At 33.1% G+C, this 94,928-nt stretch carries 85 protein-coding genes and 1 other RNA gene (1 of these 86 cut by a window edge); 55 read left to right on the top strand and 31 right to left on the bottom strand.

Going from position 1 to position 94,928, the window contains the following annotated elements; translation table 11 throughout:
• Positions 1-194: 194 nt before the first annotated feature.
• Entirely contained in the window at positions 195-935 is a 741-nt protein-coding gene (locus ACVC43_RS03205; protein ID WP_452223122.1) for a hypothetical protein, read from the top strand.
• Positions 936-1,094: 159 nt separating this feature from the next.
• On the opposite strand, the gene ACVC43_RS03200 is transcribed toward ACVC43_RS03205, so the two are convergent.
• Entirely contained in the window at positions 1,095-1,619 is a 525-nt protein-coding gene (locus tag ACVC43_RS03200) for a hypothetical protein (protein ID WP_452223121.1), read from the bottom strand.
• Positions 1,620-1,861: 242 nt separating this feature from the next.
• Here ACVC43_RS03200 and uvrA point away from each other — a divergent pair, with 242 nt between their 5' ends.
• The 9 genes from uvrA to ACVC43_RS03155 all read left to right on the top strand — a co-directional run bounded on the left by uvrA (position 1,862) and on the right by ACVC43_RS03155 (position 15,017).
• Complete coding sequence (gene uvrA, locus ACVC43_RS03195) at positions 1,862-4,696, top strand: excinuclease ABC subunit UvrA (RefSeq protein ID WP_452223120.1); 2,835 nt, start codon at positions 1,862-1,864, stop codon at positions 4,694-4,696.
• A gap of 145 nt (positions 4,697-4,841) precedes the next feature.
• Positions 4,842-5,009 carry a lmo0937 family membrane protein gene (locus ACVC43_RS03190; protein WP_452223119.1) on the top strand — a complete coding sequence of 56 codons (168 nt, stop codon included), beginning with the start codon at positions 4,842-4,844 and terminating at the stop codon, positions 5,007-5,009.
• Between the two features lie 158 nt (positions 5,010-5,167).
• The gene (locus ACVC43_RS03185) at positions 5,168-5,857 is read left to right on the top strand and encodes an LOG family protein (RefSeq protein WP_452223118.1); all 690 of its coding nucleotides are present in this window, start codon (positions 5,168-5,170) and stop codon (positions 5,855-5,857) included.
• 19 nt (positions 5,858-5,876) lie between these two features.
• The gene (locus tag ACVC43_RS03180) at positions 5,877-7,151 is read left to right on the top strand and encodes a T9SS type A sorting domain-containing protein (RefSeq protein ID WP_452223117.1); all 1,275 of its coding nucleotides are present in this window, start codon (positions 5,877-5,879) and stop codon (positions 7,149-7,151) included.
• Positions 7,148-9,985: a metalloprotease gene (locus tag ACVC43_RS03175; protein WP_452223116.1), complete on the top strand. Its 2,838-nt coding sequence runs from the start codon at positions 7,148-7,150 to the stop codon at positions 9,983-9,985. The genes ACVC43_RS03180 and ACVC43_RS03175 overlap by 4 nt, the downstream gene beginning before the upstream one ends.
• A 157-nt stretch (positions 9,986-10,142) precedes the next feature.
• A complete protein-coding gene (locus tag ACVC43_RS03170) occupies positions 10,143-12,551 on the top strand; it encodes an alpha-ketoacid dehydrogenase subunit alpha/beta (protein ID WP_452223115.1) in 2,409 nt (802 codons plus the stop codon).
• A gap of 99 nt (positions 12,552-12,650) precedes the next feature.
• Positions 12,651-14,252, top strand: a complete 1,602-nt coding sequence (locus tag ACVC43_RS03165) for a class I SAM-dependent methyltransferase (RefSeq protein ID WP_452223114.1) — start codon at positions 12,651-12,653, stop codon at positions 14,250-14,252.
• Between the two features lie 4 nt (positions 14,253-14,256).
• On the top strand, positions 14,257-14,520 hold the full coding sequence (locus ACVC43_RS03160) for a DUF202 domain-containing protein (RefSeq protein ID WP_452223113.1): 264 nt from the start codon (positions 14,257-14,259) through the stop codon (positions 14,518-14,520).
• Between the two features lie 8 nt (positions 14,521-14,528).
• Positions 14,529-15,017 carry an AAA family ATPase gene (locus ACVC43_RS03155; protein WP_452223112.1) on the top strand — a complete coding sequence of 163 codons (489 nt, stop codon included), beginning with the start codon at positions 14,529-14,531 and terminating at the stop codon, positions 15,015-15,017.
• 110 nt (positions 15,018-15,127) lie between these two features.
• Here ACVC43_RS03155 and ACVC43_RS03150 read toward each other — a convergent pair whose 3' ends face one another.
• Entirely contained in the window at positions 15,128-15,964 is an 837-nt protein-coding gene (locus ACVC43_RS03150) for an alpha/beta fold hydrolase (RefSeq protein WP_452223111.1), read from the bottom strand.
• A gap of 186 nt (positions 15,965-16,150) precedes the next feature.
• On the opposite strand from ACVC43_RS03150, the gene ACVC43_RS03145 reads away from it, so the two are divergent.
• Positions 16,151-16,621, top strand: a complete 471-nt coding sequence (locus ACVC43_RS03145; protein ID WP_452223126.1) for a hypothetical protein — start codon at positions 16,151-16,153, stop codon at positions 16,619-16,621.
• Positions 16,622-16,783: 162 nt separating this feature from the next.
• Here the strand turns inward: ACVC43_RS03145 and ACVC43_RS03140 are convergent, their stop codons facing one another.
• From ACVC43_RS03140 to holA, 10 genes are all read right to left on the bottom strand, one after another.
• Positions 16,784-17,518, bottom strand: a complete 735-nt coding sequence (locus ACVC43_RS03140) for a hypothetical protein (protein WP_452223110.1) — start codon at positions 17,516-17,518, stop codon at positions 16,784-16,786.
• 176 nt (positions 17,519-17,694) lie between these two features.
• A complete protein-coding gene (locus ACVC43_RS03135) occupies positions 17,695-18,324 on the bottom strand; it encodes an NAD(P)H-dependent oxidoreductase (protein ID WP_452223109.1) in 630 nt (209 codons plus the stop codon).
• Between the two features lie 14 nt (positions 18,325-18,338).
• Positions 18,339-19,061 (bottom strand): GNAT family N-acetyltransferase, encoded by a 723-nt coding sequence (locus ACVC43_RS03130; protein WP_452223108.1) that lies wholly within the window; start codon positions 19,059-19,061, stop codon positions 18,339-18,341.
• A gap of 171 nt (positions 19,062-19,232) precedes the next feature.
• The gene (locus tag ACVC43_RS03125) at positions 19,233-19,682 is read right to left on the bottom strand and encodes a DMT family transporter (RefSeq protein ID WP_452223107.1); all 450 of its coding nucleotides are present in this window, start codon (positions 19,680-19,682) and stop codon (positions 19,233-19,235) included.
• Positions 19,683-19,717: 35 nt separating this feature from the next.
• Positions 19,718-20,335: a Crp/Fnr family transcriptional regulator gene (locus tag ACVC43_RS03120; protein ID WP_452223106.1), complete on the bottom strand. Its 618-nt coding sequence runs from the start codon at positions 20,333-20,335 to the stop codon at positions 19,718-19,720.
• Positions 20,336-20,495: 160 nt separating this feature from the next.
• The gene (locus ACVC43_RS03115) at positions 20,496-21,917 is read right to left on the bottom strand and encodes an META domain-containing protein (RefSeq protein ID WP_452223105.1); all 1,422 of its coding nucleotides are present in this window, start codon (positions 21,915-21,917) and stop codon (positions 20,496-20,498) included.
• A 120-nt stretch (positions 21,918-22,037) separates the two neighbouring features.
• Positions 22,038-22,598: a type 1 glutamine amidotransferase domain-containing protein gene (locus ACVC43_RS03110; protein WP_452223104.1), complete on the bottom strand. Its 561-nt coding sequence runs from the start codon at positions 22,596-22,598 to the stop codon at positions 22,038-22,040.
• Between the two features lie 271 nt (positions 22,599-22,869).
• Complete coding sequence (locus tag ACVC43_RS03105) at positions 22,870-23,232, bottom strand: cupin domain-containing protein (protein WP_452223103.1); 363 nt, start codon at positions 23,230-23,232, stop codon at positions 22,870-22,872.
• 564 nt (positions 23,233-23,796) lie between these two features.
• Positions 23,797-24,132 carry a GIY-YIG nuclease family protein gene (locus tag ACVC43_RS03100; RefSeq protein WP_452223102.1) on the bottom strand — a complete coding sequence of 112 codons (336 nt, stop codon included), beginning with the start codon at positions 24,130-24,132 and terminating at the stop codon, positions 23,797-23,799.
• A gap of 523 nt (positions 24,133-24,655) precedes the next feature.
• Positions 24,656-25,660 (bottom strand): DNA polymerase III subunit delta, encoded by a 1,005-nt coding sequence (gene holA, locus ACVC43_RS03095; protein WP_452223101.1) that lies wholly within the window; start codon positions 25,658-25,660, stop codon positions 24,656-24,658.
• A gap of 123 nt (positions 25,661-25,783) precedes the next feature.
• Here holA and ACVC43_RS03090 point away from each other — a divergent pair, with 123 nt between their 5' ends.
• The 4 genes from ACVC43_RS03090 to ACVC43_RS03075 all read left to right on the top strand — a co-directional run bounded on the left by ACVC43_RS03090 (position 25,784) and on the right by ACVC43_RS03075 (position 29,916).
• Positions 25,784-26,233: a type I restriction enzyme HsdR N-terminal domain-containing protein gene (locus tag ACVC43_RS03090; RefSeq protein ID WP_452223100.1), complete on the top strand. Its 450-nt coding sequence runs from the start codon at positions 25,784-25,786 to the stop codon at positions 26,231-26,233.
• 207 nt (positions 26,234-26,440) lie between these two features.
• A complete protein-coding gene (locus ACVC43_RS03085) occupies positions 26,441-27,430 on the top strand; it encodes a glycosyltransferase (RefSeq protein ID WP_452223099.1) in 990 nt (329 codons plus the stop codon).
• A gap of 96 nt (positions 27,431-27,526) precedes the next feature.
• On the top strand, positions 27,527-28,384 hold the full coding sequence (locus tag ACVC43_RS03080; RefSeq protein WP_452223098.1) for an OmpA/MotB family protein: 858 nt from the start codon (positions 27,527-27,529) through the stop codon (positions 28,382-28,384).
• 167 nt (positions 28,385-28,551) lie between these two features.
• Positions 28,552-29,916: a cytochrome-c peroxidase gene (locus tag ACVC43_RS03075; RefSeq protein ID WP_452223097.1), complete on the top strand. Its 1,365-nt coding sequence runs from the start codon at positions 28,552-28,554 to the stop codon at positions 29,914-29,916.
• On the opposite strand, the gene ACVC43_RS03070 is transcribed toward ACVC43_RS03075, so the two are convergent.
• Positions 29,917-30,273 (bottom strand): VOC family protein, encoded by a 357-nt coding sequence (locus ACVC43_RS03070; RefSeq protein ID WP_452223096.1) that lies wholly within the window; start codon positions 30,271-30,273, stop codon positions 29,917-29,919. It abuts the gene before it with no gap.
• A gap of 1 nt (position 30,274) precedes the next feature.
• Positions 30,275-30,895 carry an L-threonylcarbamoyladenylate synthase gene (locus ACVC43_RS03065; RefSeq protein WP_452223095.1) on the bottom strand — a complete coding sequence of 207 codons (621 nt, stop codon included), beginning with the start codon at positions 30,893-30,895 and terminating at the stop codon, positions 30,275-30,277.
• A 48-nt stretch (positions 30,896-30,943) separates the two neighbouring features.
• On the opposite strand from ACVC43_RS03065, the gene ACVC43_RS03060 reads away from it, so the two are divergent.
• Positions 30,944-31,792 (top strand): alpha/beta hydrolase fold domain-containing protein, encoded by an 849-nt coding sequence (locus ACVC43_RS03060; RefSeq protein WP_452223094.1) that lies wholly within the window; start codon positions 30,944-30,946, stop codon positions 31,790-31,792.
• A 12-nt stretch (positions 31,793-31,804) separates the two neighbouring features.
• On the opposite strand, the gene ACVC43_RS03055 is transcribed toward ACVC43_RS03060, so the two are convergent.
• A complete protein-coding gene (locus ACVC43_RS03055) occupies positions 31,805-34,144 on the bottom strand; it encodes an ATP-dependent helicase (RefSeq protein ID WP_452223093.1) in 2,340 nt (779 codons plus the stop codon).
• Positions 34,145-34,298: 154 nt separating this feature from the next.
• Between ACVC43_RS03055 and ACVC43_RS03050 the strand changes: the two genes are divergently transcribed.
• From ACVC43_RS03050 to ACVC43_RS03040, 3 genes are all read left to right on the top strand, one after another.
• Positions 34,299-35,648: a LuxR C-terminal-related transcriptional regulator gene (locus ACVC43_RS03050; protein ID WP_452223092.1), complete on the top strand. Its 1,350-nt coding sequence runs from the start codon at positions 34,299-34,301 to the stop codon at positions 35,646-35,648.
• A gap of 323 nt (positions 35,649-35,971) precedes the next feature.
• A complete protein-coding gene (locus tag ACVC43_RS03045) occupies positions 35,972-37,543 on the top strand; it encodes an FMN-binding glutamate synthase family protein (RefSeq protein WP_452223091.1) in 1,572 nt (523 codons plus the stop codon).
• 73 nt (positions 37,544-37,616) lie between these two features.
• Positions 37,617-38,138, top strand: coding sequence for a DUF7935 family protein (locus ACVC43_RS03040; RefSeq protein ID WP_452223090.1), 522 nt, complete (start codon positions 37,617-37,619; stop codon positions 38,136-38,138).
• Positions 38,139-38,232: 94 nt separating this feature from the next.
• On the opposite strand, the gene ACVC43_RS03035 is transcribed toward ACVC43_RS03040, so the two are convergent.
• The 3 genes from ACVC43_RS03035 to ACVC43_RS03025 form a co-directional block, all read right to left on the bottom strand.
• The gene (locus tag ACVC43_RS03035; protein ID WP_452223089.1) at positions 38,233-38,658 is read right to left on the bottom strand and encodes a hypothetical protein; all 426 of its coding nucleotides are present in this window, start codon (positions 38,656-38,658) and stop codon (positions 38,233-38,235) included.
• Positions 38,659-38,736: 78 nt separating this feature from the next.
• Complete coding sequence (locus ACVC43_RS03030) at positions 38,737-39,663, bottom strand: patatin-like phospholipase family protein (protein ID WP_452223088.1); 927 nt, start codon at positions 39,661-39,663, stop codon at positions 38,737-38,739.
• A 55-nt stretch (positions 39,664-39,718) separates the two neighbouring features.
• The gene (locus tag ACVC43_RS03025) at positions 39,719-41,761 is read right to left on the bottom strand and encodes a M1 family metallopeptidase (protein WP_452223087.1); all 2,043 of its coding nucleotides are present in this window, start codon (positions 41,759-41,761) and stop codon (positions 39,719-39,721) included.
• 226 nt (positions 41,762-41,987) lie between these two features.
• On the opposite strand from ACVC43_RS03025, the gene recG reads away from it, so the two are divergent.
• From recG to miaE, 3 genes are all read left to right on the top strand, one after another.
• Positions 41,988-44,090 carry an ATP-dependent DNA helicase RecG gene (gene recG, locus ACVC43_RS03020; RefSeq protein ID WP_452223086.1) on the top strand — a complete coding sequence of 701 codons (2,103 nt, stop codon included), beginning with the start codon at positions 41,988-41,990 and terminating at the stop codon, positions 44,088-44,090.
• A gap of 171 nt (positions 44,091-44,261) precedes the next feature.
• Complete coding sequence (locus tag ACVC43_RS03015; RefSeq protein WP_452223085.1) at positions 44,262-44,744, top strand: hypothetical protein; 483 nt, start codon at positions 44,262-44,264, stop codon at positions 44,742-44,744.
• Positions 44,745-44,940: 196 nt separating this feature from the next.
• Positions 44,941-45,522 (top strand): tRNA isopentenyl-2-thiomethyl-A-37 hydroxylase MiaE, encoded by a 582-nt coding sequence (miaE, locus tag ACVC43_RS03010; RefSeq protein WP_452223125.1) that lies wholly within the window; start codon positions 44,941-44,943, stop codon positions 45,520-45,522.
• A 10-nt stretch (positions 45,523-45,532) separates the two neighbouring features.
• Here miaE and ACVC43_RS03005 read toward each other — a convergent pair whose 3' ends face one another.
• Positions 45,533-46,999: a BLUF domain-containing protein gene (locus ACVC43_RS03005; protein ID WP_452223084.1), complete on the bottom strand. Its 1,467-nt coding sequence runs from the start codon at positions 46,997-46,999 to the stop codon at positions 45,533-45,535.
• A 245-nt stretch (positions 47,000-47,244) separates the two neighbouring features.
• On the opposite strand from ACVC43_RS03005, the gene ACVC43_RS03000 reads away from it, so the two are divergent.
• From ACVC43_RS03000 to ACVC43_RS02990, 3 genes are all read left to right on the top strand, one after another.
• Positions 47,245-47,775: a CIA30 family protein gene (locus tag ACVC43_RS03000; RefSeq protein ID WP_452223083.1), complete on the top strand. Its 531-nt coding sequence runs from the start codon at positions 47,245-47,247 to the stop codon at positions 47,773-47,775.
• Between the two features lie 86 nt (positions 47,776-47,861).
• Entirely contained in the window at positions 47,862-49,613 is a 1,752-nt protein-coding gene (locus ACVC43_RS02995) for an FAD/NAD(P)-binding protein (RefSeq protein ID WP_452223082.1), read from the top strand.
• A 106-nt stretch (positions 49,614-49,719) separates the two neighbouring features.
• Positions 49,720-50,757, top strand: coding sequence for a RelA/SpoT domain-containing protein (locus ACVC43_RS02990; protein ID WP_452223081.1), 1,038 nt, complete (start codon positions 49,720-49,722; stop codon positions 50,755-50,757).
• A 155-nt stretch (positions 50,758-50,912) separates the two neighbouring features.
• Here ACVC43_RS02990 and ACVC43_RS02985 read toward each other — a convergent pair whose 3' ends face one another.
• The gene (locus ACVC43_RS02985) at positions 50,913-52,124 is read right to left on the bottom strand and encodes a peroxiredoxin family protein (protein WP_452223080.1); all 1,212 of its coding nucleotides are present in this window, start codon (positions 52,122-52,124) and stop codon (positions 50,913-50,915) included.
• Between the two features lie 131 nt (positions 52,125-52,255).
• The gene (locus tag ACVC43_RS02980) at positions 52,256-52,558 is read right to left on the bottom strand and encodes a hypothetical protein (protein ID WP_452223079.1); all 303 of its coding nucleotides are present in this window, start codon (positions 52,556-52,558) and stop codon (positions 52,256-52,258) included.
• 187 nt (positions 52,559-52,745) lie between these two features.
• On the opposite strand from ACVC43_RS02980, the gene pheT reads away from it, so the two are divergent.
• The 3 genes from pheT to ACVC43_RS02965 all read left to right on the top strand — a co-directional run bounded on the left by pheT (position 52,746) and on the right by ACVC43_RS02965 (position 56,161).
• Positions 52,746-55,172, top strand: a complete 2,427-nt coding sequence (gene pheT, locus ACVC43_RS02975; RefSeq protein WP_452223078.1) for a phenylalanine--tRNA ligase subunit beta — start codon at positions 52,746-52,748, stop codon at positions 55,170-55,172.
• A 2-nt stretch (positions 55,173-55,174) separates the two neighbouring features.
• Entirely contained in the window at positions 55,175-55,375 is a 201-nt protein-coding gene (locus ACVC43_RS02970) for a hypothetical protein (protein WP_452223077.1), read from the top strand.
• Between the two features lie 72 nt (positions 55,376-55,447).
• Positions 55,448-56,161, top strand: coding sequence for a hypothetical protein (locus ACVC43_RS02965; protein ID WP_452223076.1), 714 nt, complete (start codon positions 55,448-55,450; stop codon positions 56,159-56,161).
• Positions 56,162-56,180: 19 nt separating this feature from the next.
• On the opposite strand, the gene ACVC43_RS02960 is transcribed toward ACVC43_RS02965, so the two are convergent.
• Both ACVC43_RS02960 and ACVC43_RS02955 read right to left on the bottom strand, forming a co-directional pair.
• Entirely contained in the window at positions 56,181-56,990 is an 810-nt protein-coding gene (locus tag ACVC43_RS02960) for a zinc-ribbon domain-containing protein (RefSeq protein WP_452223075.1), read from the bottom strand.
• Positions 56,991-57,080: 90 nt separating this feature from the next.
• Entirely contained in the window at positions 57,081-57,653 is a 573-nt protein-coding gene (locus tag ACVC43_RS02955; RefSeq protein ID WP_452223074.1) for a fasciclin domain-containing protein, read from the bottom strand.
• 147 nt (positions 57,654-57,800) lie between these two features.
• On the opposite strand from ACVC43_RS02955, the gene ACVC43_RS02950 reads away from it, so the two are divergent.
• The gene (locus ACVC43_RS02950; RefSeq protein WP_452223073.1) at positions 57,801-58,040 is read left to right on the top strand and encodes a putative signal transducing protein; all 240 of its coding nucleotides are present in this window, start codon (positions 57,801-57,803) and stop codon (positions 58,038-58,040) included.
• Positions 58,041-58,140: 100 nt separating this feature from the next.
• Here ACVC43_RS02950 and ACVC43_RS02945 read toward each other — a convergent pair whose 3' ends face one another.
• Positions 58,141-59,766, bottom strand: coding sequence for an ABC-F family ATP-binding cassette domain-containing protein (locus tag ACVC43_RS02945; protein ID WP_452223072.1), 1,626 nt, complete (start codon positions 59,764-59,766; stop codon positions 58,141-58,143).
• Between the two features lie 263 nt (positions 59,767-60,029).
• Between ACVC43_RS02945 and ACVC43_RS02940 the strand changes: the two genes are divergently transcribed.
• The gene (locus ACVC43_RS02940) at positions 60,030-61,457 is read left to right on the top strand and encodes a TlpA family protein disulfide reductase (protein ID WP_452223071.1); all 1,428 of its coding nucleotides are present in this window, start codon (positions 60,030-60,032) and stop codon (positions 61,455-61,457) included.
• A gap of 82 nt (positions 61,458-61,539) precedes the next feature.
• Here the strand turns inward: ACVC43_RS02940 and fsa are convergent, their stop codons facing one another.
• The 3 genes from fsa to ffs all read right to left on the bottom strand — a co-directional run bounded on the left by fsa (position 61,540) and on the right by ffs (position 63,360).
• A complete protein-coding gene (fsa, locus tag ACVC43_RS02935; RefSeq protein ID WP_452223070.1) occupies positions 61,540-62,193 on the bottom strand; it encodes a fructose-6-phosphate aldolase in 654 nt (217 codons plus the stop codon).
• A gap of 115 nt (positions 62,194-62,308) precedes the next feature.
• Positions 62,309-63,109, bottom strand: a complete 801-nt coding sequence (locus ACVC43_RS02930; protein ID WP_452223069.1) for an SDR family oxidoreductase — start codon at positions 63,107-63,109, stop codon at positions 62,309-62,311.
• 152 nt (positions 63,110-63,261) lie between these two features.
• An RNA gene (gene ffs, locus ACVC43_RS02925) (signal recognition particle sRNA small type) lies at positions 63,262-63,360 on the bottom strand.
• 88 nt (positions 63,361-63,448) lie between these two features.
• On the opposite strand from ffs, the gene ACVC43_RS02920 reads away from it, so the two are divergent.
• From ACVC43_RS02920 to ACVC43_RS02900, 5 genes are all read left to right on the top strand, one after another.
• Positions 63,449-64,477 carry a glutaminyl-peptide cyclotransferase gene (locus ACVC43_RS02920; RefSeq protein WP_452223068.1) on the top strand — a complete coding sequence of 343 codons (1,029 nt, stop codon included), beginning with the start codon at positions 63,449-63,451 and terminating at the stop codon, positions 64,475-64,477.
• Between the two features lies 1 nt (position 64,478).
• Positions 64,479-64,868: an acyl-CoA thioesterase gene (locus tag ACVC43_RS02915; protein WP_452223067.1), complete on the top strand. Its 390-nt coding sequence runs from the start codon at positions 64,479-64,481 to the stop codon at positions 64,866-64,868.
• 90 nt (positions 64,869-64,958) lie between these two features.
• A complete protein-coding gene (locus tag ACVC43_RS02910) occupies positions 64,959-65,711 on the top strand; it encodes a hypothetical protein (RefSeq protein ID WP_452223066.1) in 753 nt (250 codons plus the stop codon).
• 90 nt (positions 65,712-65,801) lie between these two features.
• Positions 65,802-67,358, top strand: a complete 1,557-nt coding sequence (locus ACVC43_RS02905; RefSeq protein WP_452223065.1) for a hypothetical protein — start codon at positions 65,802-65,804, stop codon at positions 67,356-67,358.
• Between the two features lie 58 nt (positions 67,359-67,416).
• Positions 67,417-68,037 carry a hypothetical protein gene (locus ACVC43_RS02900; RefSeq protein ID WP_452223064.1) on the top strand — a complete coding sequence of 207 codons (621 nt, stop codon included), beginning with the start codon at positions 67,417-67,419 and terminating at the stop codon, positions 68,035-68,037.
• Positions 68,038-68,085: 48 nt separating this feature from the next.
• Here ACVC43_RS02900 and glyA read toward each other — a convergent pair whose 3' ends face one another.
• A complete protein-coding gene (glyA, locus tag ACVC43_RS02895; protein WP_452223063.1) occupies positions 68,086-69,360 on the bottom strand; it encodes a serine hydroxymethyltransferase in 1,275 nt (424 codons plus the stop codon).
• Between the two features lie 111 nt (positions 69,361-69,471).
• On the opposite strand from glyA, the gene fahA reads away from it, so the two are divergent.
• Positions 69,472-70,764 carry a fumarylacetoacetase gene (gene fahA, locus ACVC43_RS02890; RefSeq protein WP_452223062.1) on the top strand — a complete coding sequence of 431 codons (1,293 nt, stop codon included), beginning with the start codon at positions 69,472-69,474 and terminating at the stop codon, positions 70,762-70,764.
• 112 nt (positions 70,765-70,876) lie between these two features.
• Positions 70,877-72,058, top strand: coding sequence for a hypothetical protein (locus ACVC43_RS02885; protein ID WP_452223061.1), 1,182 nt, complete (start codon positions 70,877-70,879; stop codon positions 72,056-72,058).
• A 53-nt stretch (positions 72,059-72,111) separates the two neighbouring features.
• Here the strand turns inward: ACVC43_RS02885 and ACVC43_RS02880 are convergent, their stop codons facing one another.
• On the bottom strand, positions 72,112-72,573 hold the full coding sequence (locus ACVC43_RS02880) for a hypothetical protein (protein WP_452223060.1): 462 nt from the start codon (positions 72,571-72,573) through the stop codon (positions 72,112-72,114).
• Between the two features lie 94 nt (positions 72,574-72,667).
• On the bottom strand, positions 72,668-73,054 hold the full coding sequence (gene ytxJ, locus ACVC43_RS02875) for a bacillithiol system redox-active protein YtxJ (protein ID WP_452223059.1): 387 nt from the start codon (positions 73,052-73,054) through the stop codon (positions 72,668-72,670).
• Between the two features lie 436 nt (positions 73,055-73,490).
• Between ytxJ and clpB the strand changes: the two genes are divergently transcribed.
• From clpB to ACVC43_RS02840, 7 genes are all read left to right on the top strand, one after another.
• Positions 73,491-76,097, top strand: coding sequence for an ATP-dependent chaperone ClpB (gene clpB / locus ACVC43_RS02870; protein WP_452223058.1), 2,607 nt, complete (start codon positions 73,491-73,493; stop codon positions 76,095-76,097).
• Positions 76,098-76,320: 223 nt separating this feature from the next.
• Complete coding sequence (gene deoC, locus ACVC43_RS02865; protein ID WP_452223057.1) at positions 76,321-76,989, top strand: deoxyribose-phosphate aldolase; 669 nt, start codon at positions 76,321-76,323, stop codon at positions 76,987-76,989.
• Positions 76,990-77,012: 23 nt separating this feature from the next.
• On the top strand, positions 77,013-77,711 hold the full coding sequence (deoD, locus tag ACVC43_RS02860) for a purine-nucleoside phosphorylase (protein WP_452223056.1): 699 nt from the start codon (positions 77,013-77,015) through the stop codon (positions 77,709-77,711).
• 9 nt (positions 77,712-77,720) lie between these two features.
• Entirely contained in the window at positions 77,721-78,251 is a 531-nt protein-coding gene (locus ACVC43_RS02855) for a phosphoglycerate mutase family protein (protein ID WP_452223055.1), read from the top strand.
• Positions 78,252-78,277: 26 nt separating this feature from the next.
• On the top strand, positions 78,278-78,733 hold the full coding sequence (gene smpB / locus ACVC43_RS02850) for an SsrA-binding protein SmpB (protein ID WP_452223054.1): 456 nt from the start codon (positions 78,278-78,280) through the stop codon (positions 78,731-78,733).
• Positions 78,734-78,845: 112 nt separating this feature from the next.
• Positions 78,846-81,311: a DUF5686 and carboxypeptidase regulatory-like domain-containing protein gene (locus ACVC43_RS02845; RefSeq protein ID WP_452223053.1), complete on the top strand. Its 2,466-nt coding sequence runs from the start codon at positions 78,846-78,848 to the stop codon at positions 81,309-81,311.
• Between the two features lie 46 nt (positions 81,312-81,357).
• A complete protein-coding gene (locus tag ACVC43_RS02840) occupies positions 81,358-81,879 on the top strand; it encodes a DUF1648 domain-containing protein (protein ID WP_452223052.1) in 522 nt (173 codons plus the stop codon).
• A gap of 9 nt (positions 81,880-81,888) precedes the next feature.
• On the opposite strand, the gene ACVC43_RS02835 is transcribed toward ACVC43_RS02840, so the two are convergent.
• Positions 81,889-82,530 (bottom strand): protein-L-isoaspartate(D-aspartate) O-methyltransferase, encoded by a 642-nt coding sequence (locus ACVC43_RS02835; protein WP_452223051.1) that lies wholly within the window; start codon positions 82,528-82,530, stop codon positions 81,889-81,891.
• Between the two features lie 123 nt (positions 82,531-82,653).
• On the opposite strand from ACVC43_RS02835, the gene ACVC43_RS02830 reads away from it, so the two are divergent.
• The 11 genes from ACVC43_RS02830 to miaA form a co-directional block, all read left to right on the top strand.
• Positions 82,654-83,613, top strand: a complete 960-nt coding sequence (locus ACVC43_RS02830) for a Gfo/Idh/MocA family protein (protein ID WP_452223050.1) — start codon at positions 82,654-82,656, stop codon at positions 83,611-83,613.
• 132 nt (positions 83,614-83,745) lie between these two features.
• Positions 83,746-84,636, top strand: a complete 891-nt coding sequence (locus ACVC43_RS02825; protein WP_452223124.1) for a 3-hydroxybutyryl-CoA dehydrogenase — start codon at positions 83,746-83,748, stop codon at positions 84,634-84,636.
• Positions 84,637-84,669: 33 nt separating this feature from the next.
• On the top strand, positions 84,670-85,908 hold the full coding sequence (locus tag ACVC43_RS02820) for a DUF1015 domain-containing protein (RefSeq protein WP_452223049.1): 1,239 nt from the start codon (positions 84,670-84,672) through the stop codon (positions 85,906-85,908).
• A gap of 45 nt (positions 85,909-85,953) precedes the next feature.
• The gene (locus ACVC43_RS02815; RefSeq protein ID WP_452223048.1) at positions 85,954-87,294 is read left to right on the top strand and encodes an ATP-binding protein; all 1,341 of its coding nucleotides are present in this window, start codon (positions 85,954-85,956) and stop codon (positions 87,292-87,294) included.
• The gene (locus ACVC43_RS02810) at positions 87,287-88,264 is read left to right on the top strand and encodes an O-methyltransferase (protein ID WP_452223047.1); all 978 of its coding nucleotides are present in this window, start codon (positions 87,287-87,289) and stop codon (positions 88,262-88,264) included. Before ACVC43_RS02815 ends, ACVC43_RS02810 begins: the two co-directional genes overlap by 8 nt.
• 1 nt (position 88,265) lies before the next feature.
• Complete coding sequence (locus tag ACVC43_RS02805; RefSeq protein WP_452223046.1) at positions 88,266-89,435, top strand: DNA cytosine methyltransferase; 1,170 nt, start codon at positions 88,266-88,268, stop codon at positions 89,433-89,435.
• 1 nt (position 89,436) lies between these two features.
• Positions 89,437-90,105, top strand: coding sequence for a YggS family pyridoxal phosphate-dependent enzyme (locus tag ACVC43_RS02800; protein WP_452223045.1), 669 nt, complete (start codon positions 89,437-89,439; stop codon positions 90,103-90,105).
• A gap of 65 nt (positions 90,106-90,170) precedes the next feature.
• Positions 90,171-91,535: an exonuclease domain-containing protein gene (locus tag ACVC43_RS02795; RefSeq protein ID WP_452223123.1), complete on the top strand. Its 1,365-nt coding sequence runs from the start codon at positions 90,171-90,173 to the stop codon at positions 91,533-91,535.
• Positions 91,532-93,502 (top strand): DUF3857 domain-containing protein, encoded by a 1,971-nt coding sequence (locus ACVC43_RS02790; RefSeq protein ID WP_452223044.1) that lies wholly within the window; start codon positions 91,532-91,534, stop codon positions 93,500-93,502. Before ACVC43_RS02795 ends, ACVC43_RS02790 begins: the two co-directional genes overlap by 4 nt.
• Before the next feature lie 23 nt (positions 93,503-93,525).
• On the top strand, positions 93,526-94,389 hold the full coding sequence (locus ACVC43_RS02785) for an ion transporter (RefSeq protein ID WP_452223043.1): 864 nt from the start codon (positions 93,526-93,528) through the stop codon (positions 94,387-94,389).
• 9 nt (positions 94,390-94,398) lie between these two features.
• Positions 94,399-94,928, top strand: the 5' portion of a protein-coding gene (miaA, locus tag ACVC43_RS02780; protein WP_452223042.1) for a tRNA (adenosine(37)-N6)-dimethylallyltransferase MiaA. Its footprint extends 382 nt past the window's final position; the window shows 530 of its 912 coding nt (coding positions 1-530); its start codon is at positions 94,399-94,401; its stop codon lies beyond the right edge, outside the window.

Below are 94,928 nucleotides of genomic sequence, written 5' to 3'. Positions count from 1 at the left end.
GATTACTGGTTTACTGTAGAATACAGAGAACCAGGCACAGACCAAAAGAAATCGGTTCGTGCGCATTTTACGCTTAAACGCTAAAATAAAAAACAACTGTTTGTAAATAATAAAATGCCTGAACGAGAGTTCAGGCATTTTTTTGTGGTCGTGAATGCTAAAATATTTGTAGTTTTATATCATTAAAAATTGAAATGAGAAAAAGAAAAAAATTAACACTAAAAAGGGTGTTAAAAGTAATCGCAGGAATAGTAATATTCCTTACACTTCCTACGCTTCTACTCTATGGTTTCTTATATTTTAAATATAATGAAGATTTGCCTGTTGGTAAAGAAGCAGGAGCTCACACATTGGCTTTAAAAATGCTAAATGCGTTAAACTACGATGCTTATAAAGCAACAGACTATATAGAGTGGACGTTTAAAAAACGTCACCATTTTAAATGGAACAAAACTGAAAACACCTGCGAAGTTTACTGGAAAAACTACAAAGTTAATTTAGATTTAAAAAATAATTCTAAAAGTATAGCCTATAAAAATGACACAAAAGTTACAGGCGATGAGAGTAATACTTTAATACAAAAAGCTGTTACCTATTTTAATAACGATTCCTTTTGGTTGGTAGCACCCTATAAAATATTTGATGAAGGCACCACACGCAAACTTGTAACATTAGAAAACGGAGAGCATGCTTTATTGGTTACCTATTCTTCTGGAGGTTCTACTCCTGGCGATTCTTATTTATGGCACTTAGATAAAGATGGTAAACCTAAAAGTTTCCAAATGTGGGTAGATATTTTACCAATAGATGGCCTTGAAGCCACGTGGTGCGATTGGACAACAACCGAAACTGGTGCGATGTTACCAACATTTCATAAAATGATGGTTTTAGGGTTGGAGATTACGAATTTAAAGTGTGCTCAGTCTCAGTCTTAGTTTTCAGAAAACTTTTAAAATATTATTGAATCAGCTATTAAATAAAACGAATTCAACGATTGAACTAAAATTTGACAACCAAATAATGTCTGTATCGAAAAAAGGACAATTTTAAATAAATACAAATTATAATAGTTTGGGACTGAGACTGAAAACTGTTTACTTACTCTTCTGCCCAACGAACTGTTGATCCTTCAATTTAAACAATACATTAAAAGTGGTTAAACTGCCGTAAATACGTGTAATATATTGTTGTAAATCTATTTTCTCTTGTTCCTCAAGATTACTGGAATTTACTTTTTGCTCCATAACACGCAATCTATCACGGACCATTGTAATTTTATGAAAGAAATCGTCTATTTTAATTTCCTTACTTTTCAAATTTATATCACCAGGTTCTAAAATAAGTTTTCCGTCTTTCCACTTGTCTCCAATATGAACAACTTCTGTAACATCACTATATTTTTTTAAAATACGCACTAAACTACTTTCAACATCAAAAAAACTAACAGTGTCCACTTCATTTTCGGCGGCTTCAATTATTTCAATTTCTTCGTTTAATGGTATTGTTTCCAAACCATTATCAATAAATGTTACCCAATATTGCTGATTATCAACATTGGTAACTACTCCTTTCCCGTATTCTTTGTGGCTAATTCTTGAGCCTATTCCTAATATTGTCATAATTATTCCCTGCACATGCAGTAATCTTTTTTAGAGTTAAACTTTAATTTTTTATGATGTTCCTTAATTCTTAAGAGAACAAAGCACTAAAATAGACAAAATCTCTAACTCAAGAAGATATTTCTTTTTTCGAAGAAATGACATTCGATTTTAATAAAATCCTAACTGATTCGGTTTAAAAAAGAGGTGTAAAAACCTTAACTTTGCAAATCTGCTTAAAAACAGCAGAATTTTGCTATTATATGACAAATTTTGAAGAAAACATTGAGGTACAAGGTGCCAGAGTTCATAATCTTAAAAATATAGATGTTACTATTCCACGCGAAAAGTTAGTTGTTATTACCGGTTTATCTGGTAGTGGTAAATCGTCTTTAGCATTCGATACTATTTATGCTGAAGGACAACGTCGTTACATCGAAACATTTTCGGCGTATGCCAGACAATTTTTGGGTGGCTTAGAGCGTCCGGATGTCGATAAAATTGATGGGTTATCTCCTGTTATAGCTATAGAACAGAAAACCACAAGTAAATCGCCACGTTCAACCGTTGGAACCATTACCGAAATCTACGATTTCTTGCGTTTATTTTATGCGCGTGCCAGTGATGCTTACAGTTACAATACTGGCGAAAAAATGGTGAGTTATAGTGATGAGCAAATCAAAGCATTAATTATAGAGAGCTATAAAGGAAAAAAAATAAATATTTTATCTCCTGTTGTGCGTTCGCGAAAAGGTCATTATCGCGAATTGTTTGAACAAATTGCTAAACAAGGTTTTGTAAAGGTGAGAACCGATGGCGAAATAAAAGATTTAGTAAAAGGCATGAAACTGGATCGTTATAAAACGCACGATATTGAAATTGTAATCGATAGATTAAAAATTGACGATGCTATAGCAAACGATAAGCGCTTAGACGAAACCATAAACACTGCCATGTATCATGGCGAAGATGTACTTATGGTAATCGATCAAGATACGCAGGAAGCACGCTATTTTAGTAGAAATTTAATGTGCCCAAGTTCGGGAATTTCGTATCCTAATCCAGAACCAAATAATTTTTCTTTTAACTCGCCAAAAGGCGCTTGCGAAAACTGTAATGGCATTGGAAGTCTTTACCAGGTTAATGAGAACAAAATTATTCCAGACGATTCATTATCCATTAAAAGTGGTGCTTTAGCTCCTCACGGTCCCGAAAAGAAAAGCTGGATTTTTAAACAGTTACAACTTATTGCAGAGCGATTTAATTTTAAATTAACCGATGCGTATAAGGATATCCCAAAAGAAGCGAAGCAGATTATTCTATATGGCGGAAATGATAAATTTTCGGTAGAAAGTAAAACCTTGGGTATTACCAGAGATTATAAAATTGATTTTGAAGGAGTCGCTACTTTTATTGAAAACCAATATAAAACTGCAGAATCACGTTCTCTTAAACGATGGGCAAAAGACTACATGGACAAGATAGAATGTCCTGTTTGCGAAGGTTCCCGTTTACGAAAAGAATCGTTATACTTTAAAGTTGCCGGAAAAAATATTGCAGAATTAGCCAATAAAGATATTGTTGATTTAGCTGAATGGTTTGAAGGTTTGGAACAAAACCTTTCTGAAAAACAAATTAAAATTGCCGAAGAAATAATTAAGGAAATTAGAACACGACTTCAGTTTTTGTTAGATGTTGGTTTAACCTATTTATCTCTTAACAGAAGCTCAAAATCACTATCTGGTGGTGAGGCGCAACGTATTCGGTTGGCAACACAAATAGGGTCGCAATTAGTTGGTGTACTTTATATACTTGATGAACCAAGTATTGGTTTGCACCAACGTGATAACGAGAAACTAATTAATTCACTCATTTCGCTAAGAGATATTGGAAACTCTGTAATTGTTGTAGAACACGATAAAGACATGATTGAAAGTGCAGACCATGTTATAGATATAGGACCACGAGCTGGAAAACATGGTGGTGAAATTATTAGTCAAGGCACACCAAAACAACTATTAAAAGAAAACACGTTAACTGCAGAATATTTAAACGGGAAAAGAAAAATAGAAATACCCAAAAAGCGTCGCGAAGGCAATGGTAAATTTATTGAACTTAAAGGCTGTACAGGAAATAACCTAAAAAACGTTTCTGTTAAAATTCCTTTGGGTAAAATGATTGGTGTTACTGGTGTTTCGGGCAGTGGAAAATCTACTTTAATTAACGAAACCCTCTACCCTATTCTTAATGCATATTATTTTAACGGCGTAAAAAAGCCAATGCCCTACAAAAGCATTAAAGGTTTAGAACATTGCGATAAAGTTATTGACATTAATCAGTCACCAATTGGAAGAACACCACGAAGCAATCCTGCTACGTACACGGGCACTTTTGGAGAGATACGCAGCTTATTTGCCAAGATTCCAGAAGCTATGATTCGTGGCTACAAGCCTGGTCGTTTTAGTTTTAATGTTACTGGCGGTCGTTGTGAAACCTGTAAAGGTGGTGGCTTGCGAGTAATTGAAATGAATTTCCTTCCAGATGTTTACGTAGAATGCGAAACCTGCCAAGGCAAACGTTTTAATCGTGAAACTTTAGAAATTAGATACAAAGGCAAAAGTATTAGCGATGTATTAAACATGACAATTAATGAAAGTGTTGAGTTTTTTGAAAATATTCCGAAAATCCACCGGAAATTAAAAACTATACAAGATGTTGGTTTAGGTTATATAACTTTAGGACAACAAAGCACAACGCTTTCTGGTGGTGAGGCACAACGTATAAAGTTGGCTACCGAATTAAGTAAACGCGACACTGGAAACACATTTTATATTTTAGACGAGCCAACTACCGGTTTACATTTTGAAGATATTCGTGTACTTATGATTGTATTAAATAAACTGGCAAACAAAGGGAATACCGTATTAATTATAGAGCACAACTTAGATGTTATAAAAACGGTAGATCATATTATAGATGTTGGCTACGAAGGTGGACAAGGTGGTGGTAAAATTATAGTGGAAGGCACACCGGAAGAAGTCGCTAAACACAAAAAAAGTTATACTGCTAAGTTTTTAAAAAAAGAATTACTGTACTAATAAAATAATACTAAAAATGTAAATATAGACAGCTATTTCTACATTTTTGTTTTATCTCGCTAATGTGTGTTTTATCACTTTATTAACAACTAAGTGAATTAAAATTGCGTATCTTTAAAATAATTAACCATAAAAACAAAACATTATGAGAGGTATTCTTTGGCTTGTAGCCGTAATTTTAATTATTGTATGGCTTTTAGGCTTTTTAGGAGTCATGCCTGGAATTGGCACTGGTGGCCTAATCCACGTATTATTAGTTATTGCAGTGATAGTGATTCTTTACAATATAATTTCTGGTAGAAAGCCACTATAACAAAATAGATTAAGTATATTAAAAGGCGACCTAAATGGTTGCCTTTTTTTTATTTCAATTTTTAACTTATTAACTCACTAATTCTCTTAAATTTGTGATTCTGAAAAATTATCAAATCTTCCGCTTTAGGCGGTAAATTAAAAAACTATATTTTATTCATGCGAAAAGAACAACATCATAAAGGTTGGAACGAAAATAAAACAAACGATTCTTGGGCAATCTTCAAAATCATGGGAGAATTTGTAAACGGTTTTGAAAAAATGAGCCAGATAGGACCTTGTGTTTCTATTTTTGGATCTGCCAGAACAAAACCAGATCATAAATATTATAAATTAGCCGAAAGTGTTGCCAAGCAAATTTGCGAAGCTGGTTATGGCGTCATCACAGGTGGTGGACCAGGTATTATGGAAGCTGGTAATAAAGGTGCTCACTTGGCAGGAGGAACTTCGGTTGGATTGAATATCGATTTACCTTTCGAGCAGCATGATAACCCATATATAGATGGTGACAAGAGTCTGGATTTCGATTATTTCTTCGTTCGTAAAGTTATGTTTGTAAAATATTCACAAGGTTTTGTTGTTATGCCTGGTGGATTTGGAACTTTAGATGAACTTTTTGAAGCCATCACTTTAATTCAAACCAATAAAATAGAAAAATTTCCAATTATTTTAGTTGGTACAGATTTCTGGTCTGGATTAATAGACTGGGTTAAAGAAACCGTTTTAGGCAAGTTTACCAATGTTAGTGCTGAAGATTTAGACTTAATTCATTTGGTGGATACAGAAGAGGAAGTGGTTAATATTTTAGATGCTTTTTATAAAGAATACGGCTTAAGCCCGAACTTTTAAATATAGGTTTTACAATGTTATGAAACATACTTTCTCCTTAGTTCTATTATTTATTACTCTTAGTTGCCATTATAGTTTTTCTCAGGAGACATTTAAAACCATGTTTTATAACTTGCTTAACTTTCCTTTACAGGAACCTGCACTTTCAAGATTAAATGAATTAGAAATAATTTTAAGCGATTACCAACCAGATTTATTAATGGTCTGTGAGCTAAATGATACTAATGGTGCCGGATTGATTTTAAATAGAATACAACAAAATATAAATGCCAATTATACTATGGCTAATTTTGTTTTAAACACCTCTGATGATAATTTTGGCGACCAAAACGACTTACAAAATTTAATATATTACGATAGCACTAAGTTTAGTTTAGAATCGCAAACCGAAATCACCACTATTTACAGAGATTTTAACCATTATATTTTAAAATTAAATACTGTTAACCAAAACACAAACCCAATAATTCTAAATGTTATTGTAGGCCATTTAAAAGCCTCAAGCGGACCAGATAATGCTGCTTTACGCTACCAGATGGCTCAAGATTTAACTACTTATTTAAACTCGTTTTCAAACACCGAATACTTCTTATTTGGTGGTGATTTAAATTTCTACACAGCAAGTGAGGCAGGCTTTCAAGAGTTTTTAAACAGTAATAACAATATTGCATTTATAGATCCTGCAAACCGCATTGGCAGCTGGCATAATAATACAAGTTTTATAGACGTTTTTACACAATCTACAAGAACTACAACAGCTTTGGGTGGTGCTGCAGGCGGTTTTGACGATCGTTTTGATTTTATATTAACATCGCCAAACATGCAAAACAATGCCGAATTGCAATTTGAAACTGGAAGTTATAAGGTTTATGGTAACAACGCCAATAGTAATTGCTATAATAATGCTATAAATTCTACAAATTGTGATGGCCCAGATTATAACTTTAATTTAAGAAATGCGCTACACAATTTTAGCGACCATCTTCCCGTTACTATAAACATAACCACAACAGAAAACTTTTTAAGTGTAGAGGAATTTGTTCAGCAAATTACGGGTTTTGAAATATTAGGCACAAATATTGTTCAAGATGAGCTTAAAATTATAGCAAAAAGAAAACCAACTTTTGCTAATTACGTAAGTATTTACAACACGCTGGGACAGTTAATTAAAACTGTTTCAATTAATGAAAATGAAGAAGTTATTATAAATACTTCATCATTTTTAAACGGAATGTACTATGTTACACTCAACGGTGTTAATGTTAAACCTTTAAAGTTTTTAAAAGTAAATTGAACCTGAAATTCGCTCCCTTTTTATTGTGCCTATGTATTTGTTTTTCGGCGTTAAGCCAGAATAAACTTGATATAAATGCCACATTCGATGTAGAAAATAAAAGCATCAATATTCTTCAAACAATAGAATATTATAATACCTCTAATATCGCATTAGACACCATTTATTTAACAGATTGGAGCAATAGCTATTCCGCTAAAACCACACCTTTAGCCAACAGGTTTACAGAGGAGTTTAAAAATACTTTTCATTTTGCAAAAGAAGAAGATCGTGGGTTTACCATCATTAATTCAATTAAGGAGAATAGTAACGAAACTACTTTTTATCATTTAGAAAATAATCCAGATGTAATTAAAGTAATTTTAAATAAATCTCTGCTTCCAAACCAAAGTTATACGCTAACACTCAATTATACTGTTCAGGTTCCCAACGATAAATTCACGAGATATGGTATTACCAGCGATGGTGATTATAATTTAAGATATTGGTACATTACACCTGCTGTGTTCGATGGCGATTGGCACTTTTTTAGTAACAAAGATTTAGACGATGCCTTTGTTCCAAAGGCAGATATAAACCTGCAGGTTAATTACCCAAACACCTATACTTTAATTAGCGAATTAGACGAAGATACCACGACAGAAAACGAAAAAAATGGTTCTAAGACCAGTGTTTTAAAAGGTGAAAATCGTATTAGTTCTAAACTATTTCTAAACAAGACAGATACTTATAAAACAGTTGAGACCGATTATTTTACTATAGAATCTAACATTTTTGAAGAAAATTTAAAACCCGCAGATGTTGCCATTATTACAGATAATGTTGCCGCATTTATTACAGAGAACCTTGGAGACTATCCGCATAAAAAGATTTTGCTTACCCAAATAGATTACAAAAAAGACCCTATTTACGGTTTAAATCTGCTACCAAGTTTTGTGCGTCCGTTCTCAGATACCTTTCAATACGAGTTAAAAATACTAAAAACCACATTACATAATTACCTTGAAAATACCTTGCTTATAAATCCTCGTGAAGACCAATGGATATTAGATGGTATTCAAACCTATTATTTAATAAAGTATGTAGAAGAGAATTATCCCGACATGAAAATTTTAGGCAAACTTGCTAATGTTTGGGGAGTTCGTGCGTTTCATGCTTCAGATTTAAATTTTAATGACCAATATAATTTTCTGTATATGCATATGGCGCGTTCTAATCTTGATCAGCCGTTAGATATGCCAAAAGATTCTTTGCTCAAATTCAATAAAAATATTGCAAATAAATACAAAGCAGGTGTAGGTTTAAAGTATTTAGATGAATATACCGACGCAAAAACCATAGATAAAATAATTCTTCAATATTTAGCTGAAAATAAATTAAAACCAACCAGTTCTAAAGCTTTTGAAAATTACATAAAACAAAATACCAATAAAAACATCGATTGGTTTTTTGAAGATTTTGTAGGAAGCAGCAAAAAGATAGATTTTAAAATTAAAAAAGTAGAAAAAACCGAAGACTCGCTTACCATTACCATTAAGAATAAGCAAGATCATTTAATGCCTGTCTCGCTCTTTACTATCAAAGACGACTCTGTCCTTTCTAAGCAATGGATTGAAGGTTTTAAAGGATTTAAAACAATTACGATTGCTAATAATGATGCAGATAAATTAGTTTTAAACTACGACACTACAATACCAGAAAGAAATTTGCGAAACAACTGGAAATCTTTAGGTGGCTTTTTATCTAATAACAAACCGCTACAATTCAGATTATTTAAAGATGTTGAAGACCCTAACTACAGTCAGGTGTTTTTTATGCCAGAATTCGCTTATAATTTTTATGACGGCTTTTCACCTGGTTTAAAACTGTATAACAAAACCATACTTACAAAAAACTTTTTGTATCGCTTAAGTCCTAAATATGCTATTAAAAGCAAGCAGCTGGTTGGTAGTGCTTCTGTAAGTTATACAGACCGTAGAGAAAATTCGAGAAACTACCGCACATCGTATGGTATTGGAGGAGAATACTACAACTACGCTCCTAACCTCTCTTATACTTCCCTTAGACCTGGCATTAGTTTTAGTTTTAGAGACCCAGATAATTTAAGAGATAACAGAAAGAGTTACTTTAATTTAAGATACATCTTAATAGACAGAGAAATCGATCCTACTGGAGAGTTTGAAACCGATGGTGAACCAAAATACAGTGTGTTTAACGCAAGATACGGACAAAGCGACCCTAATTTAAAAAACTTCTTTTCGTGGAATACCGACTTACAAATTGCTGAAAATTTTGGAAAACTATCTGCAACAGCAGAGTTTAGAAAGCTTACCGAAGGTAACAGGCAATATAATTTACGTCTCTTCGCAGGATCATTTCTTTACAACAAAACTTTTGAAACTACAGATTTCTTTAGTTTTGCCTTAGACAGACCAACCGATTATTTATTTGACTACGATTATTTAGGACGCTCTGAAGAAGCTGGATTATTAAGTCAGCAACTTATAGTATCAGAAGGTGGTTTTAAGTCGCAATTGCAGCCTGCATTTGCAAACCAATGGATTACAACTGCCAATGCCAGTACAACTATTTGGCGCTATATCATGGCATATGGCGACGTAGGATTAGTTAATAATAAAGGATTTAACCCAAAATTTGTTTACGATGCAGGCATTAGGTTAAATTTAGTTGAGGATTATTTTGAATTATATCTTCCTGTATATTCTAATTTAGGCTGGGAAATCGCTCAACCCAATTACGACAGAAGCATCCGTTTTATAGTGACCTTATCTCCAAAAACGTTGCTAAAATTATTTACAAGACGCTGGTATTAATTATATTATCTTCAACAAAAATTGATTTTATTAGCTATTTATAAATTATTATAGGTAAAACACATTAATAATTATCATATATTCATTTTTTTAAGACATTTTAGTATTGCTAAAATCACTTATATTCGTTAAATTTGTGCTATCAACATAAAAAACTATGAGTACAAATTCCGACTTGAAAGAAGCCTTGTCCTTTAATGATTTTAAAGCACAGGTTGTAGAAGATTATAAGACTGCTGTTACTAGTCGGGAATGTAGTTTACTTGGCCGTCGCGAAGTACTAACAGGAAAAGCAAAATTCGGAATTTTTGGTGATGGAAAGGAAGTACCGCAATTAGCTTGGGCTAAAGCATTTGCAAATGGCGATTTCCGTTCTGGGTATTACAGAGACCAAACCTTTATGATGGCTATTGGTGAACTCACCATAGAGCAATTTTTTGCTGGTTTATACGCTAATACAGATTTAAAACAAGAACCAATGTCTGGTGGCCGTCAAATGGGTGGACACTTCTCGACGTTTAGTTTAGACGAGAATGGCAACTGGAATGATCTTACAAAACAAAAAAATTCAAGCGCAGACATTTCGCCAACTGCAGGACAAATGCCACGTTTATTAGGCTTAGCACAAGCCTCTAAAATATACAGAAAAGTAAAAGGAATTAATACTACTAATTTCTCAGATAAAGGCAACGAAATTGCCTGGGGAACAATTGGAAACGCAAGTACAAGCGAAGGGCTCTTTTTCGAGACCATTAATGCTGCTGGTGTCCTGCAAGTACCTATGGTTATAAGTGTTTGGGATGATGAATATGGTATTTCTGTACATGCAAAACACCAAACGACTAAAGAAAATATTTCTGAAATTTTAAGTGGTTTTCAGCGTGATAAAGATAATAAGGGTTACGAAATCCTTCGCGTAAAAGGTTGGGATTACGTGGCACTTATGGAAACTTATCAAGAAGCCGCAAAAATTGCTAGAACAGAACACGTGCCTGTATTAATTCATGTTAACGAATTAACACAGCCGCAAGGCCATTCTACTTCTGGTTCGCACGAACGCTATAAAGATGCTAACCGCTTAGAGTGGGAAAGAAATAACGATTGTAATCTTAAGCTTCGTGAGTGGATGCTAGAAACTGGTATAGCCACAGACGACGAACTATCTGCTTTAGAAAAAGATATTAAAAAAGCCGTTCGGGAGGGAAAAAAAGCGGCATGGTCTGCCTATTTAAATCCTATTATTAAGGAACGCGAAGAGGTTTCAACCATTTTAAAACACGTTGCAGAGACAAGCGCAAATAAAGTGTTTATTGAAAAAATAAATAACGATTTATTAGCCATTGCAGAGCCTGCAAGAAAAGATGCTATTGCTGCCGCAAGAAAGGTCTTAAGATATGTGGTTAGCGAAAATTCTTCGGCTAAAACACAATTATTGAATTGGATTGAAAACTACTTTAAATTCGTTCAACCAAAATACAGTTCGCATTTACACAATGAAACTAAAACTTCGGTATTAAATATTAAAGAAGTTAAGCCAATCTACGAAACTGCAGATGAAGTAGATGGTCGTGTTGTGATTAGAGACAATTTTGATGCTATTTTTAGCAAATATCCAGAGGCATTAATCTTTGGTGAAGATGCAGGAAATATTGGTGACGTAAATCAAGGATTAGAAGGTTTACAGGAAAAATATGGCGAATTACGTGTGACAGATGCTGGCATACGCGAAGCTACTATTTTAGGACAAGGTATTGGTATGGCTATGCGTGGTTTAAGACCAATTGCCGAAATTCAATATTTAGATTACATCTTATATGCACTGCAAATAATGAGCGACGATTTAGCAACCTTACATTATAGAACAAAAGGTCGCCAAAAAGCACCATTAATTGTTAGAACGCGTGGTCACAGATTAGAAGGCATTTGGCATTCTGGTTCGCAAATGGGCGGAATTTTAAACCTTGTTCGTGGTATTCATGTGTTGGTGCCAAGAAATATGACAAAAGCCGCTGGTTTTTATAACACTTTGCTAGAAAGTGACGAGCCAGCTCTCATTGTAGAATGCTTAAATGGTTACCGATTAAAAGAGAAAAAACCTTCAAATTTTGGCGAATTTAAAACACCAATTGGTGTAGTAGAAACCGTAAAGGAAGGTAGCGATATTACCTTATTATCTTATGGTTCTACTTTAAGAATTGTTGAGGAAGTTGCTAAAGAATTACTTCAGGTTGGTATTGATGCCGAAGTTATTGATGCACAATCCTTATTACCTTTCGATTTAAATAAAGACGTGGTGAAGAGTATAGCAAAAACAAATCGTTTAATGATTATAGACGAAGATGTGCCTGGAGGTGCTTCAGCATACCTTTTAGATCAAATTATAAACAAACAAAACGCCTATCAATATCTGGATAGCGTGCCTAAAACATTAACTGCAAAAGCACACAGACCTGCTTACGGTAGTGATGGTGATTATTTTTCGAAACCTTCAGCCGAAGATATATTTGAAGCGGTTTATGCCGTAATGCATGAAGCAAATCCTAATGATTTTCCTAAATTGAGATAGTCATTCAGTATAAAAAATAAGAATATAAAATTCTTCCACAAAGCGCTTCAATTATTGTAAGCGCTTTTTTTATATCTTTAAATTCTAACACTTAACAAAATGCTAACCAAAAAAAACAAAGAAAAATTAAGAGGCACTATTTTTAGACATCTCGATGGTATTGCAACAGCTACCACCATGTTTGCATTACATAAAAAAGGTGTTTTAGAATTTTTATTACAGGAGGAATCTGTAAAACTTCGAAAAATAGCAGCACATTTTAAAGCTAATGAAGGCTATTTAAATGTCGCATTACGCATTGTATGTGCTCAAGGCTGGTTGCAACAAACTATAGACAATAAAAACGATGTTATAACCTTTTCCATAAATGAAAATAGTGAAACGGCTTTTAACTATGCGTATTTGTATGAAGATGCTGTGGAAGTTTTAAAATATGCTGTAAAATTTCCCGAAGAACGCATAAGCAGCGACGCTTTTATTGTTCTTGAACGCATATTTAAAAACTACGAAAATAATTTTAACCTCAACGCTTTTGAAGATTCTGATATACAAGAGCAAGTAGTAAAACATATTGAAGGCTGTATTGTGGCACCAATTACAGTACTGTTAGGTGTAAATGGTATGTTTCATAAATATTTTATGGAAGCCTCTTTTACTGCCGAAGAATACCATAAAAACCCAGAAAGCTTTAAAAAAATCTTAGATTTTTTAAGTGATATTGGTTGGTTTAAAAAGAAAAAAGGAACCTATCAGTTTACAGACGAAGGTTTGTTTTTTGCCAAACGCGCTTCGGCTTACGGTGTAACTGTCTCTTATTTACCAACGTTTTTGCAGTTAGACGACTTGCTTTTTGGTAATCCGCTAATTCTTAAAAACGACAATCCCGAAGACACCGAAAAACACGTACATAGAGAAATGAATGTTTGGGGAAGTGGTGGCGCTCATTCTACATATTTTAAAATTATAGATCAGGTAATTATAGAATTATTTAACAAACCCATAGACGAGCAGCCCAAAGGCATATTAGATATGGGTTGTGGTAATGGTGCGTTTATTCAGCATATATTCGATGTTATAGAACACCAAACCTTGCGTGGCAAATTACTGGAAGAACATCCGTTATTACTGGTAGGAGCCGATTTTAATAAAGCCGCATTAAAAGTAACCAGAGCCAATTTAATAAAAGCCGATATTTGGGCAAAAGTGATTTGGGGAGACATTGGCAGACCAGATTTACTAGCAAAAGACTTAAAAGAAGATTATAATATTAAGCTTAAAGATTTACTAAACGTACGTACGTTTTTAGACCATAATCGTATTTGGGAAACACCAAAACAGCCAACCAATCGTGTAAGCGATTCTACTGGCGCTTTTGCGCACAATGGTAAACGTATAAATAATAATTTGGTGGAAGATTCCCTGCTGGAACATTTACAAAAATGGAAACCATATGTGGAGCAATTTGGATTACTTATTATAGAGTTGCATACTATTAATCCGGAATTAACAGCACAAAACATTGGTAAAACCGCTGCCACAGCTTACGATGCTACGCATGGTTACAGCGACCAATATATTCTGGAAGTGGATGTGTTTAAGAAAATAGCCGAAGAAGCCGGGTTAAAACCAGATCCAAAATACTTTTCAAGGTTTCCAGATAGCGCGTTGGCAACTGTAAGTATTAATTTATTAAAAGGATAAAATTATGATTGACGACAACCAACTTACCACTCGAGATATATTAGCCATAGAACGAACAAAATTAGCTAACGAGCGTACTTTTCTTGCCTATTTTAGAACATTTGTCGTCTTCCTTGGTTTTGGTATATCGATTCTTAAACTTGAAATTTTGAGCGAGCTTAAAACCATGGGTATCCTGTTAACCGTTATATCGCCAATTATTTTAGTTATTGGTATTGCAAGACTATTTGCTACAAAAAACAGGATTAGAAGATATTACAAAAACTAATAACATTTATGATACATATAATAGCAGGAAATACAGGATCTGGGAAAACGACCTATGCACAGCATTTACGCGAAGAAAACAAAGGTATTGTGTTTTCTATAGATAAGTGGAACAACCGTTTATTTATGCCAGACAAAACCCAAGACGATGGTTTAGAATGGATGTTGGAACGTATTGATAGAAGCGAAAGCTTAATGATGCACTACATATTACAATTAGAACACAATGGCGTGGATTCTATTCTCGACTTAGGCTTTTCTAAATTCGAGCATCGGGAGAAATTTAGACTGTTTGCCTTAAAAAACAACATAGAATATAAACTACATTATTTAGATATTTCTATCGCTATAAGAAAAGACCGTGTTATTAAACGAAATACCGAAAAAGGAGTTACTTATGAATTTGAAGTAAAAATAGAAGATTTCGATTTTGTGGAAACTTATTTTGAAGCTCCAAGTCCTGCCGAATTAAAAGATGGCATACACATTAAACTATAAAAAACGCCTGCAATTGCAGGCGTTTCTTGTTATATTGATTTTCAATTTGAAAGTTCTCGATACAATTTCTCGTGCCTCGAAATCACTCGAACTGACAAGACTTAATTCTTTTAAGACTTTAAAAATTTCATTAAAATCTCATTCAGTTCTTCTTTATGCGTGACATTTAAACCGTGTGGTGCACCTTTTATAATTTCGTATTGCGAATTTTCAATGCCTTTTGCTGCTTGTTCGGCAGACGTTTTAATAGGTACTGTAGCATCGGCATCGCCATGCACTACTAAGGTTGGCACCTTTACGTTTTTAAGTTCTGGTCTAAAGTCGGTATGCATCCAAGCCAAAGCGGCCTCAATAGTTCCTCTTGGTGACGCGTGAGACGCCACGATAAAATCGTAATCTAAAACGGCCTGGCTAATACGGTCTTCTTTTTTATTCTCATCGAAGTTATAAAAGCCTTTATGGAACTCTTTTAAAAAGCCCACACGATCGTTTTCCAACGCCTCTTGTATGCCTTCTAAATCTTTTTCTGGCACGCCATCCGGATTATCGTCTTTCTGCTTCACCAACGGAACAATACTCGAAATTAAAGCTGCTTTAGCAATTTTACTATCGCCATAATCGGTTAAATAACGCACTACTTCGCCACCACCCATAGAAAAACCTACAATTACAGCGTTCTCTAATTTTAATTCTTCTATAAGTGCATTTAAATCGCTGGCTAAAGAGGAATAATCGTAACCATCCCAAGGTGCAGAGGAAATCCCGAAACCACGTCTATCGTAAGAAATACAACGGTAACCAGCTTCTACAATTTTCCAGACTTGGTGTTCCCAAGATTTTCGGCTTAATGGCCAACCGTGAATTAAAATAACTGGTTGTCCTTTACCGTAATCTTCGTAAAATATATCGACTTGTTCTTTGCTTTTTTTATTTGTTAAAAATGGCATATTGTTTTTGGTTTTTAGTTAATACTTGTTTTTTTTGCTGAAAAGTTCAGAATAGAAAAGATACTTATATTAAAAGTGAATTACTGTTAAAGGATTTTTAATTGTGAAAATTTTAAGTGTTATATTACCTTTTTAAAATAATAAGATTCCCGTTTTTGCGGGAACTTAAAAAATATTTTTTTTTTGATGAAAGCAGTTTCGGTAGTTACTATAAGAAAAGAATTAAAACACAAATCGAGTGAAGAACTTGCCGAGCTGTGTTTGCGTTTAGCACGTTTTAAAAAGGAAAACAAAGAGCTACTTACCTATTTGCTTTTTGAGGCCGATAGCGAAGCGGGTTATATAGAAACCGTGAAACAAGACATAGACGAACAGTTTGAAGCCATAAATACCAATAGCTATTTCTACATTAAAAAGAGCGTTCGTAAAATATTACGAAACACTAAAAAATACATTCGCTACTCGCTTAACAAAGAAACCGAAGTTGAGCTACTACTCTACTTTTGTAAAAAATTAAAAGCGATGTCGCCATCTATAAAACGAAACACCACACTACAAAATATCTACGATCGCAATATTGAAGCCATTACCAAAAAAGTTTTAAAATTGCATGAAGATTTGCAGTATGATTATAAGTTGGAATTGGAGGAAATGTAGAATAGATTTAGGAGTTTCGCTTAACGTTGTTGTATATGGTTTGTTGTGTGTTTCAAGCAACTAATTTAGTAAACAAAAACGAACGCGAGAAAATTCCGAAGGAATTTTCCAAATAGGCACTTGCCAAAGCAATTAAATATACACGGTGTTGTAACCAGTATTTTATTTATATGAGACGTTTATGTTCCAATTTTTCAAATTCTCAGATAAGTTGCTAAGAAATTCTTTTGTAAAATCCTCATATTCAACCTTGTCATTTATCACATCTATTTTATTTAATAAGATTTTAAAATTACTGAAATGTCCTTCTATTTCGTAATTTATATTACAAGTTAGATAAGATAAAATGCGGTCGTTTTTTAGTTCGTACTTATAACTAAAAATAGGCATTGAAAATCCTTCATCATCATTATATTCCTCATTATGATTTATTTTGCCAATTAACCATGTATCATAGTCATTATATTTAATTTGATATAAAGTGATTTTTATATTTGAGTTTAACAGTATTGAATTGTCGCTCTCAAAACTTAACTTTTTATTGAAAGAAAGACTGTCTGAAATTTGGATTTTATTCTGTTGTAATATTCCCTTTAATACTGATGAATTCATTTTTCCATTACCATGATAATAAGGTAAAGTTAATGCGTGGTAATAAAATGGGTTGAATTCTTTATTAGAACGACCTTCTTCATAGAATAAGGACATATCTTTATTAAATTGATTTACCCTTCCTTCTGTAAAGCTATCTTTCATCGTTATGGCATCTTTCCAAAGTGATGATGTATGCGAAATTAATAAATCGTTTAATACTATCGTTGATTCAAATTCTATCTTTTTTTCTGAGCATTGTGTCAAAAATAGAATTAATATAATTCCTGTGAGTGTTTTTTTCATAAATTGGTTACAATGTCCTCTGATAAAAAATCGTTTTAATGTTTTTTATCAATCGTTAAGCGAAGGTAGATTTTTAAAAACTGAAAATCAAGCGTTTAATTAAAGGAGTTGTTAACTTTTATCAACAAAAAAGCAGCTCTTTAGAGCCGCTTTTTATAATAACTATTTAATTTTTTTTAGATAGCATCAAACAACAACTCCATAGGTTTTCTTACTTTAGGTAAGTGTTGCATCTCATCGGTTTTACTTCTATAACCGATGGTTGCAATTACTGCAGCATTAAGTCCTTTGGCGTTTAAGCCTAATATGTTATTATAGGTTTCTGGATAGAAACCTTCCATTGGGCAAGCATCTATTTTTAAGTCTGCACAAATAGCCAATAGGTTTGCTAATGCAATATAAGTTTGGTGTTTACTCCAGTTAAAATGTTCTCTGGCAGACATTTCGGCCAATTTACTTTTCATAAAATCACCATAGTCTTTTAAATTATCTACTTTTAAATCTCTTGTTTTTGCAGTGAGTTTAATATAAGTATCTATAGTTTCAGCTTTAAAATTAGTATAATTACAAAACACGATAAGATGCGATGCTTCGGTAATTTGACTTTGGTTCCATGAAGCTGGAAATAATTGTTTCATTACTTCAGCATCTGTAATAATAAGTATTTTATATGGTTGCAAGCCGTAAGATGATGCCGATAATTGTATGGATTGCTTAATCTTTTCTATAGCTTCGGCTGACACCTTTTTTGTGGTATCAAATTGTTTTGTGGCATAACGCCATTCTTGTGTTTTTATATAATTCATTTTTTATGTTTTAATTAATTTAAGAGATAGTTTGTTAATAGAAAATCGTGAGAAAACCCTAATGTTTCATACATTGTTTTTGCTTTTTCCGAAGCCTGTAAAGTCACCAAATCTAAAATTGGATTATCTATAGCTTGGTTTAAAGCTTGATGCATAATTTCTCTCCCAAAGCCTTTTTTTCTCATGGATGGTATAACGCCTAAACTATGTATACCCAATACATGGTCTGTAACATAATAAACAATGGTGCCAACCAATTGTTGGTTATGGTAGATAATAAAATAGTCTGCAGCATCTTTTGTTTTATAAACAGTTTCAGCGCTTATGCTGTATTGAAACGCTTGGTAAAAAGCTTGACTCCAGGTTTCTGCGTCTTGTTGTGATTTTACTTTTATAAAATCGATTTCTCTATGTGTCTCAAAACTATCCCTGAGTACTAAACTCATTCCATATTGTTTAGAGTTCTGTTTAAAATTATGATTGGAGATTAGTTTTTTTTCGGTATCATTAGCATTCAATATTGAAAAGGTTGTGCCTTTTTCTTGCTTCATTTTAAGCATTATTATATTCAAATGCGCTTGTGAAAGTGGTGCGTTTTTCCAAATACGGTTTGGCCATTGTGTTTGCTTTACGTGTGCATAACAGAATGCCTCTTTTTCATTATAATTATAAAACGCTTTACCTGCAAGCGTCCATAAGCTTGTAAGGTTATTTATGTTTAGTTGAATCTTGTCCATCGTTAAATTAATTATTTATTTATATAACACTAAAGCACTTAAATTTCCAGCTTCTCGTGGTAAATAGTATTGAATTTATTTGTTTATTAGTAAATAAACTGGTTTTGTTTTTGATTGTTTTTAGCGTAATTATTTTGTTGATTGAAGCATTTTTAGACCTTAATTCTATGTTTATTTAGAATTAATGAGCACAATACCAATTATCATGGCACATGCACCAATAGCTCTTTTTGTTGTAATGGGTTCTACAGGAAGATTTAGCCATCCAAATTTTCCAGCGATTAGCGAAAAAATAAGTTGACCGCAAAGTCCTAAGGCTATCATTCGGGAAATTCCTAATTTTGGAATGGTATAGAAATAGAGAGAAATACCAACCACACTAAACAAACCACCAACAAACCACAAATACCATGGCACTTGAGTCATGGTTGTAAGCTGCAAAGTATCTCTACTAAATAATAAGATAAAAATACTTCCAAAAATAACACTTGCAATAGATGTTGAAATTGCTGCAGCGACTGGTTGTTTTAAAATGGATCCTAATTGGGTGTTATATCCTGCTTGTACTGCAAGAAAAACACCGCCTATAAATGCTAAAAGATAAAATGGTAATAGTTTCATACTGTAAAGGTGTCGATAATTATCGACCTTATTCTCTACATATGTTGATTATTAGCAGATTTCTTTAAATCATTACGAATACGGCTTAACTGAGTTGGAGTAACACCTAAATGAGACGCGATATAATGTAACGGAATACGCGTTTCTATATTTGGATGCGTAGTTATAAAATTGAGATAGCGTTCTTTAGTACTTTTCATAACGATTTCAATTTCTCGTTTTTCTTTATCAAGTACCCAGTTTTTTTCGAGATAAGCGATATAAAAATCTTTTAAATCTAAGTTAGCATCTATAAGTTCTCTATATTTTTTATAATTATAAGTAATTAAAATGGCTTCTTCTATAACTTCCAATGCAAAACGAGAAGGTGCATTATTTAAAGTTGACACTTTAGAACCTACAAAATCGCCTTCAAGAAAAATATTTTTGTGGTACAGACTACCATCTTTATTTAAATAATAAGATACAATTGCTCCTTTAAAAAGTATATGTGAATGTTTAGATGTTTTACCTACTGGTAGTAACTGTGTTCCTTTTTTTAGATGCTGAATTTTAGAAATTGCAAATAATGCATCTACCGATGTGTCTTCTACTTTGTGATAGCGTTCTAAAACACTTTTAATAAACAGCTTATAGGTGTTATTTTGAATCATATTATAAATTTGCACTTAATATCTAACAAATTTAGATTTTTAAAATTTAATATTGTTTTGCTTAAATTAAACAGATTCAAATGTTCTAATAATTTATTATACTAAAAAAAGCAACGCTTACACGTCGCTTATTCTTTAAATTTAGTTGTAAACTAAAATATCAATCCACCTTTTTATATCGTAAAACCTCATCACCTTCAGTATTAAAAAGGGTGAGTTCGAGGTTATTAAGTTTATAGGTTTGTACTTCGCTTAAATACTTACCTACTTGGTTTGTTAGTTTCATGTTCAGGCAGGCTTTTTCGGTACTTATTAAAGCTTTAAACGTTAAGTTTTTAGTATCTGCTGTTTTAATGTCTCCAGAAAAGGTGTTACAACCATCGCTACCCATCACGCGGTTAGTCCTTAAATTAAGTTCTAAATTTGGATGTTGATTGTAGTCTTTTGGGTTTATAGTCTCTCCTTTTACAGCTTGTAATGCCCAAATATCATGGAGTCTTAATGTTTTGTCCATAGTTTTGTCTAATACTTTTATTAAACTGTAATTAATAGACGAAGCATCTGCTGGCACTTGGTTTGCGGGACGTTGTTCTTCTTTTACAATTAATTTATATGTGTAACCTGGCTCGAAAGTAAAGCCTTTAATGCTACTGTAAAATAACTGCCAGCCGTTTGGTTGTAATGTTTCTCCTCTTTGAATTTGCAAACAGCTTTGTTTGCCAACGCCTGTACATTCTGCTCTTTTAGAATGTACCCAATAAAAATACTCTCCATCTTTTAATTCTTGAGACATTGCCATGCTTTTGTTTAGTACATATTTATCTGCTAATGCTCCAGTAATAACATTGCCTGTGTTGTCTAATTTCACCAGTTTGTTTTCCATAACCTGAAATTGGTGATTTACAGACGTTTTACCATCCACGTTAAGTGTAATGCCATTGCCTTTTTCGTTCCAATTAAAGGTACCAGTTTCATTAAACGCGTTGTTATCCTTTCCTAAATATATGCTTTTTAATTGGTACGTTTTATCTTGATTTAATACCAGTTCGGTTGCTATACCTTCGCAATCTGCGCAAGGCATTGTACCTTTATACGTTCCAAACCAATCTAACGCATTGCTACTGTTATGTGCAACTGCCATGTCTTTGTTTTCTTTGGTATAACGCAACACTTCGGTATTGTTTGCATTAAAAAGTAATAATTTAGAATCTTCAATTTTAAAAGTAACCACCTCACTTAATGCATTGTTTATTTGCTGTGACAGTTCCATATTTGGGCATGCCATTTTTGTGCCTGCAAAGGTTGAAAAGGTTAATTTGTTATCCTCCAACGTATCGATTGCACCAGAAAACTGATTACAACCATCGTTTCCAGAAGCACGGTTTTCGGGAATATTAAGTTGCAGATTAGGTTTTTTCATTAGCATATTGGCATCAAACTGGTTTCCATTAATGGTACTTAATGTCCAAGAACCATTTAATTGGGTTGCATCTGTGGATGCCTTGTTATTTTTTACTCCGTTACACGAAGCCAGAATAATGGCCAACAACAGAATCTGACATTTTATTAGTAGTGTTTTCATTTGTTTTAATTTTACTGTTATTTTTAGTTTAAAATAACACAAGTTGGTTTTTGTGTTGTAAACCAAAAAAAGCAAGTCGGTTTACGACATTGCTTTTTTAGGATCTGGGATATTTTTTTATTATGCTAATTGTTCTGAATGTTTACCTTCGTAAACTTCCTCTACCAATTTAGCATTAAAGGCAGGTAAATCGTTTGGATTTCTGCTGGTTACTAAACCGTGATCGCAAACAACTTCTTGGTCGTACCACTTAGCACCTGCATTCTCGATATCTGTTTTAATAGAATCGTAAGATGTTACTTTACGTCCTTCTAAAACTCCCGCTTCTGCCAGTAACCAAGGTGCGTGACAAATAGCGCCTACAGGTTTATGGTTTGTAAAAAACGACTTAACAAAATCTATAGCTTTCTTTTCTTTTCTTAATGTGTCTGGATTAATAACGCCTCCTGGTAACATTAATGCGTTGTAATCGCTATGTGAAACCTCATCTAACGTTTTATCTACTTTATAACTGTTACTCCAATTACCATCTGCCCATCCTTTAATTTCTCCTTTTTCAAGTGAAACAATGTGTACAGTTGCTCCAGCTTCTTCTAAAGCTTTTTTTGGTTCTCTTAATTCGCTTTCCTCAAATCCATTAGTTGCTAAAATCGCAACGGTCTTTTTATTTAAATTTTCCATTTTTAGTGTTTTAAGATTAGTAATTTTTGTTACTCAAATATACTATGAATTAAGGCATTAAGAGAATTTACAATACAGTTTAACTTGACTTTAGTATGAGATGTTAAAGAACCTTGAACGAATGTTAAATAAGTGATGAGAGTGTTAAAAGAATTAGGGATTAGGAATTAGGAATAAGTGATGAGAGTGTTAAAAGAATTAGGGATTAGGAATTAGGGATTAAGAATTAGGGATTAGGGATTAGGGTGTCTTTTAATAGGATACTAATCTATTACTTTGGCTCAATAATTAAAAATACAGCAGTACTGTCGCCAACATTAAGTACTTCGTGTTCACTTACTTCGGTTTTAGACCAACTGCCACCAGTAGCAACAGGAACGTTTCGTATCCCTTTACTATCTGATATTTTAAAGGTGCTTCCTGCTATGGTATATCCAAAATGCGGTTTGTGGTAGTGCTTTTCATGACCTACGTTTGGAGGAAAGGTGCATTTTAGCACACGTTGGTCTTTGGTGTCGCTTAATACTTCGCATACTTTTTTACCACTCCATCCTGCTTCTAAAGGATCTGGAAGGGTTTGGGTTGTTTTGCAGGAAAATACGAGTGTTATAATTATTAGTAGTAGTTTTTTCATATTTCGAATAGCGCAGTGTGACCGTGGTTTTTTTATAGTTGCAATATTAAATAAACTTAAGCATTTATAGTTACAATTATTCTAAAAAGACAATCATTATGGTAATGTCAGTCTGAGCTTGTCGAAGACTTTTTTTGATATTTTTTTATTAAACACTTCGACAGGCTCAGTGTGACAGTGGTATTTAGATTTGTCATTGTAATAAACTTAAACATTTATAGTTTCAATTATCTAAAAAAGACAATTATTATTACAATGTCAGTCTGAGCTTGTCGAAGACTGGTCTCGTTGACTTGTGTTATTACACTTCGACAGGCTCAGTGTGACCATAGTGGTTTTTATAGTTGTAATATTAAATAAACTTAAGAATTTATAGTTTCAATTATTCAAAAAAAACAATTCCTATTGTAATGTCAGTCTGAGCTTGTCGAAGACTGGTCTCGTTGACTTGTGTTATTACACTTCGACAGGCTCAGTGTGACAGTGGTATTTAGATTTGTCATTGTAAATAAACTAAGCATCTATAGTTTCAATTATATTAAAAAGACAATTACTATGGTAATGTCAGTCTGAGTTTGTCGAAGACTGGTCTCGTTTACTCGGATGCCCATACTCGGTATAATTTTTAGAAAATTCAATTAAATCCTGCCATTTTTCATCAATCAAAGCCTTTTTCTTTTTTTTAGTCCAACCCTTAATTTGTTTTTCAATTTTAATAGCTTCAGTTGGGTTTGTGCATTGTAAATACCATACTAAAATTATTGGTAATCGGCTTGCTGTGTAACTATCTCTACTTCTTTTTGTTTTATGCTGAGTTATCCTTCTATCCAAGTCATTAGTCATTCCTGTGTAATATGAATTGTCAGAGCATAATAATATGTAGACGTAGTAAAATTTCATTTTAAAATAAATTAAACTTCGACAGGCTCAGTGTGACTGTAGTTTTTATGATTGTCATATTAAATATAATTAAAAAAATATATAGTTTCAATTATCTAAAAAAGACAATTCCTTTCTCAATGTCAGTCTGAGCTTGTCGAAGACTGGTCTCGTTGACTTGTGTTATTACACTTCGACAGGCTCAGTGTGACAGTCGTATTTAGATTTGTCATTGTAAATAAACTAAGCATCTATAGTTTCAATTATATTAAAAAGACAATTACTATGGTAATGTCAGTCTGATCTTGTCGAAGACTATTTTTTTATACTTATTTATTAAACACTTCGACAGGCTCAGTGTGACAGTCGTATTTAAATTTGTCATTGTAAATAAACTTAACCTCTATAGTTTCAATTACCTAAAAGGCAATTATTATTACGATGTCAGTCTGAGCTTGTCGAAGACTATTCTGGTTCTTTGTTTTACACTTCGACAAACTCAGTGTGACAGTGGTATTTAAAGGATTAAATAAGATTACACATCCTAATTTAAAATCCGTACCAACAGTTCTTTTAATAAATCCTTTTGCGGTACAGCATTAGAATTTACACCTTTACTTTTTACATCGAACTCACGTAACGTGGCAACTACTCCACTTACTTTTCGCATTGGAAAATTACGTGCAGCTTCTAAATACTCGTTAACAAAATAAGGGTTTACTCGCAATGCTGAAGCTACGCTTCGTGGTGATTTATCATTCATACCATGCAATTGCAGTAATTGTGAAAAGAAATTAAACAGCAAAGAAACGGTAACCACCATTGGGTTATCTTTTGGGTTGTCTCCAAAATAAGTTACAATTTTAAACGCTTTGGCATCATTACGGGAGCCAATAGCTTTTCGTAATTCGAAATTGTTGTAATCTTTACTTATACCAATATTTTCTTCGATATGTAGTGGCGAAATTTCGGTACCTTCTGGCAACACAATTTGAAGCTTTTCTAATTCATTGTTAATCTTACTTAAATTGGTGCCCAAAAACTCCACTAACATCTGCGATGCTTTCGGTGCTATTTTATAGCCTTTAGTTGCAAGGGTTCTTCTAATCCAATCTGGAACCTGATTGTCGTAGAGCTTTTTACTTTCGAAAACCACTCCAGATTTTTTAATGGCTTTGTAAACGGCTTTGCGCTTATCGACAGTTTTATACTTATAGCAAATTACCAATACCGTTGACGGTTGTGGATTTTTAGCATAATCTGCTAACTTATCGATGGTTCGCGATAAATCTTGGGCCTCTTTTACAACAACCACCTGTTTATCTGCCATCATTGGAAAGCGTTTAGCATTACCAACGATGTCTTCTATCGTAACATCGCGACCATACAAAACCATTTGGTTAAAACCGCGTTCTTCCTCTGCCAGAACATGATCTTCTATATAATCTGAAATTTTATCAATATAGTAAGCCTCCTCACCCATTAGTAAGTAAATAGGAGCAAGTTTTTTGTTCTTTATGTCGATTACCAGTTGCTTTACTTCGTCCAAAATTTTAATAGCGTTGGTGTTGTCAGTTCGAGTTTTGGCCATTTGCCGAAGTACCGAGAACTTCCCGATAAAATTTTTTATCAAAAATCACTCGAAATGACGTTATAATTATAAATTTGTATAGTGCAAGAATTAAATTTTCCTACATATTCATTTCGTTTCAAAAATAGCGAAAATAAAGTATCTATATTCGATGCTATTCGTAAAAAATTTGTGATTTTACAACCCGAAGAATGGGTTCGCCAACACTGTGTTAAGTTTTTAATGGAAGAAAAAGGATATCCTAAATCACTGATTAATGTTGAAAAGGAACTGAAAATTAACGATTTAAAGAAGCGTTATGATATTGTGATATTTAATACCGATGGTAGTATTCATTTAATTGTAGAATGCAAAGCACCAAAAATTAAAGTGAATCAGCATACTTTTGATCAAATTGCGAGGTATAATTTAGCTTTAAATGCCACGTATTTAATGGTTACTAACGGATTAAATCATTATTATTGCGTTATGGATTTTGAAGCCGAAAAATATCATTTTTTACAGGATATTCCAAAGTACAATGAACAGTGAGCTGTTAGCTGTTAGCTGTTAGCTGTTAGCTGTTAGCTGTTAGCTGTTAGCTGTTAGCTGTTAGCTGTTAGCTGTTAGCTGTTAGCTGTTAGCTGTTAGCTGTTAGCTGTTAGCTGTTAGCAGAAAAATAAAACTTTAAACTTTTAAACGATATAACTTTTAACTTTCAAACTTTCAATTTTTTAACATTTTAACTCTACATCTTTTTTGAAAATAGCAGTCGTCATATTAAACTGGAATGGTAAAGCACTTTTGCAAAAGTTTTTACCTTCTATAATAGCCCATTCACAGGAAGCTAATATTTATGTGGCCGATAATGCCTCGACCGACGATTCTGTGGCATTTATAAAATCTGAATTCCCTCAAATTAAAATCATTGAAAACACAGAGAATGGTGGTTATGCTAAGGGTTATAACGATGCGCTTAAACATTTAGATGAAGATATTTTCTGCTTAGTAAATAGCGACATTGAAGTTACAAAAAACTGGCTCGCTCCTGTTATCGACACCTTTAAAAAAGAAGCTAGTACAGCCATTATTCAACCTAAAATATTAGATTATAAAAAGAAATCGCACTTTGAGTATGCTGGTGCGGCTGGTGGGTTTATAGATAAATATGGTTATCCGTTTTGCAGAGGTCGTATTCTCGATACAGTGGAGGAAGACCAAGCGCAATACAATAACAATTGTAAAATATTTTGGGCATCTGGTGCTTGTTTTTTTATTAGAAAAAATGTTTTTAATACTTTAAATGGTTTCGATGAAACCTTTTTTGCCCATATGGAAGAAATAGATTTGTGCTGGCGTGCCTATAACTTGGGTTATACTGCAAAATTTGTTTGGCAATCGTCTGTTTACCATGTTGGTGGTGCAACACTTGATGCTTCAAGCCCGAAAAAATCCTATTTAAATTTTAGAAACAGTTTATTTACCCTTACTAAAAATGCTTCAGGGAATCTTTTTTTATTAATTGTTATGCGTTTACTTTTAGACGGTTTAGCCTCACTTAAATTTTTATTTTCTTTTAAGTTCTCGCATATTTTTAGTATTTTAAAAGCACATTGTAGTTACTATTTAGCACTCCCTCGACTTTTGAAACAGCGTAAATTACTTACACAAAAAAATGGATATTTCTACAAAAAACACATTGTTTACAGCTATTTCGGACAAAAAAAGCGTCATTTCGCTCAATTATAGCCCATTTTAGCAAAAGTTTTGTTAATACTTATTTTAACATTTAAAAATCGATTACTTTTATATCATTAATCTAAAAAACTTATATCAACAATAATTATGAAAAAACTAATATTATGCGGTGCATTAGCACTATTATCTTTAAGCTCATGTGTCTCTAAAAAGGATTTTATGGCACTTGAGGAGAAACAAAAAGAAACTCAGGACTTATTAAATACTGCTACAGTTAAACTAAATCAGTGTTTAGCAGACGAGGCTGCATCTGCTGCTCGTTTACAAGAGTTAAAAGACCGTTTAGCAGATATGAAATCTAACAATCAAGCGTTAATAGAATCTTCTAAGGATCTTACTGTTTTAACTACACAAGGTGCTAAAAACGTCGAGAAATCTTTAGAAAGTTTAAAAGAAAAAGATTTAAAAATCTCACGTTTACAAGATGCTTTAAACAAAAAAGATAGCGTAACGTTAGCTTTAGTAACAAGTTTAAAGAAAGAAGTTGGATTAAATGATGAAGATATTGAAATTAATGTTGAAAAGAGTGTTGTATTTATCTCATTATCTGATAAATTATTATTTAAAAGTGGAAGCTATAACATTACAAACAGAGCGACCGAAATTTTAGGTAAAGTTGCCACAGTTATTAATGGTAAACCTAATTTTGAAGCGATGGTTGAGGGTCATACAGACAATGTACCCTACAAAAGTGGTGTGTTATTAGACAACTGGGACTTAAGTGTAAAACGTAGTACTGCTATTGTTCGTGCATTACAGGATTTAGGTGTGGACCCAAAGCAATTAATTGCTGCAGGTCGTGGAGATTATTTACCTTTAGTACCTAATACAACAGCCGAAAACAGAGCTACCAACAGAAGAACAAAAATTTACATTTTACCAAAAATCGATCAATTTTATGAAATGATTGAAACGGAAATGAAAACCTTATCTGAAGGAAACTAAATAGTAAGTTTATAATATTAAAAAGCTCAATCGTAAGATTGGGCTTTTTTTGTTTAATAGAAATTTAGAATAAACAATTTGACTAATGTAAATGCGATTAGTCGAAAAAATGATGTTTCAAAACAAAAAAAATTATTAATTTAAATATAATTTTAAATCGTGCTTAAATGTCCTTCCCAACTTTAAAGCTAAATAAGCCATTGCTATATACGCTATTAGCAACACTTACAACATTTTCATGCGTTAATGAAGCATATTACGAAGATATTTCACCATTGGATACAGAGCTATTATCACTATTGGTTGAAAAGTCCAACGGTATAGGAAACGACTTTTTTATATTACCAAATTCTAATGATTATGCGAGTATCCCACAAGACCCTAATAATCCTCTAAATGCGAGTAAGGTAAGCTTGGGTAAAATGTTAGTGCATGAAACTGCTACTGGAGGAGACCCTAAAATGGAATCTGCAGAAGGTACTTACTCCTGCGCAAGCTGTCATCCCGTTGCTGCTGGATTCTATTCTGGAAACTTGCAAGGCATTGGTGAAGGTGGTAAAGGATTTGGCTTTAATGGTGATAATAGAATAATGGATAGTAATATGCCAGTAGATTCCATAGATATTTTACCAATTAAAGTACCAAGTTTGTTAAACGTTGCCTATCAAGAAGTAGCCTTATGGAATGGGTCGCTTGGTGGTGCTGGAATTAATGCGCCATTTGTATCTCAAAACGCAAACGAAATACCAGAAAACTTACTTGGCTATCAAGGATTAGAAACACAAGGTATTGCAGGACAAACAGCGCACAGACTAAAAATAGACGAAGCATTTATTAATGACTACGGTTATAAAGATATGTTTGATGATGCTTTCCCAGATTTTCCTGTTAGTGAACGCTATTCTCAAATAACTGCAGGTTTGGCCATAGCCGCTTTTAACAGAACGTTATTGGCAAACCAATCGCCTTGGCAAAATTGGCTAAAAAGAGATTACCATGAGTTGAGTACCCAGGAAAAACGAGGTGCTATTTTGTTTTTTGATAAGGCACAATGTGTTAGTTGCCATACAGGTCCAGCATTAAAATCGGAAGCCTTTTATGCACTTGGTATGGGAGATATAGACCAAAGTAATGGTACAGTAAATAATCCAGACGATTTTGCTCTCAAGCGCTTAGGTCGTGGCGGTTTCACCAATAATAGTAGCGATAATTTTAAATTTAAGGTACCTAATTTATACAATTTAAAATCGAGTACTTTTTATGGCCATGGAGGTACTTTTTCTACTATACATGAGGTTGTTACTTATATTGTTAATGGTGAGAAAGAAAACAGCAATGTCCCAGATAGCCAACTTGCCGAAGAGTTTACTAATTTAAACTTAACACAGCAGGAAATTAATGATGTTGTTGCTTTTGTTGAAAACGCATTATACGATCCTAACATAGAGAGATATGTGCCAACTGAAGTGTTTTCTGGTAATTGTATTCCGAATAATGACGAGCAATCTCAAATAGATTTGGGTTGCAATTAGTTATTCTTGGTCATGAGTCCATACAGCTAATTCATTTCCCGAAGGGTCTAAAAATTGAAACCTGCTTCCGCCAGGAAAAGAAAAAATATCAACATTAATGTTTCCACCTGCCTCTATCACGTTTTGTTTGGCTTGTAAAAGATCTTCATGAAAAATGACTACTAAAGCGCCATTAGTTATAGGTGCTTCAGTTTTTTCGAAACCACCATCGATGCCAACTTCAGAAAAGGAAATGTAGTTTTCGCCGTAATCGGTAAAGTTCCAGCCAAATGCCTTTTTATAAAACGCTTTCGTTGCATTAATATCAGTTGTTTTAAATTCTATGTAATTTATAGAATTGTTCTTAGGTGTCTTCATATTAAAAAATCTCTATACTTCCTTTTCCCTCTCTAATAACTTCAGGAATTTCTTTAGATAAATCTATTATTGTGGAAGCCTCATTGCCTCCATAACCTCCATCGATAACCAAATCGACGAGTTTATCCCACTTTTCGAGAATTAATTCTGGATCTGTAGTATATTCTAAAATCTCATCTTCATCTCTAATAGAAGTAGAAACCAAGGGATTTCCCATCGCTTTTACAATTTCCAGTGTTATGTTGTTTTCTGGAATACGAATTCCAACCTCTTTTTTATTTTTAAAAACCGAAGGCAAAGATTTAGAACCCGGTAAAATAAAAGTATAAGGTCCAGGCAATGCGCGTTTTAAAATTTTAAATGTGGCATTGTCTATTTGTTTAACGTGATCGCTTAAATTGCTTAAATCGGAACAAATAAAAGAGAGTTTGGCTTTTTCTAATTTAACTCCTTTAATTCTTGCAATTCGATCTAAAGCTTTCGTGTTATTAATATCGCAGCCTAACCCATAAACAGTATCTGTTGGGTAAATAACAAGTCCGCCCTTTTTTAAAATAGAAACCACCTTTTTAATCTCTTTAGGATTAGGGTTTTCTTCGTAAATTCTAATAAATTCAGCCATAATAATTACCTTGCATTAACGTTTACTAATGTAATTACTATTTTGTTTATGAAAAAGACTTCTCTTCAATTTTTATTACTCATATTAGTTGCAACTAGTTTCGTTGCTTGTTCTAATGACGATTCTCTACAGGAACCAAGTACACAACCTACCCAAGAAATAGAGTTATTAAACGTTTCTTACGGTAATGACAGCCAACAGGTTTATGATATTTACTTACCAGCAAACAGAGATTTAAATACTAAAGTATTAATTCTTGTTCATGGTGGTGGCTGGACTTCTGGCGATAAGGCAGATATGAATCCTTACAAGGATATCGCTAAATTAGAATTACCAGATTATGCTATTGTAAATATTAATTATCGTTTGGCATCGCAAGGCGTATCGCCTTTTCCTATGCAATTAGACGATATTACCGAAGTTGTAAACCACTTAAAAGCGAATGAAGACACCTATATAATGTCGGACGATTATGGTTTTATAGGTGTGAGTGCAGGTGCGCATTTATCGATGCTTTGGAGTTATGAATATGATGCACAAAACAATATAAACATGGTTGCCAGTATTGTTGGCCCAACAAATTTTACAGATCCGGCTTATGCTGATTTTGTGGACCCTACTTTTGTGTATTTTGGTGTAACGCCAAGTACTGCTTTTCTTGAAGACTACAGTCCTTACCATCAAGTTGAAGCTAACTCTCCTCCTACTACATTGTTTTATGGTGGTATGGATCCTTTAATTCCCACCTCTCAAGGTGTGGATATGGATGCAAAATTAACAGCTTTAGGTGTGACCCATGAATTTACGCTTTATCCTAACGAAGCACATGGTTGGGTTGGAGCAAACTTATTTGATACCTGGACGAAGTTGAAAGCTTTTATTGAATTGCATCATTAACAATTAAAAAAATTATCCGATAATTTCAAGCTTAGCAAAGCGTAAGAGTAGTTTTTTTATTCCTCCAAATTCAAAATTAATTTCGGCTTTTACATCACTGCCTTTGCCTTCTATTTTAAGAACTTCTCCTCTGCCAAATTTTAAATGTTTTACTCTATTGCCTACGGCAAGTTCTCCTCCAAATAAATTGGCATCAGCAGGTGCTTTAATTTCTGAAGCTTTTTTCATTTTTTTAGGAGCGCTAATTTTGAAGTTTTCTGGTTCTTTCTTTTTTGCCACTTTCTTTTGAAATTTAGGTTGTACTGGTTTTTTAAATCTAATCTTATTAGGCTCCACGTCTCCAAATATATCTGCTGATAGCATTGGATTAATACGACGTTCTTCTATTGGTGTAATGATGTCTAAAAACGCATCATCAATTTCTTCAATAAAACGACTTGGTTCAGAATCTATTAACTTTCCCCAACGGTATCGCGATAAAGCATAGGTTAAATACGCTTGCTTTTCTGCTCTAGTCAAAGCTACGTAAAATAATCGACGTTCTTCTTCAAGCTCGCTTCTGGTATTCATGCTCATGGCACTTGGAAACAAATCTTCTTCCAACCCAACGACAAATACATGGTTAAATTCTAATCCTTTTGCCAAGTGAATGGTCATTAACGCCACGTGATTAGGATCGCCTTTGTCGCCATCTAAATCGGTTGCCAGCGCCACATCTTCTAAAAACTCGGCTAAAGAATCTCCAGCATCTGCTAACTCCATTTGTCCTTCAACAAAATCTTTAATACCGTTTAAAAGCTCTTCTACATTTTCTAAACGCATGACACCTTCTGGTGTGCCATCTTTATTAAACTCCTTAATTAAACCACTACTTTTGGTGACATACTCTGCCAAATCGAAAGCGTTGGCTGTTTGGTTCATTACCTGGTAACTTTCTATAAGGGTAACAAAATCTCTTAGTTTATTTTTAGTTCCATTATTTATATTTATGTCTATAGTATCGAGGTTTTTTAAGACTTCGAAAATTGTTTTGTTATTTGTATTAGCTGCAACAACTAATCGGTCTATAGTGGTTTGCCCTATACCACGAGCAGGATAGTTAATAATGCGTTTTAAAGCTTCCTCGTCTGCAGTATTGAGAATCAACCTCAAATAAGCTGTTACGTCTTTAATTTCTTTACGCTGGTAAAATGAAAGTCCTCCATAAATTCGATAAGGAATATCTCGTTTTCTTAAGGCATCTTCAATCGCTCTTGATTGTGCATTGGTACGATAAAGCACTGCAAAATCACTATTATGCAGCTGGTTATTCATTTTTTCCTCCCAAATGGTACTTGCTACAAATCTTCCTTCGTCACCATCTGTGAGCGAACGATTTACTTTTACTTTCGGGCCTTCGTCGTTAGCTGTCCAAACAACCTTATCTAATTTTGTTTTATTATGTTCTATTACAGAATTAGCTGCACCAACAATGTTTTTTGTAGAACGGTAATTTTGTTCTAATCGGTACATTTTAACATTATCGTAATCTTTTTGAAAATTTAGAATGTTATTGATGTTAGCACCACGAAAGGCATAAATACTTTGCGCATCGTCTCCTACCACACAAATATTTTGAAACCGGTCTGCCAGAGCGCGAACAATAAGATACTGTGAGTGATTTGTATCTTGGTACTCATCTACCAGAATGTATCGAAATTTGTCTTGATATTTTGCTAAAACAGCCGGAAAACGCGTGAGTAACTCATTGGTTCTTAGCAATAAATCATCAAAATCCATCGCTCCGGCTTTAAAACAACGGTTTACATACTCGGCATAAATATCTCCCATTTTTGGTCGTCTCGCCATAGCATCGGCTTCCAAGAGTTCTGGGTTTTTAAAGTATGCTTTTACAGTAATTAAACTATTTTTATATGAAGAAATCCTGCTATAAACCTGTTTTGTCTTGTAAATATCTTTTTCCAGGCCCATCTCCTTTATGATAGAACCTAACAATTTCTGGGAATCTTGAGTATCGTAAATTGTAAAATTGCTTGGAAAGCCTAAATGATGTCCTTCAAAACGTAGAATCTTGGCAAAAACCGAGTGGAAGGTTCCCATCCATAGGTTTTTTGCTTCTCCATCACCAACTATCTCAGCAATTCTGCCTTTCATCTCCTTGGCTGCTTTGTTGGTAAAGGTTAATGCAAGGATATTAAAGGCATCTACTCCTTGGCTCATTAAATAAGCAATACGATAAGTTAGTACGCGTGTTTTTCCAGAACCTGCACCTGCAATAATAATCATAGGTCCATCTTTTTGGATGGTAGGTTCGTATTGTGCTTCGTTTAACTGACTTAAGTATTTTTCCAAGGTAGCTTCAATTTTAAGACCATAAAAATAAGTATTGTAATGGTTTTAAGCCCTCGGTTTTATTAATAATTATAAACAATTATACATTAGTCTATCCTTATACTTTTTTGAATATATTTGTAGTGCTATTACTAATTACTAAAAAAACTAACTTTTGAATTCTCCTACAGGAAAGATTTCTCTGTTTGCATTCCTATTTGTGGCTTCTGTGGTATTTAACGTACTTTCTGCTCAAACCATTTCTGTTTACAAAGATGTTAATCAAACTATTACAAAAGACGCTGTTAAGTCTCTTGATTTTGAACCTTATATAAAAACAATTAACGATGGTTTAAACCATGCACATTATTGGTTTAAAATTGAAAAATTTGTTGAGGACGACTATTATATTCAAATTACAAATCCGCACATCACAGAAGCAATCGCCTTTAAAGGCGATATAAAGCTCGACCTTTTAGATTTAGAACGGTTTCCGACATTTAAAATCTCTAATACTAATGAGCCTGTTTATTTAAAAGTTTTAGCACAGCGCGAATCGTTTATACCCATTGAAGTTTTTACAGCTTCAGCTTATCATTTCAAAGAAAAAAAGGAGCTGTTTTACATTGGTTTATATTATGGTTTTGCTTTGGTTATATTAATTATGAATCTGTTTTATTTCTTCAATTTTAAAGACTATACCATTTTATATTACGTTTTCTTTTTAATAGCTATTACTTTTGGGTTATTAATTAGTGATGGTGTTTTGAGATTGTTTGGAGCTTCGACCAAATTAATAGATTTTTTAGAGACAATAGATCACTTTATTGTTTCTGTTACTGCCGTTTTATTCGCCTCCTCTTTTTTACAAACCGAAAATTATTATCCTAAACTTAAATATTTTGCACTTGGTTTAGTAATCACTATTGGTATACTCTCCATATGTTATTTATCAAGTTTCAATTTTACTTATTACGCCATACTTGAAGTTTTAGTATTTGTTGTGTGTGCTGTATATATAATAACAGCAGGTTTTCTATTTAATAAAAATAATTTTTCAAAAATATTCTTATTGGCATATATTTTTATATTAGTCTTAGGGTTTTGCTATTATGTGTCTAAACTTTTAGGCTTCACCTTATTAGAAATCACTTCGAGTGGTGTAAAGTTTGGTGGTATTATGGAAATGTTAGTGCTGTCGTTTGCTGTAATTTACAGGATGAGAACTTTGCAATATGAAAACAGGATAATTAGAATTGAACTGGATTCTTACATAAAGGAAGCTAAAGAGCGTAATGAAACTTTAGAGAATGAAACTAACGAAAATTCTATTAAAGAGAATGTTAAGCAACTAAGTTTTAGAGAGACCGAAATACTACAACTTATTAGCGTCGGTAAAACGAATAAAGAAATAGCACTAGAATTACATATTTCAGAAAACACAGTAAAATACCATGTAAAAAACATTTACACCAAACTTAACATTAAAAGTCGTAAAGAAGTTGCTTCAGTTATTAACAATTAGGTTAAACTGCACCAAATATAGATTTAAGACTAAAATACTACCCAAAAACCACCCGTTTTATTTAAAAAATTCTTTAAAAATCTCTTAGATTTACAATGCTATTAATCACACTTATATTAGGAAGCCGTCTTCGTTATTTTTATGAAGTCGGCTTTCTTTTTTTTTCTCCTTAATGTATTACTTACGGAATTCTTTTTCTCTAAAAGTTTACAATTTTTCGCGAACGTTTAGAAGCTGTATAAAGCATTTAAATATGGTTTTTACTTTTATTAAAGTTAATACTACTTTAATTTTATATTTTTGGAAAAATACTTTCTAAAAAAATGAGTACCATTTTAAATTTCCTCTCTTCAATTTCTTGGTGGCTTTGGGTTGTTATCGCTTTAGCTGTCGTTGCACTTCGAGACATTATACAACGTAAACACACCATAAGTCATAATTTTCCAATAGTAGGCCATCTACGTTATCTGTTTGAAAGTATAGGCCCAGAAATTCGCCAATATTTTATAGCAAATAACAGAGAAGAGCTACCTTTTAATCGCATAGAGCGTGGTTGGGTTTATGCATCTGCCAAAAGTGAAAATAATTATGAGGGCTTTGGCACCGATCGCGATATATACGCACATCAGCATATCTTTATTAATAATGCGATGATTCCTTTTAAAATAGACGACAATCATATTAATGCCAAAGACAAGTATTTTTTGCCATGCGCTAAGGTTATTGGAGCACACAACAAACGTAGAAGACCCTATCGTCCAGCCTCAATTATAAATGTCTCTGCTATGAGTTATGGATCACTATCAGCAAGAGCAATAGACTCATTAAATAAAGGTTGTAAAATAGCTGGAGCCTACCATAATACCGGAGAAGGCGGTTTATCTGCCTACCATAGTAATGGTAGTGATGTGGTATTTCATTTTGGAACGGGTTATTTTGGTGTTCGTGATGTAGATGGTGGATTTTCTATGGAAAAAATGAAAGCTTTGGTTAAAAACAATCCTTTTATTCGTGCTATAGAATTAAAATTATCTCAAGGTGCAAAACCTGGTAAAGGTGGCGTTTTACCTGGTGCGAAAATATCACAAGAAATCGCAGACATTCGTGGTGTTGAAGTTGGTAAAACAGTTTTATCACCACCAAACCATAAGGCTTTTAATACGATACCAGAGATGGTAGATTTTATTGAAGCCATTGCCGAAGAAACAGGGTTACCTGTTGGCATTAAAGCTGCTATTGGAAAATTAGACCAATGGGAAGAGCTTACCGATATTATGAAACTAACAGGAAAAGGACCCGATTTTATTACTGTAGATGGTGGTGAAGGTGGTACTGGTGCTGCGCCTCCTAGTTTTGCAGACCATGTAAGTTTACCTTGGGTGTATGCTTTTGGTGATTTGTATAAATTATTTCAAAGAAAGGGATTAGAAAAACAAGTCGTTTTTATTGGTAGCGGAAAACTTGGTTTTCCCGGTAAAGCTGCTATGGCATTTTCAATGGGTGTGGATGTAATTAATGTTGCACGAGAAGCGATGATGAGTATTGGCTGCATTCAAGCAAAAATTTGCCATACCAACCGTTGCCCTAGTGGTGTTGCAACACAAAGCAAATGGCTACAACGTGGTATAGATGTTCCATTAAAATCTGAACGTGCGGCACAATACTTTAAAACCTTTAGAAAAGAATTTATTGAAATTACGCATGCTGCAGGTTACGAGCATCCTTGCCAGTTTAAAATGACAGACATAGAGGTGAATGTAGACGATCATAATTTATCTGCAGAACTTAGTGTTACCTATCAATACGATAAAACACCAGTCCCATTTACAAACATGCAAAGTTTAAAGGAATGCGAACATTTAGGAGGTTATAAAGCACAAACCAATCACGCTTAGTAAATGCGGTTCAATTTGCTTGTACACTATTTAAAAACATATTAAGTTTGTTTAAATAATAAAACTGAACTAAATGGAAGATCAATTGCTAAATTTATTAATGTATGTAGTTCCCTCGCTTATTGTTGGTGCCATCGCTTTTTTATTTTTTAGAGAACATATTCAAAATGAAGATGATAGACGTAAATTTTTAATTATTAAAGAACTTCAAAAAGAATCGTTACCACTACGTTTACAGGCTTACGAACGGTTTTCGCTTTTTTTAGAGCGTATTTCTCCAAATAAATTATTAACCAGAATTGCGCCTGTATCTTCTAAAAAAGATGATTACGAAGCCCTTTTAATAAACAGTATCGAGCAAGAGTTCGAGCATAATTTATCGCAGCAAATTTATATTTCAGACAATTGCTGGAGCATTATTAATGCTTCAAAAAGCGCTACTATTCAGCTCATAAGAAAAGCGGCAATGAGTGACAAAGTAGACTCTGCCGGTAAGTTAAGGGAAATCATTTTAACCGATATGATGGATAAAATTCCACCAAGCAGCGCAGGCCTTTCTTATATTAAACAGGAAGTTAGCGAAATCTGGAAATAGCTTAGATTAAACTTATAAAGAAAGCCATATCACATTGATATGGCTTTTTTATTATTTCAATATATATATATATATATATATATATATATATTAATTAGTGCGCTACGTCTATAGTCACGCAAAACTCACCAGTAATTGGGTCTCCATTATAAATACCATTAAAAATAAACCGCATAGTATCTCCAACATTAGTTCCTGTAGCTAAACAAGTTACATAGACATTTGCATTTGGCCCATTATTAAGAATTAGCATTGCTGTTCCTGTGGCATTTAGTGTTACTTCGGTGGTTACAAACACCACTCCAGCGCCATAGATTTCTACTTCCGGACCATTACTTGAAGTTATGTAAAAATCTGTAGTTAAATTTACTTCTGGCTCAAAGACTTGTGCATTTGTACCCAAATCGTAAAACAGACCTTGAGTTGTACAGGTAGTTGTAATGCCATCATCGTCATTATTGGTACAGCTTGAGAAAGTTATGGTAACGACTAATAAGAAAAGGACTTTAAGAATTTTCATAATATAAAATTTTAGGTTTTTAATTGTTTACATCCTTATATCAAGCTGCATACAAAAATGTTACCCTAAAATTTTAAATTAAATATTCTGTTTTATTGGCACTGTAGAATTAATTGGATTGCTGTTGCCGTGCTTATCCTGCGCATAAAGAAAACCCTCCATCCACCATTTTTCCATTAATCCTTTGTTAAAAATTAATGAATTTTCGGTAAGTTTTGTTGGCGTGTAATACAAATTAAGTGTTACGTTATTATGTAATGCTGCCAATTTACCTATTGTAATATCTCCTCGTTCTACTTGGTCTAATAAATGACCAAATAAATTAATCATTAAAGAAAATGGATTTTTACCAAGTACTTTGTTGTATTCAAGATTTTCGCTTTCTAAAATAATAGCATCAATTTCTGTTGCACCTCTTTTAATAGCCTCACGTATGGGCACCACACAGCCTAAGCCTCCATCGGCATATTCAAAACCATTTTTTTTAACTAAAGACATAAACGGAATGTAGTTGCACGAGATCCATATCCAATCGCAAAACTCTTCATATTCAAAATCGTTAATAGATTTGTATTCTGTGCGATTTTTAGACAAATTGGCTACAGTAACAACCACATCTTCTTTTGTTTCACGAATACGGTTAAATTCCTCTTCCGTGAAATTTTTTTTAATTAATTTTCTTAAAGCCCTACTCTCGCCAAACGTACGCTTCTTCTTTAGAAACTGAAGCATGGTATTAAAGTAGTTTATAGATACATATTCTCGGCCTTTTCTTTTTTTAATGACAAAGGGATTAATGCTAAAAATAGAATGCTGGTTTACATGTGTAAATACATCGTACAACTTTCCAATATCGTTAGAAGCTAAATGTGGCACAAGTAAACTTCCTGTAGATGTACCTAAAAACATATCGTATTCTCTGCCTTCATGTTCGATAAGATATTGTGCCACACCTCCTGCGAATGCGCCTTTACTACCTCCTCCAGAAATTACTAATGCTTTCATAAACTTTTTTGGAATCCCTTTGCAGAAGGAATTCTACTTTTTTGCTTGTTTAAATTTATTCCTTAGCCTGCAAATTAGTAATTATCTCTTTATATTGTTCGTCTTCACTTAATGATTTCAATAAATCTCTTGCAAAACTTTTAAATCGCCAGTTGTGATGATTTGTAGCGTCTTTTAAATTAATTAGCGCTTTAGTATTAAAAATCTTTAGATTGTTAATATATGAAAAAGCATTCTGTCTTGTTTGAAACCCATATTTTGGTGACGTATAGCTGTTAAGTTCATTAATGTAAACGTTATTAAATGCTGGATTATAATCTGGAGTTAATAAGGCTAATGTTAGCCATAAACATTTTACATTTTTATCGTTAAAACCGATAACATCTTTAGTTGCATCTAAATACTTTGCTCTGCCCTTAGGGTATTTAGACCACAAATTCAGCAATGCAAACTCTTTAGTAATGTACGATGCGTCCTCTAATAAAGATTCATTCTCTTCTTTGAAACCTTCTGGGAGTCGTTGCGCCAACAATTGACGAATTTTTATTTCATTAGAAGAAAAAGCTTCATCTATCAACTCTTTGTACGTTGGATACTCTGGTTTCTTTAGAGCCTCGTTTAAAACGGCAAGTCTTTCGGTATAATAACCTTTTGGTAACGCAGTAACCAGGCTTGAAGGCACATAACCTTTATCGTCTGTTCTAAAACTTAAATAAGGTGCTTCTACTATGGTTTCCAGAAACGCAATACTTTCATTTTTCTTTAGACTGGCTCTCATTTTTGCTAATGGTAATGTGGTGGAAACCAACCATTCTTTTTCAAAACCACCTAAATCCTGTTCGGAGATTTTTTCAACTTCTGTAATAAAATCTTCCGTTGCTACATTTTTAAAAGCGTACTTGTTCAAATAATTTATAACTGCTTCTTTAAACGCCTTTTCTCCTACTTTTTCTTTTAAAATATGTAAAGCCCAAGCGCCTTTTTTATAGAAAGTAGTACTGCTTGCTTTAGGGTCTAACAGTGCAGTGGCATCGCCAGCTACCTCTTGTGTTATTAACTCTTTGGCATACTCATAAAGTGTATTATAATAATAATCGTTTCCAAAAATATCGCGTTCTGCCAGCAAGGCATAATAGGTTGCAAAGCCTTCTTGAAGCCAATGGTGCTTGCCTTGGGTTGCTGTAACTAAGTTTCCAAACCACTGATGTGCAAGTTCATGAGCATTTACGTTAACATAATTTTTATCTATAAATGAAGTCTCATCAATCATGAAATCATCACTAAAAATCGTGAGGCTTGTATTTTCCATCCCAGAATATAAAAAGTCCTTTACAGGTACTTGTTTATAGTTTTGCCAAGGATAGGGAACACCTATTTCCTCTTCCAGGAAATCGAACATTTGTTTTGTGTAACGGTAGGTTGGCTCTACTCTGGCGGAATCTTCAGGATAGTAATAGAGTTCTATTGGGATTCCGCTTTTAGAGGTGATTTCTTTTTTCTTATATTTTCCAATGGCTAATGCTAAAAGATAGCTTGACATTGGTTTTTGCATGCTAAAATGATATTGAGAGATGTTTAATGTATCTTTATGTTTAACTATTTTCCCATTCGCAATTACGTTATAGTAATTACTGTTTACAACTGATAAATCAAATTCGATTTTATCATTTGTATCATCTATACTTGGAAACCAGTTGCTGGTATATTTACCCTGACCTTGCGTCCATATTTGCCAATCGTCATTCCTTTTAACAAAATACATCGCTTTTTTTGGATACGCGACATATTTAAAACTAACAGAATAAAAATTATTTTCTTTGAAGTTATATTTAAACCAAATCTTTTTAAAATCATTTTTAGATGCTACTTTTTCTCCATTTAATTGGACGTCTGAAAACTTCATATTTACAGCGTCTAAATAAATAGAATCAACGCTCCGTAATATTTTAAATGAATATTTTACATTACCAAAAACCATACTGGAGTCAGGAATGATTATTAGTTTAGATTGAGTAGTTTTAAAATCAACATATTCAGTCTGTTGCGCTCCCGAAGAAAAGCACATTATGGCACTAATAACAAAAAATAAGAATCTCATAAATAGGTTTTAAACAAGGATTAGACCAAAATACAATTTTCTGTCATTCCTGCGATAGCAGAAATACAATTTAAAATCTTTAGTTCGTGTCATTTGACGCAGGAGAATTGTATTGAGAACCTTTAAAGTTTAAAGCTTCTCGTTATAAATTCTATAAAAGAATTTCACTCGAAGTAACAATAAACTACTTTCAGTTTCAAGAGAAATACATTAAATTCGTTCACTTATGGCTACCAATCTTCAAACTCCTATAGATTACTTAAAAGGTGTTGGACCAAATCGTGCCGATTTGCTTCGCAAGGAGCTTGGTATTCACTCCTATCAAGACCTCATTAACCTATTTCCTAATCGTTATCTCGACCGTACCAAGTATTACAAGGTTAATGAGTTATTCCAAAATCCTGCCGAGGTACAAATTATTGGAAAAATAACTGGTTTTAAGGAAGTCGCTCAAAAAAGAGGCAAACGTTTGGTTGCTACTTTTAAGGATGAAACAGGAACTATGGAATTGGTTTGGTTTCGCGGACAGAAATGGATTCGTGAAGGCTTAAAAATTAATGTCCCTTACGTCATTTTTGGAAAGGTAAATAATTTTGGAGGCAAATTTAATATGCCGCATCCAGATATTGAATTATTAACGGAGCATGAGCAAAATTTACGTTCTGCTTTGCAACCCATTTATCCCTCTACAGAGAAATTATCCAACAAGGGAATCACCAACAGAGTGATGATAAAAATCATGCAAAATCTCTTCCTTGAAACTGGTGGAAAATTTGCTGAAACGCTCTCTAAAAATCTGTTAGAAAATCTTAAATTAATTTCGAAATCTCAGGCGCTTTTTAACATCCATTTTCCTAAGGATTCTGAGCTACTTTCTAAGGCAGAATTCAGGCTTAAATTTGAAGAATTATTTTACATCCAATTGCAATTAATTCTTAAAAATTTAATTCATAAATCGAAAATAAAAGGCTTTCCTTTTGAAACCGTTGGAAATCATTTTAATACCTTTTTTAAAAACCATTTACCGTTCGAATTAACTGGTGCGCAAAAAAGAGTACTAAAAGAAATTAGAGCAGATTTGGGTAGTAATGCCCAAATGAATCGTCTTTTACAAGGCGATGTAGGTTCTGGCAAGACCATAGTTGCTTTAATGTCAATGCTCATAGCACTTGACAATGGTTTCCAAGCTTGCTTAATGGCACCTACTGAAATTTTGTCAGTCCAGCACTACAACCGTTTGCTTGAACTATGTAACAAATTGAATATCAGTATTAAAATACTCACAGGTTCAAGTAAAACTTCAGAACGTCGAGAAATCCACGACATGCTCGAAAATGGCGAATTAAACATCCTAATTGGCACACATGCGTTACTCGAAGATAAGGTAAAATTTAAAAATTTAGGCTTAGCAATTATAGACGAGCAACACAGATTTGGTGTAAAACAGCGCTCTAAATTATGGAAAAAAAACACCTTCCCTCCTCACGTTTTGGTAATGACCGCAACACCAATTCCTCGTACTTTGGCGATGTCTGTTTATGGTGATTTAGACATCTCGATTATAGACGAATTACCACCCGGAAGAAAGGCGATAAAAACGGTCCATAGATACGACTCTAATAGACTTAAAGTTTTTCAATTTATTCGTGAAGAAATTAAGAAGAAAAGACAGGTATATATTGTCTATCCTTTAATACAGGAAAGTGCCCAAATGGACTATAAAGATTTAATGGATGGCTACGAAAGTATTGCTCGAGATTTTCCTGCACCAGAATATCAAATTTCTATTGTACATGGCAAAATGAAACCTGCAGACAAAGAGTTTGAAATGCAACGTTTTATTAATGGGCAAACGCAAATAATGGTAGCCACGACCGTTATAGAAGTTGGTGTAAATGTGCCCAATGCTTCGGTTATGATTATTGAAAGTGCAGAGCGTTTTGGCTTATCGCAATTGCACCAGTTACGTGGTCGTGTTGGTCGTGGTGCAGAACAAAGTTTCTGTATTTTAATGACGAGTCATAAACTTTCAGAAAACAGTAAAAAACGTATAGCAACTATGGTACGCACCAATGATGGTTTCGAGATTGCCGAAGTCGACTTAAAATTACGCGGTCCAGGCGATATTATGGGAACGCAACAAAGTGGTGTTTTAAACCTTAGGATTGCAGATATTATAAAGGATAATACTATTTTACAGCATGCGCGCTATTATGCAAAACAAGTGTTGGAAAAAGACCCATCGTTGTCGAGTGATGAAAATGCTGCCATTATGAATACGTACCAGCAAATGAGCAAGTATAAAAATATTTGGAATTACATAAGCTAAGCGCATTATCTGCAACCAATTACCAAACATAAACTCAAATAAACAATTTATACACTCAACTTGCTACTTGATAGATTCACTATTTATTTATAGCTATTTCAACTATAGTTTTGTCCTATAAGCGGAAGCCGAAAAGCTAAAGAGTAGGCCTATTATTAAAACTATATTATTATGAAAGCTATTAACAACACTAAAATTGCATTAATTCTATTTGCTTTTTTGTTTGCGTTAAATTTAAATGCAACAAACACTTCTAACGATTTATTAAAACCAACCATTGAACAATTTAATGAAGCTCCTGGAGAGCACCAATTTTGTATCTCCATACTTATTATTACTTACTGTTATACGTGGGAAACTGAAGACCCAAAAGGACTTAAAGCAAAAAAAATATCTGCTATGCTAATTGCAAACAATGGAGATGATTTTACTATCGAAGGAAAAGAAGGAAAAAGTTATTTAATAATTAAAGGCTTCGATAACAAACTTAACGGGATAGTTATTAAAGGAAAAGAAAATTCCTTTTGCGAAGGTATGGTTACCAAACCAGGAAAATACACAATCAAAAATGGAGAGTTAACTATTCCTATTATAGAAAAAAATAAAAAATTAGCAGGAAAAGAATTGAAAAAACAAGCTCTAAGAATGAATTAGTAAGTTTGTTTTTTGAAAGAAAAAAATGGTTAAACTTTTGTTTAGCCATTTTTTGTTTTCTCAAACCAGTAAAAAAACATAAGCAAATTACAAAGCTATAGCTTTTCAAAATAGAGCAATAATGTTAGATTTCAATTTTTAGAATTTAAAATTTATCGGTATGTATTATCTTTACAAAAAACAGTAAACCATGAGCATGTTACACCTAAAACTAGAAACCGATCCACGTTGGGTAACTATTGTAGAAAGTAATATTGAAGAAATATTAACCGATCATGCATGGTGCGAGCAAAAAGCAGCAACAAATGCCATTACTATTATAACACACAATAGCGAACATGAAGAATTGGTTACTGCGCTTTTAGAGTTAGCAAAAGAAGAATTAGAGCATTTTCAAATGGTGCACGACATTATTAAAAAACGTGGCTACACCTTGGGTCGTGAGCGTAAAGACCATTATGTAAATCAATTATACAAGTTTATGAATAAAGGCGGCAGCAGACTACAGAGTTTTGTAGATCGTTTGTTATTTTCTGCTATGATTGAAGCACGCAGTTGCGAACGTTTTAAATTGCTCTCTCAACGTATTAAAGATCCAGAATTGTCTAAATTCTATCACGATTTAATGATTAGCGAAGCTGGACACTACACAACCTTTATCACCTTTGCCAGAAAATATGGTAAAGGCATTGATGTCGATAAACGCTGGCAAGAACTTGTTGCGTTTGAAGGCGAATTGATAAAAAGCTATGGTAAAAGTGAAACTATACATGGGTAATTAATATTTATTACATTAAAACCTCACTATTTATTTTCTCTTCTTCAAGATCTCTAATAATATTATGAACCCTTTTCCAGAATAGCATAGTTTTATTATTTGTTATCTCTTCATCATCAATAATATTATTTAAATTAAGCATATATGGTTTACCATCTAGTGGAATGTTAATTTCTCCACGGTCGGAAATTGCTGCCATACTCCATGAAGGAAATTTTCTTTTTAACGATACCCTCTTAGAAAGAAGCGTAACATTGTAATGCCTTTTATCACGCTTAATACACTCGTACAATTCTAAAACATCCTCTTTTCTTCCTTCTAAAATCTGAAAAAATAAATCTTCATAAAACACAAGACAGCCAGTAATCTTCAATTTTAAATTATTAGCTCTGGCACTTGAGACAATAGTGTTAATGTCTAATGCCGAAAGATTTGTAACAGCAGAGGATTTATAGCTTAATTCAAAAATAAAATCCTCTCTAATAACCGAATCTTTATATTTTACAGGTACAATGCCAAAGCGTTTTGAAAAGGTTTTTGTAAAGTAACTTTTGTTATTAAAACCTATACTATAACAAATTTCCGAGATGTTCATGTTGGTAAATTGTATTAATTCCTTTGCACGTTCCAGCTTTATATCCCGAATAAAATTTGTTAAGGTTTGCCCGTAAAGAAATTGTATTCCAGATTGCAGTTTTCTTCCCGAAATACCAAATTGCTGAGAAACGTCTTCAACCTTTAGGGTTGTATCAATATTTTCTAAAACATAATCTCCAATCTTAGAAATTGCATTTAATTCGGCATGCGATAAATTAATATTATTTAAGGCTTTATTTTTATATCTATAATAATTCTCTATTTGAGACGCCAAAGTGTTAACAACAGCGCTCTCAACCTTTAAATAACCCACAGCATCCATCCTTTTATTTTCTACTAAAAACTTTGCAAACTTGTTGGTTAAAGGATTTATTTCTGCAAAATAGTTCGAAGAATGATCTTGATTTATTGCTGCAACAAGTTGTGAGATAGCGCTAAGTTGCTTTGTTGTATTCTCTAATTGTTTATCTAAATGTCTAGACACAACGAGTACAGTCATTTTTATACGTATACTGGCTGGCAATTTTATAATACTTTTATGGTTATTAGAGCTATATAAAATTACATTTTCCATCCTACCAAACTTCCTTTGCTTTATATCATCATTAAATTCATGAAAAACATGACCGTTAACACAGTATAGGAAACAAATTGAATCGTCATAGACTTCGCTATAGGAAAATGTTTGATTTTTATTAAATGTTATATTATAAATTTTTACCGAAATTGCCTTGTTCATTTCAAAACTTGTAATACACCCTTCACCCTGTTTATTATTTAAAACTAATTTTGAAATACCATCATGCTCCCCGTAAGACGCTCCTAATTGGGAAGCGTATGTCTTGAGATAATTTTTAATTTTATCGTTTTTGCTGGCCATTTGTTTAATAACTATTAATTTAAATTTTAGAGCAAAAAAAATACTATTAACACGCTGCGTTGCTATCTCAACATGAAAGCTCCATTTACTCTGTATTAATTTTCAATTTAATACTTAAACAAAAACAAACAATCATAATTTTAAAATAATTTAAATTTCTAACAATATTAAAACCATGTTGTTTTAACCTTTTGTTGAGAATGTTACCTAACTATAATCCGTAAATTTGATGTAAAGCAAATGCTATGAAACTATTAGCCATCATTTTAACCATCTTATTTATGTCAACGTCCATTACAATTTTCGATTTTAGTAAAGATGCCAACATTTCAAATTGGCGCATTGTGGACGATGTGGTTATGGGCGGACGCTCCAACGGTACATTTTCTGTAAATAACGATGGTCACGGTGTTTTTAGTGGCAATATTTCTTTGGAAAACAACGGTGGCTTTTCGTCGGTGCGTTACGATACTGAGGCTATAAGCGTATTTAACCACACCAAAGTTTCTATTAGATTAAAAGGCGATGGCAAAGCCTATCAATTCCGAATTAAAAACGACAGAGATGACCGCTACACCTACATTGGTGAGTTTACAACTTCTGGCGAATGGGAAACCATTACTATAAAATTAAACAATATGTATCCTGCATTTCGAGGCCGCACATTGGATTACCCTAATTTTGACAAAGCACAAATTGAAGAATGCGCCTTTTTAATAGGTAACAAAAAAGAGGAATCTTTTAAACTTTTAATAGACAGCATCTGGATTGAATAATTAGCTATAACAATCAAAATAGAAGCCTTCGAAGCAATATACTAACCATTTAAAGCATAGGTTGTAAACTTATTTATAACACGAATATGACCAAACCAACTCAAACCATTGCAATTATAGGATGTGGTCCAAGAGGCCTTTCAGCATTAGAAAATTTTGTCCTTGCATTATCAAAGACAAATAATAAAACAGCCGTTAAAATTTTAATTTTTGAAAGAACCAACCAACTTGGCAGTGGCTATATCTACCGTTCTAACCAGCCAGACACTAATTGGCTCAACATTTCTAATCGTGCGCTAACCATAGAAAAACGACCTAAAATAGCTATAAACCAGCTTCATATAGAGGCGTTTCCATCCTATCACGATTGGAAAGGTATAGACGAAAAGGAATTAAAAAATAAAGTTCATGATGTCTATCCTAAACGCTCCGAAATTGGAGATTATTTACGAGCACGCTACCAATCGATTGCTACACAATTAACTGAGCACGATATTTTAGAAGTGGTTAATGCCGAAGTAAAAGCATTAACCAAAATCGCTGATGGTGATTTGACTATTACATTAAGCAACGACAAAACGTTTGCAGCAGATGAAGTATTACTCACCATTGGCCATCAAGACACCAAACTGTCCAAACAGCTTAAAAAATGGATGGATTATGCTAAAGATAATGCGACTGTAAAAGTATTTGCAGACGCCTACCCTATAAAAAACATCTTAACTGTCGATTTTAAAAATGAAACACATACCGTTGGCTTTAGAGGTTTTGGTTTGGCAACCATAGATGTTATTAGAGCCATCACCAAAGCAAATGGTGGCCGTTTTGAAATTGTAGATCCCGAAACCAACAAAATGATTTACAAACCCGGAAACGCTAACTTAACCCTTATTCCGTTTTCTTTAGACGGGTTACCAATGGCAAGCAAACCACTAAACGCTAAAGTCGATGCGCTTTTTAAACCCTCTAAAGCTTTGCTTCTTGCTTTTAAATCTGATTTGTCACAAGTAAGCAACGATGCCAACTACAGTAATGGCAACGCCTTTTTAATTGATGCCATGGCAACTGTTGCAGCACAGCAATACATAAATTTGGGTAATAAAGCCTATGCACACAACTACTCTGTAAAAGCATTAAAAGCTATTATTAGTAGCTATTTAAAGAACGAACATTTTACGCACGAGTTAATTGTGTCTAATAAAAATGCCACAGAAGTTATTATCCAAGCATTTGTAGATATGGCAAGCGCCAAAAAACCTATAAGTTTAGATTTCTGTTTGGGGCAAGTATGGCGCCATTGCGAACCAACACTATACAAAACCATGTCGCATTCTGCGCTTAAAGACGACGTAATAAGCAAGGTTATTGCTTTAGACGAGCGTATGAAACGCTACGCTTTTGCACCACCAATTGAAAGCTTACAACAGCTGCTAGCTTTAATTTACCAAGGCACTTTAAATTTAAATGTTCTTGATGACCCAGAAATAACATTAACAAAAAAAGGATGGCTATTAGAGAAGGATGGACAACAGGTTACGGTAGACACAATGGTAAATACCGTTTTAGATGCTCCAAAAATTGTAAAAGTTACCTCACCTTTGGTAACTAACCTGTTACAAGATAGCTTAATACAACCCATACACAGCGAATTAGGCGTAGAAACCAAACCCAACGGATTGGTAGTTTCTAAAAACAAAAGACAAACCATACATTTAGCCGTATTAGGTCGCTTAGCAAAAGGAAGTGTTGTTGGTGTGGATGCTATTTTAGAATGCTTTGGACCACGCATTAAGGATTGGGCAGATGGTGTTGTGGAGCGATTACAACGTGTAAAGTAATACGTGTAAATTTGTTAATAACTGGTTAAAATTAACTACTTGATAGCTATAAGATTATGGGTTTAAACTGCTAACTTCGTTTAAATAGTTGAGAGTCATTTGTAAAATGAAATATAGTAGAAAAAAAATAACAAAAGCAGGAAAAAAGATTATGACCTCAAAATCCATTGAGGAAAGAAATATTGCTTTAGAATTAATAAATGACTGGAGAGCAAATCATTTACATCCGCTGAACGTTATGAAAAATGGTTTAATTCGAATATTAACAAAACATAGAATTAAACCAATCTTAATTTCACAAAGATTAAAACGTTTGACATCAATTGAGTATAAACTTGATTTGAACGAATCAATGGGACTTGGTGGAATGCAAGACATAGGAGGCTACAGAGCTGTTGTTAAAGACACAAAAGATTTATTTAAGTTAAAAAGCATTTTAGAAAGAAATACAACAAATCATAAACTAAATAAAACTGTTGATTATGTTGATAGACCAAAAAAATCAGGATATAGAAGCATACATTTTATTTACACATACAATTCAAAATTAGACAAATACGAAAATCTTCTATTAGAATTACAAATAAGAACTAAATTACAACACAATTGGGCAACTGCTGTAGAAACAGCAGGTATTTTGACCAAAACCTCTCTTAAATCGAGCCAAGGACCTGATGAATGGCTTGATTTTTTCAAGATAGTTAGTTCTCTTTTCGCAATTAAAGAGGAATTACCTGTTTTAGAAGAACATAAAGAACGCTCAATGGAGAACTTAATGGTTGAATGCTTTAATTTAACTAATGAACTAAAAGTTATAGATATTCTCAAGGCATTACGAATTTCAGCGAGACAAATAGAAATTGAGAAATTTTATGGAGATTATTATTTAATAAACATCAATGTTAAAGAAAAGTTCGTAAATATTCAGACTTTCAAAAAAAGAGATTATGAAATTGCTTCAGAAGAATATTTAAGATTAGAAAAGGATATTAAGGAAAATGAAAATGCTGTAGTTCTTGTAGCAGCAGCATCAATAAAATCATTGAAAAAAGCATATCCAAGTTACTTTTTAGATACGTCTGAATTTATTTCAGCTCTTGAAAGAATAAATGAAAATTGTGAAAGATTAAAATTAGTTAAATAAAACACGAACGCACAACACCGTATATAATTTATTGCTGGCTTCTCGCCTACTTACGAAAGTCCTTGTGGACTTTATTTGTCGGTAATTATTTACTAAATAGTTACTTAACCACGCAACTAACCATACACAAAACCCTCAAACAAAAATTCACAACCCTACTCCACCAACAACTCACCCACAAACCCAGTAAACTCTTTCTTAAACTCCACAAATTTTTCACCAGTTGCAGGACCATTAAAGCCAGTATGTATTTTGCGTACTTTCCCTTTTTTATCTATAAATATAGTGGTTGGGTAACTTAACACGTGGTTAAGCATAGGTAGTTTTTCCTGTGCTTTTTGTTTGCTTGTACTTCCTGTTTGTGCCAATAAAATAGGATAAGTAATATCTATTCTATCCTGTAAACGTTTAATGCTTGTAAAGGCTTTCTCATCGGTTTTTGCATATTCAAACGCTAAGGCTACAATTTCTAATCCTTTGTCTTTATTGTTTTTATAGAAGTCTGCGTAGTATTTACTTTCGTCTAAACAGTTTGGGCACCAGGTTCCCATAATTTGTACTAATACCACTTTATCTTTAAAACGCTCGTCGCTAAGTGAAACCATATTACCATTGGCATCTGGAAAGGTAAAGGCCAAACTATCGTAACCTTCGTTTAAATACGTAAGTTCGTTTGCGCTTGGTAATTGGTAATTGGCATTGCGCTTGGCAGTAAACGGCTCTTTCCAATGGTTTCCTGAGTAAAAGGTTCCGTTAATGGTAGAATCGATTACTGTGCCAGTGAATAAAAAGGCATGTGCACCATCGAAAGTAGAGAGTTTTAAATCGTTGCCATTAATTACACCCTCTAAAAAACGGTAATCTCCAGTTTCGGTTAAAAAAGTACCTGTAACCTGGTTTCCGTTTTGTTTAAATACACCTTTGGCAATATATTTATCATCTTCACTGTCTGGGCTAAATACGGTTTCCCAGTTTCCTGCGATATTAGCTTCGGCATTAGCAGTAATATTAAAACGTGTGTTGTTTTTTTCAGCTTTAAAAGGGACTACTCGCTCTTTGCCTTCTATTATAAAGTTTCCGTTTAGGGTTTCATCTTTAATTTTTGCTGCTAAAAGCGCTTCAAACACTGGCATGTTTATAAATACAGAATCGTTACGGTATGTAATTTCATCGACTTCAATTTGTTCTTCAGCATTAAAAACGGTTAAGTTATTAGCGTCGTTAACTTTAAAAGTAAATGGTATCACTTCATTTTCAGCAATTAGTATTTCGGCTCTGTAATCACCAGAAGAGAGAAATTCCTGAGTGGGTTTATCTTGACAAGACAGTACAATGGTTACTATTAAGAAGGAAACGATATTACGCATGTTTTGTATTTTAAAAAATTAATAATAAACTACGAAGATATAAAAGCCATATGGCAATGCTTATTTTTTAAACAAAAAAAAGACATTGTACAACACAATGTCTTTTTCTGTAATTAAGCTTTGAGGGAAGCTTAATTATCGTCGTCTTCAAGCTCATCTTCATCATCCTCTTTTACGCCTTCACCATCTAAACGGTTAAGCGGCTCGTCCTTAACTTCTAATTTAGGATCGCTTTTTACGTCTGTTTTAATTTTTTGTTTCGTTTTAATCTCAACGTCTTCTGTATCTGTATCCATTTCAACCTCTTTTTCAATGGTAACTTCTTTACTCATTTCTTTTGTTTCGGTTTCTTCTTCAACTTGAGCCATTGCAAATTGCGTTGCTCCTAAAAATAAGGCAACCGCAAAAAATAGTGCTGTTTTTAAATTTTTCATTTGTGGGATATTTTTTTAATAGATTAATAAATTTTGTTTACATAAGTTACGTTTAGTCATAGATTTTAGATGTTTTACTATTCACAATTAACATATTATAAAGAAAGTTTTAAGGAAATAAAAAAGCCATTCTTCTGTTTCAAGAACACGCAACTATTCTTATATTTGCCCTCTTAAAGCATAACAAATGAAGATTTCTTACAACTGGTTAAAACAGTTTGTTAACATAGATTGGACGCCAGAACAAACCGGCGAATTATTAACAGATTTAGGTTTGGAAGTAGAAGGTATTGACACTTACCAAAGTGTAAAAGGCGGACTGGAAGGTGTTGTTGTAGGCGAAGTTTTAACCTGCGAACAACATAGTAATGCAGATAAATTAAAAGTAACCACTGTAAATATTGGCTCTGGCGAACCGTTACAAATTGTTTGTGGTGCGCCAAATGTTGCTGCAGGACAAAAAGTACCTGTTGCCACTATTGGCACTACGTTGTATACTCAAGAAGGTGAAGCATGGACCATTAAAAAAGGTAAAATTCGTGGTGAAGAAAGCCATGGTATGATTTGCGCAGAAGATGAATTAGGCTTAGGGAAGTCTCATGACGGGATTATGGTTTTACCAGAAGACACTAAAGTTGGCACTGCCTGTGCTAATTTGTTTAATATTGAAAACGATCAGGTTTTCGAAATCGGGCTAACTCCAAACCGTGCAGATGCCATGAGCCATTTTGGTACGGCTCGCGATTTAAAAGCCGGCTTACTGCAAAAAGACGTGAGTTTAGAATTAATTACACCATCGGTTAGCGCTTTTAATGTAGATAGTAGAAGTTTAAAAATAGATGTAGAGGTTTTAAATAAAGAATTAGCGCCACGTTATTGTGGTGTTACTATCTCTGGTGTTAAAGTTGGTGAGTCGCCTTCGTGGATGCAACACCGCTTAAAAGCTATTGGGCTTTCTCCTATAAACAATATCGTAGATGCCACCAATTATGTATTACACGAGTTAGGGCAACCTTTACACGCTTTTGATGCTAATAAAATTTCTGGTAATAAAATTGAAGTTAAAACCGTAGCCAAAGGCACAAAATTCATCACTTTAGATGGCATAGAAAGAGTATTACACGAAGAGGATTTAATGATTTGTGATGTTGAAAAGCCACTGTGTATTGCTGGTGTTTTTGGCGGTATTGATTCTGGTGTTACAGAAAACACCTCTAAAATATTCCTAGAAAGTGCTTACTTTAATCCTGTAAGTGTGAGAAAAACAGCAAAGCGTCACGCTTTAAATACAGATGCTTCATTTAGGTTTGAACGTGGTATAGATCCAAACATTACAGAATATGCTTTAAAACGTGCTGCATTATTAATTAAAGAAGTTGCTGGCGGAGAAATTACAAGTGACATTTCTGATGCTTACCCAAATAAAATTGAAGATTTCCAGGTGCATATTACTTTCGACAAGGTGACAAAGCTTATTGGACAAGAGATACCAAAGGAAACTATAAAAAGTATTTTATCCTCTTTAGAAATAAAAGTAAATAATGTTACCGAAACCGGATTGGGTTTAACCATTCCTGCGTACAGAAACGATGTGCAACGTGAAGCAGATGTAATAGAAGAAATTCTTCGTGTATATGGTTATAATAATGTAAAAACAACCACTAAGCTTAACGCATCGATTTCTAACTCTTCGAAATTTGAAGATCATAAATTACAAAATATTGTAGGTAATATGCTGGCATCTCAGGGATTCTATGAGATTATGGCAAATTCGCTTACCACACCAGATTATATTGCATTAAGCGAACAATTAAATGATGCACATAATGTAACCATGCTCAATCCGTTAAGTAACGATTTATCTGTTATGAGACAGTCGTTATTATTTTCTGGATTAGAAGCTATTTCCTATAACATTAACCGAAGACGTGGTAATCTTAAGTTTTTTGAATTTGGAAAAACATATCACGACTACAATGGTTCGCGAGAAGAATTTAAACATTTAACACTTTTTGTTACAGGTAACAAAACAGATGAAAGTTGGTATGCACCGCAACAAAAAGGAGATTTCTTTTATTTGAAAGGTACTATTGAAGCTACTTTAGAACGTTTAGGCATCTCGCGTTACAGAGCAACACCTGTTAAAAACGATGTATTTACTGAAGGCATACAATACAGTTTAGGTAAAACGATTTTAGTAGATTTTGGTGTTATTAAAAAGAAAATTAACAAGCATTTTGATATTGCTCAAGAAGTATTATTTGCAGATTTTAATTGGGATAATATAATTGAAGTGGCAAAACGCAACAAAATTAAGTTTACAGATATCCCAAAGTATCCTGAAGTTAGACGTGATTTTGCGTTGTTATTAGATGCTAATGTTACTTTTGAAGACATCCACACCATCGCAAAACAAACCGAAAAACAACTACTTAAAAATGTAAATTTATTTGATGTCTATCAAGGTAAAAACTTACCTAAAGGCAAAAAAAGTTACGCCGTAAGTTTTATGTTTCAGGATGAGCATAAAACGCTAACGGATAAAGTGGTGGATAAAGTAATGAACAAACTTCAAAATAATTTTGAAAGTAAACTTGGTGCTGAATTAAGATAATTATGGAAACACAAAACAACAACCCACAACAAAAAAGTTTCTGGAACTTGTTTTCAGGTATTGCTTTTGCTGGCATTGGAGCCTATGGAGTATATAAGCATTTCTATATTGTTGACGATAACAACAGTAGCTTTAGACTTATAATTGCAGTTATTTTATTTGGTTATGGCGCCTATAAACTTTACAATTATTTTAGGGCTTAATAATTAGAGCACTACTCTTACATGCTTGTATTTTAATCTATTAAGTCTTACTTTTATAAAAACTGAAAGGCTATGTTGTTAAAATCTACAAACATAAGAGAGTGTTTAGAGCAAAGAAAGCGACGAGATTACACCTCCTCCTCTCTTTTAGAACAAGTAAAAGAGATATTACAAGCTCAGGACCTGCACAACGACAGCATTATTAAAACATTACACTTTGGAGACAGCGCTATTACCAATGCGTTTAATTTCGATTTGTTACGTTCTGAACATATCTTTCATATTAACACCATTAAAGCAACGTGCATAGCATATCGCTTACGTTTTTTAGATACAAAATATTTTAAAAACGAGTTCCCTCAAGAAGCCATCACAAAAATTAAAGACTTAGAAAAGGAGCATAACACTACTTTAAAAGGCTTTAAAATTATGGCGCCTTCAAAGCTTTTCAAACTTAAAAAACCAGACGACCCTTTATTATTTGCACCCATTGGTAATGGCTATTTTTATCTTGTTCATAAATGGGGAAACGACTTACATCCATTAAGAAAATGGCTCATGTTACCATTTAGAAATTTTGAAACGTTATTAGTAACTGCTCTATGTATTAGCCTTTTAATTACCTATTTATGTAATGGGTTTTCATCCACTATTGCTTTAGAAAGTTCTAAATTTTTTATTTTATTTCTGTTTATGTTTAAGTCGGTAATTGGTGTAATAATTTTCTATGCCATATCGCAGAAAAAAAATTTTAATACCGTAATCTGGGACAGCATGTATAATTAACAGCGATGGGAAAATTATTTTATTGTATTTCTTCCTTCTGGATTGTTAAGGTGTTGTCATAAAAACGCAATAACTTAGCCTCGCTTGCATATTTCCCTTCTAAGTCTGCTTCATAAGGTGTTTTTACCATAAGCATATTCCATTTACCATCAACAGCAATATAGCGTTCTGTAATATTAGTGTATTTTAATTCATCCAGACAGTCTTCTACTGCAAACACTAATTCTTTTCGAGAAGATTTCTCAACAGATTTCATATCCAGGACTTTTAAAATTAGCATTAGTTTTTCTCCGTTTAATTGCGAGGCATATTTTATGTTTTCAGTATTTAAGCCTTCAACCGATGAATTAATACATTGTTGTACTGAAAATGCAATAGAATCGGTTTCGAAAGTGATGTTTGAAGTCACGCGATCCCTATCTTCCTTTAACTTGTTAAACCTTACATCTTCTGGCATATTATCTATGTCTTTATCATAAAAAATGGCTCCAATGGCAGCTGCACCAACTGTAGTTACAAAAAATGCAACAATAATAAGGCATCCGCAACCATGCCAGAATGGACGTTTAGAGGGATTTATTTCATTTTCTCTTTGCAGACTTCTTTGTATTTGGTCGGTAAATTCGTTTTGAGCGTAGGTTTTTTTACAATGCGTACACTCGGCAAGTGTTGTTTTACCAATAGGAAATAAAGGAATCCAAAAAAAATGCACGTAGCGACCATATGTTGTTGCTATAAATGAATTTTGTGTTTGGCAATAAGGGCAGGTTACATTGTTTAAGCGCTTTTGCCCTATTTTACTGGCTCGTGTTCCAAAGAAAAAAATCATAGTCAAGATATTATTACACGCTAAAATAACCAAAAATAAAAAAGCAACCTTTAAGTGGTTGCTTTTGTCTATTTATATAAAATAAGTAAGCTATTGAGGCAAAATTACTGTATCTACAATATGGACAGAACCATTTGTTTGCAGCTTTTCTGAAGTTTCTATCAGCGCATTTTTATGCTTACCATTCTTAACTGTTAATATACCTTGCTTGGCAAAAACAGTAAGTTTTGCACCGTTTTTAGTTGTTAACTCTATCTTTCCATTGTGCTCTGTTATAGATTCAGAAATGGAGGCTATATTTACGTTTGTTGTGATTATATGATTATTTAAAACGCTTTTAAGCAATTCACTATTTTCTGGTAAATTCCACGCTTCTAAAACGCTTTTTGGTAATTTTTCAAAGGCAGCATTGGTTGGAGCAAAAAGTGTAAAACTGATTTCTGTAGAAAACAACTCGTCTAAACCTGTGGATTTTAAATAATTTAAGAGCGTAGCATGCTCTTTAGAAGCAGATAAAAATGAAATAATATCTGTGCGTTTATTATGCTCTGTCTTTTCAATCTGGGTATTTTTATCGTTTAATATCTGTTGAGCAATACTATTAGCTGAAACACCAAAAAATAAAATGACCAGTAATAATGTGTAGTAATTTTTCCCATTCATAACCGTAACTATTTATATATTAGACCTATAAGTTAAACGAAAATAAATTAATTTTGTATGTTTTTAACACCAATTTTTAGCTCTATAAAACGTGATTAGGTTTCGCATTAATTTTGTATATTTAAGAGTAACAATTAAATTAAAATTATGACAGATTCTGAATACATAAAAATTTATACTGGTAACACGATAGTCGTGCAAATTATTAAGCAACGTTTAGAAGACATTGGCATTAACCCCGTAATTAAAGACGAAACCGAGTCTGGACGACTCGCTGGCTTTGGTGCCACGCTGCCTGGACAACCCGAAATTTATGTTCATGAAAGCGAAACCGATAAAGCGGTACGCATTGTGGAAACCGTTCGTGGTGAAATGGAAGCTGATTAAATTAATAAATAGCAATACTATAAAACTTAAAAAACCTTATAAAATTGTTGATTTTATAAGGTTTTTTCTCTTTGATGTATACTCAACGCTGTAAGTGATATTAAGCAGTTACTGCATACATTTTATCTCTTAATTCTTTTATTTTAGGGTCTTGCATATACTCATCGAACGTTGTGTATTTATCAATAACGCCATTTGGTGTGAGCTCTACCACTCTATTTGCAACAGTTTGCGCAAATTCATGATCGTGCGTAGTAAATAATACGGTGCCTTTAAAGTTTTTAAGTGCGTTATTAAAAGCTGTAATACTTTCTAAATCTAAGTGATTTGTTGGCTCGTCTAACTGTAAAACATTTGCTCTTGTCATCATCATACGAGATAACATGCAACGAACTTTTTCTCCTCCAGATAATACAGACGATTTTTTAAACGCTTCCTCACCACTAAAAATCATTTTGCCTAAAAAGCCACGAATATTAACTTCTTCACGCTCTTCTTCGGTTTGTGCCCATTGGCGTAACCAATCGATAAGAGTTAAATCGTTATTGAAAAAATCACTATTATCTAATGGTAAATAAGATTGTGTTGTAGTTACTCCCCAATCAAATTTCCCTGCATCTGCTTTTTCGTTACCATTAAGAATTTGGTAAAATGCTGTTGTAGCTCGAGAATCGCGTGAAAATAACACCACTTTATCACCTTTATTTAAATTTAAGTCAATATCCTTAAATAACACTTCTCCATCAATAGAAGCTGCAAGTCCATTTACATTTAAAATTTGATCTCCTGCTTCTCTGTCACGCTCAAATATAATGGCTGGGTAACGACGACTCGTGCGTCTAATATCACCAATATTTAATTTATCGATCATCTTTTTTCTACTGGTAGCTTGTTTACTTTTTGCTACGTTTGCAGAGAAACGACGAATAAACTCTTCTAATTCCTTTTTCTTTTCTTCAGCTTTTTTATTTTGCTGTGCATGTTGTCTTGCTGCTAACTGTGAAGACTCGTACCAAAAGGTATAATTACCAGAAAAATGATTTATTTTCCCAAAATCTATATCACTAATATGTGTACAAACCGCATCTAAAAAGTGCCTGTCGTGAGAAACTACAATAACGCAATTATCATAATTGGCTAAAAAATTCTCTAACCAGCCAATGGTTTCGTAATCTAAATCGTTGGTAGGCTCATCCATAATTAAAACGTCTGGATTCCCAAAAAGTGCCTGTGCTAATAACACGCGTACTTTCTGCTTTCCGTCCAAGTCTCCCATTACAGTATAATGCAGGTCTGCATCGATACCTAAGTTAGATAACATTGCTGCAGCATCACTATCGGCATTCCATCCATTCATTTCTTCAAATTGTACTTGAAGCTCCCCTATTTTTTCGGCATTTTCATCGGTATAATCTGCGTATAAAGCATCGATTTCAGATTTCAATTTATATAAAGGCTTATTACCCTTTAAAACCGTCTCTAAAACCGTATCTGCATCGTGCTTATTATGGTCTTGCGTTAAAACCGACATACGTTTTCCTGGCTCTAAATGTACATGACCGGAATTTGCTTCCTGCTGTCCGGAGATTATCTTTAAAAACGTCGATTTTCCTGCACCATTGGCACCTATAATTCCGTAGCAATTACCATTATTGAAAGTTGTGTTAACCTCATCGAATAGTACGCGTTTACCAAATTGCACCGAAAGATTTGAAACTGATAACATGTATTATATTTATTTTAAACTCAGATTATTTTATTTGATACTTACAAACACCAAATGTTTAGTTTTTATAAAACGATTGTAAGTTTTTGCAAAAGTATATAATATCTTCGGTACCAAAAAACAAAAGCAGAGTTATAAATACACTTATAACCCATTAAAGCTAAAAGATTTAACTTATTTTAATCTCAATTTAACAGCGCATTAACACCAATACAAGCTTTCAAAACATACTTTTGTTTAACTAACTATTGCTATTATATTTTATGAAATTTAACGTCCTACATCTTTTAGCTGTCTTTGCGCTTGTGCTGTCGTCTTGTAAAGACGATGCTCAAGACATCAATGATACTAAAGCATATATTGGAGGTGAGATTATAAATCCAAGTAGCAAATATCTTGTTTTAAAAAAATCTGGAAAGGTAATAGACACTATCTTTTTAGATAAACAAAACAGGTTTTCTTATTCTATAAGTGATTTTGAACCAGGCTTGTACAGTTTTTACGATGGTAGAGAGTTTCAAAATATTTTAATTGAACATCAAGATAGTCTTAAATTACGTTTAAATACCATTGATTTTGATGAATCCCTCGTCTATACAGGAAAAGGTGGTAAAGAGAACAATTTCCTAATGGAAATGTACCTTCTTAACCAACAGGAAGACGACAAAATTTTAGGTTTAGGGCAAAAGGATGCCAGAGAATTTGATAGCATTTACCGCTTACATAGAGACCGAAAATTAAAGAAACTAGAGCAGTTTAAACTTAAAAATGAAACTTCCGAGTTATTTGATGAAATAGCTGAAGGCAGTATTAATTACGAATATTATTCTCATAAAGAATTATATCCACTTGCTAATTATAAAATTTCTGAGTTAGATGCCTTTAATAATTTACCTGAAGATTTTTACGATTACAGAGATGATGTAGACTATAACAATACAAACCTGAAAGATTACAGTCCGTATCTTTCGTTTTTAAGATATCACTTTAATAATCTTGCTTTACAAAATCATTTTGAGCATTCTAAAGACAGCGCATACAACAAATTAGATGTACATTATAACATTGACAAGCTTAATATTATAGATGAAAAAGTGAGTAACGAAGAGATTAAAAACGGATTGCTCAGGCACGTTATTGCCCAGTTTATAAGTGTTTCTAAAAACACAGAAGATTACGACGAAATTCTTCAAGCTTTTAAAGAAAAAAGCACTAACGCTAAAGATATTGAAAAAGCCACGCGTTTTGTAAACTCTTACAAAAGATTAAAACCTGGCAATAAAATACCACCTGTTATATTACTTAACAAAGACAATAAAGAGGTTAATATACAAAAGCTTATTAAAATGCCAACTGTCATTTATTTTTGGAGTAAACGCAATAAAAACCATTTTATATCCTCTCATAAAAGGGCTAAAGAGTTAAATGTTAAATATCCTGAATTTAATTTTATTGCGGTTAATTCTGATTCTATTTCGTATCAAGAACAGGTGACCATTTTAAAACGTCATGATCTTAGAATTCATAATGAATACCGATTTAAATTTCCAGAACAATCCATAGATTCGTTATCTGTTAGACCTATTGTAAAAGTATTTATTCTCAATAAGAAAGGACAGATTGAAAATGCTAAAGCAAATATGTTTAACATTGCTTTCGAGCAGGAGTTACTGGGTATAATAAATCAATAAACTTATTATAATATAGCATTAAAAAAGTCCTGTAAATAAAATTACAGGACTTTTTAATTTCTGTTCGAAACGGCATTAAAGCTTAATTCCCTTTCTTATAATCTTCTAAAAACTTAGCTAAACCTATATCTGTTAGTGGATGTTTTAATAAACCTTCGATTGAACTTAAAGGCCCAGTCATGACATCGGCTCCTAATTTAGCACAATCAATTACGTGCATAGTATGACGTACAGATGCTGCTAATATTTGCGTTTCGAAAGCATAATTATCGTAAATATGTCTTATTTCTGCTATGAGATTTAAACCATCGGTAGAAATATCATCTAAACGACCAATAAATGGTGATACATAAGTAGCTCCAGCTTTAGCTGCAAGCAATGCTTGACCAGGTGAAAAAACTAAAGTAACATTGGTTTTAATTCCTCTATCGCTAAAGTATTTACAAGCCTTAATGCCATCCTTAATCATAGGTAGTTTAATAACAATTTGCTCGTGTAAATCGGCCAAAGCTTCACCTTCTCTAACCATACCTTCAAAATCTGTAGAAATAACCTCGGCACTAACATCACCAGAAACAAGGTTACAAATAGCTACATAGTGCTTTAAAATATTGTCGGTACCAGTTATACCTTCTTTAGCCATTAAAGATGGGTTTGTTGTTACTCCATCTAAAATTCCTAAATCTTCAGCTTCTTTAATTTGCTCCAGATTGGCTGTGTCTATAAAAAATTTCATATTAAATATTTAGTTGTGTTTTAAGTTACGAAGTTACAACTTCTCTTTATTTTCAATAAAAAATGATATGAAATGATATTAACAAATTCTATCATCTTTAAATCTGTACAAGTATTTAAAGTTTATAATGGTTAATCAACATTTTCTCATAAACTTTATCAGGAAGTAAAAACTTTAAAACAATAGAGAATTTTTGCATAAAAGCACCAACCTTATAGTGTATTCTTGGTTTTTTGGCTTTAATAACTTTTAGCACCATCTTAGCTACGGCAATAGGATCGCTACTACTATCTACATGCTCATCGATATCATTTAAAACACTTCCGTATTTTTTATAAGGAGAATTATCGTTTAAAGGCGCATGATAGCGTCCTGCAGCAATATTTGTTGCAAAATCACCAGGAGCAATATTTGCCATATTAATATTAAAATCTTTCAATTCTATTCTAAAAGCTTCTGTTACTAACTCTAATGCGCCTTTGCTTGCGCTGTAAATACCACGATATGGCAAACCCATATAACCAGCAATGGATGTTATATTGATTATTAATCCGCTATTTTGCTTTCGCATGTGCGGTAAAACGGCTTTAATAACGTTTATTGGCCCAAATAAATTGGTGTTAAAATTATTTTCAATCTCTGCTTCAGGAATTTCTTCTATAGGTCCAGTAATGCCCACACCAGCGTTGTTAATGAGTACATCTAATTTGCCTTCAGCACTAATAACTTCAGCAACGGCATTGCTAATAGACGGTACATTTTTTACATCTAAGCCAACTATATTAAAAGGATGATTGGTGTATTTTTCCGGACTACGACTTGTACCATATACAATATAATTGTGTTGCGTTAAATACTCACCAATAGATTTCCCAATTCCCGAAGAACCTCCTGTTATTAAAACGACTTTAGACATATAAATAAGTTAAAAGTTAAAAGTAGAAAAGTTATAAGTTTAAAACTAATAATGAAATAAATTAATTGAAGTAATAGCCAAAAATTGTAAAAAATTAAAACAGCTAATGTAATGTAGAAGCTCGCCTAAAAAACCTAAATTTAGGGTACAAAAAAAGGCAAGCTACCTACATCACACCGCTACGACCATTTACCTTTGCTTCGTTCCCGACCTGGAGGATTCAACAGGAGCTGGTTGTGTAGGACTTGCCGCTGCAAAGATACAATCTTTTTAAATTTATCACAATGATTTTTTAAACTGAATTTTAATAAATATCTTGCTTAAAATTATAAGATGACAATGAACATAATTAAACACCTTATTATCATATTTTTAGCTGCCACGCTTTCAAATTGCAATGGTGATAAAGCTGAAAAAAACTTTAATATTTCTACAAATGCAACAAATAATACCATTGCATTAAATGAAGAATTAAAACTTAACATTCAAAACCCAAAAAACCTTGAAATAGAATCGGTTAGTTATACATTAGATGGTAAAGAGATTGCTGAAACAGCAACGCTAAACAATTTTAAATTAGGAAGTCATGATATTATTGCCACAGTAAATTACGATGGTGAAACAGAAACGGTTATGCAAAACATTTCTATTGTAAACGATGTTACTCCTAAAGTTTACACTTACGAGATTATTAACACCTATCCTCACGATATTACTTCTTACACGCAAGGATTAGAGTTTTATAACGGTGTGTTGCATGAAAGCACTGGGCAAAAAGGTGAAAGCAAATTGCGTAAAGTGAATTATAAAACAGGCGAGATATTAAAAAACATTAAATTAAGCGATAATTATTTTGGTGAAGGCCTTACTGTTTTAAACAAAAAACTGTATCAGTTAACCTGGTTAAGCGGGAAAGGTTTTGTTTACAATGCAGATACTTTCGAGCGTACAAGTACCTTTAAATTTGGTAAAAGCCAGGAAGGTTGGGGCATTTGTAATGATGGCAATATGCTTTATAAAAGTGATGGAACAGAAAAAATATGGTTATTAAATCCTGAAACATTGGTTGAAGATGGTCATATTCAAGTCTACACCAATAAGGGTAAAATAGGAAAGCTTAATGAACTAGAATGGATTAACGGAAAAATATACGCCAATATCTACCAAAGAAATGGTGTGGCTATAATAAATCCTAAAAATGGTGCAACCGAAGCCGTTATAGATTTTTCTCCGCTAAAAGAATTGGTAACCAAGCACAAAGGTTTAGATGTTTTAAATGGTATTGCCTACAACCCGGAAACACAAACCATTTTTGTAACAGGAAAACGATGGGATAAACTGTTTGAGGTTAAAATAATAGAAAAATAATTTGAAAGTTTATACCCAAAATATAATTGTTTCGGTCAATGATCTCGACGAGTTAAACCACGTAAACAATGTACGCTATATTGAATGGGTTAATACCATTGCTAAATCGCATTGGGAACAAAAAGCTTCAAAAAATATTATAGAGCAATATTTTTGGGTGTTACTATCGCATACCATAGACTACAAAAAGCCTGCATTTTTAAACGATGAGTTGCTACTAAAAACCTATGTTACCAATGCCGAAGGTGTCACCTCAACCAGAATAGTAGAAGTTTTAAATGCAAAAACAAATACACTCTTAGCAAAATCTGAAACTAAATGGTGTTTTATGGAAAATAAAACCTTTAAGCCAGCTCGAATTGTAGAAACCGTAAAAAATATATTCTGTTAACATCTCTTAATTTCGCTGTTAAAGTTTCATAATTTACTATCCCAAACTGGTGATAATTCTATTTTTGAAACAACCAATAGCGTTAATTATTTGAAACAATTCTACCTCTTTCTTATTTTTCTCGGTTCTATTTCATTAACAGCTCAAACTATTAACGGTGTTGTTTATAATGAAACTTCCACTATTGAATCTATTAAAATTGAAAATCTCTCTAATAAAAACAGTGTCTTCACCAACCAAAATGGAGCGTTTACCATTAAAGCAAAAGTTAACGATACGCTTAAAGCAAGCGCTTTATTTTATATTGAGCAGTATATTATTGTAAAGCCTGTTTACGAAACCGAAACTTTTGTAATCCAGTTAAAGGAAGCAAAAAACAGACTTAAAGAAGTAATAATCGATGGTACTCAAAAAGATAAAGTAGCAGATATTGTTAAGTTGGAAACGGCATTAAAAAACCAAATACTTGAGGATATAAAAAATAACCCTCATTTATATGGAAAGATGCCGAGCGGTAATTTAGACCTTGTCAAAATTATTGGTTTAATTGGAAAGCTCTTTAAGAATAAAAATAAAGCAGCACCTTTCAAGCCTATTAATTATCAAGATTTAGACACTTTGTTTAATAATAATCACACACTTTTTAACGATACTTTATTAACCAATACCCTAAAGATTGATGCCGACAAAAAGTTTTTGTTTTTTGAATTTTATGAAGCAAAAAGCATAGATAGCCAATTGTTAGCAAAAGACAAAGAACTTGAACTCTTAGAGACCTTTATTAAAGTTAGCGAGGAATTTAACACCATTATAAGAAACTTCAACAGTAAAAAAACTGATTAAAAAAATTATAATTAAAAACGTTAAATACTAAAACATCAATTCAAAAGTTATATTTTAGTCGCCTAAAGCCACGATTTAATTACTTTTTTTATGAAACGTCTTTTTTACTTTATTGCCTGTTTTGGTTTTTTATTACTTTGGAGCTCTTGCCGCAAGGACTTTGAATTCGAACCAAGTACCGGAAGCTTAGAGTTCTCTAAAGACACTGTGTATTTAGATACCGTTTTTACCAACATAGGTTCAAGTACTTATAACTTAAAAGTATATAACAGAAGTGATAACGACATCTCTATTCCGTCTATAGGTTTAGAGCGTGGGGAAACCTCTGCTTACAGACTAAACGTAGATGGTAATGCTGGCAAAACCTTTAATAACGTAGAAATCCAGGCAAAAGACAGCCTTTTTATATTTGTAGAAACCACTATAGATATTGAAGAACAAACCATTTTAGCTAATGAATTTTTATATACCGATAAAATTAATTTCGATAGTGGAAGTAATTTACAAACCGTAGAACTGGTCACCTTGGTAAAAGATGCTGTGTTTATCTTTCCGGATCGTGATGATGCCACAGGCGTGATTGAAACACTTACCTTTACCAGCAATGGACAAACCATTGAAACCGATATTCAGGGTCGAGAATTAATGGCAGACGAATTAACCTTTACAAACGAGAAACCATACGTTATTTATGGCTATGCAGCTGTACCAAATGGAGAAACTTTAGCCGTAGAAGCTGGTGCTCGTGTCCATTTTCATGCTAATTCTGGACTATTGGTCTTAGAAAATGCCTCACTACAGGTTAATGGAAGTTTAAGTACAGACGAAACGCTTATGGAAAATGAGGTTATTTTCGAAAGCGACAGATTAGAACCTGCTTTTGCTAATGTGCCAGGACAATGGGGAACCATCTGGCTTTTCGAGAATAGCACAAATAACACCATTAATTACGCCACCATTAAAAACGGAACCATTGGTATTTTAAGTGATGGTAATGCAGATGCTCCTCAAGACAAGTTAACGATTACAAATTCGCAATTATATAATTTTAGTAACTATGGTGTTTTAGCCAGAAACACCTCCATTACCGCAGAAAATTTTGTGGTTAACAATGTTGGGCAATCATCGGTAGCACTTACGCTTGGCGGAAAATATAATTTCACCCACAGTACAATCGCCAATTACTGGGATAATAGTTTTAGGCAATTCCCTGCGCTTTTGGTTAATAATTTTGTACAGGATGCAGATGGCACAACGTTTTTAGCCAATTTAACCGAATGTAATTTTAACAATTCTATTATCTACGGAAACGATAATCCCGAATTTATAATCGATGAAATAATAGATCCTGGCGTTGTTTTCAATTTTAAATTTACCAATTGCTTAGTCCAGTTTGCAGAGGCTTCCAGTAGTCCAAGTGGTGCCAATTACGATTTTAGCGATACTACGCATTACGAGAATTTAATTCGTAATCAAAATCCAGATTTTAGAGCTCCTTTTGAAAATAATATGTTAATTGGTGACGATTCTAATGCAAATGGACAAGGAAATGCAACATTTGCTACGCAAGTACCATTAGATCTTTTAGGTGTAAACAGGACTGCTTCTCCAGATTTGGGTGCCTATCAACACATTACGTTCGAATAGAAAGACAAATAGGTATAATTCTTGATGTGTTTTAGTAAACTCATAAAAACCAATACCTATGAAATCTAAAACGTTTACAGTTAGTATTGTCCTCATTTTATTTTTAGCTACACCTATGTTTGCTCAAAGCAAGTATGAAAACACTTCTACTGCTACTGCTCTTGCCACCCTCAATCTTATTCTGTTATTAAATTCGAATAATGATAATGGTCCTAATGAAGCTTACCAAGGAGAAATGACCCTCAAAAATGGAGAGCTTATTGAAGGCGTGTTTAGTTTAAACAATCGTATTTTTGATGATGAATATGTCGTAATTAATTACACTGAAGATGATAGCCAGAGCTATTCTACTGATGTTATCGACAATATTGTGTTTTACCATGCAGACGATACTTTAACCGAAACTATTTACAAGTCTGAAAACAATACAAATTATTTACTTAGAGAAGTTTATAATAGTGATGACGATGTAGTTGTTTATGATTCTTCTGTAAACCCATTTAGAGAAACACTTTTTGGTAATGTTTACGTTAAAGAAGAAAATGAATTAATTGACACTTGGCATTTTTGGTCTTCTGGACCAAAGCACGATTTAATAAGATATGTTAGAAATAAAGATGGTGTTAGATATAAACGAAAGACGTTTAAATCTCTAAAAGATGTATACGCAAAATTATAAATAAAAAAGCCTCGATAAATCGAGGCTTTTCATTTTATTAAATTATAATTAAGCATTAAAAAGTGGCAAACCACTCATCATAGTATTTACTTTTTTAGCTATTGTTTCTAAAGTCTCTTCATCTTCAAAATTGTTAATAACTTCATCAATTAAATTAACAATTGTTTCCATTTCATTTTCCTTCAATCCACGTGTAGTAATTGCAGCTGTACCAACTCTAATACCAGAAGTTACAAAAGGAGACTTATCATCAAATGGAACCATATTTTTATTCACCGTAATATCTGCTTTTACAAGCGCCTGCTCTGCCTCTTTACCAGTAATGTTTTTATTTCGTAAATCAATTAACATCATGTGATTATCTGTACCACCTGAAATAATCTTATAATCTTTAGCTACAAAGGCTTTTGCCATTGCTTCGGCGTTCTTTTTAACCTGTAGCATGTAATGCATAAACTCATCGGTTAAAGCTTCGCCAAATGCTATTGCTTTAGCAGCAATAATATGCTCTAAAGGGCCACCTTGATTACCAGGAAAAACACCAGAGTCTAATAAAGCAGACATCTTTTTCGGGTTTCCATTTTTTAATTTTTGTCCAAAAGGATTATCGAAATCTTCTCCCATTAAAATCATACCGCCTCGTGGTCCACGTAACGTTTTGTGTGTTGTAGTAGTTACAATATGGCAATGTGGAATTGGATCGTTTAAAATACCTTTGGCAATTAATCCGGCAGGATGCGAAACGTCTCCTAATAAAATTGCACCAACACTATCTGCAATCGCTCGAAAACGCTTAAAATCCATATCTCTTGAATAGGCAGATGCTCCGGCAATAATCATCTGAGGCTTTTCGCGTGTTGCTATCTCCTGAATTTTATCGTAATTTAAAACACCAGTCTCCTCTTCTACTCCATAAAATACAGGATTGTATAATTTTCCTGAAAAATTAACTGGAGAACCATGAGTAAGATGTCCTCCGTGAGATAAATCGAAACCAAGAATTTTATCGCCTGGTTTTAAACAAGCATGATAAACAGCAGTATTTGCCTGGCTTCCAGAGTGTGGTTGTACATTGGCGTAAGCAGCACCAAATAAGGTTTTAGCTCTGTCTATTGCTATTTGCTCTACCTCATCCACCACTTCGCAACCTCCATAATACCGCTTTCCAGGATATCCTTCGGCATATTTATTAGTTAAAACAGAACCAGCAGCTTCCATAACCTGGTCGCTTACAAAGTTTTCTGATGCAATTAATTCTAAACCATGTAGTTGGCGTTGTTTTTCGGCTTCTATTAATTCAAATATTTGTTCGTCGCGTTGCATATAATGGTGTTATTGTTAAATAAGACCAAAAATAGTAAATAGATTAGTATTAAAATTAAAATTTATGTAGGTTTGGGTATAATTTATAAACAAACAATCAACACTAATTATATGTCTATAACTGCAAATAATCCAGATCGTAAGTCGTGGTTGCACGTCGATAAAAACTCTGATTTCCCAATTCAAAACATTCCGTTTGGAGTCTTTTTAACCAGAGACGATATAATTACCATTGGAACAAGAATTGGAGACACAGCCATAGATTTAGGTGCATTGCATCAATTAGGTTACTTTGAAGGCATCCCATTAACCGATGATATTTTTCTCCAGGACACACTTAACGATTTTATTGCAGATGGTCGTAAAACCTGGCGATTAGTACGTAATAGAATTGCCGACATTTTTGATGCAGACAATAACGAATTAAAAGATAATAAGAAAAATAAAGAAACTGTTTTATTTCGTTTAGACGAAATAGAAATGCAATTACCAGTACAAATTGGTGATTATACAGATTTTTACTCAAGTATAGAACATGCTACAAATGTTGGTACTATGTTTAGAGATCCAGACAACGCGCTTTTACCAAACTGGTTACACATTCCTGTGGGATATCACGGTAGAAGTAGCTCAATTATTCCATCTGGTATTCCAGTACACAGACCGCAGGGACAAACTTTGCCAGCTGGTGCAACAGAGCCCGTTTACGGACCGAGTAAATTAGTCGATTTTGAATTAGAAATGGCTTTTATTACTACAGACGCTAATGATTTGGGAGAGCCAATTCCTATTGAAGAAGCTGAGGAGTATATTTTTGGTTTAGTATTATTTAACGATTGGAGTGCAAGGGATATCCAAAAATGGGAATACGTACCGTTAGGCCCATTTTTAGCAAAAAGTTTTGCTTCGTCAATCTCACCATGGATTGTAACGTTAGATGCTTTAGAACCATATCGTGTTGCTGGACCTAAACCTCTAAAGAAACAGTTAGATTATTTACAACAAAAAGGCAAAAAGAGTTTTGATATTAACTTAGAAGTTTCCATTCAACCTCAAAAAGCAAAAGAGACTGTAGTAAGTCGCTCTAATTTTAAATATATGTATTGGAGTATGGCGCAACAATTAACACACCACACCATTAATGGCTGCCCAATCAATTCAGGAGATATGATGGGAAGTGGTACCATTTCTGGCCCAACACCAGATTCTTACGGCTCGATGTTAGAATTAAGCTGGAGAGGTGAAAAGCCTGTGAAATTAAACAATGGTAGTGAGCGTAAATTTATTAATGATAACGACACTGTTATTATGCGTGGTTATTGCGTAAAAGATGGAACCCGTATTGGTTTTGGTGAAGTTTCAACTAAACTGCTACCAGTCTTTAAACCTAAAAAAAATAAGTAAAAGAGTAATCTTTATTAAAAGCCTTTAAACACAGCGTGTTTAAAGGCTTTTTTTGTTTTGGCACACAAATTGATTTTATACTTACAGTATAAACCAATAAAAACACGAGAAGATGAAAAACATTACACTATTAACAGTAGTTCTTCTAATACTAACATCTTGTGTTGGAAGAAAACAAATTGAAAAGCAACTACACTCTGGAAATTACGACCAGGCCATTAGTAATGCACTTAAAAAATTAGAAAATAATAAGGACAAAAAGCGTAAGCAGGATTACATTGTTATGCTACAGGATGCATACTATAAAGTAGTAGAGGAAAACCATAACAGCATCAACCATTTAAAAAAAGATGGTAATCCAGAATTATACGAAAACATTTTCAACATCTATTTAGACTTAGAAGACAGACAACGTGCTATAAAAGCTGTAATGCCATTACAAATTGGAGGAAAACCATTGACTTTAGATTTTAAAAATTACACTAATGCAATAGTTGAATACAAGGCTAAAGTTACAGAATATAAATATAATACAGCAGTTGCTTTAATGCAAAGTGATGACAAGCTTAAAAACAGAATTGCTTTTGAAACTCTGGAATACATAGAAAGTATCAATGCCAATTATAAAGATGTAAGACAACTTATGGATGTGGCTCACCATCAAGGAACAGATTTTGTGATTGTTACTATTGAAAACCAGACAAATCAAATAATACCTATACGTTTACAAAACGATTTATTAAATTTTGATACTTATGGTTTAAACGATTTTTGGACAGTATATCATGCAAATACAAATACAAACATTAACTACGATTATGCAATGCAATTGCAGTTACAACGTATTAACGTGTCGCCAGAGCGCATTACAGAAAAGCAACTATTGAGAAAAAGAGACGTAATAGATGGCTGGGAATATGTTTTAGATGCTAACGGAAACGTGGTAAAAGATAGCCTTGGTAACGATGTTAAACAAGATAAAATCATTACAGCAAAAGCGAGATTTTTTGAATACAACCAATTAAAATCAACACAAGTAGTAGCGAGAGTTGTTTATAGTGATTTAAAACAGAATCAAGTTTTAGAAAGTTTCCCTGTTAATAGTGAATTTTTATTCAATAATCTCTATGCCACTGCAAAAGGAGACCATAGAGCTTTAACAGCAGAAGATTTAGAAATTTTAAAAAATAGAAGACTTCGTTTTCCAAGTAACGAACAAATGGTTTTCGACACAGGCGAAGACCTTAAACTTAAACTTAAAAATATTATTACACGTTATAATTTTAGAAGTTAAAAAAAGGCTCCCAAATTGCTTTGGGAGCCTTTATATTTTTTAAAGTATATTTCTTATAAATCTAAAGTAACTGTTAGAGGCTCAATGACATTACAGTCGCAAATAAGATCGCCATTTAATTTTCTTGCTTTATAATTTGTTACTACAACTATACAACCAATGGATTGGGTTTTAATATCATCAAACCCAAAATAAAATTCATTTTCATCATCATATTCAAAATTTACACTATCCATATTTAAAGCATCAAACACAATAAGTGCTACTCCATTTTCTTCTAGTTGAGAAAATGAGCGTTCCAGATTAGAATTAGTTGGGTCTGTAATTTTTAATAATGCTAAGTCAAAATCATCATCGTTTAGTAAATTGTCGCCACTTGTAGATACAAGTTTAATTTTAACTGCAAATTCAACAGTAACGAGGCTTTCATCACATTCATCATCACTATCACAAGAAAAATTTAAAAGAATAACTAAAAGCAAAAGTACTTTTACAACTATTAACCTGTATTTCATAGCATTAAGTTTAAAACTTAAGCTCAAATTTAATAAAAATTGTAATCTTTTTGCTACAATTATGGTTTCTTGTTTTCGAAACTCACAATAATTACTATACAAATTTCATCAAATCCAACTCATTAATAGCTCCGTGACTTGCATGCGCAACTGCTTCTCCATTTTTAACAACAATAAGCTGAGGCGATTCGTGCATAATTTGAAACTTATAGCCAGTCTCGTTAGAAACGTCTCTGTAGTTAAGTAAATCTAAATAATATAAATCGGCATTTAAATCTAAATCGTAAGCCGAAACAAATTGATTCATTACCATACGGCTGATACCACAACGCGTAGAATGCTTAAAAACTATCTGAGTTTTTTCTTTTGATATTTCTGAAATTATATCTAATTGATCAACCGTTGTTAATGGTTTCCAAGGCAATATTTTTTCTTCCTTTGGTTCTTTAGAACCTCCTAAAATGTTTTTTAAAAATCCCATAGTATAGTTGTCGTTCAACAATTTTAAACTTACAAAAAATTATTCTTTTATTAATTTAAAAGTCTTTTAAGTTTCATTCTTAAGTAAAAGTTTTAATTAGATCGAGAATTATCATATGCACGCCTCCTTTATCGTAAAATTTGCTAATGCTTAAATAATACATTTATTAAATATTTAGAGAGCATTATATAGCAAAAATTAAAACGTAAACAACCCATCATAATTAATCGATTATTATATCTTAATAAAAATTAAACAACTGAGTAATAATTCAGTCAAAAAGTCATGAAAAAGCCAGTGTTAACAGACATTTTGTCTCGTGCATAGTATTGGTAAGGTAATTGAAATTAGATTAACAAAAAAGAATAAATAACACAACATTTTATCGTTTCTGAATGCTATTCATAGTAATGATAAAAATACAAAACATACAAATATGAATTTTAATAACTATACAATAAAATCGCAGGAAGCCATCCAGCAAGCGCAGCAGCTTGCACAAGGCTTAGGGCAACAACAAATAGAAAATGAGCATATTTTTAAAGCCATTTTTGAAGTAGATGAGAACGTTTTGCCTTTCATTTTAAAAAAAATGAATGTAAACGTACCCATGTTAAAGCAAATTTTAGACAAACAAATTGAAAGTTTTCCTAAAGTTACAGGTGGCGAACTATCCATTTCAAGAGAAGCTTCTAAAGCCTTGAATGAAGCCTCTATAATTGCTAAAGACATGAACGATGAGTATGTGTCGATAGAGCACTTAATATTAGCTATTTTTAAATCTAAAAGTAAGATTGCTCAAGTTTTAAAAGATCAAGGTGTAACCGAAAAGAGTATTAAAGCAACAATTAACGAATTAAGACAAGGTGATCGTGTCACCTCTCAAAGTCAGGAGGATACTTATAATTCTTTAAATAAATATGCAAAAAACTTAAACCAGTTAGCTAAAGACGGAAAATTAGATCCTGTAATTGGTCGTGACGAAGAAATTCGTAGAATTCTTCAAATTTTATCACGTAGAACCAAGAACAATCCTATATTAGTTGGTGAGCCTGGAACTGGTAAAACCGCAATTGCAGAAGGTTTGGCACATAGAATTGTAGATGGTGATATCCCAGAAAATCTTATCGACAAACAAATTTTCGCTTTAGATATGGGAGCACTAATTGCAGGTGCAAAATTTAAAGGAGAGTTTGAAGAGCGGTTAAAAGCTGTTATAAAAGAAGTGACCAATAGTGATGGTGACATTGTTTTGTTTATAGACGAGATTCACACTTTAGTAGGTGCTGGTGGCGGACAGGGAGCCATGGATGCAGCAAATATTTTAAAGCCTGCTTTGGCACGTGGCGAGTTACGTGCTATTGGAGCGACTACTTTAGATGAGTACCAAAAATACTTTGAAAAAGATAAAGCCTTAGAGCGTCGCTTTCAAAAAGTAATGGTGAATGAGCCAGATACAGAAAGTGCCATTTCAATATTACGAGGTATTAAAGAAAAATACGAAACACATCACAAAGTACGCATTAAAGACGAAGCTATAATTGGCGCTGTAGAATTATCTACACGTTATATTACAAATCGTTTTTTACCAGATAAGGCTATCGATTTAATGGATGAAGCTGCTTCTAAATTAAGAATGGAAATAAATTCTAAACCAGAAGAGTTAGATGTTTTAGACCGTAAAATCATGCAACTGGAGATTGAGATTGAGGCCATTAAGCGAGAAAAAGATGAAGTAAAGTTAAAATCTTTAAGAAGCGATTTAGCAAATTTAAAAGAAGAACGTAGTGAGATTAATGCGAAGTGGAAAAGTGAAAAAGAAGTTGTAGATAACATTCAGAATACGAAACAAGATATTGAAAACTTTAAATTAGAAGCCGAAAAAGCTGAGCGTGAAGGCGATTACGGAAAAGTAGCCGAATTGCGTTACGGTAAAATTAAAGAAGCACAGGAAACACTGGAAAAGCTTCAAACAGATTTAAAAGCACAGTCTGAAACCTCTCTTATTAAAGAGGAAGTAACATACGACGACATTGCAGAAGTTGTGGCTAAATGGACAGGTATTCCTGTAACCAAAATGCTACAAAGTGAACGTGAAAAGCTTTTAAAGTTAGAAGCACAATTACACAAACGTGTTGTTGGACAGGAAGAAGCCATTGTTGCTGTAAGTGATGCAGTACGCAGATCCAGAGCTGGTTTGCAAAATCCGCAAAAACCAATTGGAACCTTTTTATTCTTAGGTACAACTGGTGTTGGTAAAACGGAACTTGCAAAAGCGTTAGCCGAGTATTTATTTGATGATGAAAGCGCGATGACACGTATAGACATGAGTGAATACCAAGAACGACACGCTGTTAGTAGATTAGTTGGTGCACCTCCAGGATACGTAGGTTACGACGAAGGCGGACAACTTACCGAAGCTGTGCGTCGCAAGCCCTACTCTGTGGTACTTTTAGATGAAATTGAAAAAGCACATCCAGATACTTTTAATATTTTATTACAAGTACTAGACGAAGGCCATTTAACTGATAACAAAGGTAGAACAGCCGATTTTAAAAATACAATTATAATTATGACTTCTAATATGGGAAGCCAGATTATACAAGAGAAATTTGACACCGTAAAAGATATGGATACAGCTATGGAAGCTGCTAAATTAGAGGTGTTAGGTTTATTAAAACAAACGGTTAGACCGGAATTTTTAAACAGAATTGATGATACTATTTTATTTACGCCTTTAACTAAAGAAAATATAACAGAAATTGTTGGGTTACAGTTAAAAAACGTAACTAAAATGATTGAACAACAAGGCATCACATTCGATGCTACACCAGAGGCTATTGAATACTTAGCAGAAAAAGGTTTTGACCCAGAATATGGTGCGAGACCTGTTAAGAGAGTTATCCAGAAAGAAGTTTTAAATGCGTTAAGTAAAGAAATACTGTCTGGAAAAGTAACTACAGATAGTGTGATATTATTAGATGCTTTCAACAAGCAATTAGTGTTTAGAAATCAAGGTGATTTAGTCTCTGATAATATTTAAAATCATAAAGTATTGTTAACTTAAAATAAACGAGAAATTAGTACGTTTTCATAATAATGGTTAGTTAGTTAGTTTGAAAAAGCGACAAAATACAAATGTGTATGATGTCGCTTTTTTTTTATTTACAATGCTCGAATTTTCACCTACCTTTTAGGTTCTTAAAACTCTTCAACACAAATAAAAAAACATTGTAATGCCTAAATAAAAACTGTAACTTTGGTTTATGCACATAAATCAATTTATAGACCATACTCTTTTAAAAGCTACGGCTACTAAAAGTGATGTTATTACACTTTGTGGTGAAGCTATTACTCATAAATTTTTCTCGGTTTGCGTAAATTCATGTTATGTTGCTTTGGCTAAAAAAGAATTAGAGCACACAAACATTAAAATTTGCAGTGTAATTGGCTTTCCTTTAGGCGCCATGAGTACAAATGCTAAAGTTCACGAAACCAAACAAGCATTAATGGATGGAGCCCATGAAATTGATATGGTTATAAACATAGGCTTGTTAAAGAGTAAAGATTTCGATGCTGTAAAAAAAGATATTGAAGCTGTAAAAAACCCTATGCCAGATAACATGCTTAAAGTGATTTTAGAAACTTGCTATTTGGAACCTTCGGAAATAATTAAAGCCAGTGAATTGGCTATAAAAGCAGGAGCCGATTTTATAAAAACATCTACTGGCTTCGGCACAGGTGGTGCAACAATAGAAGATATAAAACTAATGAAGCGTGCAATTGGTAATGATAAAACTAAAATAAAAGCTTCAGGAGGTATTAGAGATAGTAAAACAGCTTTAAAATATATTAACCTCGGTGTCGATAGAATAGGAACCTCTAACGGAATCGCTATTGTAACCGGAAGCACTTCCGAAGAAAAAGATTATTGAAGACAACGATTTAATTTACTGTTATGAGCATACATATTGGTGCCAACAAAGGCGACATTGCAGAAACCATATTATTACCTGGAGATCCATTAAGAGCGAAGTGGATTGCCGAAACTTTTTTTGAGAATCCTGTATGCTTTAATAAAGTAAGAGGCATGTTGGGTTACACTGGAAATTACAATGATAAACGTGTTTCGGTTATGGGAACAGGAATGGGCGTTCCAAGTATTTCTATTTATGCTCACGAATTAATTACACAGTTCGATGTAAAACATTTAATTCGTGTAGGAAGTTCTGGCTCTTACCAAAAGCATGTAAAGATTAGAGATGTGGTTTTAGCCATGGCGGCATCTTCCAACTCCGGAGTAAACGAATTGCGTTTTGGAGGTGCAGACTACGCGCCTACTGCTAATTTTGAATTGTTTCTAAAAGCAGTTGAAGCAGCAAAAGCGAAAAATATTCCTATAAAAGCAGGAAATGTATTTACCTCTGATGAGTTCTACGCAGACGATTTTGAATCTTACAAGAAATGGAGTAAATTTGGTGTACTTTGCGTGGAAATGGAAACGGCAGGCTTATACACTGTAGCAGCCAAGCATAATGCAAAAGCTTTAACAATTCTTACTATTTCAGATTCCTTGGTTACTGGAGAAAAAACTACAAGTAAGGAACGCGAAACAACTTTTAAAGAGATGGTAGAGATTGCTTTAGAACTTGCTTAATATTTATTTATGAAAAAACTACTAATTATATCTCTTGTGCTTATTACTTTTTCATGCGTTAAAGCCCAGAACGAGAAAACGAAACAAAACAATAGTACAGTAAACAGCACAGAAACAACAACGTATTATTTTGTAAGGCATGCAGAGAAGGATAATAAACCTGCTAATAACCCTAAATTATTACCTACAGGTAAAACACGTGCCCGAAATTATGCAAAGTACTTTAGTAATATAAAATTAGATGCTATCTATTCTACAAATCTTACGCGAACTAAAAACACTGTACAACCAACAGCGAAGTCTCAAGGTTTAAAAACTATTATCTACAACCCTACCAATATTAATTACAGTGATTTTTTAAAAGATACTCGAGGTAAAAAGGTGTTAATTGTAGGCCATACTAACACCATTCCTGGGTTTGTAAACCGTATTATCGGCACAAATGAATACCAAGAAATCGATGAAAGCATTTATAACCAGATGTATATTGTAACGATTACAGATGGTGAAATAAAACATGAACTAAAAACGGTAGATTAATTCTATTTTTTTAGCTTTGTCCTTACATGCAGAAAAAAGTAAACATACTTAATAAAAAGGCTAAATTTCAATACGAAATATTAGATAAATTCACAGCTGGAATCGTTTTAACCGGAACCGAAATTAAATCTATTCGGGACAGTAAAGCTTCGATTGCTGAAGCGTTTTGCGAGTTTAACGAGCATAATGAATTGTTTGTTATTAATATGACGATACAGGAATACGTTTACGGCAACTACTATAATCATGCACCAAAAGCCGAACGTAAATTGTTATTAAACCGCAGGGAGTTAAAAAAACTGGAAAAAGAAGTCAATACTTCTGGTCTAACCATTATTCCCTTGCGTTTATTTATTAATGAAAAAGGCTATGCAAAGCTCGATATTGCATTGGCAAAAGGAAAAAAACTCTTCGATAAACGCGATACAATTAAAGACCGTGATAACAAACGTCATTTAGACCGAGTCAAGAAAAATTTCTAAACTTTGGCATTTTTATAACAAATGCTAATCATTTTTATTTCTAAGTTTGAATGAGCGCAGGCAACCTTTTTGCTAAATTATGCGTCTAAATTAGTAGAAACACCTTTCACCTATGAAAAAATCTTTACTCCTACTTGCTTTCCTTTCCATTTATAATTTTTCTTTCGCTCAAATTACCGGAAATATAACATCTAATGAAGGTGAAACACTTCCGTTTGTAAATGTGTATGTAGATAATACCTATACTGGCACCACCACAAATGACGACGGTAATTACGTTTTAGACGTTTCAGGAACTGGAGAATACACTATAGTTTTTCAATATTTAGGTTTTAAAACATTAAAAAAAACAGTTTTAATTGAGGCGTTTCCTTTTGTTTTAAACGCCACACTTCAAGAAGAAAATCTTACTTTAAGTGAAGTTGTTATCAATTCCGAAGAAAACCCAGCCAATCAAATTATAAGAAATACAATTGCAAAGCGCAAAGCTGTTTTAGAAAAATTAAGCGAATACAAAGCTAATTTCTATTCTCGCGGACTCATAAAAATTAAGGATGCTCCAGAAAAAGTATTTGGTAGAGATGTTGGTGATCTTGGTGGAGGTTTAGATTCTACGCGAAGTGGTATTTTTTATCTATCGGAAACCATATCTAAAATCGAATACCAAAAACCACGACGTTTAAAAGAAACCATTATGGCATCGAAAGTAAGTGGTGACGATAGTGGTTTTAGCTTTAACAATGCAACAGATGTAAATTATAACTTCTATAACAACACGTTCGATTTGGGTAATACTGTAATTTCTCCCATTGCAGACTATGCGTTTAATTATTATAAATATAAGTTAGAAGGTGTTTTTTACGATGATAATAACAACCTTATTAATAAAATTTTAATCACGCCAAAGCGTGATAACGACGCTGCATTTTCGGGCTACATTTATATTGTTGAAGACCAATGGCTCATCTACGCAACAGATGTTACCATTACAGGAAAGCGTACTGGAATTCCGCTTATAGATTTACTCACCTTAAAACAGACCTTTTCCTATTCTGAAACAGATAATATCTGGGCACTAATATCGCAAACTATCGATTTTAAATATGGCCTTTTTGGTATTACAGGTGAAGGTAGATTTACTGCTGTTTACAGCGATTATGATTTTACTCCGGAATTTTCAGATAAAAATTTTACTAGAGAGATTTTATCTTTCGAAGAAAACTCCAATAAAAAAGACTCTACATTTTGGGATACTAAACGCCCTGTACCACTCACAAATGAGGAGGCTAAAGATTATATTAGAAAAGACAGCATTCAACTCGTTAAAGAATCGAAACCCTATTTAGATTCTATCGATAGAGAAAACAACACCTTTAAACTTGGCAACCTTTTAGGTGGTTACAGCTACCAAAATTCGCATAAAGATTATCGTTTTAGTATAGAATCGCCCTTAAAAAACATTTCGTTTAATACGGTTCAAGGCTGGAATGGTAATGTAGATGTACGTTTTAGAAAACAATACGACGAGTTTAGACGCTACCTCAACATAACAACAAATATTAATTACGGTGAGGCAGATGACCGTTTACGTGCAACAGCAGCGGCAAGCTTTAAATTTAATAACATAAACGATAGATTTATCTCACTCTATGGAGGTGTTAAAACAGAACAGTTTAATAGTGCAAACCCAATTTCTAAATTAGAAAATATGGTGAGTTCGCTGTTGTTTGAAGACAATTACATGAAACTCTACGACAAAAGTTTTATACAAGGTCAATACTTTCAAGAACTTTTTAATGGTTTTAGATTAAACTCTACTTTAGCTTTCGAGCGAAGAAAAGCTCTTGTTAATAATAGCGATTATGTTACAATAGATGAAAATGGAGATAGCTACACCAGTAATAATCCTTTAGACGAAACAGATTTTACCAGCAAGCCTTTTAACACTCACAATATTGCTAAACTCAATGTGGAAGCCACTATCAATTTTGCTCAGGATTATTTAAGCTATCCAACTGGAAAATTTAATATTCCCAACAGAAAATACCCAACCTTATCTTTAGCTTACGAAAAAGGTTTTGCTGCAACTAATACAAATTATAATTTCGACCAGTTTAAAGCACGACTAAGACAACGTGTGGATATGGATAATAAAGGTGAATTTGAATATAATGTTTTAGGAGGCGTTTTTACTAATGCAGATAACATTGCTTTCATGGATTACTACCATTTTAACGGCAACCAAACCAACGTAAAGCTCGATGGTTCTTACTTAAGCGCCTTTAAAAATTTGCCATATTATGCATTAAGTACTAATAATAGTTATGCAAAACTACATGCCGAACATCGTTTTAACGGTTATATCCTGAATAAAATACCGTTGTTAAATAAACTTAACTTTAATTTAATTATGGGTGTAAATGCTGCTATTACAGCAGAAAACAAACCCTATTCTGAATATTCCATTGGTGTAGATAACATTGGTTTTGGTAAGTTTCGTTTTCTACGTTTAGATTATGTACGCTCTTATCAAAGTGGCTTTATAAACGATGCTGTTTTATTTGGGATTAGTTTGTAAAACAATTTTATCGTTTCAACTTAAGGATTTATTATTATCTTGAAATATGTTTAATGACAGCAGGCCAAAATTAACTTTAAAAAAAGATCAAGCGCAGCGTATATTAGAATATGCAACATTCGGACTCCTTTGTATTGCTTTATTGTATACAGTATTAAATTATAATAATTTACCCGAACAAGTACCTATGCATTTTAATCTCTCTGGCGAAGTAGATAGTTATGGAGAAAAAAGTTTTGTCTGGTTTCCAATACTTATTGGATTCGTTTTGTGTATAGGTATTTACAAGCTAAACAAATACCCTCATCTGTTTAATTACCCAGATAAAATAACAAAAGAAAATGCCGAAAAACATTATACATCGGCTGTAAAAATGATGAGCTGGCTAAATTTTTTAATGGCTTTACTTTTTGCCGTGGTTACTTATCAAATTGTTAGCTTAGGAATGTCTGGAGCTAGTAAGTCGGCAAAATGGTCAGAGTATTTAATATATGTTGTGATAGCAATCATGACCTTTGGACCATTAATTTGGGTGGTGAAGATTGCGTTTACTCCTAATAAAAAATGATTTTTCAATTTAGTTCTTATCCTCTAAAAGCGGCACGAATCGAAATTCGCCAAACTCCGTTTTTTCAAAATCCTTTGGTCCTTTTCTTATAAAAAGTGTCATGGTTTGCACATTATCGCCAACAGGAATAACAAGCCGTCCACCTATTTCTAATTGTGCTAATAAAGGTTTTGGCACAAAAGGCGCTCCAGCAGTTACAATAATACTTTTAAAAGGTGCTTCTTCAACCAACCCTTTATAACCGTCTCCAAATATTAATTTCTTTGCGCGATAGCCTAATTTTGGCAAAAACTTACTCGTTTTTTTAAATAGCTCTTGTTGTCTTTCTATACTATATACTTTAGCTCCTAAATCGCATAACACTGCCGTTTGGTAGCCACTTCCAGTACCAATTTCTAAAACTTTATCACCGCGTTCTATTTGCATTAATTCGGTTTGAAACGCCACTGTGTAAGGTTGCGAAATAGTCTGGTCTGCTGCAATAGGAAACGCTTTGTCTTGGTAAGCATGATCTAAAAAACCAGAATCCATAAATAAATGTCGTGGAATTTTACCAATAGCTTTCAATACAGCTTCGTTTGTAATCCCTTTGTTTTTTATAATTGTTACTAATTGCTGTCTTAAGCCTTTATGTTTAAAAGAGTCTTTCAAAATTGGGAAAGTTTAGAATGTTAAAAATAGTAAAAACCAAGCAATCGAAACCGTCAATTTTTCTATTTTCTTTTTTCTTTTTTCTGCTTCAAAAAAGCTATTTTTGTTAAAAACGTAAACAGAATGCTAAACGCTGGAGTTTTAGGTGCTGGACACCTTGGAAAAATTCATTTAAGATTACTTAATCAGTCTGAAAAATATAACCTTGTTGGGTTTTATGATGCCAACGAAGAAAATGGCAAAAAAATAGAAGCCGAATTTGGCTATAAGTTTTTTAATTCTATCGAAACATTAATAGATGCTGTAGATATGGTGGATATAGTAACACCAACACTTTCGCATTACGATTGTGCCAGACAAGCCATCGCTAAAGGCAAACATATTTTTATAGAAAAGCCAATAACCAACACAGTTGAAGAGGCAGAAACTTTAAGAACTTTAGTTGCCGAGTATGGCGTTAAAGGACAAGTTGGCCATGTAGAGCGCTTTAATCCTGCATTTATTGCCGTTAAAGATCAACTACATAACCCAATGTTTATAGAGGCGCACAGGTTAGCAGAGTTTAACCCAAGAGGAACAGACGTTCCTGTGGTTTTAGATTTAATGATTCATGATATTGATGTTATTTTAAGTGTTGTAAAATCTAAGGTTAAAAGCGTGTCTGCAAGCGGTGTTTCGGTAATTAGCGATACGCCAGACATTGCCAACGCACGAATTGAGTTTGTAAACGGTTGCGTTGCTAATTTAACAGCAAGTCGCATTTCTTTAAAAAACATGCGTAAAACACGTTTCTTTCAAAAAGACGCTTATATATCAGTCGATTTTTTAGACAAGAAATGTGAAGTTGTAAAAATGAAAGACGCTCCAAAAAATCCTGGAGATTTCGATATGATTCTTCAAAATGCCGAAGGTATTAAAAAGCAAATTTATTTTGATAACCCTGAAATAACCAGCAATAATGCCATTTTAGACGAATTAGAATCTTTTGCAGATGCTATCAACTCCAATACAAAACCTGTTGTAACATTGCATGATGGCACAGAAGCTTTGCGTGTGGCGACTATGGTTATTGATCAGTTTTAGAAATTAAACGTCATTACGAAAGAGGAACGACTGAAGTAATCTTTCTAATCGAAATTAAATTAAAATTCAAGTTATAAATAAATAGATTGCCAAGACTAAAAAAAAAGTCTCGCAATGACAAATACATTACAAATGAAAAACGTAGCAGTAATTGGAGCAGGAACTATGGGAAACGGTATTGCACATACCTTTGCCCAATCTGGTTTTAAAGTTCAATTAATAGATATTAGTGAAGATTCGCTTAAAAAAGGTTTAGCAACCATTACTAAAAATTTGGACAGAATGGTTGCTAAAGAAAAGATCTCTGAAGCTGATAAAACCGAAACTTTAGCAAACATAACAACATACACCAGCGTTAACGAAGGTGTAGAATACGCAGGATTGGTGGTGGAAGCTGCAACAGAAAATATAGATTTAAAACTGAAGATTTTTAAGCAACTGGACGAAGCCTGCCCAGAAGACACCATTCTGGCAACCAACACTTCATCCATATCCATAACGCAAATTGCTGCTGTAACTTCAAGACCAGAAATGGTAATTGGTATGCATTTTATGAATCCTGTACCCATTATGAAACTGGTTGAGATTATTCGCGGTTACAATACCAGCGACGAGGTTACTAATACTATCATGGAATTATCTAAAACTTTAGGCAAAACACCAACCGAAGTTAATGATTATCCAGGTTTTGTGGCTAACCGTATTTTAATGCCAATGCTTAACGAATCTATAGAAACACTATACAACGGTGTTGCTGGTGTTGAAGAAATAGATACGGTTATGAAATTAGGAATGGCGCACCCAATGGGACCATTGCAGTTAGCAGACTTTATTGGCTTAGACGTTTGTCTTTCTATTTTAAACGTTATGTACGATGGTTTTAAAAACCCTAAATATGCACCTTGCCCATTATTAGTAAATATGGTTCGTGCAGGAAAATTAGGCGTAAAATCTGGTGAAGGTTTTTATGATTATTCTGAAAGCAGAAAGGCAGAAAAAGTTGCTTCTCAATTTGTAAAATAATGAAACTCATTCCTGCTTTCTCAGGAAATAGATATGGCAAAAATACTTCCGTTTAAAGCAGTAAAGCCAACACGAGACAAAGTAAGCCTTGTGGCATCGCGCTCCTACCAGAGTTACACGCAGGCAGAACGCGAAGCACGTTTGGATTACAATCCGTTTTCATTTTTACACATTGTTAATCCTGGTTATAAATATGATAAGGAAATTTCTGGCGTAGAACGCTATCAGTTAGTAAAAAACAGGTATTTAGAATTTAAGGAAGATGGTGTTTTTAAACAAGATAAAACATCGAGCTATTACATTTATAAAGTTGTAGATCGCGACAACCAGGAGTTCAACGGTATTGTTGCGGCTGCCAGTGTTGAAGATTACCAAAACGACGTCATTAAAAAACACGAAGACACCATAGCAAGCCGCGAAACCGTATTTAAAGATTATTTAAAAACCGTTGGTTTTAATGCAGAACCTGTACTTCTCACCTATCCGGATAACAAGAAAATTAGCAATATCATTAAACAAATACAGCAACAACGTGCAGAATTTGAGTTTACAACAACCTATCGCGATACGCACTATTTGTGGCAAATAGATAGTAAAGCGAATATTAACACAATAACTAAAGCATTTGCAGGCATGGAAACGCTTTATATAGCAGATGGGCACCATCGATCGTCTTCCTCACAATTGCTTTGCAAAGATTTAAAAGCCGAAAATAAAAACCATAAAGGCGATGAAACGTATAACTATTTTATGAGTTTTTTAATTCCAGAATCCGAATTACGTATTCATGAGTTTAATAGGTTGGTTAAAGATTTAAACGGTTTCACAAAAGAAGAATTCCTAATACAATTAGATACTATATATCGTATTGAAAATCGTGGAATTATGCCCTATAAACCTACTAAACCACACCATTTTAGCATGTATTTAGATGGTGAATTTTATTCGCTTTATTTAAGAAAAACGCTCTATAATTTTAAAACGTCTTTAGATGAGCTTGATGCACAATTACTCTACCAAACCATTTTAAAACCTATTTTAGGCATAAACGATTTAAGAAACGATACGCGTATTAATTATTTAAGCGGAAAAAAAGACATTGTAAACTTAAAAAGTAAGATAGATAGTGGCGAATTTAAAGTTGGTTTTGGTATGATTCCTGCAACCATAGAGCAAATGAAGCGCATTGCAGACGATGGACTTAAAATGCCACCAAAAAGCACGTATATTGAACCAAAGTTAAGGAGTGGTGTTACCATTTATGAGTTTTAACAAAAAATAAATTCAATTCATTATATTTAGAAAATTTTAATAAGTATGAGCAATACGTTTGACGCAGCACCAACAAAGGAATTTTTTATTTCAATGTTAGTAAGAGATATTAATTTAAAAGATGCAATTGGCGATTTAGTTGATAATTGTATTGATGGTGCAAAAAATATTAGAGGTAATGGAGATTTCAACAATCTGTATATTAATATTACAATCAATAATAATGAATTTAAGATAAAGGACAACTGTGGAGGTATAGATATTGAGATAGCAAGAAAATATGCCTTTAGATTTGGAAGACCTGAAAATTCTGAATCGGACATAAAATACTCAATTGGACAATTCGGTATTGGTATGAAAAGAGCTTTTTTCAAAATCGGAAGAAGATTTATTGTTAATACAAAAACTATCAATAATTCATTTCGTATGAATGTAGATGTAAACGATTGGAGCAAGGACAGTAACTGGACATTTACTTATGATGAATCTGAAGATTTTAAAGTTCCTATAGACATAACAGAAACAGGTACAAGCATAATTGTAAAAGATTTAAATTCAGATGTGGAAACTGCATTTACTGATAATAGGTTTTTACAATCTCTTCAAAATGACTTAGAGCTTGATCATTTATATAACCTCAATAAAGGTCTTAAAATCATATTCAATGGCAACCGATTAAAACCTAAAAAACTAAAATTTAATGTTTCCGAGGATATAAAAATTGGAAATTGGGAGCATACATTTGATAATGGAGTTAAAGTAAAATTATTAGTTGGTGTTGGAGAACAAGCGCAAGATTTAGGTGGTTGGTATATTTTTTGTAATGATAGATTGATAGTTGGTCCTGATACAACAGAGTTAACTGGTTGGACAGGAAGAGGTAATGGAGGTGTTGCAAATTATCATCATCAATATTATAGATTTAGAGGGTATGCATTTTTCAATTCTGAAGATTCAGAAAAGTTACCATGGAATACCACTAAAACAGGAATGGATTTGGACTCACCTATTTTTAAACATGTTAGAGGAAAAATGATAGAAATGATGAAAACTGTTGTTAACGGATTCTTGAACCCTCTTAAAAAAGAAAATGAAAGTACTTATAAAGGAGATAAAGTTTTAAATAATTCTATCGAAAATACAGATTCGCTGAACATCACTGATAATGATATTAACAATTTTTATTCTCAAGATAGATCTTTTGCACATCCCGTACCAGCTCCATCTAATAATCGTGTAAGTGATGGAAAAACCAAAATTCAATATGAGGTGGATAAAGAATCAGTTAAAAAAATGAAGAAAAACTTTAATTTATCCACTAACGAGGACGTTGGTTTATACACGTTCAATTATGTTTTTGAAAACGAGATAGCAGACAATGAGTAGTTTTAGAAAAATAAATTACAGTTTGCGACCTGCAAAAGCTGTGGAGAGAAAGATGATGAGTTTTGCTTTAAAAAAATTAAGTAATTTTGACTCTTTCTCTAGTTACCAATATGTAGGTTTTGGATCTACTTTTTTCAACGATTTTATTTTATTTCATAAAGACTTAGGTATAAATAAAATGATTAGTATTGAATCTTCCACAAACAAGATGAGGTTTAACTTTAATAAACCTTTTCACTGTATAAAGATGGAGTTTGGAGATTCTCATACAATTTTACCTAGTTTGGATTGGACGATGAAAAACATTGTATGGTTGGACTATGACAAAACTTTGAGAAGAAACTATTTAAGTGATATTTCTACTTTTATAACTTCTGCAGTTTCTGGTAGTTTTTTTATGATAACAATAAACTGTGAGCCTTCAGCCTATGGTGAGACGAATCAAGAAAGAAAAAATGAATTATCTGAAAAAATTGGACAAGACAACCTTCATTTTGGCAATAGACCTATTGACTTTTCTACAAACAACTTGTCTACCTCGCTTTACCAAATTATTTCAGACTACATTAAGTCTGAATTAATGAACAGAAACGGTGGGTTAACTTTAGATAATAAATTAAAATTCAAACAACTTTTTCATTTTAATTATGCAGATGGAGTAAAAATGCTTACTATTGGAGGTATGCTTGTTAATCCTGAACACGAAAAAATTTTTAATATAGTAAACTTTAATGAGCATAGCTTCATAAAAGACAATCAAGAATCATTCAATATAAACATCCCTAGTTTAACTTTAAAAGAAATAAGATTCTTGAATGCTCAATTACCAAGTGCTATTGACGAAGAAGGGAATTTATTAATCGAAAGTTTACCAGATATTTCAAATCCTAATTTACCCATTTCTGACATAAAAAAATATTCTAAAATTTATAGTTTCTTTCCTCTATACACAGAAGCCTTCTCTATATAATATGACAAAAAAAATTAAAGTAATTGATCTGTTCGCTGGTGCTGGAGGTTTTGGTCTTGGCTTTGAAATGGCTAAATATCATATCTTATTTTCTTTAGAGGTCGATAAATGGGCTTCTGATACATTAAGAGAAAACTTTAATCACAAAGTTATACACGACAGTATACTTAATTATACATCCAAAAAAGATATTACTGCTCTATGTACAGAACAACCTGATATCATCATCGGAGGACCTCCATGTCAAGGATTTAGTAATGCTGGAAAAAAAGTAATTTCTGATCCAAGAAACAAAATGTACTTACATTTTCATAAATGGGTTGATGTTCTCAAGCCAAAAATGTTCGTTATTGAAAATGTAAAAGGAATATTAAATTTTAAAACTAATGAAGGAACTAAAGTAATAGACGAAATAAAGTCAAAATTCAGTAATAGTGGTTACAGTGTCAATATTTGGAAACTGAATTCAAAAAACTATGGTGTTCCTCAAAGTAGAGAAAGAATATTTATAGTCGGTCACATAGATAACATAGTAATTCCTAAACCTCCTATTATTAATTCCAACGATGAGAATTCAAATTTACCTCAATTTCTTACAGTAAATGATGCAATTTCTGATTTACCAAAAATTAAAGCAAAGGAAGGTTCCGATGAATCAGATTATGATTCAGAACCTCAAAACGATTATCAAAAAAAGTGTAGGATAAATAGCTCTAAAGTCTTCAACCACGAAGCTATGAAACATACCGACAGAATGGTATCTCGCTATCAGCATATTATTGATGGAAATAGTTTAGATGATTTAAGTGATGAATTAAAAGTTAGAAAAAGAAATGGCAATGGGGAATTATCAAACATTAAATTTGCATTAAATTATAGGTATCTGAAACCGAATCATCCGTCTTATACTATACCTGCTCATTTCTATTCTAGTTTTATCCATCCATCCATACCTAGAAATATTACTACAAGAGAAGCTGCTAGAATTCAGTCATTTCCAGATTGGTATAAATTCTGCGGAAAACGTACCATGATTTCTTCCAAACTGTTAAAGCGGTTAGGTAAAGATGAGGAGCTGAATCATCTTTCCCAATATAATCAAGTAGGTAACGCCGTTCCTCCGCTATTAGCGAAGAATATTGCAATTCATTTAAAGAAGTTTTTTGACTAAAATGAACATAAAACAAAACCTAAATAAAATAAAACAATCACTACCAGAGCACGTAACACTCGTCGCTGTCTCAAAAACAAAACCGGTAAGCGATTTAATGGAAGCCTACACTGCTGGGCAGCGCATTTTTGGAGAAAATAAAATTCAGGAAATGGTTGAAAAGCATGAGGAAATGCCAAAGGATATACAATGGCACATGATTGGGCATGTACAACGCAACAAGGTAAAATACATGGCGCCTTTTGTGAGTTTAATTCATGGTGTGGAAAGCTTCAAATTATTAAAAGAGATTAATAAACAAGCTGTAAAGCATGATAGAGTAATCGATTGTTTGCTTCAAATTAAAATAGCCGAAGAAGATTCTAAATTCGGGATGTCACCTAGGGAAGCTTCAGAAATATTACAATCGGAGGGATTTTCAGCATTAAAAAATATACAAATCACTGGTGTCATGGGAATGTCGACGTTTACTGATAATGAAGTTCAAATTGAAAAAGAATTCAAGTTATTAAAATCGACTTTCGATAATTTAAAAACCCTCAATACTAAAAACTGCAAACTGCAAACGGTGAGTATGGGAATGAGTGGTGATTATAAATTAGCAATAGATTGTGGCAGTAACATGGTTAGAATAGGAAGTAGTATATTTGGCGAACGAAATTATAATTAGTCACAGTTTTTAGTACTTACTCGATTGGTAAACAACAAACGACATAACAATAAACACCATACATTATTTACGCAATTTTAGACATAGAAACCACTGGTGGTAAGTATAATGAAGAAGGCATAACGGAAATTGCGATTTATAAGTTTGATGGTCATGAGGTTGTCGACCAATTTATAAGTTTGGTGAATCCGGAGCGAGAAATACAACCCTTTGTTGTAAACCTTACTGGTATAAACAGCCATATGCTGCGTAATGCACCAAAATTCTATGAGATCGCTAAACGTATTGTAGAAATTACCGAAGGTTGTATTTTAGTTGCCCATAATGCACAATTTGACCACAGAATTTTAAGAACAGAATTTAAACGTTTAGGTTTCGAATTCGATCGCGAAACGTTGTGTACAGTAGAACTAACCAAATCTTTAATTCCAGATTTACCATCTTATAGTTTAGGCAAATTGGTACGCTCATTAGGAATTCCTGTTACCGATAGACACCGTGCGTCTGGTGATGCTTTAGCTACTGTAAAACTCTTTAAATTATTGTTGAGTAAGGATACTGAGAAAAAAATCATTCAGCAATTTTTACGTAAGCAACCAAAACTTCAATTAGAACCAAAATTAATTGACATTATTGCCGAAACACCTTCTATTACTGGAGTTTACTATATTCATAATAAAGATGGAAAAATTATTTATATAGGAAAAAGTAAAAATATTAAAAAGCGTGTTAATCAACATTTTACTGGTAGAGATCGTAAGTCTAAAAAAATTCAGTTACAAGTTGCTACGGTTACATACGATGCCACTGGAAACGAGCTCATTGCCTTGTTAAAAGAAAGCCACGAAATTAAAATTAATAAACCTATTTTTAATCGTGCCATGAAAAAATCGCTGTTCTCGCATGCTTTATACAGTTCTACAGACAGTAATAATTACATAAATTTAAACATCGAAGCCGCAGACGGTAGAAAAAAAACTATAACTACATTTACTAATAAACAAAGTGCTAAAGATTTTTTGCATAATGCAGTAGAAACCCACACCTTATGCCTTAAACTTACTGGATTGGAAAAAACTCTTAATAGCTGTTTTAAATATAAGATAAAAGAATGTGAAGGCGCCTGCATTAACGAGGAGAATACCAAGTTGTATAACGAGCGTGTACAACAGTTTATTAGTAAATATAGTTTTGAAAACAAAAGTATGGTTATAATAGATCGAGGTCGTGAAATAGATGAGCGCAGTGCTGTTTTAATAGAAAATGGCATATTTAAAGGTTATGCCTTTTACGATTTAAATTACCAACTAAGCAACATTGAGATATTAAAATCTATCATTATACCAATGGAAAACAATAAACATACACAACACATAATACAACACTATTTGCGTAAAAATAAACGTTTAAAAATCTTAAAATTTTCATGAAAAAAAATTTAATAAAACTAACCTTTTTACTATGCTCTATAATAAGTTATTCTCAAACTGAATTTAATGTCTCTGGATATAATGTAACGAGCAACGATTTAAATACAAATATTTACAGTAAGGATTCTACTGCTAATGCTTTGGTAGTGTACGAATATGGAAACTCTTATTTCGACCAAGCCGATTTTAGATTAAAAACCGATGTTAAGCGTAAGATTAAAATTCTTAATAGAAACGGTTTTGATGAGGCAACGGTTTCAATTTTGCTCTACAATAATAGCGATGATAAAGAAAAAATATCTAAAATTGAAGCTTCCACTACCAATTCAAACCCAAACGGTTCTGTAGACATTCAAAAATTAGATGAGAGTCAAGTTTTTACCGAAAAATATAACGATAATTATACGTTAGTAAAATTTACAATGCCTAACATTAAAGCGGGATCAATAATAAAATATACATATACTTTAGATACGCCTTTTATTTTTAATTACAGACCATGGTATTTTCAAAAAAATATCCCTACTCTCTATAGTGAGTACCATGCTAGTATTCCTGCCAATTACACCTATAACATAAAGCTTGTTGGCGAAACGCCATTATCTACCAACCTCACAGATACCGAACCTGATTGTTTAAAAGTCTCTACAGGAGCTAAAGCCGATTGTTTTAAATCGGTTTATGTAATGAAAGACATTCCTGCTTTTATTGAAGAGAAATATATGACTACTAAAGAAAATTATATTTCTAAAGTAGAATACGAATTACAAGTTTATAAAAGTTTTGAAGGTGGTACAAAAAACATTACTAAATCATGGAAAACAGTAGATAAAGAACTTAAGGTAGAAAAGAGCATTGGCAGGCAGCTAAATAAAGGATCATTAGTTAAAGATTTGCTCGCAAACGAGATTACAAGCGAAAAAGACAAACTTAAAAAAGCGCAAGCTATTGTAGAATATGTTCAAGCTAATTTTAAATGGAATGAGGAAAATAATATTTTTAAGGATGTTTCTTTAAAAGATTTGATAAAAAATAAGGTTGGAAGATCTTCAGAAATAAACCTATTGCTTTACAATTTATTAAAAGAAAATAATATTGATGTACTTCCCGTATTAATGTCTACAAGACCCAACGGACTCCCTACTAAAATTTTTCCAGTAATTTCGGAGTTTAACTACATCATTATTCAAGCAAAAATAGCGGGAGAAACTTATTTTCTTGATGGTACAAATCCCTATTTATCTTTTGGACAATTACCATTTAGATGTTTAAACCAATATGGTAGGCTTTTAGACTTTAAAGAAGGAAGCACATGGATTGATATAAAACCAAACGACTTTTCAACAGCTAGTTATATTGTAAAAACAAAACTCGATGACAATAGTGCTATAGAAGGGAACTTAGAATATAAAGCGTCTGGTTATCAATCTACCGATTTAAAATCGGCTTACTTTAATAATAAAACCAACTATTTTACAGAGTATCAAAACACAAATACAAATTTTACAGTTAAAAATCATGAGGTTACCACTTTAGCAAAAAACAGTGACACTTTTAAAGAGGTTGTAGATTTTGAATTAGCATCAGAAACCATTGGTAACACTATTTATGTTAATCCTTTTATAACTTCATTTTTTAGTGAGAACCCATTGAAATTAAACAACCGAACTTATCCTATTGATTTTGGTTATAAAGACTCTTACACGTACATTTATAAGTTATCGTACAATAGTGATGATTATGAAGTAACTGAAGCTCCTGAGGTTACTAAGCTCCAATTACCAAATGGAACGGGATCACTATTAATGAATGTAACAAAAAGTGACTCTGAAGTCATTATATATTTTAAATTCAATTTTAAAGAAGTAATCTACAGCCAAGATTATTACCCTTATTTAAAAGAGTATTTTAGTAAAATTGTAGATTTACAAAAAAACACCCTAATAGTTTTAAAGAAAATTAGCTAATTAATATTTAGTATTTTTGATATATGAGTACAACAAGAGAAATTAGTTGGAAAAACAAACTTCACGAGATAATTTACGAAGCAGATACACCTGCCGGAAAGTTGTTTGACATTGTATTACTTATATTCATTCTTGCCAGTATTATATTAGTCATGCTGGAAAGTGTTAGTTGGATAGACGACAGGTATCACGATTTATTATACATTGGAGAATGGATAGTTACTATTCTTTTTACTATTGAGTATATCGCAAGAGTTATTACAGTAAATCAGCCAAAAAAGTACATTTTTAGTTTTTATGGTGTTATAGATTTTTTATCTACAATCCCAATGTATCTTTCCTTTTTCTTTGTTGGTAGCCATGCATTGGTCGCCTTAAGGGCATTGCGATTATTAAGAATCTTTAGAATCTTAAAACTGGCAAGATATTTAGGAGCCTCTAACCATTTGGCCTCGGCAATAAAAGCCAGCAGAGCAAAAATCTCTGTATTTTTATTTGCAGTAATAATTGCTGCCATAATATTTGGAACCCTAATGTATTTAGTAGAAGGAGAAGAACATGGTTTTTCAAACATCCCTAAAAGTGTGTATTGGTGCATTGTTACACTTACAACCGTAGGTTTTGGTGATATTGCTCCCGAAACACCATTGGGCCAGCTTATTGCAACCATAATAATGATTATGGGTTATGGAATTATCGCTGTTCCTACTGGTATTGTCTCGGCAGAATATACAAGAAGTAGTAATAAAAAAAATGAAGAGGACAATAATAAGCAGCCCGAAAAAATTCATTTAAACTCACAAACGTGTCAAAATTGTTTGGCAACACGGCACAAAGATGAAGCGGAGTATTGTTTCAAATGCGGACATAATCTACACATAGACTAAATTAAACAATTGCATTCTCAAAATAAATATCTCATCGCTGTTGTAGGACCAACTGCAATTGGCAAAACCACTTTAAGCATTAAACTTGCCAATTATTTTAAGACGGAAATACTCTCTGCAGATTCAAGACAATTTTACAAGGAAATGCAAATAGGTACAGCCGCACCAACTCCTGAAGAATTATCCCAAGCAAAACATCATTTTATTCATCATAAATCTATAACAGATAATTATAATGTTGGTGCTTTTGAAAAGGATGCATTAGCGACGTTAAACACCCTTTTTACAAAACATAATGTGGTAATTATGGTTGGTGGCTCTGGATTATACGTAGATGCTGTTACCAAAGGCTTAGATTATTTTCCTGAAATAGAAGCCCATATAAGAGAGGATTTAAACAACACCCTCAAATCTAATGGGCTTGAAACACTTCAGCTTCAGCTAAAAAAATTGGACCCAGCATCTTATAACACCATTGCCATAGACAATCCACAACGCGTAATACGCGCTTTAGAGATATGTATTGGTAGTGGCAAACC

The organism is Lacinutrix chionoecetis (assembly GCF_053604665.1).
This window is presented reverse-complemented; position numbering and strand designations above follow the sequence as displayed.

Coding starts and splice junctions, on each gene's coding strand:
- ACVC43_RS03005 (WP_452223084.1), bottom strand. CDS start 46,999: ATGGCCAGCAAAAACGATAAAATTAAAAATTATCTCAAGACATACGCT.
- ACVC43_RS02805 (WP_452223046.1), top strand. CDS start 88,266: ATGACAAAAAAAATTAAAGTAATTGATCTGTTCGCTGGTGCTGGAGGT.
- ACVC43_RS03030 (WP_452223088.1), bottom strand. CDS start 39,663: ATGAAAGCATTAGTAATTTCTGGAGGAGGTAGTAAAGGCGCATTCGCA.
- ACVC43_RS03100 (WP_452223102.1), bottom strand. CDS start 24,132: ATGAAATTTTACTACGTCTACATATTATTATGCTCTGACAATTCATAT.
- ACVC43_RS03170 (WP_452223115.1), top strand. CDS start 10,143: ATGAGTACAAATTCCGACTTGAAAGAAGCCTTGTCCTTTAATGATTTT.
- ACVC43_RS02900 (WP_452223064.1), top strand. CDS start 67,417: ATGAAATCTAAAACGTTTACAGTTAGTATTGTCCTCATTTTATTTTTA.
- ACVC43_RS03070 (WP_452223096.1), bottom strand. CDS start 30,273: ATGAAGACACCTAAGAACAATTCTATAAATTACATAGAATTTAAAACA.
- ACVC43_RS02985 (WP_452223080.1), bottom strand. CDS start 52,124: ATGCGTAATATCGTTTCCTTCTTAATAGTAACCATTGTACTGTCTTGT.
- fahA (WP_452223062.1), top strand. CDS start 69,472: ATGTCTATAACTGCAAATAATCCAGATCGTAAGTCGTGGTTGCACGTC.
- ACVC43_RS03075 (WP_452223097.1), top strand. CDS start 28,552: ATGTCCTTCCCAACTTTAAAGCTAAATAAGCCATTGCTATATACGCTA.
- ACVC43_RS03190 (WP_452223119.1), top strand. CDS start 4,842: ATGAGAGGTATTCTTTGGCTTGTAGCCGTAATTTTAATTATTGTATGG.
- recG (WP_452223086.1), top strand. CDS start 41,988: ATGGCTACCAATCTTCAAACTCCTATAGATTACTTAAAAGGTGTTGGA.
- ACVC43_RS02960 (WP_452223075.1), bottom strand. CDS start 56,990: ATGATTTTTTTCTTTGGAACACGAGCCAGTAAAATAGGGCAAAAGCGC.
- ACVC43_RS03080 (WP_452223098.1), top strand. CDS start 27,527: ATGAAAAAACTAATATTATGCGGTGCATTAGCACTATTATCTTTAAGC.
- fsa (WP_452223070.1), bottom strand. CDS start 62,193: ATGAAATTTTTTATAGACACAGCCAATCTGGAGCAAATTAAAGAAGCT.
- deoD (WP_452223056.1), top strand. CDS start 77,013: ATGAGCATACATATTGGTGCCAACAAAGGCGACATTGCAGAAACCATA.
- ACVC43_RS03120 (WP_452223106.1), bottom strand. CDS start 20,335: ATGATTCAAAATAACACCTATAAGCTGTTTATTAAAAGTGTTTTAGAA.
- ACVC43_RS02940 (WP_452223071.1), top strand. CDS start 60,030: ATGAAATTTAACGTCCTACATCTTTTAGCTGTCTTTGCGCTTGTGCTG.
- ACVC43_RS03025 (WP_452223087.1), bottom strand. CDS start 41,761: ATGAGATTCTTATTTTTTGTTATTAGTGCCATAATGTGCTTTTCTTCG.
- ACVC43_RS02995 (WP_452223082.1), top strand. CDS start 47,862: ATGACCAAACCAACTCAAACCATTGCAATTATAGGATGTGGTCCAAGA.
- ACVC43_RS02785 (WP_452223043.1), top strand. CDS start 93,526: ATGAGTACAACAAGAGAAATTAGTTGGAAAAACAAACTTCACGAGATA.
- ACVC43_RS03045 (WP_452223091.1), top strand. CDS start 35,972: ATGAGTACCATTTTAAATTTCCTCTCTTCAATTTCTTGGTGGCTTTGG.
- ACVC43_RS02970 (WP_452223077.1), top strand. CDS start 55,175: ATGGAAACACAAAACAACAACCCACAACAAAAAAGTTTCTGGAACTTG.
- ACVC43_RS02830 (WP_452223050.1), top strand. CDS start 82,654: ATGCTAAACGCTGGAGTTTTAGGTGCTGGACACCTTGGAAAAATTCAT.
- miaE (WP_452223125.1), top strand. CDS start 44,941: ATGTTACACCTAAAACTAGAAACCGATCCACGTTGGGTAACTATTGTA.
- ACVC43_RS03155 (WP_452223112.1), top strand. CDS start 14,529: ATGATACATATAATAGCAGGAAATACAGGATCTGGGAAAACGACCTAT.
- ACVC43_RS03110 (WP_452223104.1), bottom strand. CDS start 22,598: ATGGAAAATTTAAATAAAAAGACCGTTGCGATTTTAGCAACTAATGGA.
- ACVC43_RS03040 (WP_452223090.1), top strand. CDS start 37,617: ATGGAAGATCAATTGCTAAATTTATTAATGTATGTAGTTCCCTCGCTT.
- ACVC43_RS03105 (WP_452223103.1), bottom strand. CDS start 23,232: ATGAAAAAACTACTACTAATAATTATAACACTCGTATTTTCCTGCAAA.
- ACVC43_RS02825 (WP_452223124.1), top strand. CDS start 83,746: ATGAAAAACGTAGCAGTAATTGGAGCAGGAACTATGGGAAACGGTATT.
- ACVC43_RS03065 (WP_452223095.1), bottom strand. CDS start 30,895: ATGGCTGAATTTATTAGAATTTACGAAGAAAACCCTAATCCTAAAGAG.
- ACVC43_RS03145 (WP_452223126.1), top strand. CDS start 16,151: ATGAAAGCAGTTTCGGTAGTTACTATAAGAAAAGAATTAAAACACAAA.
- uvrA (WP_452223120.1), top strand. CDS start 1,862: ATGACAAATTTTGAAGAAAACATTGAGGTACAAGGTGCCAGAGTTCAT.
- ACVC43_RS02990 (WP_452223081.1), top strand. CDS start 49,720: ATGAAATATAGTAGAAAAAAAATAACAAAAGCAGGAAAAAAGATTATG.
- ACVC43_RS02800 (WP_452223045.1), top strand. CDS start 89,437: ATGAACATAAAACAAAACCTAAATAAAATAAAACAATCACTACCAGAG.
- ACVC43_RS02965 (WP_452223076.1), top strand. CDS start 55,448: ATGTTGTTAAAATCTACAAACATAAGAGAGTGTTTAGAGCAAAGAAAG.
- ACVC43_RS03165 (WP_452223114.1), top strand. CDS start 12,651: ATGCTAACCAAAAAAAACAAAGAAAAATTAAGAGGCACTATTTTTAGA.
- pheT (WP_452223078.1), top strand. CDS start 52,746: ATGAAGATTTCTTACAACTGGTTAAAACAGTTTGTTAACATAGATTGG.
- ACVC43_RS02790 (WP_452223044.1), top strand. CDS start 91,532: ATGAAAAAAAATTTAATAAAACTAACCTTTTTACTATGCTCTATAATA.
- ACVC43_RS02885 (WP_452223061.1), top strand. CDS start 70,877: ATGAAAAACATTACACTATTAACAGTAGTTCTTCTAATACTAACATCT.
- ACVC43_RS02880 (WP_452223060.1), bottom strand. CDS start 72,573: ATGAAATACAGGTTAATAGTTGTAAAAGTACTTTTGCTTTTAGTTATT.
- ACVC43_RS02950 (WP_452223073.1), top strand. CDS start 57,801: ATGACAGATTCTGAATACATAAAAATTTATACTGGTAACACGATAGTC.
- ACVC43_RS02840 (WP_452223052.1), top strand. CDS start 81,358: ATGTTTAATGACAGCAGGCCAAAATTAACTTTAAAAAAAGATCAAGCG.
- ACVC43_RS02920 (WP_452223068.1), top strand. CDS start 63,449: ATGAACATAATTAAACACCTTATTATCATATTTTTAGCTGCCACGCTT.
- ACVC43_RS02945 (WP_452223072.1), bottom strand. CDS start 59,766: ATGTTATCAGTTTCAAATCTTTCGGTGCAATTTGGTAAACGCGTACTA.
- glyA (WP_452223063.1), bottom strand. CDS start 69,360: ATGCAACGCGACGAACAAATATTTGAATTAATAGAAGCCGAAAAACAA.
- ACVC43_RS02930 (WP_452223069.1), bottom strand. CDS start 63,109: ATGTCTAAAGTCGTTTTAATAACAGGAGGTTCTTCGGGAATTGGGAAA.
- ACVC43_RS03180 (WP_452223117.1), top strand. CDS start 5,877: ATGAAACATACTTTCTCCTTAGTTCTATTATTTATTACTCTTAGTTGC.
- ACVC43_RS03035 (WP_452223089.1), bottom strand. CDS start 38,658: ATGAAAATTCTTAAAGTCCTTTTCTTATTAGTCGTTACCATAACTTTC.
- ACVC43_RS03000 (WP_452223083.1), top strand. CDS start 47,245: ATGAAACTATTAGCCATCATTTTAACCATCTTATTTATGTCAACGTCC.
- smpB (WP_452223054.1), top strand. CDS start 78,278: ATGCAGAAAAAAGTAAACATACTTAATAAAAAGGCTAAATTTCAATAC.
- ACVC43_RS02815 (WP_452223048.1), top strand. CDS start 85,954: ATGAGCAATACGTTTGACGCAGCACCAACAAAGGAATTTTTTATTTCA.
- ACVC43_RS02980 (WP_452223079.1), bottom strand. CDS start 52,558: ATGAAAAATTTAAAAACAGCACTATTTTTTGCGGTTGCCTTATTTTTA.
- clpB (WP_452223058.1), top strand. CDS start 73,491: ATGAATTTTAATAACTATACAATAAAATCGCAGGAAGCCATCCAGCAA.
- deoC (WP_452223057.1), top strand. CDS start 76,321: ATGCACATAAATCAATTTATAGACCATACTCTTTTAAAAGCTACGGCT.
- ACVC43_RS03140 (WP_452223110.1), bottom strand. CDS start 17,518: ATGAAAAAAACACTCACAGGAATTATATTAATTCTATTTTTGACACAA.
- ACVC43_RS03015 (WP_452223085.1), top strand. CDS start 44,262: ATGAAAGCTATTAACAACACTAAAATTGCATTAATTCTATTTGCTTTT.
- ACVC43_RS03200 (WP_452223121.1), bottom strand. CDS start 1,619: ATGACAATATTAGGAATAGGCTCAAGAATTAGCCACAAAGAATACGGG.
- ACVC43_RS02905 (WP_452223065.1), top strand. CDS start 65,802: ATGAAACGTCTTTTTTACTTTATTGCCTGTTTTGGTTTTTTATTACTT.
- ACVC43_RS03205 (WP_452223122.1), top strand. CDS start 195: ATGAGAAAAAGAAAAAAATTAACACTAAAAAGGGTGTTAAAAGTAATC.
- ACVC43_RS03185 (WP_452223118.1), top strand. CDS start 5,168: ATGCGAAAAGAACAACATCATAAAGGTTGGAACGAAAATAAAACAAAC.
- ACVC43_RS03160 (WP_452223113.1), top strand. CDS start 14,257: ATGATTGACGACAACCAACTTACCACTCGAGATATATTAGCCATAGAA.
- ACVC43_RS02855 (WP_452223055.1), top strand. CDS start 77,721: ATGAAAAAACTACTAATTATATCTCTTGTGCTTATTACTTTTTCATGC.
- ACVC43_RS03130 (WP_452223108.1), bottom strand. CDS start 19,061: ATGGACAAGATTCAACTAAACATAAATAACCTTACAAGCTTATGGACG.
- ACVC43_RS03125 (WP_452223107.1), bottom strand. CDS start 19,682: ATGAAACTATTACCATTTTATCTTTTAGCATTTATAGGCGGTGTTTTT.
- ACVC43_RS03135 (WP_452223109.1), bottom strand. CDS start 18,324: ATGAATTATATAAAAACACAAGAATGGCGTTATGCCACAAAACAATTT.
- ACVC43_RS03060 (WP_452223094.1), top strand. CDS start 30,944: ATGAAAAAGACTTCTCTTCAATTTTTATTACTCATATTAGTTGCAACT.
- ACVC43_RS03150 (WP_452223111.1), bottom strand. CDS start 15,964: ATGCCATTTTTAACAAATAAAAAAAGCAAAGAACAAGTCGATATATTT.
- ACVC43_RS02955 (WP_452223074.1), bottom strand. CDS start 57,653: ATGAATGGGAAAAATTACTACACATTATTACTGGTCATTTTATTTTTT.
- ACVC43_RS03115 (WP_452223105.1), bottom strand. CDS start 21,917: ATGAAAACACTACTAATAAAATGTCAGATTCTGTTGTTGGCCATTATT.
- ytxJ (WP_452223059.1), bottom strand. CDS start 73,054: ATGGGATTTTTAAAAAACATTTTAGGAGGTTCTAAAGAACCAAAGGAA.
- ACVC43_RS02810 (WP_452223047.1), top strand. CDS start 87,287: ATGAGTAGTTTTAGAAAAATAAATTACAGTTTGCGACCTGCAAAAGCT.
- ACVC43_RS02845 (WP_452223053.1), top strand. CDS start 78,846: ATGAAAAAATCTTTACTCCTACTTGCTTTCCTTTCCATTTATAATTTT.
- ACVC43_RS02820 (WP_452223049.1), top strand. CDS start 84,670: ATGGCAAAAATACTTCCGTTTAAAGCAGTAAAGCCAACACGAGACAAA.